Origin of the sequence: Pseudomonas kermanshahensis, from assembly GCF_014269205.2 — a bacterium.
Lineage (GTDB): Bacteria > Pseudomonadota > Gammaproteobacteria > Pseudomonadales > Pseudomonadaceae > Aquipseudomonas > Aquipseudomonas kermanshahensis.
This window is the reverse complement of sequence record NZ_JABWRY020000001.1, coordinates 1825960-1937836: the sequence shown is the minus strand read 5'-3', so window position 1 is coordinate 1937836 and position 111877 is coordinate 1825960. Positions and strand designations below refer to the sequence as shown.

The 111877-nt window shown below is 61.7% G+C and carries 109 protein-coding genes, 2 tRNA genes and 4 pseudogenes (1 of these 115 cut by a window edge); 46 read left to right on the top strand and 69 right to left on the bottom strand.

Annotated elements, in window-relative coordinates; all coding sequences use genetic code 11:
- Nucleotides 1–9 precede the first annotated feature (9 nt).
- Nucleotides 10–915, bottom strand: a complete 906-nt coding sequence (locus HU764_RS09115; RefSeq protein WP_027596219.1) for a LysR family transcriptional regulator — start codon at nucleotides 913–915, stop codon at nucleotides 10–12.
- Nucleotides 916–1415: 500 nt separating this feature from the next.
- On the opposite strand from HU764_RS09115, the gene HU764_RS09110 reads away from it, so the two are divergent.
- Complete coding sequence (locus HU764_RS09110) at nucleotides 1416–1802, top strand: VOC family protein (RefSeq protein ID WP_027596218.1); 387 nt, start codon at nucleotides 1416–1418, stop codon at nucleotides 1800–1802.
- An 85-nt stretch (nucleotides 1803–1887) separates the two neighbouring features.
- Nucleotides 1888–2457, top strand: a complete 570-nt coding sequence (locus tag HU764_RS09105; RefSeq protein WP_186703197.1) for a hypothetical protein — start codon at nucleotides 1888–1890, stop codon at nucleotides 2455–2457.
- Between the two features lie 121 nt (nucleotides 2458–2578).
- Here HU764_RS09105 and HU764_RS09100 read toward each other — a convergent pair whose 3' ends face one another.
- Nucleotides 2579–4270, bottom strand: coding sequence for an MFS transporter (locus HU764_RS09100; RefSeq protein ID WP_186703198.1), 1692 nt, complete (start codon nucleotides 4268–4270; stop codon nucleotides 2579–2581).
- 199 nt (nucleotides 4271–4469) lie between these two features.
- Here HU764_RS09100 and HU764_RS09095 point away from each other — a divergent pair, with 199 nt between their 5' ends.
- Nucleotides 4470–5153 (top strand): helix-turn-helix domain-containing protein, encoded by a 684-nt coding sequence (locus HU764_RS09095; protein WP_186703199.1) that lies wholly within the window; start codon nucleotides 4470–4472, stop codon nucleotides 5151–5153.
- Here HU764_RS09095 and HU764_RS09090 read toward each other — a convergent pair.
- The 3 genes from HU764_RS09090 to HU764_RS09080 all read right to left on the bottom strand — a co-directional run bounded on the left by HU764_RS09090 (nucleotide 5136) and on the right by HU764_RS09080 (nucleotide 7850).
- Entirely contained in the window at nucleotides 5136–6026 is an 891-nt protein-coding gene (locus HU764_RS09090; protein WP_186703200.1) for a sterol desaturase family protein, read from the bottom strand. The genes HU764_RS09095 and HU764_RS09090 overlap by 18 nt on opposite strands.
- A 411-nt stretch (nucleotides 6027–6437) precedes the next feature.
- Nucleotides 6438–6857, bottom strand: coding sequence for a VOC family protein (locus tag HU764_RS09085; protein WP_186679795.1), 420 nt, complete (start codon nucleotides 6855–6857; stop codon nucleotides 6438–6440).
- A 66-nt stretch (nucleotides 6858–6923) separates the two neighbouring features.
- The gene (locus tag HU764_RS09080) at nucleotides 6924–7850 is read right to left on the bottom strand and encodes an alpha/beta fold hydrolase (RefSeq protein WP_186703201.1); all 927 of its coding nucleotides are present in this window, start codon (nucleotides 7848–7850) and stop codon (nucleotides 6924–6926) included.
- 185 nt (nucleotides 7851–8035) lie between these two features.
- Here HU764_RS09080 and HU764_RS09075 point away from each other — a divergent pair, with 185 nt between their 5' ends.
- A complete protein-coding gene (locus HU764_RS09075) occupies nucleotides 8036–12916 on the top strand; it encodes an NEL-type E3 ubiquitin ligase domain-containing protein (RefSeq protein ID WP_186703202.1) in 4881 nt (1626 codons plus the stop codon).
- A gap of 7 nt (nucleotides 12917–12923) precedes the next feature.
- Here HU764_RS09075 and HU764_RS09070 read toward each other — a convergent pair whose 3' ends face one another.
- Complete coding sequence (locus tag HU764_RS09070) at nucleotides 12924–15395, bottom strand: UvrD-helicase domain-containing protein (protein WP_186680079.1); 2472 nt, start codon at nucleotides 15393–15395, stop codon at nucleotides 12924–12926.
- A gap of 221 nt (nucleotides 15396–15616) precedes the next feature.
- Here HU764_RS09070 and HU764_RS09065 point away from each other — a divergent pair, with 221 nt between their 5' ends.
- Nucleotides 15617–16315, top strand: a complete 699-nt coding sequence (locus tag HU764_RS09065) for a pirin family protein (RefSeq protein WP_027596211.1) — start codon at nucleotides 15617–15619, stop codon at nucleotides 16313–16315.
- A 230-nt stretch (nucleotides 16316–16545) separates the two neighbouring features.
- Here HU764_RS09065 and HU764_RS09060 read toward each other — a convergent pair.
- A pseudogene (locus HU764_RS09060) lies at nucleotides 16546–16689 on the bottom strand (transporter); the annotation flags it as partial.
- 1 nt (nucleotide 16690) lies between these two features.
- Here HU764_RS09060 and HU764_RS09055 point away from each other — a divergent pair.
- The 5 genes and pseudogenes from HU764_RS09055 to HU764_RS09035 form a co-directional block, all read left to right on the top strand.
- Nucleotides 16691–16855 (top strand): annotated as a pseudogene (locus HU764_RS09055) (helix-turn-helix domain-containing protein); the annotation flags it as partial.
- A gap of 222 nt (nucleotides 16856–17077) precedes the next feature.
- Nucleotides 17078–19870, top strand: a complete 2793-nt coding sequence (locus HU764_RS09050; RefSeq protein WP_186703203.1) for an amino acid adenylation domain-containing protein — start codon at nucleotides 17078–17080, stop codon at nucleotides 19868–19870.
- 97 nt (nucleotides 19871–19967) lie between these two features.
- The gene (locus HU764_RS09045; RefSeq protein WP_186703204.1) at nucleotides 19968–20498 is read left to right on the top strand and encodes a sigma-70 family RNA polymerase sigma factor; all 531 of its coding nucleotides are present in this window, start codon (nucleotides 19968–19970) and stop codon (nucleotides 20496–20498) included.
- Nucleotides 20495–21448 (top strand): FecR domain-containing protein, encoded by a 954-nt coding sequence (locus HU764_RS09040; protein ID WP_338109065.1) that lies wholly within the window; start codon nucleotides 20495–20497, stop codon nucleotides 21446–21448. The genes HU764_RS09045 and HU764_RS09040 overlap by 4 nt, the downstream gene beginning before the upstream one ends.
- A gap of 96 nt (nucleotides 21449–21544) precedes the next feature.
- Complete coding sequence (locus HU764_RS09035) at nucleotides 21545–23995, top strand: TonB-dependent siderophore receptor (protein WP_186703205.1); 2451 nt, start codon at nucleotides 21545–21547, stop codon at nucleotides 23993–23995.
- A 135-nt stretch (nucleotides 23996–24130) separates the two neighbouring features.
- Here HU764_RS09035 and HU764_RS09030 read toward each other — a convergent pair whose 3' ends face one another.
- The gene (locus tag HU764_RS09030) at nucleotides 24131–24586 is read right to left on the bottom strand and encodes a hypothetical protein (protein WP_186703206.1); all 456 of its coding nucleotides are present in this window, start codon (nucleotides 24584–24586) and stop codon (nucleotides 24131–24133) included.
- Between the two features lie 199 nt (nucleotides 24587–24785).
- Here HU764_RS09030 and HU764_RS09025 point away from each other — a divergent pair, with 199 nt between their 5' ends.
- The 9 genes from HU764_RS09025 to HU764_RS08985 all read left to right on the top strand — a co-directional run bounded on the left by HU764_RS09025 (nucleotide 24786) and on the right by HU764_RS08985 (nucleotide 32357).
- Nucleotides 24786–26120, top strand: coding sequence for a lysine N(6)-hydroxylase/L-ornithine N(5)-oxygenase family protein (locus HU764_RS09025; protein ID WP_186679808.1), 1335 nt, complete (start codon nucleotides 24786–24788; stop codon nucleotides 26118–26120).
- Nucleotides 26121–26287: 167 nt separating this feature from the next.
- Nucleotides 26288–27481, top strand: a complete 1194-nt coding sequence (locus HU764_RS09020; protein WP_027596196.1) for a PepSY-associated TM helix domain-containing protein — start codon at nucleotides 26288–26290, stop codon at nucleotides 27479–27481.
- Nucleotides 27478–28017: a hypothetical protein gene (locus HU764_RS09015; RefSeq protein ID WP_027596195.1), complete on the top strand. Its 540-nt coding sequence runs from the start codon at nucleotides 27478–27480 to the stop codon at nucleotides 28015–28017. The genes HU764_RS09020 and HU764_RS09015 overlap by 4 nt, the downstream gene beginning before the upstream one ends.
- Nucleotides 28014–28334, top strand: a complete 321-nt coding sequence (locus tag HU764_RS09010) for a hypothetical protein (RefSeq protein WP_027596194.1) — start codon at nucleotides 28014–28016, stop codon at nucleotides 28332–28334. The genes HU764_RS09015 and HU764_RS09010 overlap by 4 nt, the downstream gene beginning before the upstream one ends.
- 26 nt (nucleotides 28335–28360) lie before the next feature.
- Nucleotides 28361–28930 (top strand): DUF6162 family protein, encoded by a 570-nt coding sequence (locus HU764_RS09005; protein ID WP_099428923.1) that lies wholly within the window; start codon nucleotides 28361–28363, stop codon nucleotides 28928–28930.
- 16 nt (nucleotides 28931–28946) lie between these two features.
- Entirely contained in the window at nucleotides 28947–29849 is a 903-nt protein-coding gene (locus HU764_RS09000) for a metal ABC transporter substrate-binding protein (protein WP_099428922.1), read from the top strand.
- Entirely contained in the window at nucleotides 29846–30595 is a 750-nt protein-coding gene (locus HU764_RS08995) for a metal ABC transporter ATP-binding protein (RefSeq protein WP_186703207.1), read from the top strand. Before HU764_RS09000 ends, HU764_RS08995 begins: the two co-directional genes overlap by 4 nt.
- Nucleotides 30592–31491, top strand: a complete 900-nt coding sequence (locus HU764_RS08990; RefSeq protein ID WP_027596190.1) for a metal ABC transporter permease — start codon at nucleotides 30592–30594, stop codon at nucleotides 31489–31491. The genes HU764_RS08995 and HU764_RS08990 overlap by 4 nt, the downstream gene beginning before the upstream one ends.
- The gene (locus HU764_RS08985; protein WP_186703208.1) at nucleotides 31488–32357 is read left to right on the top strand and encodes a metal ABC transporter substrate-binding protein; all 870 of its coding nucleotides are present in this window, start codon (nucleotides 31488–31490) and stop codon (nucleotides 32355–32357) included. Before HU764_RS08990 ends, HU764_RS08985 begins: the two co-directional genes overlap by 4 nt.
- 98 nt (nucleotides 32358–32455) lie before the next feature.
- Here HU764_RS08985 and HU764_RS08980 read toward each other — a convergent pair whose 3' ends face one another.
- The 5 genes from HU764_RS08980 to HU764_RS08960 form a co-directional block, all read right to left on the bottom strand.
- The gene (locus HU764_RS08980; RefSeq protein WP_085273126.1) at nucleotides 32456–33508 is read right to left on the bottom strand and encodes a DUF1615 domain-containing protein; all 1053 of its coding nucleotides are present in this window, start codon (nucleotides 33506–33508) and stop codon (nucleotides 32456–32458) included.
- Between the two features lie 26 nt (nucleotides 33509–33534).
- Nucleotides 33535–34086, bottom strand: coding sequence for a hydrolase (locus HU764_RS08975; RefSeq protein ID WP_027596187.1), 552 nt, complete (start codon nucleotides 34084–34086; stop codon nucleotides 33535–33537).
- A gap of 57 nt (nucleotides 34087–34143) precedes the next feature.
- On the bottom strand, nucleotides 34144–34863 hold the full coding sequence (locus HU764_RS08970; protein ID WP_186679826.1) for an alpha/beta fold hydrolase: 720 nt from the start codon (nucleotides 34861–34863) through the stop codon (nucleotides 34144–34146).
- Nucleotides 34860–35081 (bottom strand): MbtH family protein, encoded by a 222-nt coding sequence (locus HU764_RS08965; RefSeq protein ID WP_003256222.1) that lies wholly within the window; start codon nucleotides 35079–35081, stop codon nucleotides 34860–34862. The genes HU764_RS08970 and HU764_RS08965 overlap by 4 nt, the downstream gene beginning before the upstream one ends.
- Nucleotides 35082–35208: 127 nt before the next feature.
- Complete coding sequence (locus tag HU764_RS08960; protein WP_186679829.1) at nucleotides 35209–35610, bottom strand: hypothetical protein; 402 nt, start codon at nucleotides 35608–35610, stop codon at nucleotides 35209–35211.
- Between the two features lie 345 nt (nucleotides 35611–35955).
- Between HU764_RS08960 and purU the strand changes: the two genes are divergently transcribed.
- The 6 genes from purU to HU764_RS08930 are packed head-to-tail and all read left to right on the top strand — an operon-like array spanning nucleotide 35956 to nucleotide 42777.
- Complete coding sequence (gene purU, locus HU764_RS08955; protein WP_027596184.1) at nucleotides 35956–36822, top strand: formyltetrahydrofolate deformylase; 867 nt, start codon at nucleotides 35956–35958, stop codon at nucleotides 36820–36822.
- A complete protein-coding gene (gene folD / locus HU764_RS08950; protein ID WP_027596183.1) occupies nucleotides 36819–37730 on the top strand; it encodes a bifunctional methylenetetrahydrofolate dehydrogenase/methenyltetrahydrofolate cyclohydrolase FolD in 912 nt (303 codons plus the stop codon). Before purU ends, folD begins: the two co-directional genes overlap by 4 nt.
- Nucleotides 37712–38953, top strand: a complete 1242-nt coding sequence (locus tag HU764_RS08945) for an FAD-dependent oxidoreductase (protein WP_186679831.1) — start codon at nucleotides 37712–37714, stop codon at nucleotides 38951–38953. The genes folD and HU764_RS08945 overlap by 19 nt, the downstream gene beginning before the upstream one ends.
- 12 nt (nucleotides 38954–38965) lie before the next feature.
- The gene (locus HU764_RS08940; protein WP_186679833.1) at nucleotides 38966–39271 is read left to right on the top strand and encodes a sarcosine oxidase subunit delta; all 306 of its coding nucleotides are present in this window, start codon (nucleotides 38966–38968) and stop codon (nucleotides 39269–39271) included.
- Nucleotides 39268–42171 carry a 2Fe-2S iron-sulfur cluster-binding protein gene (locus HU764_RS08935; protein ID WP_186703209.1) on the top strand — a complete coding sequence of 968 codons (2904 nt, stop codon included), beginning with the start codon at nucleotides 39268–39270 and terminating at the stop codon, nucleotides 42169–42171. Before HU764_RS08940 ends, HU764_RS08935 begins: the two co-directional genes overlap by 4 nt.
- 3 nt (nucleotides 42172–42174) lie before the next feature.
- A complete protein-coding gene (locus HU764_RS08930) occupies nucleotides 42175–42777 on the top strand; it encodes a sarcosine oxidase subunit gamma (protein WP_027596180.1) in 603 nt (200 codons plus the stop codon).
- Nucleotides 42778–42892: 115 nt separating this feature from the next.
- On the opposite strand, the gene HU764_RS08925 is transcribed toward HU764_RS08930, so the two are convergent.
- Nucleotides 42893–44068 carry an MFS transporter gene (locus HU764_RS08925; protein WP_186703210.1) on the bottom strand — a complete coding sequence of 392 codons (1176 nt, stop codon included), beginning with the start codon at nucleotides 44066–44068 and terminating at the stop codon, nucleotides 42893–42895.
- Nucleotides 44069–44163: 95 nt separating this feature from the next.
- On the opposite strand from HU764_RS08925, the gene HU764_RS08920 reads away from it, so the two are divergent.
- From HU764_RS08920 to HU764_RS08900, 5 genes are all read left to right on the top strand, one after another.
- Nucleotides 44164–45093, top strand: a complete 930-nt coding sequence (locus HU764_RS08920) for a LysR family transcriptional regulator (protein ID WP_186703211.1) — start codon at nucleotides 44164–44166, stop codon at nucleotides 45091–45093.
- A 124-nt stretch (nucleotides 45094–45217) separates the two neighbouring features.
- On the top strand, nucleotides 45218–45949 hold the full coding sequence (locus tag HU764_RS08915) for an AraC family transcriptional regulator (protein ID WP_186679847.1): 732 nt from the start codon (nucleotides 45218–45220) through the stop codon (nucleotides 45947–45949).
- A 112-nt stretch (nucleotides 45950–46061) separates the two neighbouring features.
- The gene (locus HU764_RS08910; protein WP_186703212.1) at nucleotides 46062–47552 is read left to right on the top strand and encodes an efflux transporter outer membrane subunit; all 1491 of its coding nucleotides are present in this window, start codon (nucleotides 46062–46064) and stop codon (nucleotides 47550–47552) included.
- Nucleotides 47549–48712, top strand: a complete 1164-nt coding sequence (locus HU764_RS08905) for an HlyD family secretion protein (RefSeq protein WP_186703213.1) — start codon at nucleotides 47549–47551, stop codon at nucleotides 48710–48712. The genes HU764_RS08910 and HU764_RS08905 overlap by 4 nt, the downstream gene beginning before the upstream one ends.
- Nucleotides 48702–50216 (top strand): DHA2 family efflux MFS transporter permease subunit, encoded by a 1515-nt coding sequence (locus HU764_RS08900; protein WP_186703214.1) that lies wholly within the window; start codon nucleotides 48702–48704, stop codon nucleotides 50214–50216. The genes HU764_RS08905 and HU764_RS08900 overlap by 11 nt, the downstream gene beginning before the upstream one ends.
- 59 nt (nucleotides 50217–50275) lie before the next feature.
- On the opposite strand, the gene adhP is transcribed toward HU764_RS08900, so the two are convergent.
- The 3 genes from adhP to HU764_RS08885 form a co-directional block, all read right to left on the bottom strand.
- The gene (gene adhP / locus HU764_RS08895; protein ID WP_099428906.1) at nucleotides 50276–51286 is read right to left on the bottom strand and encodes an alcohol dehydrogenase AdhP; all 1011 of its coding nucleotides are present in this window, start codon (nucleotides 51284–51286) and stop codon (nucleotides 50276–50278) included.
- A 327-nt stretch (nucleotides 51287–51613) separates the two neighbouring features.
- Complete coding sequence (locus tag HU764_RS08890) at nucleotides 51614–51943, bottom strand: hypothetical protein (protein WP_027596171.1); 330 nt, start codon at nucleotides 51941–51943, stop codon at nucleotides 51614–51616.
- Between the two features lie 35 nt (nucleotides 51944–51978).
- On the bottom strand, nucleotides 51979–53649 hold the full coding sequence (locus HU764_RS08885; protein ID WP_186679875.1) for a hypothetical protein: 1671 nt from the start codon (nucleotides 53647–53649) through the stop codon (nucleotides 51979–51981).
- A 368-nt stretch (nucleotides 53650–54017) separates the two neighbouring features.
- Here HU764_RS08885 and HU764_RS08880 point away from each other — a divergent pair, with 368 nt between their 5' ends.
- From HU764_RS08880 to HU764_RS08870, 3 genes are all read left to right on the top strand, one after another.
- Complete coding sequence (locus tag HU764_RS08880) at nucleotides 54018–55013, top strand: 5'-nucleotidase (RefSeq protein WP_186679878.1); 996 nt, start codon at nucleotides 54018–54020, stop codon at nucleotides 55011–55013.
- A gap of 64 nt (nucleotides 55014–55077) precedes the next feature.
- Nucleotides 55078–55338: a Pathogenicity locus gene (locus HU764_RS08875; protein ID WP_099454602.1), complete on the top strand. Its 261-nt coding sequence runs from the start codon at nucleotides 55078–55080 to the stop codon at nucleotides 55336–55338.
- Nucleotides 55335–55820: a GNAT family N-acetyltransferase gene (locus tag HU764_RS08870; protein ID WP_186679881.1), complete on the top strand. Its 486-nt coding sequence runs from the start codon at nucleotides 55335–55337 to the stop codon at nucleotides 55818–55820. Before HU764_RS08875 ends, HU764_RS08870 begins: the two co-directional genes overlap by 4 nt.
- Before the next feature lie 161 nt (nucleotides 55821–55981).
- Here the strand turns inward: HU764_RS08870 and HU764_RS08865 are convergent, their stop codons facing one another.
- The 3 genes from HU764_RS08865 to HU764_RS08855 all read right to left on the bottom strand — a co-directional run bounded on the left by HU764_RS08865 (nucleotide 55982) and on the right by HU764_RS08855 (nucleotide 57793).
- A complete protein-coding gene (locus tag HU764_RS08865) occupies nucleotides 55982–56449 on the bottom strand; it encodes an anti-virulence regulator CigR family protein (RefSeq protein WP_186703215.1) in 468 nt (155 codons plus the stop codon).
- Between the two features lie 35 nt (nucleotides 56450–56484).
- Nucleotides 56485–56772 (bottom strand): hypothetical protein, encoded by a 288-nt coding sequence (locus tag HU764_RS08860; RefSeq protein WP_099454605.1) that lies wholly within the window; start codon nucleotides 56770–56772, stop codon nucleotides 56485–56487.
- A gap of 334 nt (nucleotides 56773–57106) precedes the next feature.
- Nucleotides 57107–57793, bottom strand: coding sequence for a hypothetical protein (locus tag HU764_RS08855; RefSeq protein ID WP_371918136.1), 687 nt, complete (start codon nucleotides 57791–57793; stop codon nucleotides 57107–57109).
- Nucleotides 57794–57967: 174 nt separating this feature from the next.
- Between HU764_RS08855 and HU764_RS08850 the strand changes: the two genes are divergently transcribed.
- The 4 genes from HU764_RS08850 to HU764_RS08835 all read left to right on the top strand — a co-directional run bounded on the left by HU764_RS08850 (nucleotide 57968) and on the right by HU764_RS08835 (nucleotide 62879).
- Nucleotides 57968–58792: an AraC family transcriptional regulator gene (locus HU764_RS08850; RefSeq protein WP_186679890.1), complete on the top strand. Its 825-nt coding sequence runs from the start codon at nucleotides 57968–57970 to the stop codon at nucleotides 58790–58792.
- Between the two features lie 72 nt (nucleotides 58793–58864).
- The gene (locus HU764_RS08845; RefSeq protein ID WP_099428897.1) at nucleotides 58865–59239 is read left to right on the top strand and encodes a cupin domain-containing protein; all 375 of its coding nucleotides are present in this window, start codon (nucleotides 58865–58867) and stop codon (nucleotides 59237–59239) included.
- Nucleotides 59240–59431: 192 nt separating this feature from the next.
- A complete protein-coding gene (locus HU764_RS08840; protein ID WP_186679892.1) occupies nucleotides 59432–60595 on the top strand; it encodes an AAA family ATPase in 1164 nt (387 codons plus the stop codon).
- 238 nt (nucleotides 60596–60833) lie between these two features.
- Entirely contained in the window at nucleotides 60834–62879 is a 2046-nt protein-coding gene (locus tag HU764_RS08835; RefSeq protein WP_186679895.1) for a TonB-dependent receptor domain-containing protein, read from the top strand.
- 72 nt (nucleotides 62880–62951) lie between these two features.
- On the opposite strand, the gene HU764_RS28070 is transcribed toward HU764_RS08835, so the two are convergent.
- Both HU764_RS28070 and speB (HU764_RS08825) read right to left on the bottom strand, forming a co-directional pair.
- A complete protein-coding gene (locus HU764_RS28070; protein WP_420876200.1) occupies nucleotides 62952–63602 on the bottom strand; it encodes a methyl-accepting chemotaxis protein in 651 nt (216 codons plus the stop codon).
- Nucleotides 63603–65549: 1947 nt separating this feature from the next.
- On the bottom strand, nucleotides 65550–66554 hold the full coding sequence (speB, locus tag HU764_RS08825) for an agmatinase (RefSeq protein WP_186679902.1): 1005 nt from the start codon (nucleotides 66552–66554) through the stop codon (nucleotides 65550–65552).
- A 372-nt stretch (nucleotides 66555–66926) separates the two neighbouring features.
- Here speB (HU764_RS08825) and HU764_RS08820 point away from each other — a divergent pair, with 372 nt between their 5' ends.
- Nucleotides 66927–67850, top strand: coding sequence for a LysR family transcriptional regulator (locus HU764_RS08820; RefSeq protein ID WP_186679906.1), 924 nt, complete (start codon nucleotides 66927–66929; stop codon nucleotides 67848–67850).
- 33 nt (nucleotides 67851–67883) lie between these two features.
- On the opposite strand, the gene HU764_RS08815 is transcribed toward HU764_RS08820, so the two are convergent.
- Genes HU764_RS08815 through speB (HU764_RS08795) form a run of 5 tightly spaced genes read right to left on the bottom strand, consistent with a single transcriptional unit; the run spans nucleotide 67884 to nucleotide 71909 of the window.
- On the bottom strand, nucleotides 67884–68678 hold the full coding sequence (locus tag HU764_RS08815; protein ID WP_186679912.1) for an ATP-binding cassette domain-containing protein: 795 nt from the start codon (nucleotides 68676–68678) through the stop codon (nucleotides 67884–67886).
- Between the two features lie 22 nt (nucleotides 68679–68700).
- Nucleotides 68701–69411 carry a histidine ABC transporter permease HisM gene (gene hisM / locus HU764_RS08810; protein ID WP_186703217.1) on the bottom strand — a complete coding sequence of 237 codons (711 nt, stop codon included), beginning with the start codon at nucleotides 69409–69411 and terminating at the stop codon, nucleotides 68701–68703.
- Nucleotides 69408–70130: an ABC transporter permease gene (locus HU764_RS08805; protein WP_186679920.1), complete on the bottom strand. Its 723-nt coding sequence runs from the start codon at nucleotides 70128–70130 to the stop codon at nucleotides 69408–69410. Before HU764_RS08805 ends, hisM begins: the two co-directional genes overlap by 4 nt.
- An 8-nt stretch (nucleotides 70131–70138) precedes the next feature.
- The gene (locus tag HU764_RS08800) at nucleotides 70139–70921 is read right to left on the bottom strand and encodes a transporter substrate-binding domain-containing protein (protein WP_186679923.1); all 783 of its coding nucleotides are present in this window, start codon (nucleotides 70919–70921) and stop codon (nucleotides 70139–70141) included.
- Between the two features lie 34 nt (nucleotides 70922–70955).
- Entirely contained in the window at nucleotides 70956–71909 is a 954-nt protein-coding gene (speB, locus tag HU764_RS08795; protein WP_186679926.1) for an agmatinase, read from the bottom strand.
- Between the two features lie 154 nt (nucleotides 71910–72063).
- Between speB (HU764_RS08795) and HU764_RS08790 the strand changes: the two genes are divergently transcribed.
- From HU764_RS08790 to HU764_RS08775, 4 genes are all read left to right on the top strand, one after another.
- Entirely contained in the window at nucleotides 72064–72948 is an 885-nt protein-coding gene (locus tag HU764_RS08790) for a LysR family transcriptional regulator (RefSeq protein WP_225935629.1), read from the top strand.
- A 376-nt stretch (nucleotides 72949–73324) separates the two neighbouring features.
- Nucleotides 73325–74704 (top strand): sodium:solute symporter family protein, encoded by a 1380-nt coding sequence (locus HU764_RS08785; protein WP_186679932.1) that lies wholly within the window; start codon nucleotides 73325–73327, stop codon nucleotides 74702–74704.
- Between the two features lie 42 nt (nucleotides 74705–74746).
- Nucleotides 74747–75778 (top strand): ABC transporter substrate-binding protein, encoded by a 1032-nt coding sequence (locus HU764_RS08780; RefSeq protein ID WP_186679935.1) that lies wholly within the window; start codon nucleotides 74747–74749, stop codon nucleotides 75776–75778.
- A 55-nt stretch (nucleotides 75779–75833) separates the two neighbouring features.
- Nucleotides 75834–77435, top strand: a complete 1602-nt coding sequence (locus tag HU764_RS08775; RefSeq protein WP_186679938.1) for a 5-guanidino-2-oxopentanoate decarboxylase — start codon at nucleotides 75834–75836, stop codon at nucleotides 77433–77435.
- A 410-nt stretch (nucleotides 77436–77845) separates the two neighbouring features.
- Here the strand turns inward: HU764_RS08775 and HU764_RS08770 are convergent.
- The 4 genes and pseudogenes from HU764_RS08770 to HU764_RS08755 form a co-directional block, all read right to left on the bottom strand.
- Nucleotides 77846–78874 (bottom strand): annotated as a pseudogene (locus HU764_RS08770) (aminotransferase class III-fold pyridoxal phosphate-dependent enzyme); the annotation flags it as partial.
- 1066 nt (nucleotides 78875–79940) lie between these two features.
- Nucleotides 79941–80396, bottom strand: a complete 456-nt coding sequence (locus tag HU764_RS08765; protein ID WP_186679941.1) for a lysozyme inhibitor LprI family protein — start codon at nucleotides 80394–80396, stop codon at nucleotides 79941–79943.
- Between the two features lie 72 nt (nucleotides 80397–80468).
- Nucleotides 80469–80939 carry a lysozyme inhibitor LprI family protein gene (locus tag HU764_RS08760; protein WP_186703218.1) on the bottom strand — a complete coding sequence of 157 codons (471 nt, stop codon included), beginning with the start codon at nucleotides 80937–80939 and terminating at the stop codon, nucleotides 80469–80471.
- Between the two features lie 697 nt (nucleotides 80940–81636).
- Nucleotides 81637–82665 (bottom strand): hypothetical protein, encoded by a 1029-nt coding sequence (locus HU764_RS08755; RefSeq protein ID WP_186703219.1) that lies wholly within the window; start codon nucleotides 82663–82665, stop codon nucleotides 81637–81639.
- Nucleotides 82666–82882: 217 nt separating this feature from the next.
- Here HU764_RS08755 and HU764_RS08750 point away from each other — a divergent pair, with 217 nt between their 5' ends.
- Nucleotides 82883–83143, top strand: coding sequence for a hypothetical protein (locus tag HU764_RS08750; RefSeq protein ID WP_186680082.1), 261 nt, complete (start codon nucleotides 82883–82885; stop codon nucleotides 83141–83143).
- A 77-nt stretch (nucleotides 83144–83220) separates the two neighbouring features.
- Here HU764_RS08750 and HU764_RS08745 read toward each other — a convergent pair.
- Nucleotides 83221–83336: transfer RNA gene (locus HU764_RS08745), tRNA-Pro, on the bottom strand.
- A 174-nt stretch (nucleotides 83337–83510) separates the two neighbouring features.
- Between HU764_RS08745 and HU764_RS08740 the strand changes: the two genes are divergently transcribed.
- Complete coding sequence (locus tag HU764_RS08740; protein WP_186703220.1) at nucleotides 83511–83825, top strand: hypothetical protein; 315 nt, start codon at nucleotides 83511–83513, stop codon at nucleotides 83823–83825.
- Nucleotides 83826–84062: 237 nt separating this feature from the next.
- Here the strand turns inward: HU764_RS08740 and HU764_RS08735 are convergent, their stop codons facing one another.
- Entirely contained in the window at nucleotides 84063–84383 is a 321-nt protein-coding gene (locus HU764_RS08735; RefSeq protein ID WP_186703221.1) for a hypothetical protein, read from the bottom strand.
- 317 nt (nucleotides 84384–84700) lie between these two features.
- A pseudogene (locus tag HU764_RS08730) lies at nucleotides 84701–84886 on the bottom strand (DUF2514 family protein); the annotation flags it as partial.
- Between the two features lie 51 nt (nucleotides 84887–84937).
- Here HU764_RS08730 and HU764_RS08725 point away from each other — a divergent pair.
- Nucleotides 84938–85333 (top strand): DUF7448 domain-containing protein, encoded by a 396-nt coding sequence (locus HU764_RS08725; RefSeq protein WP_186703313.1) that lies wholly within the window; start codon nucleotides 84938–84940, stop codon nucleotides 85331–85333.
- A 5-nt stretch (nucleotides 85334–85338) separates the two neighbouring features.
- Here the strand turns inward: HU764_RS08725 and HU764_RS08720 are convergent, their stop codons facing one another.
- From HU764_RS08720 to HU764_RS08685, 8 genes are all read right to left on the bottom strand, one after another.
- Nucleotides 85339–85842 (bottom strand): DUF2514 domain-containing protein, encoded by a 504-nt coding sequence (locus HU764_RS08720; protein ID WP_186703222.1) that lies wholly within the window; start codon nucleotides 85840–85842, stop codon nucleotides 85339–85341.
- The gene (locus HU764_RS08715; protein ID WP_186703223.1) at nucleotides 85839–86285 is read right to left on the bottom strand and encodes a structural protein P5; all 447 of its coding nucleotides are present in this window, start codon (nucleotides 86283–86285) and stop codon (nucleotides 85839–85841) included. The genes HU764_RS08720 and HU764_RS08715 overlap by 4 nt, the downstream gene beginning before the upstream one ends.
- 98 nt (nucleotides 86286–86383) lie before the next feature.
- Entirely contained in the window at nucleotides 86384–87130 is a 747-nt protein-coding gene (locus tag HU764_RS08710; RefSeq protein WP_186703224.1) for a hypothetical protein, read from the bottom strand.
- A 15-nt stretch (nucleotides 87131–87145) separates the two neighbouring features.
- Nucleotides 87146–88897 (bottom strand): SGNH/GDSL hydrolase family protein, encoded by a 1752-nt coding sequence (locus HU764_RS08705; protein WP_186703225.1) that lies wholly within the window; start codon nucleotides 88895–88897, stop codon nucleotides 87146–87148.
- Between the two features lie 55 nt (nucleotides 88898–88952).
- Complete coding sequence (locus HU764_RS08700) at nucleotides 88953–92006, bottom strand: host specificity factor TipJ family phage tail protein (protein WP_186703226.1); 3054 nt, start codon at nucleotides 92004–92006, stop codon at nucleotides 88953–88955.
- Complete coding sequence (locus tag HU764_RS08695; RefSeq protein ID WP_186703227.1) at nucleotides 92003–92380, bottom strand: hypothetical protein; 378 nt, start codon at nucleotides 92378–92380, stop codon at nucleotides 92003–92005. Before HU764_RS08695 ends, HU764_RS08700 begins: the two co-directional genes overlap by 4 nt.
- Nucleotides 92381–92382: 2 nt before the next feature.
- Entirely contained in the window at nucleotides 92383–92862 is a 480-nt protein-coding gene (locus HU764_RS08690) for a DUF1833 family protein (RefSeq protein ID WP_144180468.1), read from the bottom strand.
- Nucleotides 92859–93329, bottom strand: coding sequence for a transposase (locus HU764_RS08685; RefSeq protein WP_186703228.1), 471 nt, complete (start codon nucleotides 93327–93329; stop codon nucleotides 92859–92861). Before HU764_RS08685 ends, HU764_RS08690 begins: the two co-directional genes overlap by 4 nt.
- A 134-nt stretch (nucleotides 93330–93463) precedes the next feature.
- On the opposite strand from HU764_RS08685, the gene HU764_RS08680 reads away from it, so the two are divergent.
- Nucleotides 93464–93670 (top strand): hypothetical protein, encoded by a 207-nt coding sequence (locus HU764_RS08680; protein ID WP_186703229.1) that lies wholly within the window; start codon nucleotides 93464–93466, stop codon nucleotides 93668–93670.
- A gap of 15 nt (nucleotides 93671–93685) precedes the next feature.
- Here the strand turns inward: HU764_RS08680 and HU764_RS08675 are convergent, their stop codons facing one another.
- The 27 genes from HU764_RS08675 to HU764_RS08545 form a co-directional block, all read right to left on the bottom strand.
- Entirely contained in the window at nucleotides 93686–94084 is a 399-nt protein-coding gene (locus HU764_RS08675; protein WP_186703230.1) for a hypothetical protein, read from the bottom strand.
- A 16-nt stretch (nucleotides 94085–94100) separates the two neighbouring features.
- Complete coding sequence (locus HU764_RS08670) at nucleotides 94101–94244, bottom strand: hypothetical protein (RefSeq protein WP_186703231.1); 144 nt, start codon at nucleotides 94242–94244, stop codon at nucleotides 94101–94103.
- Nucleotides 94245–94253: 9 nt separating this feature from the next.
- Nucleotides 94254–97169 (bottom strand): phage tail tape measure protein, encoded by a 2916-nt coding sequence (locus HU764_RS08665; RefSeq protein WP_186703232.1) that lies wholly within the window; start codon nucleotides 97167–97169, stop codon nucleotides 94254–94256.
- Nucleotides 97170–97224: 55 nt separating this feature from the next.
- The gene (locus HU764_RS08660) at nucleotides 97225–97644 is read right to left on the bottom strand and encodes a superinfection immunity protein (protein WP_225935628.1); all 420 of its coding nucleotides are present in this window, start codon (nucleotides 97642–97644) and stop codon (nucleotides 97225–97227) included.
- An 81-nt stretch (nucleotides 97645–97725) separates the two neighbouring features.
- On the bottom strand, nucleotides 97726–97965 hold the full coding sequence (locus HU764_RS08655) for a hypothetical protein (RefSeq protein ID WP_186703233.1): 240 nt from the start codon (nucleotides 97963–97965) through the stop codon (nucleotides 97726–97728).
- A 107-nt stretch (nucleotides 97966–98072) separates the two neighbouring features.
- Nucleotides 98073–98558 (bottom strand): hypothetical protein, encoded by a 486-nt coding sequence (locus HU764_RS08650; RefSeq protein WP_156858498.1) that lies wholly within the window; start codon nucleotides 98556–98558, stop codon nucleotides 98073–98075.
- Between the two features lie 57 nt (nucleotides 98559–98615).
- The gene (locus HU764_RS08645) at nucleotides 98616–99785 is read right to left on the bottom strand and encodes a phage tail tube protein (protein WP_186703234.1); all 1170 of its coding nucleotides are present in this window, start codon (nucleotides 99783–99785) and stop codon (nucleotides 98616–98618) included.
- 66 nt (nucleotides 99786–99851) lie between these two features.
- Entirely contained in the window at nucleotides 99852–100373 is a 522-nt protein-coding gene (locus tag HU764_RS08640) for a KilA-N domain-containing protein (RefSeq protein WP_054572992.1), read from the bottom strand.
- 126 nt (nucleotides 100374–100499) lie between these two features.
- Nucleotides 100500–100904: a phage tail terminator-like protein gene (locus HU764_RS08635; protein ID WP_186703235.1), complete on the bottom strand. Its 405-nt coding sequence runs from the start codon at nucleotides 100902–100904 to the stop codon at nucleotides 100500–100502.
- Entirely contained in the window at nucleotides 100901–101329 is a 429-nt protein-coding gene (locus HU764_RS08630) for an HK97 gp10 family phage protein (protein WP_186703236.1), read from the bottom strand. Before HU764_RS08630 ends, HU764_RS08635 begins: the two co-directional genes overlap by 4 nt.
- Nucleotides 101330–101331: 2 nt before the next feature.
- A complete protein-coding gene (locus HU764_RS08625) occupies nucleotides 101332–101712 on the bottom strand; it encodes a glutamate 5-kinase (RefSeq protein WP_186703237.1) in 381 nt (126 codons plus the stop codon).
- A 2-nt stretch (nucleotides 101713–101714) separates the two neighbouring features.
- Nucleotides 101715–102107 (bottom strand): protein singed, encoded by a 393-nt coding sequence (locus HU764_RS08620; RefSeq protein WP_186703238.1) that lies wholly within the window; start codon nucleotides 102105–102107, stop codon nucleotides 101715–101717.
- Nucleotides 102108–102146: 39 nt separating this feature from the next.
- Nucleotides 102147–102731 carry a hypothetical protein gene (locus tag HU764_RS08615; protein ID WP_186703239.1) on the bottom strand — a complete coding sequence of 195 codons (585 nt, stop codon included), beginning with the start codon at nucleotides 102729–102731 and terminating at the stop codon, nucleotides 102147–102149.
- Between the two features lie 43 nt (nucleotides 102732–102774).
- Nucleotides 102775–103722, bottom strand: coding sequence for a major capsid protein (locus tag HU764_RS08610; RefSeq protein ID WP_186703240.1), 948 nt, complete (start codon nucleotides 103720–103722; stop codon nucleotides 102775–102777).
- 10 nt (nucleotides 103723–103732) lie between these two features.
- Nucleotides 103733–104452, bottom strand: coding sequence for a hypothetical protein (locus tag HU764_RS08605; protein ID WP_186703241.1), 720 nt, complete (start codon nucleotides 104450–104452; stop codon nucleotides 103733–103735).
- A 112-nt stretch (nucleotides 104453–104564) separates the two neighbouring features.
- A complete protein-coding gene (locus HU764_RS08600) occupies nucleotides 104565–105218 on the bottom strand; it encodes a hypothetical protein (protein ID WP_186703242.1) in 654 nt (217 codons plus the stop codon).
- The gene (locus HU764_RS08595) at nucleotides 105184–106227 is read right to left on the bottom strand and encodes a structural protein (protein WP_186703243.1); all 1044 of its coding nucleotides are present in this window, start codon (nucleotides 106225–106227) and stop codon (nucleotides 105184–105186) included. Before HU764_RS08595 ends, HU764_RS08600 begins: the two co-directional genes overlap by 35 nt.
- Nucleotides 106217–107641 (bottom strand): DUF4055 domain-containing protein, encoded by a 1425-nt coding sequence (locus HU764_RS08590; RefSeq protein WP_186703244.1) that lies wholly within the window; start codon nucleotides 107639–107641, stop codon nucleotides 106217–106219. The genes HU764_RS08595 and HU764_RS08590 overlap by 11 nt, the downstream gene beginning before the upstream one ends.
- A gap of 8 nt (nucleotides 107642–107649) precedes the next feature.
- Nucleotides 107650–108951 (bottom strand): terminase large subunit domain-containing protein, encoded by a 1302-nt coding sequence (locus HU764_RS08585; RefSeq protein WP_186703245.1) that lies wholly within the window; start codon nucleotides 108949–108951, stop codon nucleotides 107650–107652.
- Entirely contained in the window at nucleotides 108938–109399 is a 462-nt protein-coding gene (locus HU764_RS08580) for a DUF2280 domain-containing protein (RefSeq protein ID WP_186703246.1), read from the bottom strand. The genes HU764_RS08585 and HU764_RS08580 overlap by 14 nt, the downstream gene beginning before the upstream one ends.
- Nucleotides 109400–109430: 31 nt before the next feature.
- Nucleotides 109431–110027, bottom strand: coding sequence for a putative metallopeptidase (locus HU764_RS08575; protein ID WP_225935627.1), 597 nt, complete (start codon nucleotides 110025–110027; stop codon nucleotides 109431–109433).
- A gap of 8 nt (nucleotides 110028–110035) precedes the next feature.
- Nucleotides 110036–110248, bottom strand: coding sequence for a hypothetical protein (locus HU764_RS08570; protein ID WP_186703248.1), 213 nt, complete (start codon nucleotides 110246–110248; stop codon nucleotides 110036–110038).
- A 3-nt stretch (nucleotides 110249–110251) separates the two neighbouring features.
- Nucleotides 110252–110485: a hypothetical protein gene (locus tag HU764_RS08565; protein ID WP_186703249.1), complete on the bottom strand. Its 234-nt coding sequence runs from the start codon at nucleotides 110483–110485 to the stop codon at nucleotides 110252–110254.
- Between the two features lie 76 nt (nucleotides 110486–110561).
- Complete coding sequence (locus HU764_RS08560; RefSeq protein ID WP_186703250.1) at nucleotides 110562–110825, bottom strand: hypothetical protein; 264 nt, start codon at nucleotides 110823–110825, stop codon at nucleotides 110562–110564.
- A 1-nt stretch (nucleotide 110826) separates the two neighbouring features.
- Nucleotides 110827–111150: a hypothetical protein gene (locus HU764_RS08555; protein ID WP_054882101.1), complete on the bottom strand. Its 324-nt coding sequence runs from the start codon at nucleotides 111148–111150 to the stop codon at nucleotides 110827–110829.
- 81 nt (nucleotides 111151–111231) lie between these two features.
- Nucleotides 111232–111305: transfer RNA gene (locus tag HU764_RS08550), tRNA-Gly, on the bottom strand.
- A 326-nt stretch (nucleotides 111306–111631) separates the two neighbouring features.
- Nucleotides 111632–111877 carry the 3' end of a hypothetical protein gene (locus HU764_RS08545; protein ID WP_186703251.1) on the bottom strand. Its footprint extends 345 nt past the window's final position, so 246 of the gene's 591 nt are visible here — the last part of the coding sequence; its start codon lies beyond the right edge, outside the window; its stop codon occupies nucleotides 111632–111634.

Below are 111877 nucleotides of genomic sequence, written 5' to 3'. Positions count from 1 at the left end.
CGGCAGGCATTAGAACTTGGCCAGTTCTTCCCGGCAAAACTCGACGAACAGTTGTGCCGGTTTGGTCAACTGAACCCGCTTCAAGCGGGCTGCCGCCAGCCCCGACAGCGCCACAGGTTCGGCGATATCGACCATCGCCAAGCGCTGCCCGTCATAGGTGCATTCCGAATGTGGACGGGTCACCAACAGCGAAAAACCGAACCCCTGCCCCACCATCCCGCGCACCATCTCGATCGACGGTGAGCTGAAGACGATGTTCGGGGTCAGGCCCATTTCGTTGAACAAGCTGACGAAGTAGGTCCGGCTGGGCGCCACGTCCAGCAAAATCATCGGCTCGGGGCAGAGATCGCGCAGCGAGACTTGGCTTTGCCCGGCAAAGCGGTGCTTTTCGGGCAACAGTACATAGGGTTTTTGCGGCGGCATCAGCGGCTCGGCCTCGATGGTGCCGTCCAAGTCGTGGTCGTAGAGAAACGCCAGGTCGAAGGTGCCGGCGGTCAGGCCCTGGATCAGGTCCTGCTGCTCGCCATCGCGCAGGCGGATGTCGACGCCTGGGTAGCGTTCGCGAAAGCCGGCGATCAGGCGCGGCAGGTACAGTGGCGCCACTGTCTCGAAACAGCCGATGTCGATTTGCCCAGCCACGGTGTCGTTGTCGGCCAAGGCGTTCTGCTCGAACTCATGGGCCATCTGCAGCAGCGATTTGGTCTTGGCGTAGAAGCGCTTGCCGCTGGGCGTCAGCGACACACCTTGGGCGTGGTGGCGGATGAACAGCTGCACGCCAAAGCTTTCTTCCAGGCTCTTGATGGCCGTAGAAATCGACGGCTGGGCGATGTACAGCTGGCGCGAGGCCTCGGCGACGCTACCGGCCTCCACGGTGGTGACGAAATACTTGAGTTGTCGCAAGGTATAAGAAGCCACAGGCACCTCTCCGGCGCCGCCTGGGCGCGCTGGTATTTTGCCTGTCACTTTAACGTGGCGCCTGGCTGCCGGGGGATTGGGTGATGAAGGATTTACCTATGGCTTGAGCATGTTTTTTAGTGGGGGGCGCCATGCGCCCCCCGTTACGCGGCTCACTCAAAGGGAATGTTCGCTAACACGCACTCGTCACCGACGCGCTTGTAGCCTGGTGCACAAGGCGCGCCGACTACAGGGGCTGCACCTCGGGTACGCCACGATACGGTTTTCTGAGTTACCACTTCCTCCACGTGCTCGAGGTGATCAAGGGATGGCGATTCGTTCTTCGGTTCATCTTGCATGGTCATTTCTCCGGTTTATGTGAACTGCCCATTCAAGCTACAACCTGCTTGCGCCCATACCCACCGGGAAATGCCCCAGCCCCTGCACACTGAAATGAACCCCGGCGCTGCCCAAAAGGTCTTTAATGAAAGTGGACAAGTCCCAAAAAACGGTGTGCGCCTATGAAGATCGTTGTCACCAGTATTCTTGTCGACGACCAGGCCAAGGCCTTGGCTTTCTATCACTACGTGCTCGGTTTCATGCCCAAACATGACATCCCCCTGGGCCGGCACCGCTGGCTTACCCTCACCTCACCCCACGAGCCAAACGGCGTCGAGCTGCTGCTGGAGCCTGATGCCCACCCTGCGGCCAAAGTGTACAAGGCTGCGCTCAAGCAGGACGGCATCCCCGTCACCTCGTTCGGCGTGCGCGACATCCAGGCTGAATACACCCGTCTGTGCGCGGCCGGCGTGCAGTTCACTCAACCGCCAACCGCCGCAGGGCCAGTGACCGTGGCCGTGTTCGACGACACCTGCGGCAACCTGATCCAGATCGCACAGAAACACTAGCGGTCACCCCCGCCTGGCGGGCACGCGTGGCCCGCCCTCCGCTATAGTTGCCTTTGCTTACTTGCGCAGCCAACAAGGAAAACAAATGCGCCACGAATTCAGTGAGGTCCTCAACGACCTGATCGATTACTTCCTGGTCGGCGACATTCAGTTGCTCGAGCGTTTTAAGCAAGAGAACGATTTGGCGGACGACTTGGCCCACGCATTCACCCATGACGACAGCGGTGACAAGGCGGTGCGCGAAGGTGTGGTACTGCCCATTGCCGGCATCGATAACCTGCCCTACCGGATCATCTTCACCCTCGATGGCCACACCCCTGCCCTGCGCGAGCCGGGTAGCCGCCTGAAGCATCAGCGTTCCGGCTACGTACTGCGCGTTGAGCACCGCGCGTTGATGCTGTACACCTGGCGCATCCTGCAGCACTTCACCAACAAGGCCCTCGGTGATCTATTGGCACGCTACCAGGCGCCTGGGCGGCCGATCATCGAGCTGGACAACGGCTGGTATGACGTGGAGGTGCTCGGCGGTGCGGTGGTGCGGGACGGGTTGTACGAGCCGGCGTTCGAGTTCGTGTTGAAGAAGCGCTGGAGCCGCGGGGAAGCCACCGGGGTGGATACCGGGTACGCCTTTACCCTACGAGGGTATTTTGACTGAGGCAGGTCATGCACGCTTCGGTAGGCGCAGCCTTGTGCTGCGAAGAGGCCGGGGATAGCAGCGAAGATCTTCGTTGTTATCACCGGCCTCTTCGCAGCACAAGGCTGCTCCTACACGGGTTTCATGGCCTGACTCGGGTGTGGCTGATATCGCGGTCCTTGGTCTCCGGCATGAAGAAGATCCCCAGCACCGCCGTCATCAGCGCAATCACGATCGGGTACCACAAGCCGTAGTAGATATCCCCGGTCGCCGCCACCATGGCAAACGCCACGGTCGGCAGGAAGCCGCCGAACCAACCGTTGCCAATGTGGTACGGCAACGACATCGAGGTGTAGCGGATGCGCGCCGGGAACAGCTCGACCAGCCAGGCCGCAATCGGCCCATAGACCATGGTCACGTAGATCACCAGGATGGTCAGCAGCAACAGCACCATCGGGTAGTGAATCTTCGCCGGGTCAGCCTTCTCGGGGTAGCCCGCCTCCTTCAGCGCCCCGACGAGGGTGGCGGTAAAAGCATCGCTCTGCGTCTTGAGGTCGGCTGCGGCCAGGCTGCGGCCATCAAAGCTCGGGATAACCCGCTCGCCAATCCGGATCTGCGCCACGCTGCCGGGCTCGGCCTTCTCGTTGGAATACGGGATCGCCCGCTTGGCCAGCAGGCTCTTGGCGATGTCGCAGGAGCTGGTGAATTTGGCCTTGCCCACCGGGTCGAACTGGAACGCGCACTGGCCAGGGTCAGCCACCACCACGATCGGGTTCTGCTCCTGGGCGACGAACACGTCCGGGTTGCCGTACTCGGTCAGGGCTTTGAAGATCGGGAAGTAGGTCAGCGCGGCGATGATGCAACCGGCCATGATGATCTTCTTGCGGCCGATGCGGTCCGACAGGCTGCCAAAGATGATGAAGAACGGCGTGCCGATCAGCAGCGAACCTGCGATGAGCAAGTTGGCAGTCTGCGGGTCGATCTTGAGCGTCTGCAACAGGAAGAACAGCGCATAGAACTGCCCGGTGTACCACACCACCGCCTGGCCGGCGGTGCCGCCAAGCAGCGACATGATCACCACTTTGAGGTTTTCCCAACGGGCGAACGACTCGGTCAACGGCGCCTTGGACGCCTTGCCCTCGGCCTTCATCTTCAAGAACACCGGCGACTCGTTGAGCTGCATGCGGATGTACACCGAAATGACCAACAGCAGGATCGACAGCAAGAACGGAATGCGCCAGCCCCATGCCTCGAACGCCTCGGTGCCCATGGCCGTGCGGCAGGCCAGGATCACCAGCAGCGACAGGAACAGCCCCAGGGTCGCGGTGGTCTGGATCCAGGCGGTAAAGAAGCCACGCCGGCCCTTGGGTGCATGTTCGGCCACATAGGTCGCCGCGCCCCCGTATTCCCCGCCCAGTGCCAGGCCCTGCAGCAGGCGCAGGCTGATCAGGATGACCGGCGCCGCCACGCCAATCGAGGCATAGCTGGGCAACAGCCCGACCAGCGCGGTAGACAGGCCCATGATGACGATGGTGATCAGGAAGGTGTGCTTGCGCCCGATCAAGTCACCGAGGCGGCCGAACACAATGGCCCCGAACGGCCGCACGGCAAAGCCTGCGGCAAACGCCAAGAGGGCGAAGATGAACGAGGTGGTTTCATTGACGCCGGCAAAGAAGTGCTTGGCGATGATCGCGGCCAGTGAGCCGTACAGGTAAAAGTCGTACCATTCGAACACCGTGCCCAAGGATGATGCGAAGATGACCTTGCGCTCCTCCCGGGTGATACCGCGTTGGGGCGCGCTACTGCCCGTGGATGCGCTGTCGAGAACCGCCATCGGTTGCCTCCGTCTTGTCGTTATCGCAGGCCGGAGTACCTCACACCCATTTCACCGTCGCACCCAGGCCCTAGGGCTTGCATTGGTTGCGCGAAGCACGACGAGGCAGACCGCCTCGAATCGCAGCAAGGTATCTGAAGCATAATCGGCTTTGCTGGGATATCCACTCGCTTGATGGCGAGCGGCCACAGGGGGATGCATGAGCGAACGGACAACAGGCTGGCAAGGCGAGATCTGGCTGGGCAGTGATCATTGCCTGCTGGTGAGTACCCTCGGCACTACCGACAGCCATGTCCACTATGCCCATCAGGTGCTGGTCGCCCTCGACGGCGAGGTCGAGGTACAGCTTGGCGATCAGTACCACAGCGGCGCGCTCGTCATGATCCCTTCGCAGCAACCGCATGCGATCATCAGCCAGGGCGTGCCTTGCCTGACGCTCTTCGCCGAGCCACTTGCCTTCGACCTGGCCGACCTTGGCCAGGCTTGCCGGCAAGCCGATAACAACCCTCAGCGCCTGGCCGAATGCCTGCGGCAATGGCCGCGCCGGGCCCTGGACCCTCGCCTGGCGAAAGCGCTGCAACGTGTGCGTGCCCTGGACGAACAGGCGCTTTCGGCACGTGAGCTGGCAAATACCGCGGCCTTATCGATCAGCCAACTGGAGCGGCTGTTCAGCGGCGCACTGAAATTGTCGGTCCGTCGACTGGTGCTGTGGCAGCGCCTGCGCGTGGCGTTGCGCCTGGCACTAAGCGGCGTCAGCCTCACAGACGCCGCACTGGCTGCGGGGTTTGCCGACTCTGCGCACTTCGCGCGTAGCGTCCGCCGCCAGTTCGGGCTCAGCCCCAGCACCGCACTGCGCCAATTGCGCTTACGACCGCTCGCCTAACGCCGTGCGCAGTGCCGCAGGCAGTACCGCCGGCGGGTGGGCGTCGCCTTCGGCCCACGGCTCACGCAATTGAGCGAGATAGGCCTGCGGGTAATCGGGGCGGTCGCCAATGCCCATGTCATCGTCCGCCAGCGCATAGCCCGGCAGGTACAGGGCCGTACCGAGCAGGCGATCCCACAGCGGGAAGAACAGCGCGAAGTTGACGTCGCCGGCGCTGCCATACTTCAAGTGGTGCAGCCGATGCACTGGCGCCCAGGCGAACAAATGGCGCAGCCAGCCGATGCGCATGTCCACATTGCTGTGCTGCAGCAGCAATTGGATAGACACGCTGAAAGCCAGCAACAAAGCCACGTCCCAAGGCAGGCCGACCAACAACAACGGCAGCGTGCCCGCCAGGGCTTCAAGCAGTTGGTGCAGGGGGTGTTTCATCAAGCCATTGAAACCGTACAGACGGGTGACACTGTGGTGCACCGCATGCAAACGCCAGAGCAATGGGCTGCGGTGGCTGGCGTAGTGCACCAAGGTAATCCCCAGGTCGGCCACGGCGATGGCCAGCAGCAACTGCAACGCAAGCGGCCACTGCGCAGGCCACAGGCCCGTCATCGGTAGCCAACCGGCCAGCAACGGAATGGTCGCCACACTGCCGATGTTGAGGCATTCGTTGACCAGGGCATGGCAAAGATCTCGGCTGCCCTCGCCTTGAGGTTGGTTCCAGGCTGCCTTGTACGGGAACAACCGTTCACAGGTGAAGGAGAGCCCGACAGCAGCGGCCAGCAGCAGGAGCAACCATAAGGGGCTGGCATGACTGGCGACGAGCCAGAGTGCGGCGCTGATGAAACCGAACAAAAAGACCGGGGCATAGAGGGTACGCATGAGCGACTCCAGGAAAGTTGGAGCCGCCAGTGTTTAGGCAAGTGCCGGGGGAGCGCTTGAACGAACGGCGCAGATGCGCACTGTGTACATTATTGAAGATCAGGCAAAGGGAAGCGGCTGTAATGGGGCCCACAACCTCTGAGCTGGAATTTACCGCAGAAAGCGCCCGATTTCTGCCAACACCCCATCAGCCTGTTTCCGGTGTGGCACATGCCCACAGCCCGGTATCAGCCGCAACACGCCGGGGCCCGACGTAAGCGCGACAAGGCGCTCGGGGTGAGACTGGGAGCCGAACTCGTCATTATGGTCCGCGAATGATGGGGGCACCCTGCGCCTGCAACGGCGACCACTCTTGGGCGAACAGCGTGCCTTAAGTCGTGGCGATCCAGTGCTCGTGCGTCTGCAAACCCGTCATGACGCCTCCAGCACCGGCCCTTTGAGCTCGACCTGGTTGCCATCGGGGTCGAAGCAGTACAACGACGGCCCTTCGCCTTCGGCGCCGTAGCGGTTCTCGGCAGGCTCCACCGTTACACCCGCAGCGCGCAGGTAAGCGGCCAATGCCGGCTCATCGAAGGGCTCGATACGCAGGCACAAATGATGCAGGTTACGCCCCTCTGCGCCCGGCGCGGCGCCACCCGGCTGCCCCAGCACACCGTCCAGCGTGACCAGGTCGATCATGGCAGTGCCCGTCGCCAGGTGGACCATGCCCAGGTCTTCACGCACCTTGCTGACCGTGCAGCCCAGCACGTCCACATAAAAGGCGAGGCTGCGTGGCAGGTCGCTGACCCGCAGGACGAGGTGGTCGATGTGCTTGATGGCGAACGGTCGCATGCCGGGGACTCCTTGTGGCGTGTGCGCAGGTCAGACGCCACCATAGCCCACTATTCGGCGTGCTCGCTACTCATTGACCAAGCGCTGTAACTGGCCACCTTCATGACGTGCCAGCAGCCGCAGCAACTGATCGACCAACGCCCGGTCCGGTGCCTCAAGGTGGAAATGGTGCCCGCCAGGGTGCCATGAAACCCGCGCATGGCCAGGCAAAGCCGCTTCACGCTGGGCGTACGCATTGCCGCTAAAGGCCCCTTGTCGGCCGAACATCAGGTACAGCGGGCATTGGATCTGGCTGAGCAGGTCACAGGCTTCGCGCTCGGTCAACGGCATGGGTTCGGGCAGCACCAAGCGTGGATCGTGGCGCCAGCAATAGCCGTCGCCTACCTGCAGCAGGTCACGACGGGCCAGCAACCGCGCAGCGTCCTCCGACAGCTCGCCGTCCAGGCGCTGGCGGCGCTGCTGCAAGGCCGCTTCAATCGTGTCGAAGCGGCTCGCGTCGGGTTCGCCAAAACCCTGTAGCTGGCTGCGCTGGACCATCCGTTTAAGCCGGTAGGAGCGCGCCAGATGCTGCACGCGGTCATCCTCCGCGACCGTGAACGGCGCGCCCATGCCATCGAGGAAGGTCATGCTGGAAATGCCGCTGGACAGGGCGGCAAGCAACGAGGCGATGCCGCTGCCCATACCGTGGGCCAGCACATGGAAGTGCGCCAGGCCCAGGCTGTCAACCACCGCCAGCATATCCTCGGCATGCTCCCAGAGGTAATAGCCGCTGTCGTGGCGCCGATGGCTGGAGCGGCCATGGCCGACCAAGTCCGGCGCCACCACGAAACAGCCGTCGAGCAACGGCCCGAGCCGATCGAACGAGGCGGCGTTGTCCAACCACCCATGCAAGGCCAGCACCGGGATACCGTCTTCCGGCCCCCAAGTGCGTACCGCTATTTCAATACCGTCGAGGTCAAGCAAATGATCCTTGGGACCGCACAGCGAACGCATAGAAGCTCCCCTTGGCTGCAAACCGGCCGCCATGGCCTACCCCACCCTCTCGCAGATGCACCTGCACTGTTGGCCCCTCACCGACCCGTACATGCGCGAGACCGACCGCTGCCGGCAATTATCTACCGCACCCCGGCACACGGATGAGGGTCGACTACCGCCTCCCTGCTCAAGAGGTCGGTACCATGACAAGCACTCCACCCTTACATCACGCGCAGATCACGCGCACGCTGCCGCTATGGAGCAAAGCCCTGCACCCCGGCCATGCCGAACGCGTCGTGCAGCGGGTACGCAAGGATTACCTGGCGGCCGATGGCACGCCTTACAGCTGGTACGCCAGCGCCGAACCCGAGCAGCGCCAGCAACTGCGACTGCTTGTCGAGACCCGTGACACCTGCCTCGCCCAGCTCCGCCAGGCATTGCCGGGCTTCAAAGGCATCATCGAATTCTGCCGACCGCTGCTGACCGAGCGCCTAGGCCTGAACGTGGCGGTGGACCAGGCACAGTATGTGTTCCAGCCCTTCGAGCCCATCAGCAACCCATGGGTCGGCGTGCCCGACCCACAATACCCGTTGGTACCGGAGCAGCCGATAGACGTGCTCGCTACCCGCCCCGTCGGCGCGCCGCAACCGCGCAGCTTGTTGGAAGCCGCCCTGCACAACTTCGAGGGCCTCACGGAAGTCGGTGCCTATAGCCGGCTGACCCGCGGCGCCGGCGATGAGTCACCCTTGCAGGGCCTGACCATGGCCAGTTTCGTTCAGCAGTGCCGGGCGCTGGACCTGGGCCAACAGTACCAAGGCCACCTTAAGTCTACCCATGAAGGCGCGAACCGGCTGGAAGTCGAGCGCTTGTCGATTCAGGCGAGCCGCGAGTGCTTGCGGGTGCAGGCGCAGGTTGCCTGGCTCAAGGGCCTGCTGAGCGAACGCGGGCGCACTGCGCTGATGCAACTGTGCAGCAATGTCACCGCACCGACCTATGGTGAGCACAGGCTGCAGTGCTGGCGTTTCAGCCTGTTCGATATTCCTCTGCACGAAATCCTGCTTATCGGGCCTGATGCCCCAAATCAGAGCAACCCTTGCATCCTCTACATCCCGGACGACAGCGTGCACTCGGTGCGCGAGTTTGCTTCGGTCCAGGCGGTCGGGCAGCACCTGCGGCACCGGTTGCAGCGCCGCGAATTCCGCCGTGCGTTGCTGCAGTTCGCCTATAAAGACCGGCAAGTGGAACTGACGGCCAAACTGGAGCACGCGCTGTTCGAGGTGGATGCGGCCGGCAACCGCAGGCTGCGCAGCAATCCGCTTTTGCACGTTACCCCTTCGCCCTTGGGCAATGCGCCCTGGCCGACGCTGTACAGAGCGCACCTGGCACGCATGAAGGCCGACGCCAAAACCATCGCTGTGCCCACCGCCGAAGTTGACGCCAAAGCACGTAACGCGCGCCTGCAACACTGGTTCGAACTGGGCATGAACGTACTCAACGTCGCCGCGTTCTTCGTCCCAGGGTTGAACACCGCCATGCTCGGGGTATTTGCCTATGACCTGATGAGTTCGGTGTTCACCGGTTTCGAAGCCTGGGAGGAAGGCGACACCGCGCAGGCGCTGCAGCAGGTGCAATCGTTGGCCATCAATGCCGCAGTGCTCGCCGGGTTCGCCGCCGGCGCCAAGGTCATCCAGGCGTCCGGTTTCGTCGATGCGCTGAAGGCAGTGTGGCAGGAAGACCGCGAACTGCTGTGGCACCCAAACATGGCGCCGTATGCCAGCAGTGTGGTGCTTGCCGAAGGTGCAAAGCCCGAAGCACTCGGGCTTCACCAACACCAGGGCAAGGCCTACGTGGCGCTGGAGGGCACCCTGTATGAAGTGTTCCAGGACCCTGAACAGCACTGGCGCGTGCGTCACCCCGACTCCCCTCAGGCTTATGCGCCGCACGTGCGGCCGATCGGCGACGGCCGCTGGCAGCTGGCCCATGAACATACTCACGAATGGGACGACATACAGCTGCTGCGCCGTCTCGGCCATCGCAGCCACGGGCTGGACGATGCGCAATTACTCACCGCCCTACGCAGCACCGGCACCGACACGGCCAGCCTGCGCCGTGCCCATGCTGCTGGCGTACGCCCCCCAGCATTGCTGGTCGACACGCTGCTGCGCCTGCAACTGGACAACGAAGTGGGCACTCTCATAGAACACGTACGCCACGGCCTACCGCTCGCGGCCCACAAAAACTATGCCCTGCCCGAACTGCTCAACCTGCCGAAGTGGCCGCAGGATAACGTGCTCAAAGTCTTCGAAGGCCCAGAGCCGTGGGGCAAGGCAGTGCGCTACGGGCCGCCCGTCTCACCGGGGCAGATTGAGATCGAGATCACCCGCGCCGACCTCGACAGTGGCGCACTGAGCCAGACGGTGTTGGCGCGGATGGATGAGCCCACGGTGCAATCGATGCTTGGCGATACCCCGCACGCTCAACGCGCCTCGGTACTGAACGACACGCTTGCTGAGCATCTGGCCAACCGCCGCGGGGCGATATTCGACAGTTTGCAGCAAGGCCATCGTCAACCGCAGAGCCCAGCAGCGCAGGCCCTTGCCCGCCAGTTCCCAGGCCTGCCGGACAGCGCCCTCGACGAAATCCTCGACCATGCCAACAGCATTGAACGTCAGCGCCTGGCCGCAGGCCGAGTGCCCCTGCGCATCGGCGAAGAAGCCCGATTGCTGCAAGCTCGCGCCAGGCTGGACCGAGCCCTCATCGGGCTGTACCGGCACAGCCTGGCCAATGCAGACAGTGAACGATTGCAACAGGCCTTGCACGCCGAACACCCATTGGCCACTGCGGCCGAACGGTTCGAGATCGCGCTTGCCGATCGGCAGCACTGTGCCGCCCTGCTGGGTCAGCAACCGATCAAACCGGGGTTCCGCTCGCCCATGCGCCTGGCCAATGGCAGGCTCGGTTACCCGCTCAGTGGCCGTGGTCAAACTGGGGCGGCAGCGCGTCGTTTGCGGGCGCTATATCCAGAACTCGATACTGCGCAAATCAGCGCATTGCAATCCGAGCTGGCAGAGGCCGGCGACCTGGGCACAACGATCAACCGCTTGGAAGCTGAGCAGCGCAGCCTGGACCGTGATCTGGGCCGCTGGATCGAGAACGCGCACGACTTGGAAGACCGCCGAAACCGCCAGCAATGCGCCGAGCGCCTGATGAGCGCCTGCCGCCGTGAGGGCGGTGAACAACGCAACCTGTTATGGCTGGAGCGTATTCGCTTGCGCGAGCTGCCAACCCTGACTGCCGCCATGCCGCATATTCATGAATTGAGGCTCGACGGCTTGCGCCTGGAGCGCCTGGAAGGCGCTTTCCTGGCCAACTTCCCTCACCTGCAGGCATTGGACGTGACCAACAATCCGCACATGAATGCCGAAGCCTTGTTCGAGGCGCTGCGGTCCGCCCCCCGGCTGCGCGATCTGAACCTGACCGGCAATGCCCTGCGGGCTCTCACGCCTGCGGCTCGGCAAGCCATTGGCGCGATGCCGGGCCTGCGCATACTCAATTTGCGCAGTAATTTTCTGGAACTGGATGACGCCAGTTTGCAATTTCTGACCCGCCTGCGCCTGGACGCACTGGGCCTTGGGGACAACCACATCACCTTGGATCAAAGGCTTGCCGCACGCTTCCAGGACATGGTCCACCCTCAGGTGTTACACCTGGATTTCAACCCGCTACAAGTCGCCCCCGACCTGCGCTTCATGGCCCGCCTCAGCCACCTCAACCTGCACCGCTGCGACTTGCAGCAATGGCCCGAAGGCCTGACCACCCTGATGAGCCAGCCACAGTATCGGCTGCGCTACCTTGACCTGTCTTACAATCGCATCCGCAACGTGCCCGACCTGCCTGGGGTACTACGTACACCGTTTGCCCGTGATGTCTCAGCGCGTTTGCCTGAACGCCGCTGGCTGTTCAACTACAACAACCTGGAGGCCGAAACACGTACACGCCTGGGTGACAGCGGCGTCAACGTTTTTGAACACGCGGGGGCGATGCCCGAGTGGCAAGCGCTGTGGCGCAACCCGGCGAGCGACGCCCAAGAGCAACTGTGGCGCGATCTGTTCGAGCAGGGGGAGAACAACGACCTGCAAGGTGTTCTGGAACGCCTGAGCCAATCCGCTGAAGCACAGCGCGATGCGCAGAGCCTGCGCAACCGTGTCTGGGCGTTGCTGGAAAAAGCGGCTGGGGACAGTGCGCTGCGCGAACGCCTGAACACGGTGGCCCAAGACTTCCCGCCCACCTGCGGGGATGCCGGGGCCGACGCCTTCAGTGCCCTGGAGATCGAAGTGCTGGCTTACGAGGCGGCGGGCGGCGCCGGTACTCGCCCTGGCGAGTTGCTGGCGCTGTATCGGAAGCTGTACCGGCGCGATCAGGTCAACCAGTTGGCTGACCGCATCAGTGTCCGCCGGTCGCTACGCAAACAGGCGCTGCAAAACCATGAATTCGACGAAGCACTGCCGCCTCACGATGTGCTTGATGACCCCGCAGCGTTTCCCGACGGCGAATTGCAAAACGGCCTGGTGGACGATATCGAGCTTCGCCTGGCCTTGCGCCAATCCCTGGCCGGGCCGCTGGGCTTCCCCGAGCCTAGCCACGGCATGCGCTACCGTGACACGGCCCAAGTCAACCAGGTCATCATCGACAGGGTCGAGGCCGCCGTACTCGCCCTGGACGCCGACACCAATGCCCGGCTGCAATGGCTTATCGAACAGCCGGGGTGGGTAAGCTACCTAAAGCGCGAGTATGCCGCGCAGTTCACGTTGCTCACCGACTTCTGGCGACAGGGCCACGACTACCTCTTCTACTGCCTGGATGAGACCCAGGAAGCCGTTACCCGTCTGGACAGTTCGGTGATACGTGCGTTGATCGAAGCCCTGCCAGCCTCGCCCGTGGACGAGCAAGGCAACCTTCACCGCGTGCCACTCAACGATGGGCAGTTCGACCGCGCCATGCGTGCATTGACCGCTGAACAGCAAGCGGTGGAAGCGGGCCTGCTGGCCAGCCTCACCCGACAGGCGCAAACCCTGGGCGGTTAAGCAGCACTCATTGGCCACGCAGGTCTTCGAAGAAGGCCTGCCGGCCATCTACCTGGCTCGAGGCACGCGGCGCCGCCGGCGCTTCGCTGTTGGCCGCTTCCACGTGCCAGTAGCAGTGCCTGACCGCACGCGTGACCGCAACATAGGCCAAGCGCTGTACTTCTTCCTTCTGCGCGGTATCGAATGCCTGGGCATCACCGGCCTTACCCAGGCCGGCCAGGCGATAGACCTGGTTCTTGTAAGGCGAGCTGGTCAGGTACTGGCAGTCACCAAGCATGAACACCGCATCGGCCTGCAAGCCTTTGGCGCTGTGGTAGGTCAACTGCCGCAGCCGGCGTTGCTCTGCCGGCAGTGCTGCCTCGGCGTGCAGCACGGCCTGCAAGTGGTCGTTCATCAGGGCTTTATCGCTGCCCTTGCGGTACAGCATCATCACCGTCTCGCCCCGTTGATAATGCTCGATCAGGGTCTCGCCCAGCGCGGCCTCGTCGCGGTCGAACACCTTGACCGGCGAGCCCGGCAACTCGGCTGCCGGGCCACTGGCGCGGGCCTTCTTGCCGGTGATCGCGGGCGTGCCTTTGACCAGAAATTCCGCCGCATCGATGACCTGCTGCTGGCACCGGTAGTTCTCGACCATCATCACCCGCGTGTTGGCCGGTGACACAAAGGCCTTGGTGAATTCCATGAAGTACTTCGGCGAACTGCCGCGCCAGCCATAGATCGATTGCCAGTCGTCACCCACGCACAACAGCGACGAATGCTGTGCATTACGGCCGGTGTGCATCGACGGCCCACGCCGGCGGATCTCGGCAAGGCAGGCACGCAGCCAACTGACGATTTGCGGCGAAACGTCCTGGAACTCATCGATCATCAAATGCGCCAGGGGCCTGAGCAATGGGTCGGGCAGCAGTTGCAGATTTTCCGGGTTGTTCTCGCCAAACAGGGCAAACATGCGGTTGTAGCTCATCACCGGCGGCGACTGGTCCAGCAGGTGCGCCTCCAGGGCCTTCCAGTACAGCGCCAAAGCTTCGAAGAACAGGCCGTCGCTGTCGCCTGCCGGGAAGCTCATCGCCGCCACGGCGCTGTTCACGTCAAGCCCCAGGTTCTCGATGAAGTTGGCGGCACCGACAAAGGCATCGAGCAGCGGTGCCGGGGCCAGTTCGCCCTTGACCTTGTACTCGAAGCCGGGGCCAGCCACCGCATCACCGGCCAGGGAGGCAGCCAAGCGCCGCGCGGCGGCGTAGTTGTCCAGCCAGATCAGCGGTTTGTCGCAGAAGGCCTGCAGCAGGGTGCGCTTGACCGCCCACTCGGCGCGCACCGCCAGCTTGGCGCCGGGGCGCTGGTACTGGGCGCTTTCCGCGGGGTCGAAACCCAACACCACCCAAGGCCCCTGCCCCTCAAGGCGGCCATGCACATGGAAACGGCTGCCACGGATTTCGACCGTGTCGCGGCACGGCTCGATGCCTTTGATCGGCCAAGCGCCTGCGGCGAACCACAGGTCTTCGATGACATCGCACAGCTCTTCGTCGCGCTGGGCGGCCAACTGGGTCACCTGCGCACGCTTTTGCACGTCCGGGTGGTTAGGGTCCAGCGGCTTGAGCTGCAACGCTTCGCTGCGCAGCAGGCCAATGAGTTCGGCAAAGCGCGGGTTATCGCCCAGCAAGGTGCTGTAGCAGAGGTTCAGTTGTTGGCGCTGTGCATCGTTCAGCCGCAGGTCGAACAGGTTGCTCTCAGCTTCGGCCTCGCGGCCCGCCGGCATCTCGTTGCCCAGTGTCTCGAACGCGCGCACCTGGCCAAAGCCTGGCAGGCTGCGCACCAGCGGCAAGATGCGCGAATGGAAGGTGCGCACCAGCTCGCGGGCCAGCGCGGGCTGCAGGTCGATCTGCCATAGGGCGAACACCTGCAGCAGGCGTTTGATGAAGTCTTTGCGCGATTCGCGGGTGAAGGTGACCACGGTCATCGCGTCCAGCTCGTAGCCCAGGTAATGGCGCAGCAGCAGAATGCGCAACACCAGCGAGGTGGACTTGCCCGCCCCTGCCCCCGCCACCACACAGGTGGACGGCGTGTCGCTGAAAATCAGCTTCCACTGGGCCGCACTGGGTTGCGCCTCGGCAGGCAAGCGCTGGGCCACATCGGCCTTGAAGCGCTTCTTCAATTCGGCGGTCAACGGCAGGCGCCAATCGTCAAAGAGGTTGTCGTCCTGGCCGGGTACGGCGGCGGTGTCAGGGCGGGTATCGCGGATGACCAGCACCTGGCGCCCCGCCTCGTACCCTTCCACACGCCCGCGCTCGAAGCCTTCGCGCAACCCGTCGGCATGGCCACTGCGCTGGCCTATGGCGTGGCCGAGGAACCAGGAGTCGCGATGCTGGGCTTGCAAGCGGGTCAGGCCCCGCCCCAAAAGGCGGGCGGCCAGGCGGCGAAACCAGGGTAACTGGGCAGGTGGGGTCAGGTCGGCAGGCGCCTGGGGATGCTCGTGGGCCACGGTCACTCCGATGGAATACAAAATCAGCGTGCCATGTTCGCCGCATCCACTGAAAATCACCAGCGAATGCTTGCAGATCAGTGGATTAGGCGATGAAACGGATAAAAATTCGCAGCCTTACAGATCTATCAATTCGATTGTTATAAGTCGATATTTACGCTTATTTTCGATCTTTCTTTGTCGCATCATGGCGTCATTCCACTGATTAAAGGAGCACGACCATGCTGCAACTGCGACCGTTCGAAAGCCTCGGCCACGCCAACCACGGCTGGCTCGATGCCCACCACCATTTCTCGTTTGCCGAGTACTATGATCCTGCTCGCATGCACTGGGGCAACCTGCGGGTCTGGAACGATGACCTGATCGCCGCCGGCAGCGGTTTCCCGCCGCATCCGCACCGTGACATGGAAATCATCACCTATGTCCGTGAAGGCGCGATCACCCACCAGGACAGCCTGGGCAACAAAGGTCGTACCGAAGCGGGTGACGTGCAGGTGATGAGTGCAGGCTCCGGCATCGTGCACAGCGAGTACAACCTGGAGGACGTCGACACGCGGATTTTCCAGATCTGGGTAGTGCCTGAGCGAGTGGGCGATGCGCCGACCTGGGGTACCCGCCCTTTCCCCACCGGCGAGCGTGGCGAAGGCTTCGTGACCCTGGCCAGCGGGCGTGAAGGTGACGAAGACAGTTTGCAGATTCGCACCGATGCCCGGCTGGTGGCCGCGACCCTGCGTGCAGGTGAAAGCGCCGAATACCGCTTCGATGCCGGGCGCCGTGGTTACCTGGTGCCGGCCAAGGGATTGGTAGAGGTCAACGGCCTGCAGGCCAAAGCGCGCGATGGGGTGGCGATCGAGCAAGAGGACGTGTTGCGGGTGACGGCCATCGAGGACAGCGAGATCGTGCTGGTGGATGTCGCCTGAATCTATTGCCTGCTCTGGCCTCATCGCAGGCAAGCCACACAGATGCGGCTCTAGACTTGGAGGCTACACAGTTCTGCCCGGAGCGGCGGTGCGGCGATCCGACTTGTCCCGCGAATGGGGCTACGAGGTGCATGGCACCGGCTTCGCCGGTGTTCGCGGGGCAAGCCCGCTCCCACGTCAATTTTTAGAAATTGGGCAAGACAGTTGCTCCCACAGGAATAACGCCAGCCTCAAAGTCGGCGTTGTACCTGTAGGAGTTGGCTTGTCGGGGCGCGGTTACGCACTTCGGTTTCCTTCGACCATTTCGCTGTCACAAACCACCCTCCCTCGCCGCTGTACTTGATCGACGGCCCGATGGCAAAGCTGCGCCCTTTGAGCGGCACCGGCCTGGATGCCGTCGAGGAGGCGCTGATGCAAGAGGCCATGGCACGCTGCCGGCAAAACGTTTCGGAAGCGGCGCGGCTGCTCAGCATGACCCGCCCTGCCCTGGTTTATCGGCTGAAAAAGGCACCCGGCGAGAGCGTGGCCGGTAAGCCCTGAGCATTTGGGGCTGCTTGGCAGCCCATCGCGGCGCAAGGCCGCTCCTACAACAGAACGCATCCCCCTGTGGGAGCGGCCTTGCGCCGCGATGGGCCGCAAAGCGGCCCCAACATTTCAGCGCCCACGCAAATACCGCAAGCGTATTGGCGCCATTCGCTGCCCTGCACTAGCGTTGTGCTATCCAGCCAGCCACTTGCCGTTCATGCGGAGCGAACACACAACATGCCGGATCTGCGCCCGAACCCGACGCTGAGCCTTGAGTACCGTGCCGAACGGCCGATCTTCCAGGCCTTTGTGGAGCAGGCGAGTCGCTCGCCCGAGGCAATCGCGATCATTGCCCACGAAGCCACCTGCAGCTATCGACAACTTGAGCAGATCAGCCAGGGCATCGCCACGTACCTGCTCGAAAATGGCGCCATCGATGCCGATCGGGTAGTGATTGTCGCAACTCGCGGCGCGGCGCTGGTCTATGCCATGCTCGGCGCCTTGCGCGCCGGGCTGACCTTTACCGTTGCCGACGCCGCGTACCCGGCTGCACGTATCGGCCAGATCATCCGCACCCTCGAACCTGCCTTTGTATTGCGCTGTGGCGACGCCGAGGTCGAACCTGGCCATGCGCACTGCGTGAACGTGCCGCACGCCCCCGCCGATGCCCTGCAACACTTCGCCAGCCAGCCAGCGCCCCTGCCCGCAGTGAGCCCTGCTCAGCCGGCCTACATCACCTTCACCTCGGGCAGCACTGGCGAACCGAAGGGCATCGTCACCCATCATGCGCCGCTGGTGCACTTCGTCGACTGGCACGTGCAGCAGCATGGTTTTACCCAGGATGACCGCTTTTCGCTGCTATCCGGCCTGGGCCACGACCCGGTTTACCGCGATGTATTCACGCCGCTGTCGATTGGCGCCACCCTCCTCTGCCCGGCCCAGTCCACCCTGACCGACCCGTCGCGCCTGGCTGCGTGGATATACGACCACGGCGTGTCCGTCATCCACCTGACGCCGCCTTTGGGCAAACTGATCGAAACCGGCGCACGGATGAACGGGCTGCTGTTCGAACGCTTGCGTTACTTGTTCTGGGGCGGCGATGCGCTCAGCCCTACGCTGTACCAGCAGATGTGTGCGATTGCACCACACGCCACCAGCGTGAACTTCTACGGCACCACCGAAACGCCACAGGCCATGGCCTTCCACGTGCTCGACCCGCACGCAGACAACAGCAAAATCCCGTTGGGCAAAGGCATAGGCGGCGCGCAACTGTTGCTCGTCAACGAGGCCAACCACCTGGTCGAAGCCGGCGAAGTCGGGGAAATTCTGATCCGCAGCCCCTACCTGTCGCTGGGGTATTGGGGCGACCCGGCACTGACCCAGGAAAAGTTCGTGGTAAACCCGTTCACCGGCGCACCGGCCGACCGCTGCTACCGCACCGGCGACCTGGGCACTTACCTGGCCGATGGCAGCGCCACTTTTCTGGGGCGCGGCGACAGCCAGGTGAAAATCCGCGGCCATCGCATCGAACTGGCGGAGATCGAAAACGCCATCACTCGACAGCCGCGCATCAAGCAATGCGTGGTGCTGGCCAACCATGACAACGCAAGTGTCAGGCTGGTCGCCTATTGCGTCGCCGATCAGCCCATAGCGACCGCTGAACTGCGCCAGGCCATCGCAGGCATGCTGCCGGACTACATGGTGCCGGCGATGTTCCTGTTCGTGCCGAGCATTCCGCTCACGCCCAACGGCAAGATCGACAAGCGCGCCTTGCCTACGGCTTTCGATGACAGCGCCTCCAGCACCCCGCAGGCGCTGTCACCGCTGGCGTTGAAACTGACCGAGGCCTGGGCGCAGATACTGCAGGCTCCGCACATCGATGCCCGCCTCACCTTCGTGGAGCTCGGCGGCGACTCACTGTCATTCGTCCGCGCCTCGATGGTGCTGGAAGCGCTGATCGGCCACTTGCCGGATCGCTGGGAAATGATACCGGTACAGGACCTGGCCGACCTGGCCGAACCAGGCACCCCGGCCAACACGTGGTCGATGCGGGTCATGGAAGTGCCGGTGTTCCTGCGCATGGTCGCCATTTTGCTGATTGTCGTCGGGCATTTGAATGTGTTTTCCGAGTGGCGCATTGCAGGCGAGACGTCGGTGCTGTTCCTGATCTCCGGCATCAGCCTGGCCAGGTTCCAGTTCAAGGCCATCGATGAGCGCGGCGATGCGCGCATGCTGCTCAAGTCGCTAGCCGCCATCGCGGTGCCGACGATTCTGTACACGGTACTGGTGCAGGCGGTGTTCGACCGAGTCCACTGGCAATCACTGCTGTTGATCTCCAACTGGTTCCCGCCCGACAAGGTCGGCGTGTTCAATTACTGGTACATCGAAGTGCTGGTGCAGATGCTGCTGATCCTCGGTGTCGTGTTGTCGATCAAGCGTGTGCGCAAGGCGATCATCGCCAACCCGTTCCGCTGCCTGATCATGGCCTCGTGTGCACTGGTGGTGGCGGATGTGCTGCTCAGCCGCTTCGTGTTCGACACCACAGCCCTGCTCAACCGGGTACCTCAGCATTACCTGGCCGTGATGGTACTGGGCATGGCCATTCACTACGCTGATACGACGCTGCGCAAAGCGGTCGCCAGTGCGGTGGCGCTGCTGCTGATTGCCGAGCTCGACCTGGTGGCCGTTGCCGGCCTCGGCTGGCAGGCGTTTGCCCGTTACATCGATATCGCCCTGCCGGCGATGCTGGCCTTGATCTGGTTCCGGTCCGTGCCCGTGCCGGGCGTGATCGCCAGAGCGGGCGCGATGATCGCCTCGTCCACCTTGTTCATCTACCTGACGCACTTCCAATTCCAGTCGCTGGCACGGCGCATCGTCGATCAGCCGTTGTTCGCGGTGGCCCTGGCCCTTGTCGGTGGCGTGCTGGTGACGTACTGCTGGAATACGTTGACCCGGCACGTCATTACCCGCCTTGGCGGGCGGCGCAAGACGCGTGGGGCACAGGCCGTGGAACGCGCGACCTCCCCTTGAAGGGGTAACCCTGTCGGCCCGCGGGTCATTGCCAAGCCTGAAACAGTTTGCATAAAATGCGAACCATTAACATTTGCAACTCTTTCAGGCGGCATGGATGAGCACCCCGGACGTAGCCCTCAACACCCAAGTCACCCAGCTCTACCGCGCGCAGAGCAAGTGGTTGCACGGTTGGCTGACGCCCCGGGTCAACTGCACCCACCTGGCCGCGGACCTGGTCCAGGACGTGTTCGTTCGGGTAATGTCGGCCGCCAACGCTGCGGCCAAGCTCGAAGCGGTACGTGAACCCAAGGGCTACTTGGCCACCATCGCCCGTCGCCTGATGATCGACCACCTGCGCCGCGTGCACCTGGAACGGGCCTGGTTGCAGGTACTGGCCGAGCAACCCGAAGCGTTGGACATCTCGGCAGAACAGCATGTTGCCCTGCTGCAGACCTTGTTCGAGCTCGATGCGATGCTGGCAGCGCTCGGCACCAAGGTGCGTGAGGCGTTCTTGCTTTCGCAGGTCGATGGCCTGCCCTACAAACACATCGCCACCCAGTTGGGCATCTCTGAAGTGACGGTGCGCCGCTACGTTGCCAAGGCGGCCGAGCACTGCATGATCTACAGCCTGACGCACGGCCAGTGAGCAAGGCCCTGAGTACCGAGCAACTCGCGGCCCTGCGCCAGGCCGCGCACTGGTACAGCCAGCTCAACAGCGGTGAGGCGCAGCCCAGTGAGTACAGTGCCTGGCAGGCGTGGCTGAACGCTGCGCCGGTCAATGCCTGGGCCTGGCAGCAAGCCGAGCGTTTGCAGACACGCATGAGCACGCCCCATGCCCCAGCCACCACGCGGGTGTTGGCCGTGGCCGCACACGGCCGCCACGCCTCCCGCCGCCGCGTGGTCAAGGCCGGCCTGGTGTTGCTTGGGGGCAGTGCCCTGGGCCTGGGCAGCTATCGCGAAATGCAGCACGCGCCGCTGTTGCCAGACGTGCGCAGTGGCGTGGGTGAACAGCGCTGGCTGACCTTGAAAAACGGCGGCAGGGTGCTGCTCAACACCGCCTCCTCCGTTGACATCGACGAGACCGGCGAACAGCCGTCGGTGCGGCTGCGCCAAGGCGAAATCATGGTCGAGGTGCCCGCGCAGCAACGCTGCAGCGTGATGACCCGGCACGGCACCGTAGAGGCTGGCCACAGCCGCTTTTCCGTGCGGTTGCTGGACGACGCCGGCAAGCTCCAGGTGTTTGGCCAACAGGCACGCGTGGCGCTTGCCTCTGGCCAGGCGATGACGGTGAACAACGGCCAGAGCTGCCAGTTCAATGGCCAAGGCTTTTCTGTCGTGCAGGCCTTGGCCAACGCCGCTGATGCCTGGAGCCGCGGCTTGCTAATCGTGAACGACCAGCGCCTCGACACCTTCATCAACGACCTCGCGCGCTATCGGCCCGGTTGGCTGCGCTGCGCGCCCTCGGTGGCCGGCCTGCGCATCAGCGGCACCTACCGGCTCAATGACACCGACCAGATACTGCGGGCGCTGACCACGTCCCTGCCGGTGCAGGTGCAGGCCCGCACCCGCTACTGGGTCACCGTCACCGCCGCATAAAAAAATGGCCAAGGCCTGATCACTTTGCCACGGCTCATCCGACTCATAGGTAACCCCAGCCCTGGCTGACTCTTTACCTTTCAGAGAACAACGACGATGACCTGCCGCTTCACTCTCAGGCCGTTCAGCGCGCCAGACCTGCGCACCTGCCTGTTGCTGACTGCATTGCTCGGCGGGCCAGGCGCAGCCTGTGCCGCGCAAGCGCATGACTACCACCTGCCGCAGGGCGACCTGGGCGAGACACTGACCCGTTTTGCCGCAGCGTCTGGCATCGTCTTGTCGTTCGACACCCAATGGACGCGCGGCAAACGCTCCCCAGCCTTGAATGGCCAGTACCCGGTGGACCAGGCTCTGCAGATGCTGCTGAGCGGCACCGGCCTGCAGGCCGTACAGGAAAGCGACGGCCGCTACTCGCTGCTGCAAACCCACCACCAGGGTGACGTGGTAGAGCTGGCCCCTAGCCGCATCGACGGCCAGGGCCTGGGCAACATCACCGAAGGCACTGGCGCCTACACCACCGGCGGTTCGACCACCGCGACCAAGCTGCCGCTGACCCTGCGCGAAACGCCGCAGTCCGTCAGCGTGATCACCCGCCAGGCCATCGACGACCACGGCTCGCAAGACATCGGCGAAGTGCTGCGCAATACGCCCGGGGTTTCGGTGCAGGCATATGACAGCGAACGTATGGAATACTCCGCACGCGGCTTTGCCATCACCAACTACCAGTACGATGGCGTCAACACCATCTATGACGGGGTTTATGACGAAGGTGCGACCCACGTCGACATGGCCGCCTACGACCGCGTCGAGGTCATCAAGGGCGCGACCGGGCTAATGACCGGCTCCGGTGACCCCTCCGCCACGGTCAACTTGATCCGCAAGAAGCCCACCCACGACTTCAAGGCCTCGATCACCGCCAGCGCCGGTTCCTGGGACAACTACCGCACCGAAGGTGATATCGCCGGCCCGCTCAACGCCAGCGGCAGCGTGCGCGGCCGTTTGGTCGGCGCGTACCAGGACCGCAAGTCTTACCTGGATCACTACAAACAGAAGAAGGACGTCTACTACGGCATTCTCGAAGCCGACCTGACGCCCGACACCCTGCTGACCTTCGGCATCGACAACCAGACCACCACGCCGCGTGGCGCTTCCTGGACTGGCAACCCGACCTACTTTGCCGACGGCAGCCGCACCGACTTTTCGCGGTCGCACAACCCCGGTGCCGGCTGGAGCCGCCGCGACTTTCAGTCCACCACCTACTTCGGCTCGCTGGAGCAGGCCCTGGCCAATGACTGGAAGGTCAAGCTCAGCCTCAACCACATGATCAGCGACCATGACACCCGCCTGGCCTCGGCCAGCGGCGGCAACCCCAACCCCGCAACCGGCGAAGACATGTTCTTCTACTGGGGGCGCTGGGAAGGCCACCGTGTGCAGAACACCGCCGACCTGAATGTGTCCGGGCCCTTCACCCTGTTCGGCCGCCAGAATGACCTGGTCGCAGGCTTCATGACCTCGCATTCGCGCCAGACCGGCGACACCTTCGACGGCAGTGCCTTCGCCCAGGTACCGGGCTCGATCTTCGACTGGAACGGCAAGATTGCGGTACAGGACTTCCCGAAAAACGGCGACTACACCACCACCCAGAGCCAGAACGGCGCTTACGTGGCCACGCGCCTGAGGCCAACTGACAACCTGTCGCTGATCCTCGGTACCCGGGTCAGCACCTTCAAATACAACGACGACCAGGATTACTACCCGACCTCGTCCCTGGATGACACCCACGCCAGCTACAAGCAACACGGCGTCGTCACCCCGTATGCCGGCGTGGTCTATGACCTGGACGACACTTACTCGGTGTACGCCAGCTACACCTCGATCTACCAGCCGCAGGTGTACAAGGACGTCAATGGCGCCACCCTCGACCCGGTGGAAGGCGATGGTTATGAAGCGGGCCTGAAGGCGGCCTATTTCGATGGTCGGCTCAACGCTACCCTGGCGTTTTTCCGGATCGAACAAGACAACGTCGCCTCCTCCGTCGGCACCAACCCGGTCACCAACGAGGGCATCTACACAGCGATCGACGGCGCCACGACCCAGGGCGTCGAACTGGAGCTGGCCGGTGAACTGGCCCCAGGCTGGAACATCACCGCCGGCTACACCTACGCCCGTACCCGCGACGCCGACGACAACCGCCTGTTCGGCTTCCCGCTGGCGACCACCAAGCCTGAGCATGTGGCGCGGCTGTTCAACACCTACCGGCTGCCCGGCGCGCTGGACCGTGTCACCGTCGGTGGTGGGCTACGTTGGCAGAGCGCGTTCTACGGCACTATCTACAGCCCGACGGCTGGCGACTACACGCGCATCAAGCAAGGGGGTTACACCTTGGTGGACCTGATGACCCGCTACCAGTACAGCGAGCACCTGAGCTTCACGGTCAATGCCAACAACGTGTTCGACAAGGTGTACCTGACCGGGCTGGGCAACTTCGACACCACCTACTACGGCGAGCCACGCAACCTGATGGTCACGACCCGCTGGGATTTCTGAGGCTGCTGGTGGTGTAGGAGCAGCCTTGTGCTGCGAAGAGGCCGGTGCATAAGGCCTAGATGTGAGGGGCCTGCACTGGCCTCTTCGCAGCGCAAGGCTGCTCCTACAAACAGCCCTAGGCCTGTCAGTTAGGGCCTAGGCCTGGGTACTGACCATCCCACCCGCGCTGCTGCCACCGCTCTCTTGCAGCGCTTCGAGCAGTTGCGCGGTCGCCTGCATGATTTGCCCAGTCAGGGTGGCGATGCTGGCCTGCTTGGCGCTCACCGCTGCGGCCTTGGCAGTCTCTTCCATCTTCGATGCCATCAATGTGGCCAACTGCTTCTGCTCTTCAGCCAGCTGCTTTTGCAGTTCCTTGATCATCTGCCGCAACTGCTGCACCGCTGCCGACTCGTCGCTGCTCTCGCTGCCTTGGGCCGACTCCGCCTGGCCACCGCCCCCCACCTTCAAGGTGTCGCCACTGATGCTCAAAGGCCCGCCTTTTTCGCTCTGCGCGGCCTGCTTGGCCTGCTCGCGCTCGGCGGCCGCTGCGGCGCTCATCGCCTGGGCGGAAACTCCATTGATGTGGAGGTTACTCAAAGATATTGCTGTCATGCCGATTCCCTGCCTTCAGGTGAGTCCTTGCCTTGGCTCCCCTATCGGCCGCCGGACGCAGTTCTTTAGCCAGCGGTGACAAAACCCTCTAACCCCACCAGTAAATTCCCCCTCGTGTGGCTCGTTCCAACACATGTACTTGCGCAGGAGCCGGAGCCCCGGCGGGCGTCCACATTCGACCATTCAGGGAATCGCAGCCATGAGCCAGTCCTCACAGCAGGAAACAATCAAAGATCTGATCGGCGTGGGCTTCGGCCCTTCCAACCTGGCCTTGGCCATCGCCCTGGAAGAGCTCGCTCAGTCCCAGGGCCATGCCCTGGACGCGCTGTTCATCGACAAGCAGAAAGACTACCGCTGGCACGGCGAGACCCTGGCGACCCAAAGCGAGCTGCAGATTTCGTTTCTCAAGGACCTGGTCTCGCTGCGCAACCCCACCAGCCCTTACAGCTTCGTCAATTACCTGCACCAGAAGCAGCGCCTGGCCGACTTCATCAACCTCGGCACCTTCTACCCCTGCCGCCTGGAGTACAACGACTACCTGCGCTGGGCCGCCGAGCACTTCGCCACCCAGGCGGTGTATGGCGAAGAAGTGGTGCGTATCGAGCCTGAAGTGACGGCCGGCCGGGTAGAGCACCTGCGCTTGGTCTCGCGTGACCAACAAGGCCGCGAATACAGCCGCCGCACCCGCTCGGTAGTGGTCGGCAGCGGCGGCACGCCGAAAATTCCGGAAAAGTTCGGCGCCTTCAAAGATGACCCGCGCGTCTTCCACCACTCCCAGTACCTCAGCAGCCTGAACAAACTGCCGTGCACTGAAGGCAAGCCGATGCGCATCGCGGTGATCGGCTCTGGCCAGAGCGCCGCCGAGGCCTTCATCGACCTCAACGACAGCTACCCGTCGGTCAAGGTCGACATGATCTTGCGCGGCTCGGCACTCAAGCCGGCCGACGACAGCCCGTTCGTCAACGAGATCTTCTCCCCAGGCTATACCGACCTGGTCTACAACGAGCCGGCCGACCAACGCAGCAAGCTGCTGGGCGAGTACCACAACACCAACTACTCGGTGGTCGACCTGAACCTGATCGAACGCATCTACGGCATCCTCTACCGCCAGAAGGTCGCCCACCAGTTCCGCCACAACGTGCTGTGCCGGCGCCAAGTGGAAGCGGTGGTGGCCACCCGCGAAGGCCTGGAACTCACCCTTCGCGATCTCGCCACTGGCCAGTACCAGACCCACCGCTACGATGCGGTGATCCTGGCCACCGGCTACGAGCGCCGCTCGCACCGCGACCTGCTGGCACCACTGGCGGGTTACCTGGACGACTTCAGCGTCGACCGCAACTACCGGGTACTGGCCAGCCCAGACCTGCAGGCGTCGGTTTACCTGCAAGGTTTCTGCGAGAACAGCCACGGCCTGAGCGACACCTTGCTCTCGGTGTTGCCCGCCCGCGCCGCCGAGATCGGCCAGGCGCTGTACCAGGACCTGTCGCGCTTCAATGGCCGTTCGCAACCGGCTGTCGCCCTGACCAGCGCCTGATTCCCGCCTTCACTCGCCGGCCTGTCGCCCTGCGCGAAGGCCGGCTTGCGCCTTCTGAAACATTTGCTTGCATTTAAAACGGCAGGATTTCCATTCTCATTCGTCTTTATAAGTGCAGCCCTCTTGGTTGGGCACAAGCTCGACTACACATTTCAGAAGACGATCAGATGGCCAAATCCCCGAAAAAATCCAAATCCAAGTTGTGGTTCCTGGTCCACAGCTGGCTCGCCCTCCCGATCTGGTTCTTCGTGCTGATCGTCTGCTTTACCGGCATGCTCGCCGTGGTCAGCCAGGAGATTGTCTGGCTGGCCAACCCGGACGTGCGCGCCAGCAAGCCTGACGGCGATGCCGAACGCCTGAGTTACCAGCAGGTGCTCGATGCCCTGCACAAGGCCGAGCCGGACATGGCCGTTGAGTCGCTGAGGCAGCCGGATGGCTCGCACTTCGCCCTGACCGCCGATGTGACCTTCCCCGACGGCACCAGCCCAACGCTCTACGTCAACCCGTACACCGGGGCCATCCAGGGCAAGAGCCCGGACTTCAACTTCGAAGGCTTCACCCGCGCCTTGCATGGCTGGTGGCTGGTGCCCTTCACCAATGGCTTCAGCTGGGGTTGGTACCTGGTCTCGATACTCGGCCTGCCGATGCTGGCCTCGCTGGTCACAGGCCTGGTGGTCTACAAGAAATTCTGGAAGGGCTTCTTCAAGCCCGTTCGCACCGGCCATGGCTCGCGCATCTTCTGGGGTGACCTGCACCGGCTGGCCGGGGTTTGGTCGATCTGGTTCATCGCGGTCATTTCCATTACCGGTACCTGGTTCCTGATCCAGGCGATTTTGTTCGACAACAACATCAGCATCTCCAGCCGACCTATCGTGCCGGTCATCGCCCGTGAGGATGTGCCGCAGACAGCCGATGGCAGCCAGGCACCGCGCATCGATGTGGATGAAGCGGCGCGCATCGCCGGCTTGGCGATCCCGGGCCTGGAGATCAGCTCCGTCTCACTGCCGGCTACTGCCTACAGCCATGTCACCCTGGGTGGCCGCGGCTGGTACCCGCTGATGTTCCAGTCGGCCGCCGTCAACCCCTACACCAGCAACGTCGACAGCCAGTTCCTGATCAGCGACCGCTCTGCCCTGGAGTTCGTCACCGAGTCCATGCGCCCCCTGCACACCGGCGACTTTGGCGGCCTGGCGATCAAGCTGATCTGGTTCTTCTTTGGCCTGGTCCTCACCCTGATGGTGTTCAGCGGCCTGTTGATCTGGACCAAACGCACCGCCCAGGCGACCGCCGCCGCCCTCAAGCGCAGCGAGCGTGCGCCACGCGCGGCCAGCCGTGAAACCACCGTGGAGATCCGCCCATGAGCCAGGCCAAGACCCTGCCCGCCAGCCCGCTCAAGCAGTGGTGGCTGAAATGGCGCTTCCACCTGAACATCCTGCTGATCCTCATCCCGCTGGGTTTCATGCCCAAGTACTTCGAAAACGCCAGACTGTTCCGCGGCGACGCCGGGCTGGGGGCGAACGTGATCAGCGACATCCAGGTCGGCCCCTACAGCCTGAACTTGGCTGAACTGCGCGACGAGGCACCACGCGCCGACGGCCCCGCCGGCCATTTCAAGTCATTCAGCGCCTCGCTGTGCAAGGCCTGCATCAATGACGTCAAGGCCGTCTACCTGCGCATCGGCAAGCCGCGCAGCCTGCGCGCTGCTGGCACCATTTTCTTCGGCGCGCCGTACCGCATGGGCACCAACCTGCTGATACCGCCGCGCACCCAGCCTGATGCACAGATCTGGATCACCCTCGAAGGCTGGGACGGCAGCATGCACCAGGCTTCGGTCCCCCTGGCCAAGGCATCGCCCGCCACCGTGGCCTGGCTCGAGAAACAAGGAGGCAAGAAATGAAACACCTGATGCGTAAGCTCGCCCTGCCCTTGCTGGTACTGGCCGCAGGCCCTGCCCTGGCCCACAACCCGATGTGCGAATGCGAAGAAGTGGCCAGCGGCCAGGTCAAATGCACCGGCGGTTTCTCGGATGGCAGCGGCGCCCCTGGGGTGACCCTGGATGTGATCGGCTATGACGAGCAGGTGCTGGTCGGCGGCAAGCTCGGCGACGACTCGACCCTCACCTTCAAACGCCCCGACGGTGAGTTCTACGTGCTGTTCGATGCAGGCCCTGGGCATGTCGTCGAAGTCGACTACGCCGACATTGCCCAACCATGAACAGCCCGGCCATGAATAGCCCAGCCATGAACCGCGCCCAGGTAGTCCGCCCGGCCGGCGCCGGCCACGAAACCCTGTACGTGCTGCTGGTCAGCCTGCTGATCGTGGTGCTTGCCGCCACGGTGGTGATGCTGCGTGGCGAACGCGAGGACGAACAGACCATCGCCAGCCACCAGATCGACGCCCGCCGCGACCTGACCCCCGCCGAACAAGGCCTGTACACCGACCTGCGCGTGGCCTTCGACGAGATCCAGTTGCTGCGCGAGGAAACCGCCGCCGTGCCCAGCGTACAAGCCCTGGCCGACGACGGCTTGCCACCTTTTGTGGTCGATGCGGGCAGCCAGAGCCGCGGTGGCCACCAGTGGTCGTGGCTGGCAACTGGCGCCTACCTGGGCCGCAGCCAGGCCCCTCAGGTGGCCGGCAGCCTGCTGCTGATTCTGCCTGACGACAGCACTGGCCAGCCGGATGTGTGGCTACGCCGCGACAGCGCCGCCGTTACGCCGGACGACCTGGGCCACGCCGCCCTGATCGCCGCCGGCTGGCAACAGGTGGTCAGCCACTACGACGCCGGGGTCACCCGCGAACACCGTCACTGAACCCAAGGACTCCCCCATGTTCCGCTCCGCCCTCGCCCTGCTCCTGGCCCTTGCCCTGCCGGCACTGGCCCTGGCCGATAACGGCAAGCCCCTGCGCATCGGCATTACCCTGCACCCGTATTACAGCTACGTCAGCAACATTGTCGGTGACAAGGCCGAAGTGGTGCCGCTGATCCCGGCGGGCTTCAACCCGCATGCCTACGAGCCGCGCGCGGAGGACATCAAACGCATCGGCACGCTGGACGTGGTGGTGCTCAACGGCGTGGGCCATGACGACTTCGCAGACCGCATGATCGCGGCCAGCGAAAAACCCGGCATCGCCACCATCGAGGCCAACCAGAATGTGCCGTTGCTGGCCGCCACCGGCATCGCCGCGCGTGGCGCCGGCAAGGTGGTCAACCCACACACCTTCCTGTCGATCAGCACCACCATCGCCCAGGTCAACAACATTGCCCGCGAATTGGGCAAGCTCGACCCGGACAACGCCAAGCTCTACACGCAAAATGCCCGCGCCTATGCCAAACGCCTACGCGCCCTGCGCGCCGAGGCCCTGGCCAAGGTCACCGAAGCGCCCAGCGCGACCTTCCGCGTGGCGACCATCCATGCGGCCTACGACTACCTGGTGCGTGACTTTGGCCTGGAGGTCACTGCTGTGGTCGAACCGGCGCACGGCATCGAGCCAAGCCCGGCCCAGCTGAAAAAGACCATCGACCAGCTCAAGGCGCTGGACGTGAAGGTGATCTTCTCGGAGATGGACTTCCCGTCCGCCTATGTCGAGACCATTCAGCGCGAATCGGGCGTGCGCCTGTACCCGCTGACGCACATTTCCTACGGTGACTACACCAAGGAAAAGTACGAAGTGGAGATGAAGCGCAACCTCGACACCGTGGTCCGCGCCATCCAGGAGAACCGCGCATGACCGCCGCCGCCCACCTCGCCGCGGCCAATGGCCCGCGCATCGAGTTTGCCGGCATCGACCTGACCTTGGGCCGCACCCGCATTCTCGAACAGGTCAGCTTCAGCGTGGCGGCCGGCAGCGTGCATGCGATCGTCGGCCCCAATGGCGGCGGCAAAAGCTCGCTGATCAAGACCTTGCTCGGGCAGATGCCGCACCAGGGCCAACTGACCCTGCACTGGCCGAGCCCCCACGAAGTGATCGGCTACGTGCCCCAGGCGCTGGAGTTCGACCGTGGCCTGCCGATGACCGTGGACGACTTCATGGCCGCCATGTGCCAGCGCCGGCCCGCCTTCCTCGGCCTGTCACGCCGCCTGCAACCGGCCATCGATGCCGCGTTGGCCCGGGTCGGCATGCTCGACAAGCGCAAGCGGCGCATGGGCGCGCTGTCCGGCGGTGAACGCCAACGGGTGCTGCTGGCCCAGGGGCTGATTCCCGAGCCGCAACTGCTGGTGCTGGATGAACCCATGTCGGCCCTCGACGAAGCGGGCATTCAGGTGTTCGAGCAGCTGCTGCACAGCTGGCGCCAGGCTGGCACCACCGTGTTGTGGATCGAGCACGACCTGGAGGCCGTGCTGCGCCTGGCCGACCGGGTCACTGGCCTGAGCCGCCAGGTGCTGTTCGACGCCCCACCCGCACAGGCCCTGACCCCAGAGCGCCTGCTTGGCCTGTTCTCCGTTCACCCGCGCAGCGAGAGCCTTGCCTCATGAGTTTTGAAGCATTTCGCCAACTGGTCCAAGAATGGGCCAACACCGGCTACCTGCCCGAGGCGCTGGCCTACGGGTTTGTGGTCAATGCCCTGTTGGCCGGCCTGATGATCGGCCCGGTGCTGGGCGGCCTGGGCACCCTGGTGGTGGTCAAGCGCTTTGCCTTCTTCTCCGAGGCGGTTGGCCATGCCGCGCTCACGGGGGTTGCCATCGGCATCCTGCTGGGCGAGCCGTATACCGGCCCTTATGGCAGCCTGTTTGGTTACTGCCTGCTGTTCGGCATCCTGCTCAACTTCCTGCGTAACCGCACCGGGTTGTCACCGGATACGCTGATCGGCGTGTTCTTGTCGGTGTCCCTGGCCCTGGGCGCAAGCCTGCTGCTGATGCTGGCGGGCAAGATCAACGTGCACATCCTCGAGAACGTGCTGTTCGGCTCGGTGCTGACGGTCAGCGCCCAGGACCTGGTGGTGCTGGGTATCGTCGCGGTGCTGGTGCTGGCGCTGGCCTTGCCGCTGTACAACCGCATCATGCTGGCCAGTTTCAACCCGCAATTGGCGGCGGTACGCGGGGTGGCGGTGAAGACCCTGGACTACCTGTTCGTGGTGCTGGTGACCCTGGTCACGGTGGCGTCGGTGAAGGTGATCGGGGCGATTCTGGTCGGTGCGCTGCTGGTGATTCCGGCGGCTGCGGCACGCCTGGTCAGCCAGTCGCTCAAGGGCTTTTTCTTTATCTCGGTGCTGATCGCCACGCTGAGCACCCTGCTCGGCATCTTGTTGCCGATCGTTTGCGACCTGCCGGTACCTTCCGGCGCTGCGATCATCCTGGTCGCCGGCATCTGCTTCGCACTGGCCGCGCTGGCCCGTGCGCTTGTTCCACGCCTGCAAGGAAACCCGGCATGAACCTGAAACAGCTGACCTTGGCACTGACCCTGGCGGGCCTGCCTTCGCTCTCTTTTGCCACGCAAGTGCTCACCACCTTGCCGGTGACCCACAGCCTGGCCACCGCCCTGCTCGACGGCACTTCGGTGCAGCTCAAGCGCGCAGCGCCTGCCAACCTGCCGGCCAGCCGCCAACCTTCGTACTTCAGCAGCCGCGGCGGCGAGAGCCTGGCAAACGCCGCGCAACAGGCCGACGCGGTGATCGGGGTGCGCTCGATCTGGCGTGACGACCCGCTCTACCCGATGGCCCGGCGCAGCAATATTCGCATCGTCGAAATTGATGCAGCGCGCCCGGTGGATGGCGCCTTGCCAGGGATTGCGGTGACCGGCGACGACGCCTACGGCGCCTACCCGTGGCTGAACCCGACCAACCTTGGGCGCATGGCCGATGTGGTGGCCAATGACCTGGAACGGTTGTCGCCGGCCGACAAGGCGAAGATCCAAGGCAACCTGGCCGGCCTCAAGCGCCAGCTGCTGGAGCTGACGGCCAGCAGCCAGACCCAGCTGGCCGAGGTAGACAACTTGACCGTGGTCAGCCTGTCCGAGCGCTTGGGTTACCTGGCCAGCGGGTTGAACCTGGATGTGGTGGAACAGGCGCTGCCGGCCGAGGGCAAGTGGGATGCGGCGGCGCTCAAGGCGCTGGGGGAAAACCTGAAAAGTCAGGACGTGGCATTGGTGCTGGACCATCGCCAGCCGGAGCCGGCTGTGGCCGAGGTGATCAAGGCTGCAGGGGCCCGGTTGGTGGTGGTGGACAGTGATGCCGATGATGCGGTGGCGGGGTTGAAGGCCAGTGTTGACCAAGTGGTTGGCGCCTTGAGCGAAAGCTGATGCCGCCTGTACTGGCCTCTTCGCGGGTAAACCCGCTCCCACAGGTCTCCGTCGGTGACGGGCCTGGCCGGGAAGAGGCCGGCACAGGCCATCGACATTCAGCGCTTCATGCACCGCTGGTACCGCTCATCCACCCTGCCCGCAAACCACGCGGTGGTGAGCTTACGGGTAATCTTCGGGCTCTTCAGCTCGATCCCCGGCAAGACCGCACGCGCCACCGGTTTACCTCCCGCCGCATCCGCCAGCTCGAACACACCGCTGTACAGCTTGCTGTCTTCAAAGGCCAGGCTGTCACCCGACTCCAACTGGCTGCGAATCTGTGGGTTGCGCAAACCCAGCTTCACCCCCAATTTGCGCGCCGCCAGCTCGGTGGTACCGGGCATGATCGCGCCGGGGGCAATCAGGTCGCCATCCAGCGCCAGGCTGGTGCCCGTCACCTTGCTCAGCGCCGCCTGGAACGCCGCATTGCGGCTGGCGTACCAGCCTGCATTGAAATCAGCGAAGCGGTACAGCTGGCGATCGTAATGCGCCGGGTAGCCCAGCAGGTGAGCAATGCCGAAATACAGGCCGCCACGGCGGCTGAACACTTCCTGGCGGATCGTGCCTTCATAGCTGTAGGGGTAGTCCTTGGCGTGCTTTTCGGCGAAGTCGATGCTGACCTGCATCGGCCCGCCGGTGTGCACCGGGTTGAGCCCACCCAGCAAGGTCTTGCCCAGTGGCAGGCGGGCGATGACTTCGTCGTACAGCGCACTCAGTTGCTTCTCGCTGCGCACGGCCAGCAGCCGCTGCTGGTAGCTCTGGCCGTTGCCGGAAGGCGTCTTCAGCGCGCCATCCACCAGCAGGCGGGGAATGTGCAGGCGCGCGGCGCGACGGTCGATTTCGTCGCGAGCGATGCGCCCGAGGTTGGGCACCTGTGGGTCGGCGTTGAAGGTCGACTCCTGCTCGGTCACTGCCAGTACCGCGCACAGGTTGCTTTTGCTAGGCGCAATGCGCTGGGCTTCGAAGGCCTGTTGAATGTCCTTGGCCCAGCCTGCACGGTCTTTGGCTTGCGCGGGTAATAAGCGCATCAGTTGGGCGCGCACCTTGGCCGGGTCCGCTTCAGGCTCTTCTTCGCGACGCCCCGCGCAGCCTTGCAGCAGCGCCAGGGCCATCAGGGCCGTCGCCAGTAACCGCGCGTTCAGGGCTGCTCACCGACCAGGTAGGTCTTGCTGATATGGCGGAACTGCGGGTGGCTGGCACTGCCCATCAGTTCGAACAGCACCATCTCACGGGTGACGATGTGCGCCCCGGCTGCGCGCATGCGCGCCAGGCCCGCGGCCTTGCTGGCTGCGGTGCGGCTGTCACAGGCATCCTCGACCACGAACACCTGCTTGCCCAACGCCAGCAGGCCGAGCACAGTTTGCAGCACACAGACGTGGGTCTCCATACCGCAGACGATCACCTGCTCACGTCCCATCAAACTGGCCGGCAAGCACTCGGCGGCCACACAGGAGAAATGGCTTTTTTCCACTACCTGGGCAGCAGGCGCTGCAGCGGTCAGTTCCGCCAAGGTAGGGCCAAGCCCTTTGGGGTACTGTTCGGAAATGACCGTCGGCAGTTCCAGCTCCGCAGTCGCCGCCAGCAACCAGCGCGCTCGCGCCCGAGTGCCTTCGGGGTCGCTCATGGCGCCGATGAGTTTTTCCTGGATGTCGACGACCAGCAGCGTGGCCTTGTGTGGATCGATCAGCATTGTCTGCCCCTTGCCTGGGAAAAGGCCTAGCCTCCCCCAGGCAAGCGGTGACGTCAATCAGGCCGAAAGCCGATGTGGCTCAAGCGACGCGGCCAGCACGCCGAGCACACGGTCTTCGTGTTCGTGGATGAAGAAGTGGCTGCCGGGGAATATTTCCAACGAAAAGTCGCCCAGGGTTTCCTTGCGCCAGGCCAGCAGTTGCTCCTCGCTGGCCCGGTCGTCTTCGCCGCCCAGCACGTGCAGCGGGCATTGCAACGCTGGCCGCTGACGATAGGCATAGCGGCCGCACAGCAAAAAGTCGGCGCGCAGGATCGGCAAGGTCAGGCTCATCAACTCGGCATTGCCCAGCACTTCCTCTGGCGTACCGTTGAGTTCGCGCAATTCGCTGATAAGCTCATCGTCGCGCTTTGGGTCGCGCCAATTCTTACCCTCGTAGTCTTCGCGCCGGGTGGGGGCGGCGGTGCCGCAGGCGAACAACGCCAACGGCGGCGCACACCCCAGCGCCTGTAGCTCATGGGCCAGCTCGAAGGCCAGCAGCGCGCCCAGGCTATGACCGAGCAAGGCATACGGCGCGCTGGCGGCCAGGCGTTGCTCGGCCGCCAATTGCCGCGCAAGTGCCTGCATGTCGGTCTGCAGCGGTTCGCCCATGCGCGCACCGCGCCCAGGCAGCTCCACCGGCCGCACCTGCAACCAGGCCGGCAGCTTGCGCCGCCAGCGGCTGTAAACCATGGCGCTGGCCCCGGAATACGGCAGGCACAGCAGGTTCATCGAGGTCACTGCGCTGCGGCTTCGGCCATCTTCTGGCGCAGGCTCAGCGGGCGCATGTCGGTCCAGACCTCGTCGATGTAGGCCAGGCAGTCTTTCTTCAGGCCGCTCTTGCCTACTGCTCGCCAGCCATTGGGGATTGCCTTGTAGTCGGGCCAGATCGAGTACTGCTCTTCGTGGTTGACCACTACCTGGAACTGGATATCGTCGCGGTCGAATACGGAAGTCATTGCCTGTCTCCTTGAGTGATAGGTGCCGGTACGCGCTTGGCGTAGGACGGTTCTCAAGTAGACGTAAGGCGGTGCGGAAAAATTAGGGGGTTGGTTGGCGGCATGACATGCCCTGTCACCCATCCCCTCACGCCCCCCGCAGCAAGTCATGGTCATCCAACAACCGATAAGCCACCTGCGGATTACGCTCCAACCCCCGCCGAATCGCCGCCGGTATCAACTGCCGGGTCTTGCGGCAAAGCCCCGGTTGTTCATCCAGCTCGATGACAATCCCGCGCATGGTCCGCACCTCATTGAACCCCGGGGCAATGTGCACACGGATGCCAAGGTTTTCATACATCCGCTGTTGCAGGCGCTGCAGGTCATCCAGGTCTTTGAGGTTCTCCAACCGCTCGAGCAGGCGCTTCTCCTCCTGCCGCGTGAGCAGGAGGATGCGCTGCGCCGCTGACGGCTGCTCGGCCAGGTGCTCGCGGCCGCAGTTACAGGCGCCAGGGGGGCACGGTTGGCGAAGGTTGGGTGGTGTGCTCATGGGGCAAGCATAGCCTTCTTCGCCATCAAGCCCCAATTCGAACCTGTTAGGGCCAAAAGGGCCGCTGCGCGCCCCATCGCCGGCAAGCCAGCTCCCACGAGAATGCGCGGTTCCTGTGGGAGCCGGCTTGCCGGCGATGAGCTGCACAGCAGTCCCAGTGCCTCAAAATTCACTTTATTTCCTATCAGGCAAAAAAAATTCACAAAGCGCTAGACCTCAACCCATCACTTCGCCTATAAATCGCCTAAAGGAAATTTATATTCCTACCAAGAAACACCCTTCGCCATCCCGCGAATCCCTTTGCCCTTGTGCCCGACCTGCCCCACTCCACCACGAGGCCCCGACATGCATCCCGCTCCCGATCATTTCATCCTGCGCGTCAGTTGCCCGGCCGTGTCCGGCATCGTCGCCGCGGTGACCACCTACCTGGCCGAGCAAGGTTGCTACATCAGCGAGATGGCGCAGTTCGACGACGAGGACAATGGCCGCTTCTTCATGCGCGCCGTGTTCCGCTACAACACCGGTGTCAGCGGTGACACACCGCAACTGGAAGCGGGCTTTGCCGACGTCGCCCAGCGCTTCGACATGCAATGGAGCCTGCACAGCAGCGCCCGGCCGATGCGTGTGTTGCTGATGGTCAGCAAGTTCGACCACTGCCTGTCCGACCTGCTCTACCGCCACGCCAAGGGCGAACTGGACATGCACATCACTGCCGTGGTTTCCAACCACCTGGACCTGCGCCCCATGGCCGAACGCCAGGGCATCCGTTTCGTCTACCTGCCAGTAACCAAAGAAACCAAGGCCGAGCAGGAGGCCGCACTGATGCGCATCGTCGAGGACACCGGCACCGAGCTGGTGGTGCTGGCGCGCTACATGCAAATCCTCTCCGACGACCTGTGCCGGCAACTGTCGGGCCGGGCGATCAATATTCACCATTCGTTCCTGCCCGGTTTCAAAGGGGCCAAGCCTTACCACCAGGCTTACCAACGCGGGGTCAAGCTGATCGGCGCCACCGCACACTACGTCACCAGCGACCTCGACGAAGGGCCGATCATCGAGCAGGAAGTGCAGCGCGTGGACCACGCCTACGCCCCTGACAACCTGGTAGCCATCGGCCGTGACACCGAGACCATCGCCCTGTCGCGTGCGGTGAAGTACCACCTGGAACACCGGGTGTTCCTCAACCACGACCGCACGGTGATCTTCAAATGAACGCCCTCCCCAGCGTCAAGCTGATCGACGGCAAGGCCACGGCGGCGCGGGTGCTGGCCGAGGTCCGTGAGCAGGTGCACACCCTGCGCCAGGGCGGTGTGCAACCAGGCCTGGCCGTGGTGCTGGTAGGCGCCGACGCCGCCAGCCAGGTGTATGTACGCAACAAGGTGCTGCGCGCCGAGGAAGTGGGCATCCGCTCCCTGGAACATCGCCTGCCGGCAGACACGTCTCAAGCCCACCTGCTGACCCTGATCGACCGGCTCAACCGTGACAACGCGGTCAACGGCATCCTCGTGCAACTGCCCTTGCCGGCACACATCGACGCGCACCGCGTGCTGCAAGCCATCAGCCCGCTCAAGGACGTGGACGGCTTCCACAGCGAGAACGTCGGCGGCCTGGCCCAGGGCCGCGACGTGCTCACCCCCTGCACCCCCAGTGGCTGCATGCGCCTGTTGCGCGATGCTTGCGGTGAGTTGCGCGGCAAGCATGCGGTGGTGGTGGGGCGTTCGAACATTGTCGGCAAACCCATGGCCGCCCTGCTGCTGCAAGCCGACTGCACGGTGACCGTGGTGCACTCGCGCAGCCACGACCTGCCGGCGTTGTGCCGCCAGGCCGACATCCTCGTTGCTGCGGTGGGCAAGCCGCGCCTGATCGGCGCCGACTGGCTCAAGCCCGGCGCAGTGGTGATCGACGTCGGCATCAACCGCATCGATGAAGACGGCCGCAGCCGCTTGGTCGGCGACGTCGATTTTGCCGCCGCCCTGCCCCAGGTCGCCGGCATCACCCCAGTGCCCGGTGGCGTCGGCCCGATGACCATCGCCTACCTGATGAAAAACACCCTGCTCGCCCTCGACCTGCAACAACAGGCCGCCCAACAGGAGCGCACCGCATGCCTTTCGCCCTGCTGAAATACGGCCTGAGCGCCGACTACCCGGTGGAGGTCGACCTGCCGCCACCCTGCGAACTCAAACCGCGCTACGACGTAGTGATTATCGGCGGCGGCGGCCACGGCGTGGCCATCGCCTACTACCTGGCCAAGTACCATGGCATCACCAACGTCGCGGTGCTGGAAAAGGCCTACCTGGGCGGCGGCAATACCGCACGCAACACGGCGGTGATTCGCTCCAACTACCTCACCAGTGAAGGCGTGCGCTTTTACGCAGAATCGGTGCGGATGTTCCAGAACCTGTCCAACGAGTTCGACTTCAACATCATGTACTCCGAGCGCGGCCAGCTGACCCTGGCGCACACCGACGCCACCGTGCGCGCCTTCCGCCAGCGTGCCGAGGTCAACAAGCACTTTGGCGGGCGCACCGAGATGATCGACCGCCAGCAGATCCGCGAACTGGTGCCGAGCCTGAACCTCGACCCCGGCCACCTGCCGGTGCTGGCCGGGCTGTGGCACATCGACGGCGCCACCGCACGCCACGACGCGGTGGCCTGGGGCTACGCCAAGCAGGCCGCCAAGCGCGGGGTCGAGATTCATCAACTGACCGAGGTGCAGGACCTGCTGATCCGCAATGGCCGCATCGAAGCGGTGAAGACCAACCGCGGCACGGTGCAGTGCGGCTGCGTGGTGCAGGCCGTGGCCGGGGCCAGTTCGCTGTTGATGGCCAAGGCCGGCATCCGTGCGCCGATCCACACCTACCCGCTGCAGGCCATGGTCACCCAGCCGTTCAAACCGTTTCTCGATCCGCTGGTCAGCTCGTCAGCACTGCACTGCTACGTGCAGCAGACCAGCCGTGGCGAGATCGTCTTCGGCGGCGGCTCCGACCCCTACCCGTTGTACAACACCCGCTCCACCCTCGATTTGAAGGAAAGCCTACTGGCCCAAGCCATCGAGATGTTCCCGTTCATGGCCAACGCCAAGCTGATGCGCCAATGGGCCGGGATGACCGACATGACGCCGGACTACAGCCCGATCATGGGCCTGTCGCCGGTCGACAACTACTACCTGGACGCCGGCTGGGGTACCTGGGGTTTCAAGGCCACGCCAATTTGCGGCAAGACCATGGCCGAGCTGGTCGCCAGTGGCGGCAAGGTGCCAGAGATGATCGCGCCCTTCGCCCTGGAGCGCTTCAGCCGCTTCCAGCAAGTCAACGAAATGGGCGCGACCGCCGCCAGCCACTGAAAGGAACGCACGATGAAGATCCTGACCTGCCCCTTGAACGGCCCGCGCAACATCAGCGAATTCACCTACGGCGGCGAGTTCAAGCACATGCCCGACCCGGCCGCCTGCAGCGATGCCGAATGGGCCGACTACGTATTCAACAGCGACAACCACGCCGGTGTGGTCATCGAGTGGTGGCTGCACAACGCCTCCAGCTACTGGTTCCTGGCCGAGCGCCACACCGTCAGCGACCAGGTGCTGCGCACCTTCGACCCGAAAGAACGGTTCGACCGCCGCGTCGACTTCACCCCCGCCGCCACCCCGGAGATCGCCGGATGAACAGCCACACTCGCCTCCCCGCGCCCATGGGCCTGTTGATCGACCGCGAGCGGCCCCTGCGTTTCAACTTCGATGGCCAGGCCTGCCAGGGCTTTGCCGGTGACAGTATCGCCAGCGCCCTGCTCGGCAACGGCCGCTGGTTGCTGTCGCGCTCGTTCAAGTACCACCGCCCACGTGGCCCGCTGAGCCTCGCCGGGCAGGATGCCAACACCCTGGTGCAACTGCCCGACGAACCCAACGTGCTGGCCGACATGGAGGCGGCGCGTGATGGGCAGGTGGTCGAGGGGCAGAACTTCAACGGCAGCCTGGAACACGACCGCGACGCCTACCTGGGCACGTTTTCGCGGTTCATGCCGGTCGGTTTCTATTACCGCTCGTTCTACAAGCCCAAGGGCATGTGGAAGGTCTGGGAGCCGCTGATTCGCAAGAAGGCCGGCCTCGGCGTGCTGGACCTCGGCTTCAAGCCGCAGTACTACGACAAGGCCTATCTGTTCGTCGATGTGGCGGTGATCGGCGGCGGCCCTGCCGGTTTGCGCGCCGCGCTGGACGCGGCCAACGCCGGGGCCAAGGTGCTGCTGATCGAGCAGCAACCGGTGCTGGGTGGCTCGCTCACCTACGCCCGTTTCGACATTGCCGGCACCCGCGCTGCCAGCCTGCGCCAGGAGCTGCTGGCCGCTATCGAGGGGCACCCGAACATCCAGGTGCTGCTGAAAGCCACCTGCAACGGCTGGTTCACCGACAACTACCTGCCGGTGATACAGCACAAGCGCCTGTACAAGGTACGCGCCACGCGCTGCCTGGTGGCGGCGGGTTCGTTCGACCAGCCGGTGGTGTTTCGCAACAACGACTTGCCCGGGGTGATGCTGACCAGCGCCGCGCAACGGCTGATGAAGCTCTACGCGGTCAAGCCGGGGCAACGGGCGGTGATCCTCACGGGGCACGATGACGGCTACCTGGCCGCGCTCGACCTGCAGGAGCAAGGTGTGGCCATTGCCGCCCTGGTGGACATGCGCGCCGCGCCCGCCGATGCCGCGCTGGCTGCCGAATTGAAACGGCGTGATATCCCCATTCATCTGGGCAGCACCGTCTATGAAGCCCTGCACGACAAGGGCATGCGCCATGTGACTGGCGTCGATATCCGCCCGATCACCGGCCAGGGCAAGGTCGGCGACCATGGCCTGCGCCTGGCTTGCGACCTGCTGTGCATGTCGGCCGGCTACATGCCGGTGTACCAACTGCTGTGCCAGGCTGGCGGCAAGCTGGCCTATGACGTCAACCGCGACGAGTTCGCCCTCAGTAACCTGCCGGCCGGGCTGGATATCGCAGGCTCGGTGAACGGCCGGCATGTGCTAAGCAATGTGCTCACGGACGCCACACGCGCAGCTAGCCAGGCCCTGGCGGCGCTTGGCCTGGAGGCCCCTGCGCAGGCAAGCTTCGTCGCAGAGGCCAAGGTCAATCATCCGTGGCCGATCTTCCCGCACCCCAAGGGCAAGGATTTTGTCGACTTCGACGAAGACTTGCAGGTGCGCGATATCGTCAACGCCACCCGCAGCGGCTATCGCGATGTGCAACTGGTCAAACGCTTTTCCACGGTCGGCATGGGCCCGTCCCAAGGCCGTCACTCGGCGCTGCCCACCGCGCGCTTAGTGGCCCAGGCCACGGGCCGCAGCATCAGCGAAACCGGCGTGACCACAGCACGGCCACCGTTCCAGGCCGAGAAACTGGCCCATGTGGCGGGCCGCGCATTCGACCCCTATCGGCAAACACCGATGCACCGCCGCCACCTGCAAGCAGGCGCGAAAATGATGCCCGCCGGCATCTGGCACCGCCCGGCCTTCTACGGCAAACCCGAGGACCGCGAACGCTGCATGCAGGAAGAAGCGCGGCATGTGCGCGAGAAGGTCGGGCTGATCGACGTCTCCACCCTCGGCGGCCTCGACGTGCGCGGCCCGGACGCGGCCGAGCTGCTCGAGCGCTTATACACCTTCGGCTTCGCCAAACTGGCGATCGGCCGCACCCGCTATGCACTGATGACCAACGAGCACGGCGTGGTGATCGATGACGGCGTCTGCGCACGCCTGGCCGAGCAGCACTTCTATGTCAGCGCCACCACCAGTGGCGTCGACCGCATCTACCAGCAGATGCTCAAGTGGAACGCGCAGTGGCGCCTGGACGTCGACATCACCAACGTCACCGCCGCCCTGGCCGCCGTCAACCTGGCTGGCCCCTTGTCGCGCCAGGTGCTGGCCAAGGTGTGCGAAGGGGTGGAACTGTCGGCCGCGGCCTTCCCTTACCTGGGCGTACGCCTGGGCAAGGTGGCGGGTATTTCGGCGCGCATCCTGCGGGTCGGTTTCGTCGGCGAGCTGGGCTATGAAATCCATGTGCCGGCACGCCATGCCGAACGCCTGTGGGACGCCTTGATGCAAGCAGGCGCCGGGCTGGGCATTCGCCCGTTCGGGGTCGAGACCCAGCGCCTGCTGCGGCTGGAAAAAGGCCATGTGATCATCAGCCAGGACACCGATGGCATGACCCACCCCGCCGAAATCGACATGCAGTGGGCGATCGGCCGCAAGAAACCGTTCTTCGTCGGCAAGCGCTCGATCGAGATCCTCGAAGCGCAGCCGCTCAAGCGCAAGCTGGTCGGGTTCACGCTGCCCAAGGGCAGCCCGCAGCCACTGGAAGGCCACCTGGTACTGGACGGCCCGGACATCAGTGGCAACGTCACCTCGTGCGAGTACTCGCAAACCCTGGGTCAGATCATCGGCCTGGCTTACGCCGGCGCCCACCAAGCCACCCCCGGCATGCACATCCCAATCCGCGTGGAGGGCGGTGTGATGGTCAATGCCAAGGTGGTGCAACTGCCCTTCCATGATCCCGACAACCTGCGCCAGGAGCTGTGAGCCATGACTAGCCTGAAGACAGAACAGTGCTTCTCTCCCCAGCCACAGGCCGAGCCACTGCTGACCTGCGCGCTGACCGACCTGACCGACCTGGCGCGGGTGGGTTTTCGTGGCGCCGACAGCGCGGCCTACCTGCAAGCACGCGGCTATCGTTTGCCGCCACAGCCCAACCAGGCGCTGCGCCAGGACGACGGTAGCTGGGTGGCGCGGCTGTCGGCCACCGAATACCTGCTGCTGGGCAGTTTCGCCGACCAAGGGGCGCGGATTGCCGCCGAAGAGGCCGACTGGGTGCAGGAGGCCCAGCGCAACTACCTGCTGCCGCGCCAGGACAGCCACGCCTGGCTGCAGCTGTCGGGGCAGCATTGCAGCGCGGTGATGGCCAAGCTATGCGGGGTTGACCTGCGTACCCAGGCGTTCCCGGTCGGGGCCGTGGCGCAGACATCGGCGGCGCGGATCAATGTGATCGTGGTGAATGTCGGGCGTGAAGCGGTGCCTGCCTTGCAACTGCTGTTTGACCGGGCTTCGCGGGCGTATTTTTGCGAAGCGATGCGCGATGCGATGGCGGAATTTGAAGGGGTGGAGATTGCACTGGACGCTGCGTACTAGCGGCAGGCGCGATTGAGGTAGGAGCAGCCTTGTGCTGCGAAGAGGCCCGTACCCGCAGCGAAGATCCACGGTGTTGCCACCGGCCTCTTCGCAGCGCAAGGCTGCTCCTACACCCTTAAAGCGTGGCCAGCGGTGAGGCCTGGACGGCCCGCGAGCGCCAGGCAAACAGCAACACCATCACCAGGCCCAACCCCGCCATCAACGCACCCGCCAGGGAAATCGCCGGGTAACCCAACCCTGCATTGATCACCGCGCCACCCAGCGCGGCACCGATCGCATTGCCCAGGTTGAACGCCCCGATATTCACCGCAGACGCTAGGTTGGGCGCCTCCTTGGCGGCCTCCATCACGCGCATCTGCAGCGGCGGTACCAGGGCAAAACTGGCAGCGCCCCACACCAGCACCGCCAGTGCGGTAGGCAGTGCCCAGGGCATCAACAGCGGGAACACCAGCAACACGGCAATCAGCACCGCCAACGAGACGATCAGCGTGCGTTCAACCGAACGGTCCGCCGCCTTGCCACCCCACACGTTGCCCAGCGTCAGGCCAATACCGAACAACACCAGCATGGCGGTGATGAACGGTGTGGAGGCCTGGGCTTCACTGTGCAGGATTGGCGCAATGTAGGTAAAGACGGTAAACATCGCACTGGAACCCACCACGGTCAGTGCCAGCGCCGCCAGTACCGGGCCACGGCCCAGCACGCGGATCTCGGCCATCACCCCATCGCTTTTCGGCAGCGGCACATTAGGCAGTGCGTACCACAGTGTCGTCATCGCAATCAGCCCCAGGCCCGCAATGCCCCAGAAGGCCGTACGCCACCCCAGCAATTCGCCAAACCAGGTGGCCAGCGGCACACCGCCGATGGTCGCCAGTGTCAGCCCCATGAACATGGCCGCCACGGCCCCTGCCCGTTTTTCAGGGGGCACCACGCTGGCCGCGACGATCGAGCCAATGCCAAAGAACGCGCCATGGTTGAGCGAGGTCACCACGCGGGCAACCATCAGGCTGGCGTAGTCGGTCGCCAGGGCCGACATCAGGTTACCCAGGGTGAAAATGGCCATCAGCCCGATCAGCAGGTAACGCCGTGGCACCCTGCCGGTGGCCAAGGTCATCAGCGGGGCACCGATCAGCACGCCGAGAGCGTAGGCACTGACCAGCAGCCCGGCTGCGGGGATCGACACGCCAAGGTCAGTGGCAATACTGGGCAACATGCCCATGGGGGCGAACTCGGTGACGCCGATGCCAAAGGCACCGATGGCGAGTGCGACGAGGGGTGGATTGATGCGCATGAAACGGCTCCTTATCTGTGCCTTAAATGCTACGATCCGTTTCATGCGGGCACTAGTCTGCATTTTTGCCAACCACCTTTGCGCATGAGGCACAAATGGACTTCACCGGAAGGTCTGGAGAGATGGAGATTTTTGCCAAGGTGGCGCAAGAAGGCAGCTTGTCTGCGGCGGCGCGGGCGCTGGGGCTGACGCCGTCGGCGGTCAGCCGGATCATCGCGCGTACCGAGCAGCGCCTAGGCACTCGCCTGCTGTTGCGCACCACCCGCGCCATCACGCTGACCCCAGAGGGCGACGCCTACCTGCGCGGCGCACGGCGCATCCTGGCCGACCTGGATGAGGTCGAGGATGCCATCACCGACCAAGGTGTACCGCGGGGCCGGCTGCGAGTCAGTGCCGCACTGGGCCATGCGCGACTGACGGTGGTGCCTTTGCTGGCGCAGTTCAGCGCCCTGTACCCGCAAGTGCTGGTCGATCTTACGCTCAGCGACGAAGTGGTCGACATCGCCGGCGGCCAGGCCGATGTCGCGCTGCGTTTCGGCCACCTGCCGGACAGCTCGCTGAGCGCCCGCTACATTGGCGACACCGGCCAAGTGATCGTCGCCTCGCCCGACTACCTGCAACGCTGCGGTACCCCCGTGGCACCTGAAGACCTGGCCCGCCACAACTGTTTGCGCTTCAACTTCCGCCGCGCTGAAGCGGACTGGCCGTTTTGCCGGGACGGGCAGGCCTTTGCCCTGAAAGTCACCGGTAACCTGGAGTGCAGCAGCGGCGAGGCACTGGCCCAATTCGCCAGGCTGGGGGCCGGCATCGCGCGCATCGGCACCTTCACAGTGGCCGATGACCTCAACAACGGGCAACTGGTGCCCGTGCTGGAAGCCTACAACCCCGGCGACCGCGAGCCGATACACGCCGTATTCGTCGGTGGCCCGGCGATGCCGGCACGGGTGCGGGTGTTCGTGGACTTCCTGGTCCAGCATCACCAGGGCTGGCCAACCCGCCACGAACAGCCACGATTTACACCCTGAGCGCAATTCATGCGCATATTTCTGCGTTGCACGCGAACACTTAGCAACCCCGCCTGACTGCCTTGCGATAGCATTGGATCCAATCGTTACCCCTGCTCGCCCCACACGGCCCGAGGAGATTGGCATGCAAGCTTTGGGAATGGACTACCGACACGGCGAAGTGGTTGCCAGCCACTGCCATGCCGAAGATCAACTGATGTATGCCGCCAACGGCGTGATGCGCGTGTACAGCGATGGCGGCAACTGGGTGATACCGCGCGGGCAGGCGCTGTGGATACCAGCCGGCATGAGCCACGAAGTGCGCATGCAAGGCGAAGTGTCGATGCGCACCTTGCTGCTGGGGTCGCACGTGACTCGCTGCCATGTGATCGCGGTCTCCGGCCTGCTGCGCGAGTTGATCCTGGCGGGGTCACGGATGTTGCAACGCGACGAGCCGCTGGGCGAGCACGTTCGGGCACTGATCCAGCGTGAACTGGAGACCGCCGAGCGCATCGACGCTTATGTGCCGGTACCGCAGCATGCGCGGCTGCGCGCCTGGTGCGAGGGGTTTCTCGAAGACCCGGCCCAGGACCTGACGCTGGAGCAGTGTGGCGCGCAGTTGAGCATGAGTGCCCGCACCCTGGCGCGGTTGTTTCAGCGTGAGGTGGGAATGTCGTATGGCGAGTGGCGGGCCCGCACCCGCATGATCCTCAGCCAGCAGTGCCTGGCCGATGGCAAGCCAATCCTGAACGTGGCGCTGGAGCACGGCTACCAGAGCGCCAGCGCATTCGCCGCGATGTTCAAGCGCATCCTTGGCTACAACCCCAGCGCCTGGCAAATCAGCGTGCTCGGCACCGGCACCGCGCCCACGCACTGACCGCCGAGGCTGAGGTTGTCCCAGTTGCGCGCACGGTTGTCCCGCTTGCGGCAGCGGGGCCACCCTACCCCTCGATAAGCTGGCTTCACGACCCCTCATACGACTTTGCGTGATGCCAATACGATCCCTTTCCTGCCCTGCCGGGCGCGCCGCCGCCCTCGGTTTGTTCGGCGTGCTGACGGCTTGCACCGGGCACCCCACAAACGCTGTGCCCCCCACTGCATACCAGGCAACCCCTGCACTGCACCTGCCTGCCGGCGTCAGCGACCAGACGCTGCCCGCGCGCTGGTGGGCGCTGTACCACGACCCGCAGCTCAATGCCTGGGTGGTGCAAGCCTTGGCGCACAACCAGGACCTGGCGCAGGCCGAAGCCAATGTGCAGGCCATGCTCGCCGGCATTGGCGAGTTCGATGCCCGGCGCTGGCCGTCCACCTCCATTGGCATGGGCGCGAGCTATGGCAAGAGCGCCGATGACCAGACCCTGGCCGAGGCGACCGACAGCCATGCGCCGTCGCAATGGGCTTTCAACCCGGCCATCGAGCTGGCTTACCAGGTCGATGTCTGGGGCCAGGTGCGCGCCGCCATCGAGCGGGCGCGGGTGCAGGCCGAGGCCAGCCGCGATGCCCTGGACCTGGTGCAGCTGCACGTGGTCAGCCAGACCACCCGGGCCTACATCGACCAGTGTGTGTACAGTGCCCGCATCGCCGCGGCCAGGCAGTCCCTGAGCACCCTAGAGCGCAGTGTGCAGCTCAGCGACCGCCAGCGGCAGGCCGGGGTCGCTACGGAGCTCGATAGCGTGCGCCTGCTGGGGTTGCGCGAGCAGGTGCGGGCGCAGCTGCCGATGCTGGAGGCACGTCGGCAGATGGCGCTGTACAAACTGAGCATGCTCAGTGGCCAGGACCCGACAACGCTCACGGACGACACTGACACCTGCCAGCGCATGCCGACCCTCGCCGCGCCGTTGCCCGCTGGCGACGCCTGGCGCCTGCTCGAACGCCGGCCCGACGTGCGCAAGGCCGAGCGCGAACTGCAGGCTGCCGCCCTGGAAGTCGATATCGTCAAGGCCGACCTGTATCCGAAAGTCAGCTTCGGTGCCTCGTTGACCTCGTCGGACCACCACCTTGCCAACCTGGGTGACAGCCGCGCGGTGATGTTTGCCATCGGGCCGTTGATCAGCTGGGAATTCCCCAATATCAAAGCCAACCGGGCACGGGTGAACAAGGCCCAGGCCTTGCAAAACGCGCAGGTCGCCCATTACCGCGGGGTAGCGCTGGCGGCCCTCAAGGATGTGCGCCAGGCGCTGGCGCGCCTTGAGGGTGAGCGCCAACGGGCCTTGGCCCTGGGTGCGGCCCTGGCGCAAGGCGAGCGTGGCTTTGCCCTTGCGCAACGCAACTATCAGGCAGGCACCGTTGATGCATTGGCGTTGCTCGACAGCGAGCGCGACCTGATCCAGATCAGGGCCAGCCACGTCGAGGCCCAAGGCCGCCTGGCGCGTGCCCAGATCAACCTGTTCCGCGCCCTCGGCGGGCGCTGGCAGTCGTCACCAGCACCGGCCCCAAACCAGGTGCACCGCTCCACCCCCGAGACTGGAAGCCAATCATGAATGTTGCCGTTAGCAAGAACCCGCTGCCCGATGACCAGGCCCAGGCCCAGGCAGTTGCCAGCGCCCCCAGGCCTACCCGTCGCCGCCTGGCGCTGTACGCCGGTGGTGGCCTGACGGTGCTGGCAGCGCTGGCATTCAGCGGGTACTGGTTGACCACGGGGCGCTACCTGGAAACCACCGATGACGCTTACGTGCGCGCCGACTGGGTGGCCTTGAGCGCGCGCGTGGCCGGCTATGTGGCCAAGGTGGAAGTGGAGGACGACCAGGCCGTCAAAGCCGGCGATGTGCTGGTGCGCCTGCAGCACCGCGACTACCGCGCCCGCCTCGACCAGGCCACTGCTGGCGTGGCCGAAGCGCACGCCGCGCTGGCCGCCGCCCAGGCAGGCCAGCAAGTGGCCGCCGAACGCATCAACCAGCAGCAGCAGGCCATCGTCCAGGCTGAAGCGGCCGTGCACAGTGCCAACGCCGAGCGCCAGCGCAGCGAGCTGGACATGCAGCGTTACCGTGGCTTGGTGCGCGATGACGCAGCCACTGTGCAGCGCCTGGAAGCCGCCCACACCAACGCCGTGCAAGCCGGTGCCGCGCTGCAAGGCGCGCAGGCACATTTGCGTGAACAGCGCTCGCAGCTGGCGATGGCCAAGGCGCAGGCGCTGGCGGCCGATGCCGACATCAAGCAACGGGCAGCAGCCCTGAGCCGTGCCCAGGCCCGGCAGGCGCTGGCCGACCAGGATGCACAGGATACCGTCCTGCGCGCGCCCATCGACGGTGTGGTCGGCCAGCGCCGTGTGCGCGCCGGGCAGTACGTGGTGCCTGGCCAGCCGCTGCTGGCGGTGGTGCCGTTGCAGCAGACCTACGTGGTTGCCAACTACAAGGAAACCCAGCTGGCACACATGCGCCCGGGACAACCGGTGCAGGTCCGTGTCGACAGCTTCTCCAGCCAGCCTGTGCAAGGCCACGTGGCCAGCTTCTCGCCGGCGTCCGGTAACGTCTTCGCGCTGCTGCCATCGGACAACGCCACTGGCAACTTCACCAAGATCGTCCAGCGTTTTCCGGTGCGCATCGTCCTCGACCGGCCGGCAGACGGCCTGCAGATACTGCCCGGCATGTCGGTGGTGACCACGGTCGACACCCGCCCCGTGGAGCCTGCCGATGAGCAGTGAGCAACGCGTACCGTTACGCGCCTGGGTGGCCGTGTTCGGCGGCCTGCTCGGCTGCTTCATGGCCGGCATGAACGTGCACGTTACCAGCGCGGCGCTGCCCGAGATCCGCGGCTCGCTGGGCGCGAGCTTCGAGGAAGGCTCGTGGATTTCCACCGCGTACCTGGTGGCGGAAATCGTCATGATTCCGCTGACGGCCTGGCTGGTCGAAGTGTTTTCCATGCGCCGGGTGATGTGGACGGGTTCGTTCATCTTCCTGCTGGCGTCAATCGCCTGCTCGTGGGCCCCCAACCTTGAGGCGATGATCACCCTCAGGGTGATTCAGGGCGCTGCCGGCGCCGTGCTGATCCCCCTCTCCTTCCAGCTGATCATCACCGAACTGCCCGCCAGCAAGATGGCCATGGGCATGGCCCTGTTCAGCCTGGCCAACAGCGTGGCCCAAGCGGCCGGCCCTTCCATTGGCGGCTGGTTGACCGATGTCTATTCGTGGCGCTGGATCTTCTACCTGCAGCTGTTCCCCGGTATCGCCTTGCTGCTCGCCATCGCCTGGTCGATCGAGGCCAAACCCCTGCAACTGACCCTGTTGCGCCGTGGCGACTGGCTGGGCATCACGGCCATGGTCGTTGGCCTGGGCGGCCTGCAGATCGTGCTGGAAGAAGGCGGCCGGCTGGACTGGTTCGGTTCGACATTCATCGTCGGCATGTCAATCATCGCCGGCCTGGCGCTGGTGGTGTTCGTCTACACGCAGCTGTACGGCCAACGCGCGTTCATCAACTTGCGCTTGCTGGGGCGGTACAACTTCGGGGTGGCCAGCGTTGCCATGTTCATCTTTGGCGGGGCTACCTTTGGCCTGGTGTTCCTGGTGCCCAACTACCTCTCCCAACTGCAGGGCTACAGCGCCCGCGACGTAGGGGTGGCGCTGATCGCCTATGGCGTAGTGCAACTGCTGCTGGCGCCATTGATGCCACGGCTGATGGCCTGGACCAGCGCCAAGTTCATGGTGGCCAGCGGTTTTCTGATCATGGCTGCCGGCTGCTGGCTGGGCGCGAGCCTGACAGTCGACAGCGCCGACAACGTCATCATCCCATCCACGGTGGTACGCGGCATTGGCCAGCCGTTCATCATGGTGGCGCTGTCGGTACTGGCGGTAGCGGGGTTGGAAAAGCGAGAAGCGGGCTCCGCTTCAGCGGTGTTTTCCATGCTGCGCAACCTCGGGGGCGCCATCGGCACTGCCGCGCTGACGCAGATCGTGGCCACGCGCGAGCGTTACCACAGCGAGCGCATTCACGAGCATGTGACGGTGTTTGCGCCCAGCGTTCAGGAGCGCATCAGCCAAACCGTGCAGAGCTGGCTGCCGGCCCAGCAGCAGGCGCTGGAGGGGGTGGCGGCAACCATTCGACGCCAGGCCTACCTGATGGCTTACAGCGATGCGTTCTACCTGGCGTGCCTGGCGCTGATAGGCTGCGCGGTGGCGGCGTTACTGTTGCGGACCCAGCGATCGGCTTGAACCCACCCTGAAAACGGCCCGCACACGCGGGCCGGCTTCATTTGGGCAGGCAGCAGCCTTCAATCGGCGAATTGGATCACCATGCGGCCTTTGATCTTGCCCGCTTGCATCTCTTCGAAGATGTCATTGATGTCTTCGATCGGGCGCAGGGTCACCTTCGGCACCACCTTGCCTTGGGCGGCAAACTCGAAGGCTTCGTGTAGGTCTTGGCGGGTGCCGACCAGCGAACCGACAACCTCGATTCCGTCGAGTACCAGGCGTGGAATATCCAGGCTCATGGCTTCTGGCGGTAGCCCCACAGCTACGAGGCGACCGCCCGCGCGCAGTGCATCCACTGCAGAGTTGAACGCGCTCTTGGCCACTGCCGTGACCACGGCAGCATGGGCGCCCCCGGTCTTGGCCTGGATGACTTTCGCGGCGTCTTCGTCGCGCGGGTTGACCACCAGGTCGGCGCCCATTTCGCGGGCGAAGGCCAGCTGATCATCGTTGACGTCGATGGCAATGACACGGGCGTTGAAGACGTTTTTGGCGTACTGCAGGGCGAGGTTGCCCAGGCCGCCAAGGCCGTAAATGGCCAGCCATTGCCCAGGGCGGATATTTGATGATTTCACCGCTTTGTAGGTGGTCACGCCGGCGCAGGTGATGCTGCTGGCGGCCGCTGAATCCAGCCCATCCGGCACTTTAACCGCATAGTCGGCCACCACGATGCACGCCTCGGCCATGCCACCGTCGACCGTGTAGCCGGAGTTTTTCACCTCACGGCACAGGGTCTCGTTGCCGCTGTTGCAATATTCGCAGTGCCCGCAGCCCTGGAAGAACCACGCCACACTGGCCCGGTCACCCGGCTTGAGCGACGTGACACCCGGCCCCACTTCCACGACCACGCCAATCCCTTCGTGGCCCAGAATCACACCCGTCTTGTCGCCGAAATCGCCATTCTTGACATGCAGGTCGGTATGGCAAACGCCACAGCACTGCATCTTCAGCAACGCTTCACCGTGCGCCAGCGGCCGCAGTGTTTTCTCCACCACGTCCACGCGACGCCCTTTGGCAACGACAGCAGCTTTCATAAACACCTCCGTGTCTGTCTGAGTGAGCTTGAGAGAATGCCCGGATCAGCATAGTGGCGGATGGGGGAAGAGGCGTTGCTTCAGGTCAGGTTTTGAACGGGGGAGCGAGTTTACCCTAATGCCAGTCAGTTAAGCCCAATGGGTCCGCTGCGCGGCCCATCGCTGGCAAGCCAGCTCCCACAGGGAAGGCGTAATTGTCGAGAGCCCCGCTCACCCTGTGGGAGCTGGCTTGCCTGCGATGGGCTGCGCAGCAGCCCCAATGAAGGCCGGTAAAGCTAAACGTTTGCCGTAAACAGTGGCGATGGGCCGCAGAGCGGCCCGGTAGGGTCAGTCGACGCGCACGAACACTTGCTTGGCCATGTTGTTGCCACCAATCGACTCGAGGCGCTTGCCGCCGTCCAGCACGCGGACGTTGATCAGCGCGACACCGTTGGCATCACGGGCTACCACCACGTCGTCCTTGCGCTCCCACTCGTCGACCTTGATCTTGTTGCCTGCGGCAATGATGTAGTCGCTGGAGAACTCGACCGTCTGCTTGCCTGCGCTGTAGCCCATCACGCTGGTCGTGGCCTCGTAGGTGCCATCCAGCGCGTCGTTGCCGCAGCCAGCCAGTACGCAGAACGGCAGTGCTGCCAGCACGTATTTGAAGTGACGCATAAGTAATCCTTGTCTGTAAATCCTGAAAGAAACAATCAACCCTTGGCGGTGCCCACCAGGGAGTCGATCAACATCGCCGAGGCTGTGTCGCCGTTTTCCAGCACCAGCTGGCGAATCGATTTGCCGAACGCCGCCAGCGGCGTGTCGAAGGTGAAGTCGGACTTGCCCTGATAGCTGGCAGCGAAGCGGATCACATTCTCGGACCAGCCCACGCGCTGCCCGGCTGCCGCCAGGTTGTAGCTGTCGAAGAAGGCCGCGGCCACCGGCGTGGTGCCATCGACATCGGCTGCATTCAGGTCAGCGCCCGCCGCGACCAGCGCGTCGGCGTAGCTGTGGTTACGCTGGGCCATGCAGGCATGCAGGGCCGTCTCGCCGCCGTAGGCCTTGGCGTTGACGTCGCTGCCCTTGAGCAGTGCCTGGAACAGCGCTTCAGGCTGCTGGCCGGCGCCACGGCGGCGTTGCAGGCTGCCGGCTTGCTGGCAGAACACCGACAGCGCAGTGTCGCCGTAGACGTTGTGCGCCTTCAGGTCTTCCTTGCCCGCCAGGGTGATCATGTGCGCGAAGCTGCACGAGCTGTAGTCGCTGCCCGCCAGGCAGTTCATCAGGCGCGTGTTGCCGTTGATATCCCGCCCCATCGGGTCTGCGCCTACCGAGATCAAGTAGTCATAGGCGTTATCGGCGACCACGGTGATCAGCGGCTTGTTCTCGTAATGCAGGCGTTGATTGACATTGATGCCGGCGCTTTTCAGCAGGTAGGCGAAGGCGTCGAGGTCTTTGATCTCTTTTGCCCAGTCCGACGTACGCGCCTGGCCCTGGGCGGCGTCCCACAGGCGCATAGCCATGGGCGAGGTGTCTGGCGGGCTATCAACATCACGTACTTGGGCCGAGCCAGGCTGATAGTTGACCCACACACCAGCCTGCTTGTCGTCCTTGTAGCTGCCCTTTTCGGACACCGTGCCGGCAGGCCAGCCGCGAATGAAGTACACCTCGTACAGGCCGTTCTTTTTACCTGCGCTGTACTCGACCTTTGTGGCCGGCAGCGACGTGCCATCAGTGAACGACGTCCAGGTCTCACGCACGCCGTCGAGCTCGCCAGCCTTGTAGGTCGCGCGGTCCTTCAGTGTGCCCTGGTAGTCATAGTGCTCCACCAGGCCATCGAGCTTGCCGGAACCATCGCTGGCGAAGGTTTCCAGCAAGGTGAGCTTTTGTTGGCCATCGACCACCTTCCACTCGCGTTGGGTGCCGACACGGATCGCGCGCTTGCGGAAATCAACGGTCGGGATCTCTGTGCTGTCACTGACCTGCAAGCCTGTGGCGCAGTCGTAGTGCTGCTCGCTGCGGCGCCCGCCCTCGAGGGTGATGACGTTGTCCAGGTGATCGGCGAACTCGCCCTTGCACCAGGTTTTCTTGGGCCCGACGAACGCACCGTCCTGCAACTGACCTTCAACCAGCAGTTTGCCGTCCTGGTCGAACTCCTTCCATTCCCCGACCACTTTGCCGTCTTCGACCTTGAACGCCTGCAGCACCCGGTCACCCACCTTGTGCACCACGGTGCCGTTCAACCGCTCGCCCGACTTGCGCTCCAGGTACAGCGCATGCGGCGACCCGACAGTGCCGGTGTAGCTGGTGACTTCGTCGAAGTTGTATTCGGAGTTGCAACCTGCCAAGGCGGAGGCCAGGGCACAGAGAACGAAACGCTTTTTCATGAATATCCTTGTTGAAATGCGTGCAGCCTGTTGCGGGGCATGGCTTCGCCAACGCCCAGCAATGGCCTGGATGCAACGGAGTTAATGCAATGCGCAAAATGGCAGGCAGTGCCGCTGGAGGGCATCGGCTAGAAACGCATCAAGAAACTTGCCTTTCCATGGTTAACCGCTCTGGAATGCGGGTTTCGGCGGGATTATACATAGTAGCCTAACGATGGCAACGCTAATGATCTGTGCCGCGTTTGCAAGCATGCGCCTCCCTGTGGGAGCGGGCTTGGCCGCGAAGGGGCGAGGAGCGGCCCCAATTAACTATCACCCGCCTGCATACCCGTATACTCGTCACCTGCACCCCTCAAGGAGCACGCTCAATGCCCTACCCCATCGAACACAAGCTGGTCATTGGCGTGGCCTCCAGTGCACTTTTCGACCTCACCGTGTCTGACGACATCTACAAGGCCGACGGCGTCGAGGCTTACCGCCAGCACCAAGAGCAAAACCTGGATGAGCCCTTCCCGAGGGGCGTTGCGTTCCCGTTCATTCGCCGCTTCCTCAGCATCAACCAGGCCTTCCCCGACCAACTTCCCGTGGAAGTGGTGTTGCTCTCGCGCAACTCGCCCGAAACGGGCTTGCGCGTGTTCCGCTCCATCAGCCATTACCAACTGGACATCACCCGCGCCGCCTTTATGTCCGGCCGCTCGCCCCACGAGTACATCCCGGCCTTCAACGCCTCGTTGTTTCTCAGCGCCAACGAAGACGACGTGCAGCGCGCCATCGACGCCAGCTACCCCGCTGGCCTGGTGCTGCCGACGCGCATTTACGACGATGAGATCGACACCGAGCTGCGCGTGGCCTTCGACTTTGACGGCGTGATCGCCGATGACGAAGCGGAAAGCGTGTACAAGCAGAACGACAACCTGGACGACTTCCAGGCCCACGAGCGGGCCCGCAAGGCCATCCCCCACCAGCCCGGGCCACTGGCGGACCTGTACCGCAAGCTCTCCCACATTCGCACGCTCGAAGACCAGAAGCTGGCACAAGACCCGAACTACAAACGCATCTTGCGCATCGCCATCGTGACCGCGCGCAACGCGCCGTCGCACGAGCGGGTGGTGACCACGTTGAAGGATTGGGGTGTGTCGCCGGATGAGTGCTTCTTCCTAGGCGGGATGGAAAAGCCCCGGGTGTTGTCGATTCTCAAACCCCACGTGTTCTTCGATGATCAACGCAGCCACCTGCAGTCACCGGCCGGCGACCTGCCGATGGTGCATGTGCCGTTTGGGGTGGCAAACAGAAGTGGGCCGAAGCGGTTATCGAAACAGCCGCTGGAAACACCACAAAGCAACGCACTGGAGAAACTTGATTAGCCCCAGCAGGCCAGCGAGTTGGTAAACTCCAGCGGCAGCATTTGCCGATAACAGGAGTTTACGGATGCCATTTCCACTGACGGAACACACAGCATTACTGGCCCTCAAGGGCGTAGGGCCAACCGTTATCGCTCGCCTTGAGCAGATGGGGATTGATTCGCTGGCGATGCTTAGCGAAGCGAATGTCGATGACATTTTGGCCCAGGCATCAGCGGCCGTTGGCTCGACATGCTGGAAGAACAGCCCCCAAGCGCGTGCTGCGATCAATGCGGCCATTCAGTTGGCGAAGGAAACTCAGTCGCGTGCATTGAGGGCGCGAGAGTGAGTTGCCCTATTCGCTTGGCGAATGCAGACGACGCCGGGGTTATAAGCCGAGTCGTGATAGCGGCCTTACGCCAGTCGAACGCGGCTGACTATGATGCCGAGACTATCTCGCGCATCGAGGCGTCTTTCAGTACGGCGGCCATTCTTGAGATGCTGACTCGGCGGTTGGTGTTTGTGGCATTGATTGAGGATGAGGTGATTGCCACGGCCAGTCTTGACGGGGATGTGGTCAGAAGTGTGTTTGTCGAACCCCAGCATCAAGGGCTTGGGGTCGGGAAACAGCTGATGGCAGTGATTGAAGATGAAGCGATTGCGCGTGGGCTGGAGGTGTTGCGTGTGCCCTCCTCCATTACGGCGGAAAGGTTTTATGCAAGGTTGGGGTTTTGCACAGTGCGGGATGCGTTTTATGGGGAGGAGCGGACGGTTGTCATGCAGAAAACGCTTCCAGCCTTTGACCCTTCAGGCGGATCGCGTTTTGTGTGAGATCAACCTAGACCTTGCGCTGGAGATGCCGTGAAGCCCATCGCAGCGGTTCAGCTGCCCTCACTTTAAAACTCGCGCTACGCCGACCATTCCCTGATAGCAAGCTCTACCTGAGATGGGAAAGAAAGAGAAAAGGGTACAGGTGGCGTCTTATGGGCGGCTCAATCAAACGCCCCGTTCACAACCTCATAAATAATCCCGGTAGCAACCGCCACGAGTATCAAATCTACCCCCGCCTGCATCCACTCGTAACCCTCATAGTGAGGCAGTTGCCCCAGCAATCTGCCATCCAGCTTCTTGGCGATGCCCGGCGGCAGAGGCTTCCCCCGCGCCAGGTTCTTCTGAATGCCGGGCGGCAATGCAGCGCCAGGGTTCCAATAGCTGCGGTGGCCACTCAAGATGCCGAGGACATCGCCCCGGTCTATCGATGGACCACCCGGCCACTCACCAGCCTGCGAGCCGTTTTTCTTACTCCCCGCATTGCCCTGCCCCTGGGAGTGCTGCGCCTGACCCTTGCCTTGTCCATGCCCCTTGCTATTGCCGTTACCCGGATCGGCGTACGAAGCAGCAGAGGCTACTAACAGCGCCACTGAAGTGACTGCGGCAATCAACGCGTGTGACTTGGCCATTGCGACATCCTTTTTCAGTGAAACGGTTGGAATTTCTATTCCTTGACCTGGCAAACACCATTGGCTCTGTTCTTACCGGTGTACGAGACATCCGCCGAGCCGTCAGGGTTGATGGACAACGAAATCGTCACCCCACTGCCTTTAGCTTCGAAGTAGTTATCATTGAAGGTCTTCAGCTTGCCTTCCTTGCCATTGATATAAACCGGACCGCCCCTGTCGGCATGGACCTCAATGTTGCCCGGACATGTCGCATTCAGTAGCGGAATGCCCGCCTGGGCTGCGCCGGACGCTGCCAGTAGTAAAACCAGAATCTCACGCCTCATCACCCGACCCCTGATCGTTTTTGTCGTAATGCCCCACCAGATCCAGTGAGGTTAGCTAAGTTTTCGCCCCGGTGTGCACGACGACACCGAACCGCTCAGCCTCACTCAGCACCCGGCGGGATTCCATCCTTGTTCTTGTCCTTAAGCTTGGCCTTTTCCGCTTCCGTGGAATGCGCCGGTACTTGGCTTTGTTGCTTCTGGTCGTCTTTGCGCTCAGTCATCTTGCTACCCTCTGGTTGATGTTCTTTAGGCACCCCTGCAGTTGGGCAGTTCAAATATAGGGGCGCAGCACCACGGCGGTGGATTGCCCCTCCATGCCGATAAACGCATTACCTCATGGCCGCATCAAAGGCTCGATACCGATCCATTTCTTCACAGGTTGGTAGCAGAGTTTGATCGGTGGAATCGGCAGCTTCTGGCCTTGAACCTCCAGCGCGCCCAGGTGGATGGTCCACTTGGAATTGGCATCGAACTTGTCCGTCTGGAAAATCACATAAGCGGAGCCGTAGCGTTTGTTGTTGGTGATCTTGGGGATGTTGCGGTGTACTTCGTCGCTGTTGATGTCGTAGGGCGATGGGCGCGCGGCGGTTGGGTAAACGAGCGGATAGTCGTAGGTTTTGTCGATGCCCAGGTACACCTCGGGCCGCGCCTGCAGGCGTGAGCCATCTTCGAAGGTGATAGAGGCCTGGCGGCTGTCGTAGAGGATCGGGATCGGCGGCTCGCCGCGGGTGGAGCTGGACGACGGACGCTGGCGGTTTTTGTTGTAGGCGATCAGTTGCACATAGAATTCACGCCGCGCGTACTTCTCGCCGGGGTACTCGACGTGCAGGACTTGCTCGATTGGCCGGTCGCTCCAGTGGGCGGCGTGGTCGTAGAGGTAGGTTTCCAGGTAGAGGGTGGTCTCCCCTTGCGGGCCTGGCACTTTGAATTGAAATTCGGATTGGCAAAGGTCTGCGTAGGCGGGGCGCTCGCGCTTCCAGGGGACGCAGGCGGCGAGCGTGGCCGCTGCCAGCAATAGCATAAGCGATTGGGTGCATTTCACGTTGGACATAACCCTCCTTGGTTCGGTTTTCTGTACGCTAGGACCCCCAATCTGGCTCAGGGGTTCAGGCCTCTGACCTGAGTGCAGCTTTAATCAGTAGGCAACCGTTTTCAAGCGACCGTCACGCACGGAACCCGGCAGGAAAGCCCCTCCATGGAACGTAAAACAGCCCACGCAGCCACCTCTGACTGGGTCATACGCAGCGCTCAACCCGGCAGCGTAGAGCGGATCGAAGCATGGTTCGGTAGCCATGGCTACGATCCGCATCGTCACGACACCTATTCGATCGGCCGCACCCTCGCCGGCGTGCAGAGCTTTCACTACAAGGGGGCACTGTGCCACGGCGTACCCGGTAATACGCTGGTCCTGCACCCTGATGAAGTGCATGACGGCATGGCCGGCACGGAGGCGGGCTTTCGCTACCGAATGGCCTACATCGACCCGGCGCTGATCCAAAACGTGCTCAGCGGTGAGCCGTTACCCTTCATTGCTGGCGGGCTGTCCAGCGACCCGCGCCTGTACCGCGCCAGTGAAGCCTTCGTGCAGGCACTGGACCACCCCCTGGAAACACTGGAAGAGCAGGACGCCGTCTATGACCTGGCCATGGCCTTGCGTGCGGTCGGCGGCAAGCCACGCGGTCGCAAACGCCTGGACTACCGCTCGGCCGAGCGCGCCCGGGCATTCATCATGGAGCACCTGCACCTGGGCATCACCCTGGAAATGCTCGAACAGGCCAGCGGGCGCGAGCAATGGAGCTTGTCACGGGACTTCCGCGCCCTTTACGGCACCAGCCCCTATCGCTTTGTCACGCTGCGGCGCCTGGACACTGTTCGGCGGCTGATGCTGGATGGCTTCACGCTGGTTGATGCAGCCCTGGCTGCGGGCTTTCACGATCAAAGCCACATGACCCGGCACTTCACCCGCAGCTATGGCGTGTCGCCTTTGCGCTGGCTGGAACGGCTGCGGCCTGCGCGCTGACTTGCAGGATCGTACAAGCGCCGCGCGCTTCGGGTTCGATAGGCTGACTACCTCAACTACAGAGGATCCGTCATGACCAATGCCAACTTGCAACCTGTGAACCTGGCCCAAAAGGCTTCGCTGATCGATCGACAGTGGAGCCCGAGGGTGGTCGCCGAAATGAACGACTACCAGTTCAAGGTCGTGCGAATCGAGGGTGAATTCATCTGGCACTCGCACCCAGAGACCGACGAAGCGTTTCTTGTGCTTGAAGGCACGTTACGCATCGACCTACCCGAGGGCTGCGTCTATGTGAACCCGGGCGAACTGTATGTGGTGCCACGTGGGGTAGAGCACAGGACAGCGGCCCAGGGCGAAGCGAAACTGATGATGATCGAGCCACGCGGCGTGCTGAATACCGGCCATGAAGGGGGTGAGCGCACAGCCTTGAACGACGTGTGGATCTGAGTCGGCGCTGCTTCAGGGGCGGCATTACGGCAGAGTAACAGGCTCAACGCCGCCCCCTGTAGGAGCGGCCTTGTGCCGCGAAAGGGCCGCATAGCGGCCCCAGCGTTTCAAGAAAAGGCCCACGTTGAGCGGTAGTAAGGCCGCTCCAGTTCCGCCACAATCGGCCACTCAGTTCAAGCTGGGACGCCCCGCATGCTCACCACCCTCGCCATCGGTAACTACCGCTCGATCAACCACCTTGTGTTGCCATTGGGCCAACTCAACTTGGTGACCGGTGCCAACGGCAGCGGCAAATCCAACCTGTACAAAGCCCTGCGCCTGCTCGCCGAAACCGCCCAGGGCGGCGTGATCGAAGCGCTCGCTCGCGAAGGCGGACTGGATTCGACCTGGTGGGCGGGGCCTGAGATGAGCGCACGGATGAAGCGCGGTGAAGTGCCCATCCAAGGCCAGCACCCGAGCGACGCCAAACGCCTGCGCCTCGGCTTCGCCACCGAGGATTTCGGCTTTGCCATCTCACTCGGCCTGCCGATTCCCCTGCCCTATCCCAGCGCATTCATGCTCGACCCCGAGATCAAAACCGAAGCCATCTGGGCCGCCGGCGCGTACCGGCCATCGTCCTTGCTGGTTGAACGTAAAAACGCGATGGTTCGTGCCCGGGAGGGAAACAGTTGGACGGTACTCGATCAACATGCCGACAGCTGTGAGAGCTTTTTCAACATCGTAGGCCGGCCACGCCAGGCACCCGAGATCGGGGAGCTGCGGGCGTTCATCAACAGCTGGCGGTTCTACGATCACTTCCGTATCGACCGTGACGCGCCTTGCCGTCAACCACAGCTCGGGACTCGCTCGCCGGTTCTGCATCACGATGGGCGCAACCTTGCCTCGGCATTGCAGACTATCATCGAGATTGGTGAGGTTGAGGACCTCGTAGCGGCACTGGATGACGCGTTTCCCGGGAGTCGCCTGGCGATTGATGCACCGCCGGGTGGGCTGTTCAGCGTACAGCTCCATCAGCACGGGCTTTTGCGCCCGCTGGGGGGTGCTGAATTGTCGGATGGGACCCTGCGTTATCTGCTGTTGATGGCAGCACTGCTGACGCCACGGCCGCCGTCGTTGATGGTGCTGAACGAGCCGGAAACCAGCTTGCATGCTGACCTGCTTCCTGCGCTAGCGCGGTTGATCATTCGCGCTTCGCGTCGTAGCCAAGTTTGGGTCGTATCCCACAGCGCCCCGTTGATCGAGGCGCTGTCGGCCTGTGACGGCTGCAATGTGCTGGAGCTGGAGAAAATCCAGGGGCAAACGCAGCTGCGCGGTGTTGGGCTGTTAGATGAGCCGCTGTGGCGCTGGGTGGATTGATCGCGACCTGAATGCTCTTTCGGGACTGTCAGATTCTTGGTGTGCGGGCCGGTAACGGCCTGCCGTCAGGTAGCCGTGGCTGCAAGCCTGGAATGCCCCTTCGCTGGGTCAATTTTTTGTAAATTTTCAGTAAATTATTTTTAACATTTTCTTTTAAACAATTCTCATTTGCGTTAGTGTCCTGCCCCGATTGCATTCTGCCCCTGGAATCCAACCGCTCGACAAGGACTGTTTCACGATGCCATGCCCACCTTTTTCCCGTGCCCTGCTCACCGTCGCACTGCTCACCGCGACTGCCGTCCAGGCCGAGGAAGCCCATGAGCTTGAACCGCTCCCCGCTACAGAACTGGAAGCTTCGTTCGTCACCGCCACGGGCGGCGGCACTGATGTGCGCGACGCGCCGGCCAGTGTCAGCGTCATTACCCGGGAAGAAATCGAGCGACAGCCGGTCTACGACCTGAACACCCTGCTACGCCGCATACCCGGCGTCACCGGGGGCTACGGCCCGGTGGGCGAGCAGTCGAAAATCAAGCTGCGCGGCCTCGACGACAAATACACCTTGATCCTGGTGGACGGTAAACGCGTCGGCAGTTCAGCCGACACGAATTACCGCCGTGATCTGGGTCGCCAGGACATCAACTGGATCTCGCCGAACATGATTGAGCGGATCGAGATCGTGCGCGGGCCGATGTCATCGTTGTATGGGTCAGACGCCATGGGCGGCGTGATCAATATCATCACCCGCAAAGTGTCCCGTGAGTGGAGCGGCTCGCTCAACGTCAACACCACGATCCCGGAAGACTCCGACCGTGGTCAGACCAACCAGACCAGCGTTAACCTTTCTGGCCCTGTCACCGACTCCCTGGGGCTGCGCCTGGGCGCCAACCTGACTCGGCGCGCTGCCGACGAAACCGCGCCGCGCCTCGACGCACTGGGTGACTTCGTTTACAACGACGGCGCCGGCGGCGCCAAAGACCACAGCGTCAACGCGTTGCTTAATTGGCAGATCAACGAAAACCATGAGTTGTCCTTCGAAGCGATCCAAGGCGTCGAGCGTTCGTGGTCGTCGAAGAAAACCTACGGCGACTGGGGTGACACGGTAGGTGAAGCCTTCGGTGCCGGACGCCTCACCCGTGATAGCTTCGTGGTCTCCCACCACGGCGACTGGGGCTTTGGCACCTCGCGGATCGACGCTTACCTGAACAAGTTCAACAACGACCTCAGCGAGGGCAAGGCTAACTCGGAAGAAAAAATCGTCGAGGGTAGCCTTAACATCCCGTTTGATCTGTTGGTAAACCAGCGCCTCACCGTTGGCGGCCAGTGGAAGCGTGAGCAACTGACCAACACCGACACGCTGGGCACCGTACCCGTTGATTACCAAGGGGCAGCGGTGGGTGGCGCGGACCTTGAGGGCGACTACTCTGCGCTGTTCGTCGAGGACGAGCTGTTTCTGCTCGATAACCTGTCGCTGACGTTGGGGAACCGCTTCGACCACAGCGACGAATACGGCAACCATAACAGTCCACGTGCTTACCTGGTCTATCACCCTCACCCTGACTGGACGGTGCGCGGTGGCGTGTCACGAGGTTTCCGTGCCCCCAGCCTGAAAGAAGGCAGTGCTGGCGCGGCGACCAACTCGGGCGGTCGCGGTTGTACATCGCTACGCCCGCTGGGTTACGTGACCGGCAGTTGCTGGATGGCCGGCAACCCGAACCTGCGCCCAGAAATCAGCACCAACAAGGAGATTGGCGTCTCCTTCGACCGCGACGGTTGGGAGGCCAGCCTCACTTACTTCCACACCGACTTCGAGGACAAAATCGAGTACGCGCCGCTGGGGTATTTCCAGGGCCGCTGGTGGACCATGCTTGAAAATGCTGAGGAAGCCCGCACCCGCGGCTGGGAAGGCAGCACCAAAGTGCCGTTGTGGGAAAATGCCAGCTGGCGCACCAACGCCACCTACATGCTCGAAAGCCGCAACCTGTCGACCGGTGAAGACCTGATCAGCTCGCCGAAGCTGTCGTTGTTCAGCGCCATCGACTGGCAGATCACCGAACGGATCGGCACAGAATTGTCAGCTCAGCACGTGGGCAAGCAACGCGGCCTGGGCACCGACTTCGTCAAGTCGTACACCACGTACGATCTGACCGCCAACTGGTCAGCAACCCGCTGGCTGACCCTGAACGTCGGCGTGCAGAACCTGTTGGATGAAGACCCACGTGATGACTCGACCAGCTTTTACGTGCCCGGTCGGGCGTATTTTGCCGGGATAACCACCTACTTCTAATTGGCAGCGGACAACCCAGAATTCGCGCGTTTATACGAATTCTGGGTTAGTTGAGTGAGGCGCCGTCGGCGCTCAAGCGGCAGCGACCCGTTCGCCATCACCGCTGACCTCGAACTGCCCCATCAGCTTCTGCAGCTTGCCGGCATCCACCTTCACCTTCTGCGCGCTGTTTTGCAGCACCACGGCGGTCTGGCGCATCTCGCTGGAGGAGTGGTTAACCTGCTCAATGGTCTTGCCGTACTCGATGCTGCGGCGGTTGAGCTGCTGGATGATGGCGAACATGCCCTCCACCGCCTGGTGAAGTTGCACGTTCTCCGACGATGCATCCTCGGCCAGGCGCAAACTATCATCGACGTTCTGCACGCCCTCCTCCATAAAACTCACCGCTTGCTGCGTTTCGTTCTGCAGGCCTTCGACCATGTGCCGGATATCGTCGGCCGCCCGCGCGGTGCGGGCCGCCAGGCTGCGCACTTCATCGGCCACCACCGCGAACCCACGGCCATGCTCGCCCGCCCGTGCCGCCTCAATGGCGGCATTCAGCGCCAGTAAGTTGGTCTGGTTGGTGATGTCGCTGATCAGCCCGGTGATATTGCCAATCTGCGCCATGCGGTTGTCGAGCAGCTGCACACTCGAGGCCGAGCGGGCCACCACATCGCGAATCGATTGGGTGCCCGCCTGCACAGCCAGGTACTGTTCGCGGGCGCGGCTGACCACCTCGTCCATGGCCTGCTTCATCTGTTCGGCGCTGACCGACGCCTGCTGCAGCTCACCGAGCTGCTCCTCCATGATGATCATCATCTGGTGCACCGCGTCGGCCACCTCGACAGAGCTCACGCTCGCTTCCTGGCTGCGCCCGAGCATCATCTGGTTGGTGCTGCCAACCGTGCGGCTGGCCTTGACCACCTGCCCCACCACGGCATCCAAGCGGTCGATGAAACTGTTGATCCAGCGCGCCATGTCGCCACTCTCGTCATTGGCCAGGGCGCCCGTGTCCAGGCGCTGGCGCAGGTTGCCCTCACCCTCGGCGATGGTACGCAGTACACCGCTCATGCCGTTCAACCTCGCCGCCAGGCGCCTGGGCCCGAGCACGCCGAACAGCAGCGTAGCGCCGACCATGCTGAGGGCCTGGATGGCGTCGTTCACCCCCTGTGGTAATCCGGCGTAATGCTGCACCAGGTAATTACAGCCGAACAGCCCAACCATGCTCGCCACGTAGGGTTTCATCAACCGGTAGCTCAGCGAACGGCGGCGGTAGACCTCCTCCAAGTCTGCCTCGCACATCATGCCCCAACGGTCGAGCGACCCTGGTAACTGGAAGGTCACGCCCTTGCCGACCACGGGCACATGGCGGTAGTCCGAATAACCCGGGTACGTCACGAACAGGTTGGCGCCACGCCGTATGGTTTCCCGCACGCCGGGGTGCAGTTCACGCGTCGCGGGGTCGGTGAAGCGCAGCTCCAACTCGGTATGGCGCTGCACCTGCACAGTGCTCCAGGGCGTACGCACGCCGCTCTTGAGGTTTTCACCATGGGTAAACGTCCCGTCTTCGAAGCGCGAACGGGACAAGGCGGTGCCTGGCTGCACGGTCGGGTCGAAGCGTGACTGCACCATGAACAGGTAATTGTCGCCCGACTCGGCATAGATATGCCCGGCCTCGCGCTGGATCAGGTCGCCCAGCACATCATTGGGGACCCGACCACACAGGCAACCCAAGACTTTGCCCGCGTGCCTGATCGGCTGATAGAACATCAGCGTCACCTCATCGTGAAAACGCGACGAGGATGGGCCGATCTGCAAGGTCAACGGGTCGCTGTAGGGCCCGTGAAGAAACGGCGCTTTCAAACCATGGGCCAACGCCGCGAGCTGCTCGATCTGCGTGCTGCCACGCTTTGGCCAAGTGGATACCCTGACGTTGCCCGTGCAGTCGATCACACTCAGTTCGGAAAAGTCTTCGGCCTGTGCCAGTTTGTCGAGTAGTGCCGAAGGCTGCACATGAGCGAAGTCTGCTGCCAGGTATTCCGCCAACTCTGCCAAGTGATCCCATTGTTCGCGCGCCCAGTTGTGCAGCAACTGCACCCGCGTTTGGGCAATGGCTTCGAACGTCTGCTCGATTTCTCCATAGTTCGAACGATTGAGGCGGCACGCCCACCCCATGCTGAACTTGCCGGCTTTGCCGAACCAGGGCAGCCAGCCCCGCTCGCTCGATGACAACTGCATGGAACTACTTGAAAGCGACATTAAGTTCACCATAAGCGACACAGATATCAAAATGCCAGCAACTTCCACGCCAACTGTAATCCAAGCGTATTGAGGGGTAGTCGCTAGCACTGGACGCTTACGGGTGGTGCATAAAGGCTTTTATTTCAGGCCACTTTGCACCCTGAAGGGGCGCAGGGAGAATGAGCGATCGTTGTCATGGTCGGCTGGTGTTCATTTAAGAATGCCGCTCCTACAGCGACCGCGTTATGTCCCTATTTACAGGGCATGCGCGGACACTGTGGGAGCGGCCATTGTTTGGCCTCGCTAGCGGCGCTGGAACCGCTGTTGAATCGACAATCAGGGCAGCTGCTCAACCACTTCTGATTGTCGCGGATGAATAGCTACTGGGGAAGCCGGCGTCACGTCCTAACGGGACACCGGCAACGCCTAGCTATTCAGTGCCACCGTGAATCACCGCTGGTGATTCGTAGTTTGTCCGTTCAGCGGGTGCTTAGCACGGGCGTCGGCCAATACGCACAACATGTCGAACATCAACGTCGCTGCGTTCAAAGTGGTCAGGCCCGATGGATCCAAATCTGGTGCCACTTCGACGACATCCCCGCCAATGAGATTGAGGCCGCGCATGCCACGAATCAGGCGAAGCGCCTCGCGCATGGAAATTCCCCCAGCTTCCGGGGTGCCAGTGCCTGGTGCGAATGCAGGATCGAGACCGTCGACGTCGAACGAAATGTAGGTTTTACCGTCGCCGACTACACGTTTAATTTCCTTTAGGACGCCTTCCACGCCCAGTTCATCGAACTCGTCGATGAAGATCACTCGCATACCCGATTCGAGGCTGAAGTTAGGGGTGCCGGAGTGCTCCGATCCACGAATGCCAATTTGAATGGTACGCAGAGGATCTAATAGGCCATCTTCAACCGCGCGACGGAATGGTGCGCCGTGGAAGAATTTGGAGCCGTATAAGCTATCCCAGGTATCGGTATGGGCATCAAAATGGACCATACCGATAGGGCCGTCCTTAGCCAACGCCTTAAAGATCGGATAAGTGATAGAGTGATCACCACCAACGGTGAGTGGCATGATGTTATGGGCACATACTTCACGATAGTAGCGCTCGATACAAGCGTGTGCATCTTCGATATTGTACATTCGGTCGATGAACACGTCGCCCATATCCCGAATCTTGCAGACTTCAAAAGGCGCGATGTCGGAGTAATGACTTTTCGTACGCATCAGGCAGGATTGCTGGCGCACCCCTCGCGGCCCCAGCCGCGCGCCTGGCCGGAAGGATGTACCACCATCAAACGGCACGCCAATCAAACCGATATCAATATCTGACAGCGAGGTGGCTACCGGAGCGCGCATGAAAGAGGCAATCTCGTTGAAGCGAGGGCGCTTTTGTGGATCATATTCTTGACCATCGATTAGATTTGTTTTTAGTCTGTGATCAGACATGGTTGCTCCTCAATTTCTTCAATCACTGCTTTCTAAGTCGGAGTGTCGCTTGGCGACCTGTGGGTCAATCACGGGATTTTAGCCATCACCGTGACGAAGCGGGAGCTTGTTAAAGCCAGAGTTCAGTACCCAGTCCGTGATCATTCAAACGCAATCGCCGCACATTTAAAATCTACAATTTCGATTCGAATGTTCAAGAAATCTTAAACTATCCTTTGCAGCGTCTGATGCGCCGGCGGCCTCAGGGTACCGCGTCACAAGACGCCCCCACCATGCCTCTCAGAAAATGGCGCTTTCTCGACTTGAGAAACCTCATAGACACGACTTTCCCACCGACTCATGTTAAAATTCTGCCATTACAAGGAATAACAAATGAAAGAGTCGCTTTACAATGTGCGACTGCTGAGAATTTTCCTCAGCGTCGTCAACAATCAAGGCTTTTCAGCTGCTCAGCAAGAGCTGAATATGTCTACGTCAGCAATCAGCACATACATGAATCAGCTCGAATCGCAGTTGGGTATGCAGCTGTGCAACCGTGGCCGTGCCGGATTCAGCCTTACCAGCAAAGGCCAGCTCGTTTTCGAAGAGGCCAAGAGGCTCATAGAACAAACCGATTCGTTCGAGCGATATGTCGCAGAGCTCAAGGGAGAGCTCCGCGGCACCATTACAGTGGGCATTCTGGACTCGATGCTTTCCGATACTCAGGTGAACATTTCCGATCTACTGGGCGATTTCAGCCGCAAAAGCGACAAGATCCATGTCACATTGAAAATCTTGAGCCCATTCGAATTACAGAAAGAAGTTCTGGAGGGTAAAGTCGACCTTGCCATCGGCTCATTGCCCACAAAAATGAGCGGATTGAGGTACTCGCCACTCTATATAGAGCAGCACTGGCTTTTCTGCAGCGATCGCCACCCGCTGTATAATCCAAAAGACGTGTCCATAGAAAAAGTTACTGAACACGCCCTGATAAAGCGCGGATACTGGTCGAATGCCGAGGGCATGCGACATGGTTTCACTCGATACTCAGCTACGATAGATAGCATGGAAGCCGAGCTAATTCTTATACTCTCTGGCAACTATATCGGATATCTACCAGATCATTTGGCGCGCCGTTGGGAGGATGAAGGCCGACTGCTGAGATTATTTCCGGAACACTTTGGCTACACGGCTGAGTTTTCGCTAATAATCAAAAACGGAAGATCACGAGAGCCCTTGATTCAAGCTTTTCGTGACGAAATCGATGTGATTTTCGGGCGTGAAGCTGCCCGTTTATCTCATCGCTCGCCGACCTGAGGGGCACCTGGGAATTTCAGGTGCACACGGATTTCAAGCGGTGCGCAAAACTGAAACTTCGTCGCTGCTACGGCCCAAGAATGCCTTAAGCCTTTCGCTTTGGGGATGGGAGAAAAACGCTTCGGGGTTGTTCCGTTCTTCAATGACACCCTTGTGAAGAAATACGACTTCCGTAGAAACCTCCCGAGCAAATTTCATTTCGTGCGTCACCATGACCATCGTCCGCCCCTCTTGAGCGAGCCCTTTGATTACGCCCAGCACTTCACCGACAAGTTCAGGGTCAAGTGCAGATGTCGGCTCATCGAGGAAAATGATCTCGGGCTCGACTGCCAACGCACGAGCAATCGCGACTCTTTGTTGCATGCCGCCCGACAGTTGGATGGGGTAACAGTGCCCAAACTTATCAGGATCGATATGCACCTTTTCTAGATAGTTCCTGGCTCGCACCAGTGCTTCATCTCGACTCACACCGAGATTCTTCCGCGGGATGAGCGTCACGTTATCTAGAACGTTCAAGTGTGACCACAGATTGAAGCTCTGGAACACCATTGCCAGTTTCGAACGGAAACGCTGCAACTCCTTGGCGGACGTCGGATGAAGCAAACCGTCGGCTTTCCGCGCCAGGGCAACCGCATCACCATTCCAAAGCAGTCGTCCCGCCGTCGGCAGCTCCAGCAGATTAAGGCAACGCAAGAAAGTACTCTTACCCGAACCGCTCGAGCCGACTAGCGTGATCACATCTCCCGAAGAGGCACTCAGCGACACCCCGTTCAACACGTGATGCGGGCCATAATTTTTGGAAATATCAACTGCACTTAATGTCGCCATGGGGACTCTCTTTTATTTATTATCAACGACGGGGGTGAAGAAAACGCAGCCATTTTATTTCAGCACGCCGAAACATCCAGACGATGACCAGCGAAACTACGGCATACAGCAATGCCGCCACAGCGAATACCTGGAATGTCATGTACGTTTGACCATTGATATCGCGCGTTACCTTCATCAGTTCCGGCACGGTGGCAGCGAACGCGATCGAGGTCGCATGCAACAGCAATATGACTTCATTCGAATAATAAGGTAACGCCCTTCGCAGGGCCGCGGGCACAATCACGAAACACTGGACTTTCCACGCGGGCAAACCGTAGGCACGCGCGGCCTCTATTTCACCGGGCGGTAACGTGCGCATCGCGCCGGCCAGTATTTCGGTGGTATACGCTGCGCTATTAAGGGCGAACGCCAGAATGGCGCAGTTAAGCCCATTCTTGAAAAACACTCTAAGCACTTCACTTGACTTGATGACGTCAAGGCCGTACAGGCCGCTATAACAAATCAACAGCTGGATATACAGTGGCGTCCCACAAAACACGTAGGTGAAGCTGCGCACTGCTGTGCGCATCCAGCGCCCACCCGCTGTGCGCGCCACCGCTAACGGCAAAGCAAGTAGCGCACCGATCAACAATGAGGCGACCAGCAGCCATAAAGTCATCGCCAACCCGGTGAGTTTCACGCCGTCCGTGTACAGCAACGGTTGCCAGTACGCCTGAAACAACTCAATCATACCGCGCTCCTGACGAATGCTACGGAGTAACGCTTTTCCAGCCAGTTGAGCAACCAGCCACTCAGCGCCGTGATAAGCAGATAGACAAGCCCGCATAGGATCAAGAAAAAGAACATCCTGAATGTGGCCTTCCCAGCGCTTTGCGCGGCCTCCACCAGATCGGAAAGACCGATGATCGATACCAGTGCGGTGGCCTTCAATAACACCAGCCAATTATTGCCAAGCCCTGGAATCGCATGGCGCATCATCTGCGCAAAGATCACCAGGGTGAACACTTTGGTAGACGACAATCCATAGGCTTTTGCCGCCTCGACCTGCCCCGGCGGAATAGCTATGATCGCGCCGCGGAAGGTTTCAGCGAAATAAGCACCGTAGATGAACCCCAGCGTAACCACGCCAGTCATGAACGGGTCCAGGTTAATGTATCCGATGCCCAGCGCATCGCCGAGGTTCGCCACAACCGTCTGCAGCCCGTAGAACACTATCAGCATCAACAGCAGGTCGGGCACACAGCGGACCAGGGTCGTATAAGCGCTGCCCAGCCAGCGCAGGAAAGCCACGTCTGACAGCTTCGCTAACGCGCCGAGCCCCCCTAGCAGACAACACAATGCCAACGAGAGCACCGCCAACGCCAACGTAACCTGTACCCCGTGTAGAATCAGCAGGCCATAACCGGACAGGTCAAATAACCCACTTACATGCTCGCTGAACCACTCCATGAGGCCTCCTAGTTCATCGACGAGGTCACGGTGGGCGCGGAGAAATACTTGTTCTGCAAGCGTTCGTATTCACCGCTGGCGCGAACCGCGTGTATGGCGGCATCGAGCTCGGTTTTCAATGTCGCATTGCCTTTGTTGATGCCGATCGCCACGCTGGACTGCATATCAGGATCACGCACGACATCACTGACTTCATAGTCCTTGCCTTGCGCCGTGTTCAGAAAACCCAATTCGGCTTGCGTCGAGTCCTGCAGGCTGGCGTCAAGCCGTCCGTTCATAAGATCGGCATAGACCTGGTCCTGACTTTGATAGCTCAGGACCGAAACACCCCACGCGGCGAGGGCCTTGTTCGCATAACGCTCCTGCACAGTGCCCTGCTCTACGCCAACAGACTTACCGCGCAACGCAGACTCCGACAACGTGAGCGAGTGATGCTTGTGACTGACCAGCGCGCTGTGCACTTCATACAGACCGTCAGTAAAATCAATTTGCTTGAGCCGCTCAGCGGTAGGCTGCATCGAAGACAGAATGCCGTCGTACTTCCTCGCCTTGAGCCCCGGGACTAGACCGTCGAAATCGTTGACCACCCAGGTGCAGGTTCGCTTCAGTTGCGCGCACAGGGCATTGCCGATTTCAATTTCGAACCCCTCCAGGCCACCCTCCTTGTTTTTGTAGGAGAACGGCGGATAGGTCGGATCCACACCAAAGCGCAACTCGACAGCTTGGGCGTGGGTCGCGGTGACGGCCAGGCACGCAGAGGCCAGCCAGTATTTGAGATATTTTATTTTCATTATTTGATCTCTCTGGGTGATAAAGCAGCGAGGACTACTTGAACATCAGCTTGTGTCGCCAGGCATACAAACACACCATTTCCATGGCGATCGTAGCCCCTGCAAGGGCCGTTATTTCAGCATGGTCGTAAGGCGGAGATACCTCTACGATGTCCATGCCGACGATGTTGATCCCGCGCAGCGCACGAAGAATCTCCAAGGCATGAAACGTCGAGAGGCCGCCTGAGACGGGTGTACCCGTGCCGGGCGCGAATGCCGGGTCGAGGCAGTCGATGTCGAACGATAAATAGACCGGGTTGTCACCGACACGGGCCAGAATGCGCTCAGCAATTTGCGCAGGCTGCAGTGTGTTGGCCTGGCGAGCATCGAGTACCTCGAAGCCCATGGTGTCGTCGTTGGTCGTGCGCATGCCGACTTGAATCGACCGCGCGGGATTGACCAGATGCTCCCGAGCGGCATGATAGAACATGGTTCCGTGCTCAATCCGCTTGACCTCAGGGTCTGGCCAGGTGTCGGTGTGGGCGTCGAAATGCACGAGCGACAGCGGGCCATGGACTTTGGCGTGCGCCTTGAGCAGCGGATAGCTGATGAAATGGTCGCCGCCCAGGGTGAGCATGCCGCACCGGTGCGCGAGGATCTTGTCAGCGTGCGCTTCGATGGCGCCAGGCACGCTCTGCGGCTGGCCAGAATCGAATTGACAGTCGCCATAGTCGACCGCCGCCAACAGGTCGAACGGGTCGAACTCCCAGGGCCAGTGCCGGGCCCAGGCAATCCCGGTCGACGCGGTGCGCAAGCCACGAGGGCCAAAACGGGTGCCGGGGCGATGGGTTGTGGCAGTGTCGAAGGGTACGCCTGTGATGGCCAGGTCGACGCCATTCAGATCGCGGCTGTAGCGTCGCCGCATGAAACTGGAAACCCCCGCAAACGATGACTCCGCCTGGGTTCCGTAAAGGCTCTCACGGGTAATTGCTAGGTCGTTCTGGCTCATCTCTCTCAAGGTCCTTCAAGCAATGCAGATCGGTAGCGCTCTATGGCACTTGCCCAGGATTCTGCCGCGCTTTCAAACAGCGTAAAATACGAACTATGATAAGCACACATTAACAATATGCGATGTGTAAACGATGCTTAGCCAAATTCAGGACATGGACCTGCAGCTTCTGCGGCTGTTCGTGACCATCGTCGATTCCGGGGGCTTCGCGGCCGCCCAAGGCAAGCTGGGCGTCGCCCAATCGACAATCAGCACCCAGATGGCAAAGCTTGAGGTCCGCCTGGGCTTTCGGCTCTGTGAACGGGGCAAAAGCGGCTTCAAGCTGACCGCCAAAGGCACCAAGGTCTACCAGTCCGCTGGCAAGTTGCTGGATGCGGTGGGGGCCTTCACGCGGGAGACGCAAGCAGTCTCCGACACGCTCATCGGCGAGTTGCGGATCGGCCTTTCCGAGCTGCTCGCGCCGCAGATCCTGGAGCTGATCGGCAACAGCGTCGGGCACTACCGGGCACGCGCGCATGACGTCACCCTCAACATCATCACCGGCACGCCGGATGAGCTCGAAACCATGCTCCTGAGCGGCAAGCTCGACATCGCGATCGGCTACTTCTCCATCAATCACGCCGCGCTCACTTACCAGCGCTTGTTCACCGAGGTGCAGAAACTCTATTGCGGCAAGCACCACCCGTTGTTTTCCGCCGCCTCGGTGACCGCTGAAGCGTTGAACCGCGCCGATAAAGTGAGCCATGCCTACCGAATGAAATCGGTCGGCGCGCGCTTTGTGGCCGAGCGGCAAAACGCAATATCCGAGCGGGTTGAGGCCGACCTGATATTCATTCTCTCCGGCGCCCACATCAGCTTCTTACCCGAGCACGTTGCCAAGCCGTGGCTCGACGCAGGAAAGGTCAAGGAACTACTGCCCGCCGACTTTGGTTACACCGTGGACTTTCAGCTGACTACCCCTAATCGCCAGGACCTCAGCGAAGCGCTGATCGTGTTCAGGGATCAGATCATCGAGACGTTCCGAGTCGCCGGTCATTGACCGGGCGACCGTCACCTCACCCTCAGGGTCAGTTTACGGATCCTTCAACAATCATTTTCCAAACCCGTATTTAACCCAGTGACCGTGCTGTCCACAATTCTCGAAAAATAACTATAAGAACATTCGAGGGAACCTTGTGGACCGTTCACGCCCCCCCTTCAGCACCGCGTCACCTGGCTGCACGGCCACCACAGCGTTTATGCAGTTCAATTGCACTACAGACGCCCTTTTAGCCCCCGTCAGCATTATTAGCCTGACCGGCGCACACCCTCGCCTCGCACAACCTGCCCCTCTTGTCGCTCTGCCATCGATGGCGCCACCAACGGCCGCTGGCAGGTAATTTCAGTCAATACAATTACAATACTCGGAGAACAGGATGAGTCTGGACATCGTGGTAGTACTGCTTTATGCAGCCAGCATGTTAGCACTCGGTTGGTACGGCATGCACAGAGCCCGGACCAGCGAGGAATACCTGATCGCGGGGCGCAACTTAGGGCCGTGGTGCTACATGGGCACCATGGCCTCTACCGTGTTAGGCGGCGCCTGCACCGTCGGGACCATGCGCCTGGGCTATGTCTATGGTATTTCCGGCGTCTGGTTATGCGCCACCTTGGGCCTGGGCATCATTGCGCTGAACCTGTTTTTAGCCAAACCCCTGCTCAAACTTAAAATCTTCACGGTGACCCAAGTTCTCGAGCGGCGCTATAACGCCGTGGCCCGCCAGGCCAGCGCCGCGATCATGCTGGCCTATTCGCTGATGATCGGCGTGATTTCCACGCTGGCCATGGGCACCGTGTTGCAAGTGCTGTTCGAGTGGCCGTTCCTGCTGTCGATTCTCTGCGGCGGTGGGGTCGTGGTCGCCTACTCCTCGATCGGCGGCATGTGGTCGCTGACCCTGACGGACATTGTGCAGTTCGTGATCAAGACCGTCGGTTTGATGTTCATCCTGCTGCCGATCTGCCTGTACCGCGTCGGCGCCTGGGATGCACTGATGGCGCAACTTCCGGCCAGCGCGTTCAGCTTCACTGCGATGGGTTATGACACCATCATCAGCTACTTCCTGATTTACTTCTTTGGCATTCTGATTGGTCAGGACATCTGGCAGCGCGTATTCACAGCCAGAAGTGAGCACGTCGCCAAATACGCAGGCTCGGCAGCCGGTGTCTATTGCGTCATCTACGGGCTGGTCTGCGCGGTGATCGGCATGTGCGCGCGGGTGATAATTCCTGATCTCACCGACCCCAACAATACCTTTGCAGCGATCACCCAAACTGCCCTCCCGCCCGGCATCCGAGGCTTGGTGATTGCCGCCGCCCTGGCCGCGATGATGTCGACCGCCAGCGCGGGCCTGCTCGCCGCATCGACGGTACTGACCCAGGACTTGCTCCCGACATTGCGCAACGGTAAAGCCTCCAGCTTGAGCATGAACCGCTGGTGCACGGCCTTGACAGGCCTGGCGGTTCTCGCCATCGCCTGTGTGGTCACCGATGTACTGGGCGCACTGACCTTGACCTACAACCTGCTGGTTGCCGGGATGTTGATCCCCTTGGTCGGCGCCATTTACTGGAAGCGGGCGACCACCGCTGGGGCAATTGCCAGCATGAGCCTGGGCTTTGCGACCGCCTTGGTATTCATGATCAAAGACGGCTTGGCGGCGGCCAGCCCTATCTACTATGGCCTGAGCGTAGGCCTGGTCAGCTTCGTGGTGGTCAGCCTTGCGGCTCGCCAGCCTGTAGTTGCAACCCAAACCCGCTGAAACCTACCCCTTGCAGCGCCAACCTGAAACGGGAGAAATAACATGAAAAAAACAATAATCATCCCAGCCATCCTGTTTGAACTTCTCATGCGCAACGCAAGCGCCAGCGAACTGACGGTCATTTCTTTTGGTGGCGTAGCTAAGGAAGTGCAAACGACGGCGTTCTACAAGCCGTTCGAAGTGACCTCCGGCAACAAGGTGATTGCGGGCGAGTACAACGGCGAATTGGGCAGGATCAAAGTCATGGTGGACACCGCCAGTGTCAACTGGGATGTCGTGCAAGTTGGCGGGGCAGAGTTGATCACCGGCTGCGAAGAGGGGCTGTTCGAAAAACTCAGTCATTCGCAGAATGCCCCACAATCGAGCTTCCTGCCCGGTACGTTGTCGGAATGCGGGGCAGGACTGTTGGTGTGGTCGACGGTACTGGCCTATAACGCCGACAAGTTGAGCGCGGCGCCCACCGGCTGGGCAGACCTTTGGAACCTCGAGAAATTCCCAGGCAAGCGTAGCTTGCACAAAAGCGCCAAGTACACCCTGGAGATCGCATTGATCGCAGACGGGGTCGAGGCAAAAGACATCTACCCGCTGCTCGAGACCAAAGAAGGCGTGGATCGCGCGTTCCGCAAACTCGACCAGATCAAGCCGTTCATCCAATGGTGGGAAGCCGGCGCACAGCCGATGCAGTACCTGGCGAGTGGCGACGTGGCAATGACCAGTGCATTCAACGGCCGGGTGTTTTCCGCACAAAATGCGGGTGCCAATGTGAAGACGGTCTGGTCGGGCAGCATTTACGACATGGATGCCTGGGCCATCCCCAAAGGCAGCAAGAACAAGTCGACGGCCGAGCAATTCATTGCATTCTCGCTACGCCCAGAACAACAGAAACAGCTCTCCGAGCAACTGGGCTACGGCTCGACCAACGTGCACACACCAGAACTGCTGAACCCAGCGATTGCCCACCGATTGAACACGTCGCCTGAGAACCTGGCGCAATCTGTCGCCCTGGACAACGACTTCTGGGTCAGCCACGGCGAAGACCTCGAGCAGCGGTTTATCGCCTGGGCGGCAAAATGAGCACTGAATATATGCACCTTCATTACTACAACCTTATTGGACTCAAGGAGTCGTCATGACCACCTGTGGTGAATTTCTCGTCAAACAACTTGAAGCGTGGGGCGTCGACACCGTCTTTGGCATCCCAGGCGTGCACACCGTCGAGCTTTATCGCGGACTGCCCTCGACGCAAATACGCCACATCACGCCACGCCACGAGCAGGGCGCAGGCTTCATGGCAGACGGCTACGCCCGCGTGCTGGGCAAGCCTGGCGTCTGTTTCATCATCACCGGCCCCGGCATGACCAACATTCTCACGGCGATGGGCCAAGCCTACGCGGACTCGATTCCGATGTTGGTCATTTCCAGTGTGAACGAACGTGCCCGCCTCGCTCACGGCAATGGCTACCTGCATGAGCTGCCCGATCAGAGAGGCATGAGTGCAGGCGTCACGGCGTTCAGCCACACCCTGCTCAGTGTCGAGGAATTGCCGGCTGTTTTGGCGCGAGCGTTCGCCGTGTTCGACAGTGAGCGCCCGCGCCCGGTGCATATCGAACTGCCGCTGGACATCATCACCGCCTGCGCCGAGCACCTGACGGTGCGCCCACGGGTCGTGATAGAGCGCCCCACGGCCAGTGCCGCGGTGCTCGAACATGCGGCAACACTGCTCAGTAGCGCCGCGCGCCCGGTACTGCTGATCGGCGGAGGTTGCGTTGGTGCGCACGATCAGGTGCAAGCACTGGCGCAAAGGCTGGACGCGCCAACGGCACTGACCATCAACGCCAAAGGGTTGCTCGCCGCGAACCATCCGCTGCTGCTGGGCAGCAACCACTCGTTCGATCCGGTACGGCGTCTGGTCAAGGACGCCGACGTGGTGCTGGCGATCGGCACCGAGCTGGGCGAAACCGATCACGACATCGTGTTCGACCAGAACTTTTGCATTGACGGCCAGTTGATCCGCATTGATATCGATGCCGAGCAACTGATGCGTAACCATACCCCAACCCTGGCCATTCGTTCCGATGCAGCCGCGGCCATCGAGGGGATGCTCGGGGCGCTTGAGCATCGGCAACTGAACACCGAGCGAGCCGGCGCATCGCGCACCGCTGAGGTACGCCGCGAGCTGGACGCTGAACAACAATCCTGGAGCAATTACCGCCAGCTGTTCGACACTGTGCTCGAGGTGTTGCCGTCGGCACGCTTTGTCGGTGATTCCACACAGACGGTGTATACCGGCAACCACCTGGTAAACACCAAAGGCAGCCGGCGTTGGTTCAACTCCACCACCGGGTTCGGCACGCTGGGCTACGGCTTGCCCGCAGCGATGGGTGCCCGGCTTGCCGACCCGACCTCGCCGGTAATCTGCTTGATCGGCGACGGTGGGCTGCAATTCACCCTTCCTGAGCTCGCCAGCGCCGTAGAGGCACGGATTGGGATCGTGGTGCTGCTGTGGAACAACTACGGCTATGGGGAAATCAAGCATTACATGGAGCGCCGAGACATACAGCCCATCGGCGTGGACATCTACACCCCTGACTTCATCACCATTGCGCGTGGCTTTGGCTGCGTTGCTGAACGTGCCGTCGACTTTCAGCACCTCGCGCGGTTGCTCAGCGATGCGCCGAGTGATCGGCCGATGGTCATCGAGATCCTTCAGGCAACACCGTTCCATCCATGACGCTGACAAGGTGTTTCCCGACGGGCAACACCAACCCCGTGGTAGCGGACAAGCCCCAATGCCAGTCAGTTGATGCGATACACCCGCGAAGAGGCCCGCATGGCCACTGCAAGCCCAATTGTTCTCCGCACGACCATCGGCGAAGAACAAAAAAGGGGACAGCAATCCACGGGCTTCAGATTGCTGTCCCCAAATGGGCAGATGAGGGTTCGCTCGCTTCGGTGAGATTCCATCCTGACCAAGGGATGCCGTCTGAATCCCACCCGCCCTAAGCAAGCGCTTTGCTACCTGCTGCGAACCCCCACCATCGGACTGGCCGCAGCATATCGCTCAGGTTGAACGCGGGAGCACTGCAAATATCCACAGCCCCTGCCCCCGGCTCACACGTTAGTTGATGCTCAAGCCCAGGCTTAACCGGCCAACTCTTCAAAACAGTCGTTGATGATCGCCAGGCCGCGCTGCAACTGCTCGTCCGAAGCCGTCAGCGGCACGAGAATTCGCAGCACATTGGCGTTGGTGCCACACGACAGCAGAATTAGGTTCTTGTCGAGTGCCTTGGCGACCACTTGAGCGGCCAGTGCGCTGGCAGGCTTGTGGATATCGCCGCCTTCGAACAGTTCGACGGCAACCATCGCACCCAGCTGGCGAATATGCCCCAGGGTGGCGTGACGTGACTGGATATCCTTCAACCCAGCGACCAGCAACTCGCCCACCGCTTTGGCACGGTCGAGCAACTTCTCTTCCTCGAACACATCGAGAACAGCGAGTGCGGCGACACACGACAGCGGGTTACCTGCGTAGGTCCCACCCAAGCCACCTGGCGCGACGCTGTCCATCAGTTCGGCATGCCCGGTCACGCCGGCCAGCGGGAACCTGCCAGCGATGGATTTGGCGAACGTGGTCAAGTCTGCGTGAACGCCCATCTGCTCCATCGCAAAGAAGGTACCGGTACGGCCAGCGCCGGTCTGGACCTCGTCGGCGATCAACTTGATGCCGTGCTCGTCGCACAGCTTGCGCAGGCGCAGCATGAAGTCCTTGGGCGCTACATGGAATCCGCCCTCACCCTGCACCGGCTCGAGGATGATGGCCGCGATATCCTGGGGCGCGGCATCGTTCTTGAAAATGCGCTCGACGCTGGCGATGGCGTCGTCGCTGCTCACGCCCTGCAGCTCGTTGGGGTACTGCGCCCTGTAGACGTTCCCAGGCATCAGGCCGAGCCCGGCAGAATAAGGAACCACTTTGCCGGTCAACGACAGGGTCATCATGGTCCGGCCGTGATAACCGCCGGTAAACGCGATGACCCCGGTCCGCCCCGTCGCCGCTCGGGCGATATTCAGCGCGTTTTCAACCGCCTCTGCACCCGTGGTGACTAGCAGCGTCTTCTTGGCGAAGTCACCAGGCACCAGTTTGTTGAGCCGCTCACAGAGCTCTACATAGGGTGCCTTGTGTCGCGATGGGCCGCAAAGCGACCCCACTAAGGGCGATGAATAACTTAAGTGAACAGCATTACGCACTAGGCGGGCTCTAACGACTATTGAGGTGTACGTTAGGAAGGTTGGAATCTCATGTTGCAGGCATGGCACAGCCAGGTACGACGCCACTCTTCGTACTGATCATATTGCACAACGTTGTGCCGCCAGTGCCGCACAAATCCGATCACACCGATGGTGATGAACGTGACACCAATGAAGAACCTGGTCCAGTCCACTTCCCAGGACAATTTAAGCCCATCGTAGAGGATGATGCCCCCCACCACTGTAAGCACTATCGGGCCACGCAGACGTTTAGCGCCTGGAGGTGCGACGCTAGCGCTCAGATTAGTCTGCTGGCGCCCGGTTGTTTCAACCGTTACACGCGGCCCGAACCCTGAGTGCGCCTCATGAGTGGCTTGGAAATGAGAGGTTCCGGCGGCATGAATGACAGAAAGAAGCTGTACGTTTTGACCCTGACAGTGTGGGCAGGTGATGGCATTTTGACTTACCACAAATTCAGTCCTTTGAGATGGTAGAGGCGCGAACTTTAAACTAATTCTGAATATCCGTGCACTCACATGGAGTTACGTTTCCCTGTGCGGTGAGCGCGATACATGTAGTTACGCCTAACCGCTGAAAAATCAGATTTAGCCCCTTTCTTGTAGGGCATTTCCCAAAGATACTCGCGACGCCTGTTTTTCGTTGCGCACGCAAAACGTGAGTCATAGTCTCGGCCTGTCGCTGCCAATCGGCGATACGGTTTTGACAGACCGTGGGTCACTGAGTGCATGTGCAATGCCAGTTATGGCAGCTGTGCGTGGGGCACCTTTGTGTGCGCCGGGACTCTCAGTACCCTCGGTCTGTCAACCCACACACAGTTGCCACCCTTCCGTTTGACTGCATCGCCCCTACACACAACTGCTCTTCTAGATCTTTGACGCTAACGTGTACTTGCCGCTTGATCCATTTCTCGCCCAGCGTTGAGAAAAAGCGCTCGACCAAATCTACACTAAGGCGCAGAAGTTGGCAGGGTTCACCACTCGTCCAAGGCGTGCAGTCGCTGAATTTGATGCTTATACTCACATATCAGTTGATAGGTAGTGCTAGCGGTCCCTGTTGTTTGCGCGGCAACTACACCACAATCCTCCCTGACATACTGCTCCCACGCATCTTGCGCCTTCGGCAACATGGCCGGGACATCTTTCGGGAGCCAGTCCTTGTTTGCGTAATCCTGAGCAGTAGCAAACTTCTCCCGGTATTTCTGTGTCACCGCATCTTTAGCCGTTTGCAGCATCAAATACGCGCAACGTCCCGAGCCCCATTTTTTGACCGTTTCCGAACCGTTCAAACAGCTCTGCCAATCGGACTCCAGCTTCGCCGCGAACTGGCGCACCGCCGCATCCAGTGCTTCCTCTCGGCCGACATCAGCATGGGCCGCATCCATTACCAGCAACGACCCCACACAGATCGCAGTAATCAAACTCCTCACTGGCCTCACTCCTTGAGGTGAAAATTCGCCGGCTGCATCGTGCCTGAGAAGCACGTTGTATCCCAACTAATATTAGTACCAACCGTCGAGTGCACGCAGTCGCTGGAGCGCGTGTTTGTACTCACACAAAAGTGCATTGGTAGACCGAGCGGTTCCAGCTACGCTCTCTTCGTAAATCCCATCACAATCAGATTTGACATATTCCTTCCACCGTACCTGAGAAGCCTTAAGCATGACAGGGACTTTCTCATAAGATGAAAATATGTCAGGACTCTCAGTCATTTGCTGAGCCTTAACCAGTTTTTCCTGGTACTTAACCTCCACTTTCTCGTTACTTGTGCGCACCATCGCGGAGAGACACATGTCGCTATCATTCGTAGTGTGCACGTCTGGTCTACTTAGGCACTGCTGCCACACCGCCTCCACCTTTGCTGCGAACTGACGGACCGCATCATCCAGCTCTTCCTCGCGGCCAACATCAGCATGGGCAGCACCCATCACGATCAACAACCCTATGCAGATTCCTTGAAACAACCCTTTCACGCGCCTCACTCCTTGAGATGTCTATTAGGGACTGCATATTGCTGCAAAAAGAGATTGCGCACTACCAAGCGGCGTCCATTTACTTGTAGCGCAGCTACGGCGGTGCTCGATTCAGGGCCTCGGCAGCCTGGTTAGCAGTAGTCGCGGCCTTCCGGGACAGCTCATCTACGCGCTTGTCACGCTCGGCCATAGCGGCCTCATGGGCTTTGCAGATCTGGGCCATCGGGCCGCCCTATTGCGCCCCGCTAATCCGAACCGGCGTAGATCCTCAAGAGTAATAAAACTGCCCTTGTCGTTGTAGAACTCTTTGAGCTTGCCTTGGCGCAGAAGCTTGCCGCGCTCCGGCCCGAGGATCTCGTCCTGACGCACTGCCGATTGCTTCCCGTTCCATTCGGCATAGGTGGTCGACTCCGGCACCTGGCCGTCCCTACTCGCCCGCGTTGCGCCAGCGCTGACTCCGGCGCGGCCGGCCAGCGCCTCAACGCTTATCGTGCAGCTCTGGTGGCCAAGCGCTGAAGAACCCTATGATTCCCGGCATCATTACGTAGATCCAGTGCTTGCCAGGGTATACGCAGATACCGACAGCCCAGATAGCGTGACTCAACTCTAGCCCAATCAGAATCGCGCCACCCCGGCGAGGGCGGCGCCCTCAGTCGAAATTGCCTTGCCGCAGATCACGACCAAAAAATGGGGGGGTTCAAGGGCTCAGGGTGAGGAATAGAAGTTTCCCGCTCCGATTACCCGTGCGGACCACCTGCAAGGTCACCAATTTGCCGTTGCTCAAGGCCTGAATGCCCTCGTTCTCGACAGTGTCAGCCTGAATCCCCATCGCTGATAGCTGTGAAACCAGGGCCTCAGGGGCAATGTATTCCGACTTGACGATCTTGCCGTGCCGGTCAAACAGGTTCACGCCGAAATAGTGGTACGGGGTTGCCTTCATGCGCGACGACCAATAGCCGCCCATGGTCATTGCATAGCCGTTATCTGTTACCGCGAAACCCTGGTGCTTGGGTAGATTGAGCTGCTCGGAGTTTCGGTAGCCGGAGTACTGCGGCGCAAAATTCACGTCCCGAACGTGTTTGAAGCTGCTGTCGAGCACCGAGTACTGGCCGCGGCTCTGCCCAAGCGCGTCTTCCGGCGTCTTGAACTTTTCGACATACCACTCGCCACCTTTGTGATAGAAACTTTGGGCAACGTTGCTTGCAACCGCCTCAAGCTTTTGCGTGGTGCCGAAACCGGATTGATCATCTACAAGACGATAGCGCGTGAGGGCGCTATCGGATCGCAGGAAGACTACATCGCCCCCCTCTTCCTGGGTCACCACAAGGCCCTCGGACACCGAGGCCTGAGGCTCAGGAATGATGTAGGTCGAGAGCAATTCACCAGAGCTCCACCGGTACTTCTCAATCACGGCGCGAGCAGGCCGGCCATTGGAGTACCGCAGAACGTACAGCAGGTCACGTTGCTCATCGATTTCAAAGCCTTGTGGGTACGTGAATCGAACACCAAGACGCTGAACCGTCTCCTGATAGCTTTGGGACTTGAAGTCCAGCGCTTTCAAGATTGAAAAGTTGGGCTCCGCATGGGTCGCCACCGACGCCTCGAACGCGCTCATGATTTGAGAATGGGCAGCGATGGCCGCAGCCGAGCCCGCCTGAGCATGGCTAAACGAGCTGACGAAGATTGTGCTGACGCCGATGAGTAACAATCTCGAAAGAGTCGCCATGTTCTGTTTCTCCTTCATGAGTATCGAAAAGCGCCGCATCCCACGCTGGAAACCTCAGCGATCCGTAACACGCCACTGTGCCACAACCCCTTGTTGCTCCCGTAGCAGCCTCTGGATTGCCTTCCGTTGGGCAGCCAGCGCGTTTGGCAGTTCAGACAACCTTTCCTATCGACGATAACGCCACCCCAGCGAGGGCGGCGCATGCATGGAGAAAGCTATGATTGAAGCCACCGAGAAGCAGCTCGGCCTGCTCTGGCTCACCCTTGGCTTGTGCGCTGAATGCTCAGACCGACACAGCATCAGCCGCAGCCACTTCCTCACAAGCCCGGGCTACGAGGACTCGAACAACCTTGACGTGCTGGTGGCGACCGGCCTGAACAAGCGGGCGGAGAAAGATGGCCAGAAGATCGCGGGGCATACGACTGACGGTATGACCAGGAACTACCAGAAGCTGGATAGTGGCGAATTCGCCGGATAGTTTTGCGCCCATTTTGCGCAGAGCCGCCCATAAAAAAATCCAGTCACCGCGAAGTGACTGGATTTTTTAGGGATTTTTGGTCGGGACGGAGTGATTCGAACACTCGACCCCTTGCACCCCATGCATGTAAAGCTAACGTAGCTGCATGAAAATACAGGCTTTTCTCCTTGGTGCTCGCTGCAACGACGCCCAACGAAGCCGAACCGGTCCGAGCAAAGTCACTTTGAAAGTCACTGGCCCTGTCCATCCCTCCTGCGGCGTTCTGCCGGCCGAACACACCCCCTCCCCTACAGCTCATCACCCAGCGCTGGTCAGAATTACCCTACCTCGATTACTGTATATCCAAACAGTACAGGTAGGTGGCACCGTGATCATCGAAGACGACAGCTTCGCGCTGGGCATGCCCACGCCCATGGAAATGCTGGAACAGCATGCACTCCTGCTCCAAGGAGAGAACGAGCAGTTGCAACAGGGCCTCTCCAGGGCAAGGAAAAACATCGAGAAGCTGGTGGCGATCAACCAGACCCAGGCCGATCAGATCACCCAACTGAACAGTAGGATTGAACGGCTGACTTGGGATTTGTCCAGAGTAAACGTAGAGCTCACCGAACTGACAAACCGGCAGCTCGGTGGACCATCTCCAACCTGGGGAGGCATGCCACCGGAGTCATACCAAGGGTAAAATCAGTGGCTAATCTGGGCTGGGCCGCCGAGTGCCTGGCATTGATACTCCTGCACGGCCTCCATTAGCGATTCAGCCTCGAGTCGCAAGCGCTCGACTTCTTCAGCAGCCGTCAGGGAATGAGGTTGAACTAGTCGACTGTAAATCAACCAGCCAGGCAGGCCCTGTGGCCGTGCTTTCGATGTACCTAAAGGAGGACACCAGAGGCCCTCCTATATGAGTTCAACGGCCTGCGTTTTACTGCACCTTGTTCGCAGCATGGGGCGCGCTGGACTTTTTCCTGGCCTGGTGCTGACGGTAATAGCCGGTGACGAGCGTATAGGCGGCCCACGAGAATACGAGTACTGAGGCGATTAGCCAGCCTGACGAGGCCATAGCATTGAAGAACCCTGCGAATATGGGATCTGCCCAAAATTTGACGACCGAGAAACTCAACCAAGGCATAAAGATGATGTAGAGAATCGGCGACCAAAAACCCCAGAAAAGGATGGTGCCGATAGGGCGAAAGCCGGCTGCTCCACCGTAATCGCCCGGTGACACCTTCGTTCTTTTAGCCATATGTACTCCTAGTTTTTTACCGCAGGATGCGGACATTCCGTTGTTATTTGTGACGACAGGATCTTCGGGGTAAGACACAGCCAAGCGGGATGAACCAGTATGAATCGCCCCTGGCTCATAAGCGTCTGGTTAATGCGCCTTGACGGTAGAGCTGGGAGGTAGCTCCGAGAGCACAAACCTTGGCTAAGCCTTCAACCAGATTTTGGACTCGACGCGGTCTTGATAGATAGCACCTTTCTCCGTGGCTCCCCCTGCTAGCGAGATAATCATATCAAAAAGAAATTGTGTCCGACCGGTCCTCATGCGCCCTGCCCCTTCTATTTGACCAAGGCTGCATAGGCCGCTTCGCATACCTGCCCCGCTATTCGACTTCGCGCAAACGCTTCTGCGAGACTTCCCGCCATTCGGTCAGCCTCTTCAAGCAATCCCCCGAGCACCACGACGGCGGAGGTTCCTGCCTTGCGCTGCTGGGTAGCGATGGTGATCCAGGTGGCTTTCTCGCCTGTGGGGTACTGGCAGTGATTATACTTAACGAACACTTCTGAGGATCTCGCATGCCCAAGGAAACCCCGATCGCCTTTGATCAACTGATAGGTATCACCCTCAGTGAGGTCCTTCAGGCCGAGAAAGGCTCTAGCATGATCATGCTGCTCGCTGCCTGCGGTCGATCGTTCAGTATGCATCACTATGATCTCTGCTCCGAGGAGGTATCGCTTGACGACATTGAGGGCGACATTTCTGACGTCGTAGGATCCCCAATCACAACGGCAGAAAAAACCACAAGCCCAGGTACGCCAAGTAACGCGCAAGACCGGCTGACGCAGCTAAGTCAGACTTGGACCTTTTACCGAATCGGCACTGTAAAAGGGATGGTCGTTCTTCGCTGGTTTGGTGAATCGAACGGTTACTATTCAGAAGAGGTAGACTTCGTCGAGCTTACTGAGGGCTAATCGTCCTACTTCTTGCCTGCGAATCTCAGGGCGTCGTACTCGCGCTCGCACTGCTGGCCGGCAACTCTGGCCTGGTCAAACGCTGCCGCCAGCTCTCCCGCTCTTTCATCAGCCCGTGCGAGCAGGTCGGAGAGCACCATGGCGGCGCGGGTGGCTGTCTGGCCTCTGGCGATAACGGCGGTATCCTGGCCGGGGCAACTGACGGCGGCAGCGAATTGGGTGGTTTCACTGCGCAGCCGCTGGCCAGAAGCATCGGCGTCAGCAGCGCCAGCATCAGCAATCGTTCGTTCTTCCTGGGCATGGGCTCTCGCCTCCTCCTGCGCCGTAGCGCGTCGTTGTTCTTCCTGGCGGGCATCCCGTTCGCCGATCACCTCGGCAAGCAGGTCACCGCTGTCTCGTTGCGCTGATGCCTCTCCGGCGTTCGCTCGCTCCACCGAGCGACCGTGCTGATAGGCCGCCCAATGGGATGCCAGCAGTACAGCAAACGTCAATATGGCCCAGCCCTTCATGCCAGCGCCCGCCGAATACCTTCGTCGATCACCTCGGCCTTGTAGGGGTTACCGCCGTTCTCGTGGACGATGATGCCCACCACTGCCTCCCGCAGAACCCCTGGCTTGGAGATGTCTATGGAGTCGCGCACCCCTACCCCGAGCCGCTTGGCGATGGCCTGCGCGTAAGCCAGCGTGTTGTTCTCGCTAGAAGGCGCCCAGCGGCTGATGAATTCCAGCGGTGTATCGATCCCCGGACGGCCAACTCCGGGCATGCCGTCCTTGCCCCGGTAGTTGAGCAGCAGCTTGCCAAGGGCGCGAATACCGTTTTCGGCCTGATCAAAACGGGCGAAGCGCGGACTGGCCACGCCTACCTCCACGCCGAGCTGGCCTTGCCAGGCGTTGCGGGGGTTGAAATCGATGTTGCCAGGGTTGTTGTTGCGGACACCGCGCGGTGTGGACATGATTTCTCCAGGCGAAAGAAAGCCCGCTCAAGGCGGGCTGCATGAATTTCAGGCACAAAAAAACCGCTCAAGGCGGCTCCTGACTTGCCAGCGGACGGCTACGCGACGATACCCAGGCGCGCCAGCCGTTTACGGATAGGCACAATCTGAGCCTCAAGTTCGGAGTCAGTGAGGTATGCAGAGTGGATGGCCACGAAACTGATGTCGCTGTCGCCTGTGAACCCGGCAGTAGCAGACCCAATACGGTACTTGTTGCTGGTAAGGACCCGGGCATTCAGGTCGGTGCCCGTGACTTTTACACCAGCGGTATGATCCATCAGCAACGTTGCTGCTGCCGACTTGGCGCGGATGCTGCGGATAGCCCAAGCATTGGTCGCGGTTGCCGTTCCGGATACGGCGGATGCGTTTGCAGTGCCGGCGCCAGAGTCCCGCGAGCCAGATCCTTTGAACAGCGTAGGGTGGTCAAGGTAGAGGTTGACGCCAGAGGCGTTTCCGGTGAAACCCGGCGTTGAAACTGGACCCAAATGCGCGCCTGCCAGGAATACCGAATCAACACCAGCAACGAGTGGGTTGGTAGCCTTGCCCACAACGATCAGCGTCATTTCATCGCTGTCCGCAATCTGGGTCTGCAGGTAGTTCACATTGCCCTTGAAGCGACCGTAACCGGCAAACGCACTTGGCGCGCCCACAATGGTCGCGTCTGGCTTGCCGGGGGCACGGTTGAAACCGAAGCGACGAGCGTCGGTATCCAGAGTGAACCAGCCTTCCAGGCCGCGGGTGATCGGAGGGGCCACCTTGGTGTTCCAAGGTGCAGTGGTGTTACGCGCAATCAGTTGAACGCCCATAGAATCTTTCCTTAATCAGTTGAGTTGAAGTGCTGCGGCCGCGACGTATGCCGCAAGCGCTTCGTACAGGCCATGCCGGCCGGCACCTTCTGGGTGAATGAGGTTGAGGAAGTTGCCCGAGATAAAACCGTCCTGGTCTGGAGCAGAGGTAGCCAGCGGATAGCCTGCCTCGGAGCTGACGTGCGTCCAGGTCGGAGCCATGTAGACCTTGCTACTGGCGTAATCCGAAATTGCTTTCCGCATGGAGCGAATCATCGGTGCGTAGTGCGTCACCCACAGGGCATTGCGCTGGCTGCTGAACGCTGTTCCTGGGAGCGAGCGCACGATCCGAGCATTGGGCCACGCTGCGTGGATCTGCTTGTAGATCAGCATGTCGTCAGCGTAGATCTGGCTGCCGATCTCATCCGCAGTACGGTCGCGCACGTTGTTGGTGCCCAACGCATTGACCACCACGTCTGGCGTCTCCAGGCCGAATCTGGACTGGTAGAAGGCGACATCAAACACGTACCCGTTGCGAACGATGTCGGCTGGGTCGGCCCCCGTGGCCGCGCGCACAAACGGGTTCTTGCGCTGTTTCTCGACTTTGCCCATGGCCATGTACGCGGCTTCAGTGCCGGGCTCGACGATTTGAAGGCGATCAGTGATGTCAGCGGTGAAATCGCCGGTTTCCCAACCTTCGCGGCCCTCGCCGTATTCCCCGGTCATGTCCTCGTTGTTCGTCGGGCTGGCGGATCCGCGTAGGGTGCCGACCATAGTCGGATTGAAACCCAGGCCCTGCAGGTACAACTTCAAGAACTGCCCGCCCTGACGGTTCATGATGCTGTCGCCAATGACCAGCACCTTTACTGGGGTAGACGATTGCTGCGGCACGTTGAGGATCGTGAGTGGCATCGACAGTCTGGTGTCTTGAGCCGCGTCCGAGCGAAGCCGGATGGCGGCCGAACTACCGAACTTGCCGCCCTCGAGATGCAGCACGCTACCCTCGGTGATAGCGCTGGTGGTCATGCTATCAAGCGCGGCCACCACCGACTGGAAACGGTCGCGATGCACCAGCAATTCGCTGACATGGATTGCCATCTGACCTTGTTCAGGTACCGCGATTTTGTCGTGGAACAGCAGGCCTCCCTCGAAGGGGACGGACTGCTCAGAGGTGTTTTCCTCTGGGTTTCCCAGATCCTGAAGGATTTCGTTCTCTTCCGTCGTCACCAAAATCCCGGGCAGGTCCGTATAACGCATGTCCAGAGGGCCGAGACGAAAATCCTTGTCGTCGGCATACAGAACCGATCCACCCTCTTCGTCACCTATGAAGGTGATGGGGTTTTCGCTGGCAATCGAAAAGGCTGGCGTCGTTAGTCGCAGCTCAGATAGGGATGCCACCTTGTCAGCTTCTTCCGTGGTCACAATTACAAATTCCGTTTCATTGGTGTTTGATGCAATGAGCCCATTAATTGCCTCTATCGCATCTGCGCTTGAAACTCGACCGAGTGGAACCGCAACACCGGCATCATTTCGATAACGCGTTTCATAGGTGGCTCCGGCACTTGGAACGGTGAAGAACCGGTTATTGGTTCCAGTACCACTTGTTGCGGCGAGCCCATCGGCCACCGTCGGGTAGCTGTTTTTGCTTGCGAGAAACTCGGTGTAGATCTTCTTCAGCGTCGGCTTGGTGACGCCGTTGATAACGACAAAGTCCTCATCGGACAGAAATAGCTCATTGCCATTGGCCACAAGCTCCTGGAAGAGCTGAAGCGACTCTGCGCCGGTCATATTGTTTCCTCAATAAAAAAGCCCGCACAGGGCGGGCTTGCTAACTGCTGCGGCGTCATGCCGGCGGGAACTGGTCGTCGTAGGTGTAAACCCTGGCGTCGTAAGGCATCCCCTTCATCGCCGTGTTGCCGTTGGCTGGGTCGGAACTGGTGATCAGCACCGGGTAGGCCCAGCGCGAGGCCGGGCCGAACAGGATGTGCGGAGGTTCCAGCGATCCATCCACCTCTGGCGTGAAGTCCAGCGCATCTACCCGCACCGTGCACTGATCCACCTGCGTGGCAGTCCACGGCCCGGAAAGAGTGCCGTCCAGTCTGCGCACGCCGACCCGGTGCTCGCCGCCGGCACTGAAGTCCAGCGGCTCCGATGAGGCCAACAGCGTTCCTGACCCGGCCACCTCGATGCCCAGCAGAATCGCGCTCTGGCACCGCTTTGGAGAGTCATCGGCAACGGCTGCAAAGCTCAGGTAGCCGCTGTTGCTGCCGTCCATCTCGGTTTCCCAGGTGTAGATGTCGGTCCTGAACTTCTGGTGGCCACGCCGGCGCATGCCGATACGGTAGGCCCTGGTCCTGTCGCTGATGCCAGGCATCTTGATCTTCTCGACCTTGGTGCCGAGGTCACCTGGCCACCGGCACTCGACCGTTTCCCACGCCCAGGTGGTGCGCGAGAAGAACTCCACATCCACCCCATCGAAGTCGTTGATCGACGGCATGGCGCCGCTGATCTTGAGCATCTTGGTCATATTCTGTGGCGAGTAGGTCTGCGTTTTCGGGCCGTAGGTAACGTCGAACGCGGCCCGGGCACTGTCTCGAACCGGGCGTAACAGGCCCCGGAAGGTCACCAGCTCCCCGAACCCGCACGCCAGCGCGTTGTTGATCATGTCCTTGACGGTGATCGTCGACTCCAGCGTCTCGTCGTAGGTGTCACCCCGGGCAACACAGGTGTTGTGGAAGGCCTGCCACTCGGGCAGGTCTAGGTCGTCGTTCGTATAGCCGCGCTGCTTCAGCTGGTAGATGCACCAGGGCACGATGTCGCGGGTTGGCCCGGTACCGCCTTCCATCAGCGGTAGGATGCGGGTTGCCTCTGCGCTTACTTGGCTTTCGGACTGGGCAGAGAGACGGTCGCCGCCCCTGATGTTGCAGGTCATCACCGTCAAACCTGGATAGCTGGTTGGCGAGTTCTGCATGCGCCCCCGCAGGTCGGTCCAGGTGGCGTCGTCTCGGGCCTCGTCGTTGATTCGGCCCGGCCGGTCCTTGTAGAGCTTCCGCACCCTGGCCTCGGCGCGCATCGCGTAGGGAAGCGAAATCCTGACGGTGAACCCCTGAGCATCCAGGGAGCCCCCCCAGTTCACTTGCTCGAGCTCAGTCCACGCACCCGCCACGTCAATGTCGCGGTACTCGAACACGTAGTAGGTCGGAATCTCGTAAATCTGCCCTTCCCGGCCGATGCCGCACAGGCCATTGGCGTAGGTGATCGACCATTCAAGCTCGGTCACCTTCTCGTTGGCCGGGCAGCAGGCAAACGGCCCTCGATACCCACCCTGCAGGTTGGAGGCGTCCAGCGTGATCAGGCCATTGACCGTTTGCATGGCGTTGAAGCCAGGCCAGCCTGCATCGGTCGCGCCGGACGATGAGAGGCGCTCGACCGCCAGCAGGTTCGTGCTGTAGGCGGTGATCCTGTAGCGCAGGCCGCGGGGGCCAATCGTGGCCAGCCCCTGCCCCAGGGCAAGGCCAACCACCGGCGAGCCGCCGTCATAGTTCAGGGTCATCTCGGCAGGCTGCTCAGGCGTGCCGCTGGTGGTGGCTGTGCCTGTGGCACCGACCGGGGAAGACCCCAGGATTGTGGATGCGCCGGTGGCGGTGATGCCCTGCCCGGTGAACGGGGTCAGTTCGACAAACCGCACGCGCCCGCTGCTCTGCTGCGCCTGGATAGGCGAACCACTCAGTTGGGCATTCAGCGCAGTCACCAGCCCGGCCAGGTCGGTGGTCGCCGTATTCAGCGTCACCGGGTAGGTCGAACTGCCGCGCGCCAGGCTGAAGCTGAGCGGCGTCACGTTGAAATCGTAGCGGCTCGGAGCCGCAGAGCCGGTTAGCGTAGATGCCGTGCCCGGGTCGGCAGGTACAGCCGGGCTGTAAGGCGTGTAGCTGTGCACGACGTACAGGCCAGCGTTCGCCCCGGCCACCTCAATGAGCATCCCAGCCGTGGGATTCAGCATCTCCAGCGGGCCACGGATGATGTCGCGGCCTGCGCCACCGTCGATCACCGTGTAGGTATACGGCGCAAGCACCCGAACGATGATGCCGTTCGACCAGTCGGCCGGGAACTGGCCTGAGCCGGCCGGCACGCTGATCGTATCGCCGACGAACTGGTACGCCGAAGCCGTGGCCGACCTGGTGAGGTCGGTGGCCATGGTCAGTTCCAGGCCGGCCGAACCGCTGGAGCTTGCCCCTACCTCAGGAACGTTGAACCAGTTGATGTGGGCTGGGTCGCCCGACAGATCAGCACCTGGCGGGTAAATCGTGAAGGTTGCATCGGACCCCAGGGATATCAGCGGGGTTTCGCCAACCTTGACCTTAGCCAGCGGTACCTCGTACTCGCCTTCGCCGATGTACAGCAGCATTTCCACGCGCTGATCACGCGGCGCGACATGCGCCCGGCGGGGCTGGGTCAGGTAAGACGGATAGACCCGCTGGTGCCCTGCGATCTGGCGAACTGGCTCGCCCAGCTTGACCTTGTTGCCCTTGGCGCTGGCCTCGGTCAGTGGATCGCCCTGCTGGGTGCCGGCGCTGGATGGCATGCCGGGCATCTTGGGCGTGAGCAGCTTGGAGACCGCCTTAACCCCTGCGAATAGGGTAACCGCCATGAAAGCCTGCTCAAGACCTTTTGGCTCTCGGTAGATCTGCAGCAGGTCGGACGGCTTGAACTTCACCTTGTGCCATAGGTGATGGCCGATGATCTCGTCATTCAGCACCACGCTGAATGGCGGGCTTTCCCGGCGCTCGTACGACTGGGCCTGGCTCTTCAGCCACTCCTCGATCGTCATACGGCGGTCGGTCTTCCACGTGCCGAGTGGAGCCGTGTTGCTCAGCTTGTTCGGATAAAATTCGATCATCGGTAATACACCACCCTCGGGTGAGCGGCTTCGAACTCGCCAGTCGTCCGGAGGCATGCGCCGCCGGGGTTTGTGTCCAGCACCTTCAGCCGGCCCTCGCTTTCCACCACCACGCCGACGTGTAGGCACAGCGCGCCCCGGAACACGGCGGCAATGGCGCCAGGCTCCGGCGCGCATTCCTCCATGCCCTGGCGCAGGTCGTGGTAGGCGGCGGTGTTGGCCCTGAGCTTGTTCTTGCCCACGGCGCCGAGGCTGGGCAGCAGCGGCAGGCCGAACACCTCATGGCGCACGGCAATGCACAACCCCCAGCAATCGAAGGCAATAGGCCCCCGTGCACCCTCGCGATACGGGGCGCGCATGAATTTTTCGATCATGGTTAGAGGTACTTGAGGCCAGGTGCCAGGGTGGTGGTCAGCACGGTGCGCAGACCGTTGGTGTTGAGCAGGTCGAAGAATCCGGCGGTGAGCTTGGCCACGTCGTCTTCATATTCCCGGCTGAGCAGCGTCATGCGGTACCGCTCTTGCGGGAACGTCAGGTCTTCGGCCAGGTAGCGCCGAAAGGTGATAATAAAGCGGTCATCGGCTGCCTTGGCTTCCTCAACGACCTCCTGCACCTCGCCCGTGACGTTGTCCAGGCCCAGCACCAGGTTCTGGAACGCGCTGTTGTCGTTCTTGGGCAGGGCCAGGTCCATGGCCATTGCGACGAAGGTCAGCGTGCGGCCATCCTCGGTCGTGCACACCCGGTCTTCCCAGCCAGAGCAGTAGCAGTGCGAGACTGTTCCGCCCTCCTTCCGCGCCTCGATCGTGTCGACAAGCTCACCACGGCCCGAGGCGTAACACTCTTCGATCAGGCTCATCCGAAGTACTCCGTGTGCCATTTCTCAAGGATGGATTGAAGGTTACCGTTGAACTGATCCAGCGGCATGCCCAGGTAGGCGCCGAGGTACTGGTCCTCGGTGTAGACCGGGCGCTCTTTGAGCTGCAGGACCGCCGAGTACCGCCAGCGGGTTATCTGCGTCAAGTCGGGGCCTTGGTAAATGCCCTTGAAGTGCGCCTGGTAGGTTTTTAGACCCAGCGGCGTCTGCAGCTGCATCTCGAACCATTCAAAGCCGTTGTTGATGGCCCATACGTACCAGCCCTCAAACAGCGCCGCCTCTTCCTGGCTGAAGTTGAAGTTGACCTTCACCTCAGTCGGCACATACCTGTGCCTGACCCGGTACCGCGTGCGCCCAGTGGTCATCTGGGTTGCCCGCATCGGATCAACCGTGCTCAGGCCATACCCCTCCTGCAGAGGAAGTGGCAATTCTGCCGGGTATTGAATCATTGCCATTCCTCGTCAAGGGCATGGCCTAGATAGCAATGTGACAGCTATCTGACCTATGCTCGACCGCCTCCGCTTCCTGGGCGTGAGGGCCCAGCAAGGGAAGTGGGGTTTCATAGGTGAATAAGGAGAGAAACATGATCGGACGACATAACGTCGCCAAGGATGAGCTTAAGAAGTTCAAGTCTTTGCTCAATGAGTACGGGAGAACCCCGATAACTGATCAGCGCAGCCAAATACTGCTGCATGATGCGCTTTCCAAGCTTGGGGCCACCCTGGACATCATCCTGATGGACTTGCAGCAGCTGAACGAGGAGAGCCCGGCCAACCGAAAGCCTGAGTGACAGGATGGCCAGGCGTCAGGCTGATGCTCGGCGCCTGGCCACCAGGGCTACATCGTCGCGTACATCGCTGGTTAGTTGCGCAGATTTCCTTGCGCGAATCAGAACCATGCCTTCGCCAGGAACTTTGATCTCGTCCTCGTGGGTGTCGAGAGAACCCAAGGTCCATGCATTCTTGAACACATCGACCCACCCTTCGCCTTCGCGCTTCACCTGAACTTCGACCTCTGAGGTCGCCGGGAGAATCGCTCCGTCTCGGGTGATGGTTGCCAGCCCGCACTGGAAGCACACGCCCAAATCGAAGTCAGCCAAGTCGACCGGCTCGCCGCGGGTTATCTCGACCCAGTCATGATCCAGGAGGAATGACTTCGCCCGGCCAGCCGGGAATTTTGCTTCTGCAACTACTTGCTGTTCCATGTGAATCTCCTGATTTTTAGGTGAGAGGGCTGAGGCCCAGCGCTTCCTCGATGCGGGCGAGCCGCCTTTGCAGCAGAAGCTCTTTCTCATCAGTTGGAACAACGGGGTCGGGCACGGTTGCGCCCGCCCCGCTGTCGGCCTCGTCGGTTTCGGTGGTCATGGGATCTACCTACGTTGGGTTGCGCGAAAGCCCGTAGGCTGCTTCGATGGCCTGGGCCCGCTCGCCCCCGCCCCAGATGTCAGCCACGAAGGCGTCAATCTGCAGCTGGCCGTCGTCACCGGTGCGCTGATCAACAGTGCCGGCACGGGACCTGTCTTCGATCAGGTTGACGGTGACTTTTGGCTGGGCGGCCACGGGCGCCTGGGTACTGCCGGACGATTGCGTCGAAACAACCGAACCGCCACCACCAGCCACCGATACCCGCTCGTTCGAGTTGATCGCCTCCAGTAGCGCCCGGTTGCGCTTGGTGGCCGCTGCATTCACCACGAACTCCCCGTCGCTCAGGCGGGCCATGATGCTGTCGGAGGTGCCGGTACCGGCGCCTGACACATAGCCACCAGTAGCGAACCCCGGGATTACAGCCAAGCTGGATGCCAGAGCAGTGGTCGAGGTCAGCGCTGCCGCCGCTGGCACGGAGTTGGCGCCCAGCGTTGCAAGGGATGCCATCGCCGCCGCCGGTGCCCAGGCCGTGGCCGTGGTACCCGCCAGGATCATGCTCTGGCCGGCCGCAGCGGTGCCGAGAGTGGCGTTCAGCGCAGCATTCAGCGCCATCTGCACACCCATCTTCACAAAGCCCGCGAGGATATCGCGCACCACGTTACCGGCGATGTCACCCAGGTTGCTGAACGACAGCTGCCCGGACATGATCGCGTCGGTGATGTCGGTGGAGATGTTGTTGAACGCGCTGGAGAAGATCGACTGAGTCTGCCCGGCGATGTCGCGCGCCTGGTTTCCGAAGTTCTGCACGGCAGCCGTCCACCCGTTGATAGGGTTGAGCATGGCCTGATCCATCTGCGCCCAGCCTGCCTGCATCGCTGCAAGCTGCTGCGGTAGGAACTCGTTGATTGCGTCGATCTGCCCTTGGAGCGCCTGGCGCTGCTTCTCGTCCGTGGCGTTGGCCAGTTCGGTCTGCAGCTGCAGCAAGCGGTCGTTGGTCTGCATCTCCAGGTTCAGTCGCTGCTGCATGCGCGAAGCCTGCAGGTCGCCCATGCCAATGCTGGCGGCATCAAGCTGGTACTGTGACTGCTCGTTCACCAGCTGGCGTTGCAACTGGGCACGGTACTGCTCGACGGCGGTCAGGCCCTGTGCTCCTTTCAGGGCTGATGCGTAGTTGATCGAGGCCTGGGCCAGCGCCTTGCTGTATTCCTCCTGGGTGATCTTGCCCTTGCTCAGCGCCAGATCTAGCTGGCCCTGTTCCTTGGTCAGCGCCCGGGCGGCCTGGGCTGCTGGGTCGTACTGGCCGTATAGGCGGGCGAAGGTGTTTTCCGCCTCGGCCACGCCACGGTTGACGTTCTTCGGAGCGTTCTTCTTCGCCTCCCGGGTTTTGATGTCCGCGATTTCCTGCTCGATGTTCTTCCGGGCTGTGGCGTATTTTGTTTCTTGCTCAGAATTGAAGCCGCCCGCCGCCATCGCATCGGCACGGGCCTTGTCGAGATCCTCCAGCTGTTTCTGCAGCTTCTGGGTCTGGGTTTGCGCGGCAGTGAACGTCGAGTTGATCAGGTCCACGCCTTTTTTGCCGGCGTCTTGAACAAACCTGTTGGTATTCCCTTCCCACGCCTTCCAGGCTTCGTCGGCAATACGACCTTGCAGCTCAGTCGCTCGCTTTTCGAGCGCCTTTAGGCTGTCAGGGTTTACGCCCATCAGGCTGCTCGCGGCAGTCCCATATTTGCTGATGGACTTGCGCGCTTCGGCGATCTGGTTATAGACGTCAGCCAACTCCTGCTCGGGAGTTGTCTTCCGGCCGACATCAAGCATCGCGTCCCAGGCTTTCTTGGCGAAGCTGCCCAGGGATTGCCAGGCTGATTCGAGCGAGCCGAGATTGCTCTCCATCTCTGCCGATCTGGTGCTCAATGCCGTGGCATAAAGATCGGTAGCCGCCCTGGCGGCATCAATTGTTTTCCCCTGCTTTTCCAGGGAGATGATGTTCGCGTACTGGCTTGCAGTAAGGAAGTTGAGCTCTGCATCGAGCTTCTTCACCGCCTCAACTGGACCTTTAGCGATCTCATTGAAGGAATGGACCACCTTCGTAACGTCTTCCCCGGTCTGCTTCGACCAGGCCAGTGATGCCTTGGTGATCTGCGCATACATCGGGGTAAGGGCGTTACCGGCCCCGGCAAGCTGTTCGAGAACCTCCGATGCCGCACCAACCGTCGTGCCTGTAGCAGCGACCTGTTCTGCAAGCCCTGCCAGTTCGCTGTAGCTGGTGCCAGCAGCGTTTCCGTTTCGGATAATCGCATCGGTAAGCCGATCCGACTCCTCGGAGCCCTTGTAGTAGGCCAAGGCCAGCGTTCCGGCTGCTGCGGCCGCCACTGTGAACGGATTCACCAGGCCAAGGACATAACCACCAAGAGCCTTGGCGGCTGGAAGAACGCCGCCAAACATATCCTTGAGCTGGCCGCCCTGCTGCAGGAAGACCGTAAGCGGTGCTTGACCGCCCTGAAGGCTGACCGCGATATCGGTAAACTGGGCAGGAACCCCGCGCAGGGCTGCCTGGTATGCCTTGGCTGACATGCCGGCCTTGTTCATGGTGGTCGTCGTTTCACCGAGAGCCTCTCGCATCGTATTGATGCGCTGGGTGTACTCGACGAACGTGTCGCTCTCGACCACGCCAGCCTTCTTCAGCTTCGCCAGCTTTTCCTGCATATCGTCGAGACGACCCAAGGCAGCAACCGTTGGGTTTATCTGGCCCAGCAGCTGGGCTAGCTCTTTCCGCTGATCATCAAGACTACTGCTCACGCCATCTGCTGCGGTGGCAGCTGCGTCGCCAGCCTTTTCCATGCGCTCAAGGGATGTTGTCAGGTCGTCCGCATTGCGCTTTGCGCCCCGCGAGTCGATCGTTACCGCCAGGCGGGATTCCTGGGTCATACCTTTCTCCGGGCATAAAAAAACCCGCCGAAGCGGGTCTTGTATGTTTTGGTTGCTAGCTCACCGCTAGTGAGCTGCCGCAGTGCTTGCACTTGATGGCTTCCACCTTGATATCTTCTGCGCAGAACGGGCAGGTTTTGGTGGCAGTCTTGGCTGGTTGTTCTGCCTGAATCTCTTTTTCGGCAACGACTACTGCCGGCGCTGCTTCTGGCTTTTTGAAGGCCCATACCAGCGCTACCACCCACCCGATCAGCGACCATCCGAGGAACAGGTTCACGAGCGCGATGGAGGCAATATTGGTATGCCCGCGCAACTTGGCTTCGATTGTTGGAAGCATGTAGAGCAGCGGAACGGTGATCAGCCCTGAAAACACGATCAGCTTGCCAAAGGCGTTCAGCTCATTGGCCGGCACTGTGCCCATCCCGATGCTGTATGCAGCCAGAAATGCCAGAACCAAGAATCTCACTGCGAACATATTGTCATCCCTGTAGAAACGTATGGCCGGATGCTAGCACTTCAGGGCTGTGCGGACCAACGGGTCTACAGGTTGACAAGGCTACTTCTTGGTTCTGGGCTTAACGCTCTCTTTCTCCTGCTGCTCATCCCACCGCTTCCGGAACTCGTCGTCCAGGGCGAAGATGGCGGTGTCGAACTCTTCGCGGCATATCACCGAGGGGTAGCGGTCCAGGTATTCGGTTATCGCAGATGGCGCGATCGGGGCCGGCGCGCCAATCATGCCGACGTACTGCCGGGACCGACCGATATGCCCGTAGGCCTCCAGGATCTCCGCGACCACATCGTCGATCTCGGGTGGTTCCTGAGCGGTCAGCCCGAGGCGCTCATGCTTCCAGCGCTTTTTCTCGTTCTCCGGCCCGGCCCAGTCCCTGCCCCAGCGATATGCCGCTACTGCTTTTCCGCAGTGGCCTGGGCCTGCTCCTCGATCCGCTTGGCGATATCCAAGGCTGTGCGCAGGGCCAGGAAGTAGATGCTGGGCATCTGCTCGATCAGGACCTTGCACAGCTGCGGGGTGTACTTGGCGGGCTCGCCCGGGCGCTCTTCGACGTCGATGCCCTGCCAGTCCTTGATCAGGTGCTTGGCGGCCAGGTCGATGAACAGGTCGTCGTCGGTTTCGAGCTCAACATCGGGGATAGAGTCGATGGTGAAGCCTGCCGTGCCCACGCCAGCTTGCTGGTTCAGCGCGGCGAGGTGCCGGCGAATCACGGCCTGGTGCGACTTGTAAATCGGGTTGGCGATGGATGCGACCAGAATTGCCGCTGTGTCAGGGCCCTGATCGCATTTCACGGCCAGGCCGCCGGGGCCAACCTTGAAGTGAACCCAGCGCTCGCCGTTGATATCCAGTTCAGGCTTTCTTGCAATCGTGATACCCATGGAATTCCTCTGCGGTAAAAGGCCCGACGCACACCGCAGGGCGCGCCGGGCAAAGGGTTAAGCGGTGACGGTGACAGCGCAGGTGTCGGTCTTGGTGCCGTCTGCAACGCTGGTGGCCGTGATGGTGGCGGTGCCGACTGCCAGAGCGGTGACCAAGCCGGTCTCGCTCACGCTGGCGATAGTCGGGGCGGAACTGGTCCAGGTGACTTGCTGGCTGGCACCTGCTGGGGTGACCACGACTTCCAGGTCGCTGGTGTCACCAACTTCCAGGCTCAGGGTGGCCGGGGTCACATCCACGGCAGCCACAACGATCGGCGCCGGCAGGCGGGTGATGGTCGGGGCTACGCGGCGGGCGGTGTAGTTCAGTTCCACCTGGATGATGTCGGTCGAGCCGCCATCAGGCCAGTCAGCGGTCACTTCCATCTCGGGGATCAGGAAGTTGTAGCCGCCGTCAGCGTTGCCGATGGTGAATTCCAGGCTGATCGCGTCATTACCCTTCTGGGCTTTCCACAGCTCATAGGCCATCTTCGACCAGCTGATTGTGATCGAACCGGACGGGGTGAACGTGGTGGCAATGATGTTGCCCGGGTACGGGTTGCCGTTGCCGATGCAGCGCTGGGTCTGCACGGCGTTGTCGAACTGCAGGTTGAAGCTGTCGACGCAGGCGTTGTCTTCGCCCACCTGTACGCCGTTGATCTTCAGGCCGCTGATGTCCTTGAAGCTGAAGCGGCGCTGGCTGGTCTCGGACTGGGCGTTGACGATGAACGACGTGTTGTCGCCCTTGTCATCCCAGGCGCGCGCGGCCATGGTCGTGGTGACCGTGACCTCGTTGTCGCCTGGGAAATCGAAGTTCATGGTCGCGACTTGCACGCCGCGGGCGATCGCCGAGACACCGATATCGGTCGCGTAGGATGCGATCGAGAAGGTGATGCGGTCGTCGCCCATGGTCAGGACGTTGCCGGCCCAGTCCTTGCCGAAGCAGGAGGCCATGAAATCGTCCAGTGCGCCAAAGCGCCATTTGGTCTCGATGTCGCCGCCAACGTCCACGGTGGTCTGGGCGGTGCCCTGCGACATGCGGGTGAAGCCGATTTCGTTGTTCTCTTCCGAATTGAAGGTTGGCATCAGGCCGTTGCTGATGCGGGTCAGCACCTTCCAGTCGCCAGCAGGCGTTACGCCTGGCGTCACCTCTTTGATGGAGGCGAGTTGTACTTTTGCACCGCTCGACATGGGGTGTTTCTCCTGTGGGTAGGCGTAAAAAAACCGCCTCGTGGCGGTGCATTGGTTGGATTCTGATCAGGCCGCGTCGAGGCCAAGGGTCATTTGTAGCTGGTCGCGCCAGTATTCGACCTGGTGCTCTAGGCCTGGCTTCTTGTTGCGCCAGCGGGCCAGTTCGCGGCCACTGAGGCTTGCAACAGCCTTAGCGTCATCAAGGGCACGACAAGCGCGGTCAAATTGCTGCTTCTCGTTCAGCTCGCCGCGCAGTAGGGCGTCAATGTGCAGGTCGGCCCATACGGCGAAGTCATCGTCGAGCCAGCGAGCGAATGCTACCGCGAGTTTTGGGTGAAGCCAGGTACCCTGACCCTTGCCGCCCTTCACTGCCTCGACAAGACCGAAGTGAGATTTTCCCACTTCGGTGTCCAGGCCCAGTGCTCTCGCCAGAGCCTTGAGGTAGCTGATGCTTGCGGGCAGGCGAAGCCAATCGACCGGGCGCTTGCCGAAGCGCTTGGCTACGTCCGTGGCGTTGATCCACCCGTCACTGTTGAAACGCACGGCTTTGCCTTGGTAGTGAAACGGAATGACGTTGCTCTCGATCATCTGTGACACCTCGTTCATCAGGCGAATAGAAACGCAGCCGGGGCGGACGGATGAACGAACATCCACCGTTCGGCTGTACGGGCCTAGGCTGCGTGTTTTGTTGCCTTGCGGCAGAAATTGGCGGGCTCAGTAGGCCCGGTATGGAACCCGAACGTTTACCTGGTACCAGCCGTGGCCGTCATCGCCAACGCTCTGCGGGGACGCCTCGAAGAAGTCGAACGGCCCTTCTGGCGCGCTGTAGTACTGGAACTGGGTGACCAGAGTGTCTACGGCCCTGGTGATTGCCAGGGTGCCGCTGTAGCTGGGCACAAACAGCTGGATGACGACGATGCCGGTCTGGCGCACGCATGGTCCGATGCCGACCTCTGGCGTGCTGCTCAGGCCGGGGATATCCGCCAGGCGCGCCCAGATGCTGCGACCGGCAGGATCAAATGGCTTCGGCGGGTTCGGGTAATCCACTGCATCAGCAGGGATCCCGGTCCATTGCGCCATGCGCCCGATGACGATGGCGCGGATTTGTTCGAAGGTCATGAGTAGGCCTGCGAGACGCCATTGAACGACACCGCATAGACGCCGCCAGGTGCCTGGGTCGAGTGGCCGTCCTCTAATTTCTCGGCGTAGGGCAAGTTCGTTTGCAAGTAAATTACGGTGAAGGGCTCGAGGCCTGATAGCTGCCTCTGCCCCTCAGCAATGGTTTCGACGCCTGTCTTATCGATCCTGGTCGTCTGCGTATAGACCGGCGCGCCAATGCTGACGATGTGGCTACCCCTGAATCTTCCTCCCGAGTAGCCGGGTGGCGGTGAGCTCTTCCATAGATCAGGGTTGCCCACGGGTGACCGCAGAACGATCTCCCCAAGCATCGCCATTGCTATCGCCCTAGATCGCTGCGTCAGCGCATCCTCAACCACGCCGGCAAATGCACTTGGTGGCGTGCTCCACCCTCTCCCCTTGGCCATGGCTACTTCCTCAGCTGGATCTCGTAATGCGCCTTGGCAGGGTCAATGCCAGGGCTAACGATTCGGTACGTGGCTTGCTGGCCGGTGAGCAGGTCCTCGGCCGTGATCTGATGCCCCACTGCCGGCCTGTCGGTGACCTCATTGGCCAGGCAGATCAGCAGCACGTCCCCCACCAGGATGTTCAGACCATCAATGCGCCGGCTGTCGTAGCTGTCGAGCACGCCGCGGCCGATGTAGGTGACCGGCTGGGCGGTGGTGGTCTCGCTTACCGGATCCCATACACCCGGCCCCATGTAGGTACCGGTGAATGCCGATACCGCATCGGCCAGATCATCGTCAAAGGCCTCGGCCAGGTCGACCTGGATGTCATCTCGCAACCCCATGGCTACCCCCGTTTCACTGCGAAGGCGAATGGATTGCTACGCCAGGGCGTGAGCAGGGACAGGGCCAATTGCACGCAGGCCGGCTGGGCAGCCGTGCTGGTCTTGTCGACAGAGCCGAAACTCTTGCTGGTCGACACCGAGCCGGCCTTGACCGTCTTGGCTTCGAGCGAACCCTCGGTCTGCTGGACGTACAGCTTTCCTTGGGAGGCGCACTTAGCCAGCCTGGCTCCGGCCTGCTTCACGTCGTCCGGGATGTCGTCCATGTCGATGCCAACCAGATTGAGCGACGTCAGGTAGGCATTCGCCTCGAAGACCGCTTCTTCCTTGTCGGCGTCAGGCGCCCAGCCAGCCCCGAGGATAGAATCCACGTCGGCCACGTTGATGTAGGTAGCCATCAGGCCTCCGCTTTAATGAATGGGGCGGCAGCCCCGGTGTTACTTCTTGTCGAGCTCGTCGACCAGTTTTTGCAGCGACTCTTTCGAGGCGTTGGCGCGGTAGGTGACGCCTGCCTGGTCCAGCTTGGCCTTCAGCGCCTCGACCTCGGGATCAGCGCTCGCCGCCTTGAGAGATTCGATGTGCTTCAGCAGCTCTGCCTTCTCCTGCTCCAGGCCGGCAACCTTCTGCACTTCACCGTCGCGCTCACGCTGCAGGCTGGCGACGCCGGCATTAACGGCCTCCAGCACCTGGAACAGGCGGCCTGCTGTTTCGCCCAGTTCGCCCTCTGGGCGCTCCAGGCTCTGAGCAGCGAAGGATTCGACGATCACCCCGACAGAGGCCAGCTCTGCAGTTAGGCGATCAAGCTCAGCTTGATCCGGGCCTTCAACGAGGGCCACACGCTTCGGCGCCTCAACAAAAGTCACTTCAGCACCAGCATCTTCGTAGGCGTCGGCCACCTTTGGCCAGTCACCTACGATCACGACCGCCTTCACGCCAGGCTCGGGGCGGTCGAAGTGCTGAGGATTGCGATAGCGCTTACCCGGCTCGAACCCGGAGGCCTGCGCGGTGTAGATCAGTTCCATGATGATCTCCAAGGCGACCCATTACGAGTCGCCCGATGCGTGATTACGGAGTGCCCAGGTCGATCAGCACGCCAGCAGTGGCCTTATCGCTGGTTGCGTACTTGGCCCAGTTGGCACCAGCGCCCACAGCGGCCAGGTTCGGGTTGATGCCGCCGGTTGCGTCGGCCCAGCTGTAACCCAGCAGATCCAGGTTGAAGGTGCCCTCGGCGCGGAAACCCATCGCCAAGTTTTCCTGGGTGTTGATCGGGTACGAGCGGAAGCCCGGGGCCTGGGATTCGGTGACGCGAATCGCGCCGGACTGCAGACCGAAGATGGTTTCGGCGGGATGGGTGTCGGTAACCAGTACCGGCTTGCCCATGGTGCCCGGCTGGCCGCCGTAGATAACCACGCCCGCTTCTTCGTAGATCTTCTCGCTGATCGCCTGATCCACCATGTCGAAGTAGGTGGCCGAATCCATGGTCCACAGCGCGATGCGTCCGAATCGGTCGCCAAATTTGCGCATGCCCTTGGTCAGAACCTTCTTGCCGTCAGTGGCGAAGCTGCCGGTGGCGACCATGTTGGCGTTCGCACCGATCGAGGCCTTGAGGGCGGCCATCGCGTACTGGATGTAGCCTTCCAGCACTGCGTCGGCATAGTCCTGGCCAACCAGCTCGGAGAACTCTTCAGGCGAGCGAGCGCGACGCTTGAAGGCCTCTTCGGTAGTCTCGTAAGGGCCGTACTTGAACGGAACCTTCACACCGACCATCTCGCCGGCACCGATCTTGGAGCCGGTCACGGTAGCGCTGGAGTTCACGTCGCGGTGACCGATCGCGCCGCCGATCTTGTAGAAGGCCCGCTTGCGCAGGTCACCTTCGATCAGCTCGTTATTCAGCACGATGGCGCCATTCGACGAGGCGTTGAAGACATCGATCACGTCCTGGATGCGCTCCAGGTAGGCGGTTTGGGCAAGATCGTTGTAAACGATCATGTCCGAGTTGACGGTGGTAGCCATGTGTTACTCCCTATTTGGGCAATTTGAGGTAGGCGCTCTGCCCGTGCGCTTCGATGAACTCGCGTTTCTGGGTAGAGGACATTTCGGAACGTTTCAGCGCGGCCCCGCCGCCACCTTTTGCACCCCCGGCCCCGCCGCCAGATGCTTTACTGCCAACAATCAGCGGGCCAAAGGCCGGATCGTTGGTGAATTCTGCTTTCAGCTCGTCCAGCGTTGCCGCCGAGAGCTTGCCGGCTGCGTCCAGCACGACAACGGTGGGTTTACCGTCGCGCTGCTCGACGCTCAGCCGGCGCTCGATGTGGGGAAGCAATGCCTTGGCGCTGCCTGGGACAGCCAAGCTGGTGGCGATCTCGGTAGCGGTGCGCCCCACGGTCAGATCCCGGATCTGGCCTTGCAGGGTGCTGTTGGTGGTTTCGAGCTGGGAGGTCAGCTCAGCCTCACGGCGGGCGTACTTCTCGGACCAGGACTTTTCGAGCTCCTCGACGTTGCCCGACTTGCGGGCGGCCTCTTCGCGCTCGAGGCGAGCGGTTTCCTCTGCCTCCTTGCGCGCCTTCTCGGCCGCCTTCTTCTCACCGAGCAGTTCGTCAACCTTGGCCTTCAGGCCGGTGACGTCTTCCTGCTGCGGGAGCCCGTCGATACCGAGGACGAACTTGCCGTCCTTCTCGACGTACAGGGCCTGGATGGATTCATCTACGCCTTCAAGGCTGTCCAGTTGGAATTTCAAGGTCATTGCTGTCTCCCAGAGACTTGGTGCAGGCCCTGCCTGCAGGCATAAAAAAGCCCCGTCATTGACGAGGCTGTTAAAAGATCAGCGGAATATTAGGCTTAGTGCTCTGGACGAGCTAAACGTCGGCTAATTCCTTACGAAGCGCTTGAATAAAATCTCCGTCTAATTCGGCTCGAAACTCCGCCGTGGCAGTGCCAACAACAAGCAGCAATCCATCAAAATTTCTACTTCCAAACTCGTGCTCAAGCTCGATAGCAATATCGAGGAAGAGGGACTGACTGATCGCAAGGCGGTTAGCGTCCCCATACTCGTATCGACCAACCATCTTTTCGTAACCAGAAATCGGAGAGCGATTGAGCTTGGCTTGTTTCCTCGTTCGCTTTGAGCGAATAAATATCCCTTTCACCACTGCCGGCTTTTCGCCTATGGAGACGAGGTCAATTGTGAGGTTGTCTCTGGAAAAGTACTGACTTATCTCGATCTTAGCGGTGTTGTCCCTGCGTTGACGGTCAGCCAAGTACAAGGCCACAAAAGCCGCAAACACCGTCCCAACTCCGGACAGCCAGTCGGCAAAAACGCTTCCATCGGGTACGAATTTGACCGTCGATGTTGGATTCAGATTGATTCCGGCAGCCAGCCCTAGCATCCCGGAAGCTGCACACGCAGCCAACCCACCAACCCAATACACCAATCTCATCTGCTGAAATTTTCCAGTAAAGTGGCAATCCGCCACTCTAAATGCCAGCCTTCTCAAAAGCCATCGGCTCACGCTCGCGCAGCTGTTTGAGGGTCAAGGTCTTGCCGTTGTCATCGACAAAGCGGTCGATGGCGAGCTCGCCCTTGCTGAACAGCTTGTAGCGCTCAGGCCCCAGCACGTCCTTCTGGAACGATGCCGGCTGCCGGGCGAGCCATTCGCCATAACTGGTCTTGCTGCTGACCTGCTCGGCACCATCAGGGCCGACAGAAGGCCTGGTTGAGCCGGGGATCTCCCTGGCGAACTCGTCTTTCAGCACTGGGATGAGCGTGGTCCGGCACCGCCAGTGATACGGAGGCTTTGGCCCATCCAGCGGGATGATCGTCTGGTCGATGCTCATGCAGAACAGCGTGGTCCGGCTGTCCAGGGTGGCGATCCGCCGCATCCCCTTGAGGATGTCGTCGTTGTCCTTGAGCACCTCCACGCGCGCCGTGGTGGCGATGTGGTTGGTCATGGTGTTGACCAATGCCTGTGCCTGGTCACGCTGCTGGACGCCCAGTGACGTCAGCCGGCGACTGATCTGCCCGGACGTCTCCCCCAGTGCCGACCCCATGCGAATCTCGCTGATGATCTCGGCGCTTTTCTTGATGCCGTACTGATCGAGCGCGCCATTGATGCTGATGCGCTGACGGCCCTTGCCGACCTCCAGGTCGAGCGGATCGGCCAGAGCTGCTGCGGCGACCTGCTCCATGCTTGGCCTGTTCAGCTGAACGACCGTCTTCACGACCTTGCCCAGCAGCGTCATGTTGAACTCGGCCTCGTAGCCGCCGAACTCGGCAAGGTCGAGCACGGCCTGCTGCTTCATCTCGCCGTACACGCCCGCCAGCTCGCCCTGTAGCTCTTGGATCTGCTTTTCGTACCGTTGGGTACCGTATCGACTCAATCCTTCCGATACGCGCGATTTGGCGGTGCCAATGGCCTTGGTGATGAACTTGGCCAGACGCTTGAGGCTTCCCCCGGCGTAGCGCTGCACGTGGACCTGGTGGCGAGTCGCTGCGTCGGACAGGTAGCCGTCACTGCTCATCGCCGCCATCTCCGGTGTCGTTGCCGGTCACCGGCGGTTGCTGGGCCAGGTCATCGTCGATTTTCTCGTCACTGCGGTCCGCCTCCAGCACGCCACCCTGACGAAGATTGACCCGAACATCCCGCTTGGCGATGAAGCCCTGTTGCCACAGCTGGATCTGGGCCAGGATGTCCTGGGCGGTCATCGTCTCGTCGAAGAACGATTGGTTGAGCCAGAAGACCGTGCCGTCCTCGTCCGGCTCGCCCATCATGAAGCGCTCGGCGTCGAGGATGGCCCGTTTCAGGGCCTCGGACACGTTGCCAGCAATGGTACCCAGCACACTGTTGTCCGAGCTGTAGCGGATGCGCACGGCCTCGGCCGTCTCGGCACCGCCCGCCTTCTGCACAATGCGTGCGCCGATCATCAGCATCTGCTCTTCCTTGTCCTTGAGCAGCGTGCGGGCCAGCTGGCTCTCGGTTGCCTGGACGAGGGTGGCATTGCCGGCCTTTCCGAGGTTGTAGCCCCGGGTCGAACCGATGTGCATGCCGTTCGGGTTCAGCTTGGCGAAGTCATCGGCACTGATGTCGGTGGTGATGAACAGCGTCGGCTGGCTGCTGATGAACCCGCTCTCCTCCACCGTGGCACTGTTTCCGTAGTGCAGGATGTTCACGTCAGCCAGGTCTTCAAGAGGCGACTTGTCGACGCTGGCGTCGTTGTTCTGGGCGCCGTAGAAGCTGAACAGGATGTGGTCGAAGGGGCGACCATTCTTGTCGAGCGGCGCGACCTCGCTGTAGCTGTTGCCGTCTTCGGCGTAGACGCGCTGGACGTAGCGGCCATCAACAAGTAGCAGCACGCGGTACTGGGTGCCAGTGGTCCGCTCCAGGCTGTCCGGACTGAACACGGACACGCACTCCAACAGGCAGACATAGACCAGGCGCTTCACGCCATCGACCACCTGCTCGTCCCAGTCGATGATCGACTCGGCGCCGTAGTGGTGAATCAGCGCGCTGCGGCCCTGCATGTCAGCCATCGAGGACACGCCCTCAACCGCAGGGAAGTCCACGAGGAAGCCGCCCCGGCCAGCGTCCAGGCATTCGCCCACGGCGTCCTTGGACAGCTGCTCCAGGCTCGTACCGTCGCCGCTGGCGTTCTCCTTGAGGTACTCGACCCCGGCGGGCAACTCCAGCTCCGCAGTCTTGCGGAACACAGCGCCCAGCAGGCCAGTGCGCGTGCGCCCGGTGATGTTCAGGAACATCGCCCGCTTCTTATACTGCTTGTAACGCGCCTGGTTCTCGGGAGACTTGTTCTCCGGGTCTGGCATCGGCAGGTAGATATCGTGCTTGCGCACCTCGCGGGCGCCCGCCACGCAGCGCTTGACCAGCTGCCAGCCGGGCAAGGCCTCCGAGTACTCTGCCCGGGGAAGGAAATTCGGCATGGGTGGCCTCAGAAAGTGAACGAGATCGGCACGTGAGTGACCGGCCTGCTGATCGGATAGTCGTGATGGATGAAGTAGCCGCCTGCGTCGTTCGCGTGGTCGACGCCGGATTTCTTGTCAGGCTCACCATTGGGGGCCCACACCTGCTGCTCCAGCCCGTCTGCATAGGTCGGGCATCGCAGCGGGTTGATCAGGTAGCGGCGTTCGCCATTCGCATTGCAGAACATCGCGTTCATGGCGTTGATGCGGTCTTTCACCGGCGGGTTGGCGTCGGGCGCGATCACGGCAAAGCCGGCCTGGCGCAGGATGGCGATGTCCGTCTCGCTGGCATTCACCGACTTGCGCGACCCGCCAGAGGCGTCGGGGTAGATCCTGATCTCGCAGGTCTTCTCGTAGTCGCGGCCGTTGTGCCGCCAGTAGCGCTCCTTGATGCGCCGGATCATGTCCGGGGTGTCGAAGCCGTCGATCAGCTCATCCACCGCCCTGGGCTTGCCGTCAGCGCGCTTGACGTGCGTGATGGCGGCCATCTTGCCGACGTTGAAGTCCATGCCAATGAACAGCGGCTCACCCGCCTCGACTGTGTCGAAGCAGGAATTCAGCTTCCGGTCGTAGGCGTGGTAGATCGAGCCGGCATTGAGGTTGACGAACTGGCCATTCAGGTAGGCCAGGATCAGCTGGGCTGGGTACGACTCCATCAGCGATGGGATGTAGTCCGGGGGCAGGTTCAGCTCGTTATCGAACGTGCTGGCCTGCACCAGGCCGTACATGCCCTGCAGGGCCGGCTTCTCGCGCAGCTGCTTCACGAACTGCTGATAGACGAACTTGAACCCCTCGGGGGTGGTGGTTACGTCCACGCCGTTCTTCAGCCCGGGCACGTTGTAACGCATCCGGGCAATGATCTTGCGCCAGGCGTGCTCAGCCTTCAGCGCTGGCAGAACATCGAGCTCGTCGACCAGGGCGTGCCCGATCTTGAAGCCCACGATGGTCTGCGGCTTCTCCATCGAGCGGCAGATGGTCGTGCTGCGGTACTGGCCGCCGCTGTAGAACTCGACCTCCTTGTCGCTCTCCTTCGTCTTGACCTTCAGGCCCCAGTCGAAAGCCACTTCCTCGATCGTCGGGAAGAAGATGTCGCGGATCTGTGGATACGTCGGCGCGAAGTAGCCGGAATCGATCCGGGGCCACTCCCACACGTGCTTGCACAGCGCCGCGCAGCCTACCCAGGTCTTGCCTGAGCCGAACCCGGCCACGAAGCCGCGGAACTTGTTCTCCATCCGGAGGAAGTTGGCCTGCGGCACGTTAAGAGACGGCATCAGGCTTCCTCGCGTCCACCACGTCGACCTGCACCCTGGTGGGCGGCACGTTGTCGTGAGGGTTTTCGTTCTTGGTCTGGCGATTCACATACACGTCGCCGACTTCCTTGGCCGCCTGCTCAAGGATTTGAAGGGCCAGCCCGTAGTTGCGCATCCCTTCGACCTTTTCGGCCAGCCTGCCCAACGTGCGGAGCCGGTAGGCCCGATTCGCTATGGGGATCTCGGCTGTCTCTTCGCGGAATCGCGCACGAGTGTCTTCGAATAGGGTCCGCCAGCGCTTGGCTAGGTCACGCCCAGCACGCTTGGTCGGGTCATGCGCCTCGCACTTCTGCCGGGTCACCTCGATGCCGAATTCTTCTCGGACGGCTGCCGCGACTTGCGAGGGGGTATCGAAACAGGCCAGGGCCTGAACGATGAAGGCTTTCACCTCGTTGCTCAGGGCCGCCATAGGTTTTCATCCGTCGTGGGTCTGTCAGGGGTCAGGCAGACTTGAGCAGACAGGTTCCGCAGGCCCTCGCAATGTTGATCTTGGCCACCTCAGGCGGCCGGCTTGCAGCGTCGATCAGCTGCTGTACGTCGTGGCTTGGGCCATACCGGCGAACCACTCCGACGAACTCCTCGACGTCGTGCCCACGCATCTCAAGCTTGGGCATGCCGTCATCACCGAATGCCGGGGCTCCGTACTTATCGAGCTTGTGACCGATGTGATACAGCTCGTGCTCTACCAGGGCGCAGAACTCTGCCTCGGTACACTGGGCGCAGTAGTCGCCGGCCAGGGTGATGAGGAACTCTGGCTCCTCTCCGAACCAGTCCCGCATCTGCTGCTCTTGACGCGCCTTCTGCCAACCTCCAGCCCGGATCATCAGCTGTTCGGCCTGGCCCAGCACTGAGCGCCCCTTCTTGTTGAAGGCAGATGAGGCCCACATCACACCGACATTGGCGTCGATGAGGTGGGAGTGATCGGGGTTGTGAATGCTGCCGGTTTCGGCCAGGACCTCGCGCTGTATCCACTCCCACAGTTCTGGAGCAGGCCTGAGGATCAGGAATGGCGATTCGAGCAGGTCGGTCGGCGGCATTGGCCGGTTCATGCCTGCCGCACCGTGACGATCCCGCGCAGCCTGCGGGTGTAGAGCTCTTCGCATGCCGGCCGCTTCGGCCTGATCGGCAGAGGCGCATAGACGCACACCCCGGCAGCGGTATCGCACCAGATAGCGCGCTCTACTTCTACCCCGTTGACGAATACCCGGCGAGGTCCACGGCCGTCAGCGTGGCGATGGAAGCTGGATGGCGCAGGCATGGGTCAATCTCCAATACGCTGGCCGGACATGACCTCGCCCAGGCTCAGCCCGTGACGGGCGCGGCTGGACTCGATCCCATCAGCCTGATCCTTTGCCACCATGGCGTCAGCAACCAGGTCGGCCTGTTGGCCGCTGGGGAACTCCCCAATCATCGAGGACGAGGCGCTATCCGCGTCAGTGGCGTAGCGGCTCACGATGTAGCGGGTAACCGGGCGAACTTGGTATTCGGTCTTCATGGGGATTCTCTGGCCTGCGCACAGGCTGAGTTGATGGCGCGCCACGAAACGGCGCATGTCGAATTTGTGGCGCGGCTTATGTGAAGACGTGACCGCGACGGGCCCAGGCATAGGCCACCACCCCAGCGTGAAGCATCACGCCGAATGGGTTGACCCAGTGCCCCTGCAGGGCGGTGACGAATGCGCCGAACCCGCCGATGGCCACCAGGTAGAAGGCGATGCTCAGCAGGGGCTGATCGGCTGGGCGGACCTTGCGCAGGTAGTCGCATGCGGCGACCACAACCAGGACGCACAGGAACACGTCCAGGGCTGTCAGCGCTGAAACCAGGATGTTGTTCATATCAGGCACCTCGCGCCGTGACGAACGACCCCATGGCAGCTTTGATCGCGGGGATGATGTTCATGGCGGTTAGGCCCAGCACGAAGGCTACCCCGCACAGCAGGTCATCGGTGACCGCGAGTTCAAGCTTCGGGGCGAGCCAGGCGGTAACGGGCTGGGTCAGGTAAACCGAGAAGCCGAAGCCGGTGGCGACCGCAGTCGCGGCCTGGAACCGGGTCAGGTCCTTCAGGAATCCCAGCGAGAGGATCGAGCCGATGAATGCAGCCATCACCACCCCGTACTTGCCCAGCACTACGCTCGCGGCGGCGCTTGTTGGTTCGGCCATAGGGGTGTCCTTGGAATAAAAGGCCCGGTTGAGGCCCTATAGAGGGCCAGGGCAAACGTGCGGAGCAGCACATAACGAAATTGGAGCGGGCAGAGGGAATCGAACCCTTCTCTGCTCAGCGTGGAAGGCTGGCGGCAAACCTGCTGCTTGCCCGCTTTGCGTGGGTCTTTCCCCACCTGTCCGCCGAAGACCATTCCAGCGCTGGCACCCTGACGCACCAGTCTCGCCGATCAAGTCTCGCGCCACCCATCAGCACAGTGAGGGAATGAGTGCGCGGGCTGCCGGTGTTTTTCCGTATCACCACACTACCGGCTAGCAGTGTCCAGGCTGTCCCGTGAGGGCCTGCCCTGGCTGCAGTTGCGTTTCTTGCGAGCACAAAAAAGCCCAGCACTTGGCCGGGCTTTTGATTGGTGTTTGCCGAAGGCAAAACTGTAACAATGGCGATACGGTATCACCAGCCGAACGGGAACGCAATAGGGCCTCAAGCGGCCCTTTTCATTTCGTAGATTGCGGCGGCTACCGGGCTCAGTGCCTCCTTGTCCAGATCCTCACAGCAGTCGAAGGCTAGGCGGACGAATCCGGCCCAATCCCTCTCCCAGTTGGTCGACTCAAGCTTGACGTCGTAGTGCGCGATCATCCATGCACGGAAGCCCTCGGGCGACTCCAGCGGATCGTCATTGGCAGACTGGCCGCCCTGGTGCATGTACCGGTACCGGGTCATGACGCC

Excerpts from the sequence above, each read along its gene's own strand:
- HU764_RS08720 (WP_186703222.1), bottom strand. The coding sequence starts at position 85,842 with ATGAAGGGCTGGGCCATATTGACGTTTGCTGTACTGCTGGCATCCCAT.
- HU764_RS09010 (WP_027596194.1), top strand. The coding sequence starts at position 28,014 with ATGAAACACCTGATGCGTAAGCTCGCCCTGCCCTTGCTGGTACTGGCC.
- hisM (WP_186703217.1), bottom strand. The coding sequence starts at position 69,411 with ATGATTGAGTTGTTTCAGGCGTACTGGCAACCGTTGCTGTACACGGAC.
- HU764_RS08670 (WP_186703231.1), bottom strand. The coding sequence starts at position 94,244 with ATGACCACCGAAACCGACGAGGCCGACAGCGGGGCGGGCGCAACCGTG.
- HU764_RS09005 (WP_099428923.1), top strand. The coding sequence starts at position 28,361 with ATGAACCGCGCCCAGGTAGTCCGCCCGGCCGGCGCCGGCCACGAAACC.
- HU764_RS08960 (WP_186679829.1), bottom strand. The coding sequence starts at position 35,610 with ATGAGCACACCACCCAACCTTCGCCAACCGTGCCCCCCTGGCGCCTGT.
- HU764_RS08980 (WP_085273126.1), bottom strand. The coding sequence starts at position 33,508 with ATGGCCCTGGCGCTGCTGCAAGGCTGCGCGGGGCGTCGCGAAGAAGAG.
- HU764_RS08555 (WP_054882101.1), bottom strand. The coding sequence starts at position 111,150 with ATGGCCGAACCAACAAGCGCCGCCGCGAGCGTAGTGCTGGGCAAGTAC.
- HU764_RS08840 (WP_186679892.1), top strand. The coding sequence starts at position 59,432 with ATGCTCACCACCCTCGCCATCGGTAACTACCGCTCGATCAACCACCTT.
- HU764_RS08780 (WP_186679935.1), top strand. The coding sequence starts at position 74,747 with ATGAAAAAAACAATAATCATCCCAGCCATCCTGTTTGAACTTCTCATG.
- HU764_RS09000 (WP_099428922.1), top strand. The coding sequence starts at position 28,947 with ATGTTCCGCTCCGCCCTCGCCCTGCTCCTGGCCCTTGCCCTGCCGGCA.
- adhP (WP_099428906.1), bottom strand. The coding sequence starts at position 51,286 with ATGAAAGCTGCTGTCGTTGCCAAAGGGCGTCGCGTGGACGTGGTGGAG.
- HU764_RS08685 (WP_186703228.1), bottom strand. The coding sequence starts at position 93,329 with ATGATTCAATACCCGGCAGAATTGCCACTTCCTCTGCAGGAGGGGTAT.
- HU764_RS08750 (WP_186680082.1), top strand. The coding sequence starts at position 82,883 with ATGATTGAAGCCACCGAGAAGCAGCTCGGCCTGCTCTGGCTCACCCTT.
- HU764_RS08640 (WP_054572992.1), bottom strand. The coding sequence starts at position 100,373 with ATGATCGAGAGCAACGTCATTCCGTTTCACTACCAAGGCAAAGCCGTG.
- HU764_RS08560 (WP_186703250.1), bottom strand. The coding sequence starts at position 110,825 with ATGAACAACATCCTGGTTTCAGCGCTGACAGCCCTGGACGTGTTCCTG.
- HU764_RS08915 (WP_186679847.1), top strand. The coding sequence starts at position 45,218 with ATGCAAGCTTTGGGAATGGACTACCGACACGGCGAAGTGGTTGCCAGC.
- HU764_RS08595 (WP_186703243.1), bottom strand. The coding sequence starts at position 106,227 with ATGAGCAGTGACGGCTACCTGTCCGACGCAGCGACTCGCCACCAGGTC.
- HU764_RS09105 (WP_186703197.1), top strand. The coding sequence starts at position 1,888 with ATGCGCCACGAATTCAGTGAGGTCCTCAACGACCTGATCGATTACTTC.
- HU764_RS08850 (WP_186679890.1), top strand. The coding sequence starts at position 57,968 with ATGGAACGTAAAACAGCCCACGCAGCCACCTCTGACTGGGTCATACGC.
- folD (WP_027596183.1), top strand. The coding sequence starts at position 36,819 with ATGAACGCCCTCCCCAGCGTCAAGCTGATCGACGGCAAGGCCACGGCG.
- HU764_RS08660 (WP_225935628.1), bottom strand. The coding sequence starts at position 97,644 with ATGTTCGCAGTGAGATTCTTGGTTCTGGCATTTCTGGCTGCATACAGC.
- HU764_RS08940 (WP_186679833.1), top strand. The coding sequence starts at position 38,966 with ATGAAGATCCTGACCTGCCCCTTGAACGGCCCGCGCAACATCAGCGAA.
- HU764_RS08815 (WP_186679912.1), bottom strand. The coding sequence starts at position 68,678 with ATGGCGACATTAAGTGCAGTTGATATTTCCAAAAATTATGGCCCGCAT.
- HU764_RS09065 (WP_027596211.1), top strand. The coding sequence starts at position 15,617 with ATGCTGCAACTGCGACCGTTCGAAAGCCTCGGCCACGCCAACCACGGC.
- HU764_RS08935 (WP_186703209.1), top strand. The coding sequence starts at position 39,268 with ATGAACAGCCACACTCGCCTCCCCGCGCCCATGGGCCTGTTGATCGAC.
- speB (WP_186679926.1), bottom strand. The coding sequence starts at position 71,909 with ATGAGCCAGAACGACCTAGCAATTACCCGTGAGAGCCTTTACGGAACC.
- HU764_RS09015 (WP_027596195.1), top strand. The coding sequence starts at position 27,478 with ATGAGCCAGGCCAAGACCCTGCCCGCCAGCCCGCTCAAGCAGTGGTGG.
- HU764_RS08855 (WP_371918136.1), bottom strand. The coding sequence starts at position 57,793 with ATGCTATTGCTGGCAGCGGCCACGCTCGCCGCCTGCGTCCCCTGGAAG.
- HU764_RS08680 (WP_186703229.1), top strand. The coding sequence starts at position 93,464 with ATGATCGGACGACATAACGTCGCCAAGGATGAGCTTAAGAAGTTCAAG.
- HU764_RS08570 (WP_186703248.1), bottom strand. The coding sequence starts at position 110,248 with ATGCCTGCGCCATCCAGCTTCCATCGCCACGCTGACGGCCGTGGACCT.
- HU764_RS08925 (WP_186703210.1), bottom strand. The coding sequence starts at position 44,068 with ATGCGCATCAATCCACCCCTCGTCGCACTCGCCATCGGTGCCTTTGGC.
- HU764_RS08735 (WP_186703221.1), bottom strand. The coding sequence starts at position 84,383 with ATGGCTAAAAGAACGAAGGTGTCACCGGGCGATTACGGTGGAGCAGCC.
- HU764_RS08575 (WP_225935627.1), bottom strand. The coding sequence starts at position 110,027 with ATGCCGCCGACCGACCTGCTCGAATCGCCATTCCTGATCCTCAGGCCT.
- HU764_RS08690 (WP_144180468.1), bottom strand. The coding sequence starts at position 92,862 with ATGAGCCTGATCGAAGAGTGTTACGCCTCGGGCCGTGGTGAGCTTGTC.
- HU764_RS08695 (WP_186703227.1), bottom strand. The coding sequence starts at position 92,380 with ATGATCGAAAAATTCATGCGCGCCCCGTATCGCGAGGGTGCACGGGGG.
- HU764_RS09075 (WP_186703202.1), top strand. The coding sequence starts at position 8,036 with ATGACAAGCACTCCACCCTTACATCACGCGCAGATCACGCGCACGCTG.
- HU764_RS08755 (WP_186703219.1), bottom strand. The coding sequence starts at position 82,665 with ATGGCGACTCTTTCGAGATTGTTACTCATCGGCGTCAGCACAATCTTC.
- speB (WP_186679902.1), bottom strand. The coding sequence starts at position 66,554 with ATGTCTGATCACAGACTAAAAACAAATCTAATCGATGGTCAAGAATAT.
- HU764_RS08975 (WP_027596187.1), bottom strand. The coding sequence starts at position 34,086 with ATGCTGATCGATCCACACAAGGCCACGCTGCTGGTCGTCGACATCCAG.
- HU764_RS08885 (WP_186679875.1), bottom strand. The coding sequence starts at position 53,649 with ATGAAAAAGCGTTTCGTTCTCTGTGCCCTGGCCTCCGCCTTGGCAGGT.
- HU764_RS08845 (WP_099428897.1), top strand. The coding sequence starts at position 58,865 with ATGACCAATGCCAACTTGCAACCTGTGAACCTGGCCCAAAAGGCTTCG.
- HU764_RS09085 (WP_186679795.1), bottom strand. The coding sequence starts at position 6,857 with ATGCGACCGTTCGCCATCAAGCACATCGACCACCTCGTCCTGCGGGTC.
- HU764_RS08580 (WP_186703246.1), bottom strand. The coding sequence starts at position 109,399 with ATGGCGGCCCTGAGCAACGAGGTGAAAGCCTTCATCGTTCAGGCCCTG.
- HU764_RS08910 (WP_186703212.1), top strand. The coding sequence starts at position 46,062 with ATGCCAATACGATCCCTTTCCTGCCCTGCCGGGCGCGCCGCCGCCCTC.
- HU764_RS08995 (WP_186703207.1), top strand. The coding sequence starts at position 29,846 with ATGACCGCCGCCGCCCACCTCGCCGCGGCCAATGGCCCGCGCATCGAG.
- HU764_RS08990 (WP_027596190.1), top strand. The coding sequence starts at position 30,592 with ATGAGTTTTGAAGCATTTCGCCAACTGGTCCAAGAATGGGCCAACACC.
- HU764_RS08585 (WP_186703245.1), bottom strand. The coding sequence starts at position 108,951 with ATGCCGTCTCTTAACGTGCCGCAGGCCAACTTCCTCCGGATGGAGAAC.
- HU764_RS08945 (WP_186679831.1), top strand. The coding sequence starts at position 37,712 with ATGCCTTTCGCCCTGCTGAAATACGGCCTGAGCGCCGACTACCCGGTG.
- HU764_RS08675 (WP_186703230.1), bottom strand. The coding sequence starts at position 94,084 with ATGGAACAGCAAGTAGTTGCAGAAGCAAAATTCCCGGCTGGCCGGGCG.
- HU764_RS08715 (WP_186703223.1), bottom strand. The coding sequence starts at position 86,285 with ATGTCCACACCGCGCGGTGTCCGCAACAACAACCCTGGCAACATCGAT.
- HU764_RS08790 (WP_225935629.1), top strand. The coding sequence starts at position 72,064 with ATGGACCTGCAGCTTCTGCGGCTGTTCGTGACCATCGTCGATTCCGGG.
- HU764_RS08620 (WP_186703238.1), bottom strand. The coding sequence starts at position 102,107 with ATGGCTACCTACATCAACGTGGCCGACGTGGATTCTATCCTCGGGGCT.
- HU764_RS08565 (WP_186703249.1), bottom strand. The coding sequence starts at position 110,485 with ATGAAGACCGAATACCAAGTTCGCCCGGTTACCCGCTACATCGTGAGC.
- HU764_RS08710 (WP_186703224.1), bottom strand. The coding sequence starts at position 87,130 with ATGGGCGTTCAACTGATTGCGCGTAACACCACTGCACCTTGGAACACC.
- HU764_RS09110 (WP_027596218.1), top strand. The coding sequence starts at position 1,416 with ATGAAGATCGTTGTCACCAGTATTCTTGTCGACGACCAGGCCAAGGCC.
- HU764_RS08785 (WP_186679932.1), top strand. The coding sequence starts at position 73,325 with ATGAGTCTGGACATCGTGGTAGTACTGCTTTATGCAGCCAGCATGTTA.
- HU764_RS08705 (WP_186703225.1), bottom strand. The coding sequence starts at position 88,897 with ATGACCGGCGCAGAGTCGCTTCAGCTCTTCCAGGAGCTTGTGGCCAAT.
- HU764_RS08605 (WP_186703241.1), bottom strand. The coding sequence starts at position 104,452 with ATGACCTTGAAATTCCAACTGGACAGCCTTGAAGGCGTAGATGAATCC.
- HU764_RS08630 (WP_186703236.1), bottom strand. The coding sequence starts at position 101,329 with ATGGCCAAGGGGAGAGGGTGGAGCACGCCACCAAGTGCATTTGCCGGC.
- HU764_RS08875 (WP_099454602.1), top strand. The coding sequence starts at position 55,078 with ATGCCATTTCCACTGACGGAACACACAGCATTACTGGCCCTCAAGGGC.
- HU764_RS08635 (WP_186703235.1), bottom strand. The coding sequence starts at position 100,904 with ATGACCTTCGAACAAATCCGCGCCATCGTCATCGGGCGCATGGCGCAA.
- HU764_RS08645 (WP_186703234.1), bottom strand. The coding sequence starts at position 99,785 with ATGTCGAGCGGTGCAAAAGTACAACTCGCCTCCATCAAAGAGGTGACG.
- HU764_RS08865 (WP_186703215.1), bottom strand. The coding sequence starts at position 56,449 with ATGGCCAAGTCACACGCGTTGATTGCCGCAGTCACTTCAGTGGCGCTG.
- HU764_RS09080 (WP_186703201.1), bottom strand. The coding sequence starts at position 7,850 with ATGCGTTCGCTGTGCGGTCCCAAGGATCATTTGCTTGACCTCGACGGT.
- HU764_RS08615 (WP_186703239.1), bottom strand. The coding sequence starts at position 102,731 with ATGGAACTGATCTACACCGCGCAGGCCTCCGGGTTCGAGCCGGGTAAG.
- HU764_RS08590 (WP_186703244.1), bottom strand. The coding sequence starts at position 107,641 with ATGCCGAATTTCCTTCCCCGGGCAGAGTACTCGGAGGCCTTGCCCGGC.
- HU764_RS09020 (WP_027596196.1), top strand. The coding sequence starts at position 26,288 with ATGGCCAAATCCCCGAAAAAATCCAAATCCAAGTTGTGGTTCCTGGTC.
- HU764_RS08920 (WP_186703211.1), top strand. The coding sequence starts at position 44,164 with ATGGACTTCACCGGAAGGTCTGGAGAGATGGAGATTTTTGCCAAGGTG.
- HU764_RS08805 (WP_186679920.1), bottom strand. The coding sequence starts at position 70,130 with ATGGAGTGGTTCAGCGAGCATGTAAGTGGGTTATTTGACCTGTCCGGT.
- HU764_RS09025 (WP_186679808.1), top strand. The coding sequence starts at position 24,786 with ATGAGCCAGTCCTCACAGCAGGAAACAATCAAAGATCTGATCGGCGTG.
- HU764_RS08985 (WP_186703208.1), top strand. The coding sequence starts at position 31,488 with ATGAACCTGAAACAGCTGACCTTGGCACTGACCCTGGCGGGCCTGCCT.
- HU764_RS08930 (WP_027596180.1), top strand. The coding sequence starts at position 42,175 with ATGACTAGCCTGAAGACAGAACAGTGCTTCTCTCCCCAGCCACAGGCC.
- purU (WP_027596184.1), top strand. The coding sequence starts at position 35,956 with ATGCATCCCGCTCCCGATCATTTCATCCTGCGCGTCAGTTGCCCGGCC.
- HU764_RS09045 (WP_186703204.1), top strand. The coding sequence starts at position 19,968 with ATGAGCACCCCGGACGTAGCCCTCAACACCCAAGTCACCCAGCTCTAC.
- HU764_RS08625 (WP_186703237.1), bottom strand. The coding sequence starts at position 101,712 with ATGGGGTTGCGAGATGACATCCAGGTCGACCTGGCCGAGGCCTTTGAC.
- HU764_RS08890 (WP_027596171.1), bottom strand. The coding sequence starts at position 51,943 with ATGCGTCACTTCAAATACGTGCTGGCAGCACTGCCGTTCTGCGTACTG.
- HU764_RS08900 (WP_186703214.1), top strand. The coding sequence starts at position 48,702 with ATGAGCAGTGAGCAACGCGTACCGTTACGCGCCTGGGTGGCCGTGTTC.
- HU764_RS08965 (WP_003256222.1), bottom strand. The coding sequence starts at position 35,081 with ATGACTTCCGTATTCGACCGCGACGATATCCAGTTCCAGGTAGTGGTC.
- HU764_RS08725 (WP_186703313.1), top strand. The coding sequence starts at position 84,938 with ATGCCCAAGGAAACCCCGATCGCCTTTGATCAACTGATAGGTATCACC.
- HU764_RS08650 (WP_156858498.1), bottom strand. The coding sequence starts at position 98,558 with ATGGGTATCACGATTGCAAGAAAGCCTGAACTGGATATCAACGGCGAG.
- HU764_RS08610 (WP_186703240.1), bottom strand. The coding sequence starts at position 103,722 with ATGGCTACCACCGTCAACTCGGACATGATCGTTTACAACGATCTTGCC.
- HU764_RS09095 (WP_186703199.1), top strand. The coding sequence starts at position 4,470 with ATGAGCGAACGGACAACAGGCTGGCAAGGCGAGATCTGGCTGGGCAGT.
- HU764_RS08905 (WP_186703213.1), top strand. The coding sequence starts at position 47,549 with ATGAATGTTGCCGTTAGCAAGAACCCGCTGCCCGATGACCAGGCCCAG.
- HU764_RS09100 (WP_186703198.1), bottom strand. The coding sequence starts at position 4,270 with ATGGCGGTTCTCGACAGCGCATCCACGGGCAGTAGCGCGCCCCAACGC.
- HU764_RS28070 (WP_420876200.1), bottom strand. The coding sequence starts at position 63,602 with ATGGACGAGGTGGTCAGCCGCGCCCGCGAACAGTACCTGGCTGTGCAG.
- HU764_RS09050 (WP_186703203.1), top strand. The coding sequence starts at position 17,078 with ATGCCGGATCTGCGCCCGAACCCGACGCTGAGCCTTGAGTACCGTGCC.
- HU764_RS08800 (WP_186679923.1), bottom strand. The coding sequence starts at position 70,921 with ATGAAAATAAAATATCTCAAATACTGGCTGGCCTCTGCGTGCCTGGCC.
- HU764_RS08820 (WP_186679906.1), top strand. The coding sequence starts at position 66,927 with ATGAAAGAGTCGCTTTACAATGTGCGACTGCTGAGAATTTTCCTCAGC.
- HU764_RS09035 (WP_186703205.1), top strand. The coding sequence starts at position 21,545 with ATGACCTGCCGCTTCACTCTCAGGCCGTTCAGCGCGCCAGACCTGCGC.
- HU764_RS08835 (WP_186679895.1), top strand. The coding sequence starts at position 60,834 with ATGCCATGCCCACCTTTTTCCCGTGCCCTGCTCACCGTCGCACTGCTC.
- HU764_RS08700 (WP_186703226.1), bottom strand. The coding sequence starts at position 92,006 with ATGATCGAATTTTATCCGAACAAGCTGAGCAACACGGCTCCACTCGGC.
- HU764_RS08775 (WP_186679938.1), top strand. The coding sequence starts at position 75,834 with ATGACCACCTGTGGTGAATTTCTCGTCAAACAACTTGAAGCGTGGGGC.
- HU764_RS08665 (WP_186703232.1), bottom strand. The coding sequence starts at position 97,169 with ATGACCCAGGAATCCCGCCTGGCGGTAACGATCGACTCGCGGGGCGCA.
- HU764_RS09030 (WP_186703206.1), bottom strand. The coding sequence starts at position 24,586 with ATGACAGCAATATCTTTGAGTAACCTCCACATCAATGGAGTTTCCGCC.
- HU764_RS09090 (WP_186703200.1), bottom strand. The coding sequence starts at position 6,026 with ATGCGTACCCTCTATGCCCCGGTCTTTTTGTTCGGTTTCATCAGCGCC.
- HU764_RS08880 (WP_186679878.1), top strand. The coding sequence starts at position 54,018 with ATGCCCTACCCCATCGAACACAAGCTGGTCATTGGCGTGGCCTCCAGT.
- HU764_RS08860 (WP_099454605.1), bottom strand. The coding sequence starts at position 56,772 with ATGAGGCGTGAGATTCTGGTTTTACTACTGGCAGCGTCCGGCGCAGCC.